This is a genomic window from Marinomonas sp. TW1, from assembly GCF_001625355.1.
GTDB lineage: Bacteria > Pseudomonadota > Gammaproteobacteria > Pseudomonadales > Marinomonadaceae > Marinomonas.
This window is the reverse complement of the sequence record NZ_JSEE01000001.1, coordinates 230,687-329,620: the sequence shown is the minus strand read 5'-3', so window position 1 is coordinate 329,620 and position 98,934 is coordinate 230,687. Positions and strand designations below refer to the sequence as shown.

Sequence of the window (98,934 nt, the reverse complement as noted above, 5' to 3'; positions counted from 1 at the left end):
GTCTGGGGTGTGTAATTTGTTTTTAGAGCGAAAGAAAGCGAGGCCTAGTCGGCCTCGCATGGTAAAGCAATCAAAGACGAGATATCCGGTATCTCGTAATACTGTTCCGCTTAAGTGAACAGCGTTAGCCAATGTTGGCCCCTTTTTTGTGGTGCTTTGCGGGTGGTCGAGCGTGTTCATTACCTAGCGAAAGAGGTATTGCGTAATTTGTTCATAAGTTTCTTCTGCGGCCAGTAAAATGGGCGGGAAGTGGGAATGATGAATCGCATCGGGCCAATGTTGCGCTTCAAGCGCCAAGCCTGAGTAGCCTGTTAAGGCCACCTGATTAATGCTGTTGTTCGCTGGTAGGGCGATATGGCGACCATCGTATATTTGAAGACCCGGTTCGGTAGTTTGCAGTTCTAGCTCTATGCCTGTCAACGGGGCTTTAAGCGTCGCGACTTTTTGGATCGATCTTGGGGCCAAAGACAAGCAAAAGTTGGTATCAAGGCCGGGGTAATCGTCGCGACCGATTGTACGTAGATGAGTGAAGTCGAATTGACTGCCAGCGGTGGGGCTGACTTCGCCGGTCGGGATTAGGTCTTGATCGACAGGGAGATAATGGTCTGCATGGACGCAAAGTTTGTGGTCCAGAATAGAGCCATGGCCATCTAGATTAAAGTAGCTGTGGCCGGCTAGGTTGCATAAGGTAAGTTGGTTGCTTGAGGCTTGTATCTTCATTTCCAAGCCTTGTTCCAGTAGTTGGTACGTGACCGCAATGATGAGCTGACCAGGGAATCCCATCTCTTTATCTTGTAGAGTGACTTGAAGGGTGACCCTGTCATCGGATTGTTTGATGATCTGCCAGTTTTTGCAATCGGTCCCATTTGGACCGCCGTGTAATTGGTGTGGGCTAGGGGAAGAGGGAGTGAGTTGATAAAGATGATCCCCAATTTTTGCCTGACTATTGGCAATTCGATTCGCTACTCGCCCTACGATGGCGCCAAAATATCGACATGGGCCTAAGTAATCTGCAACTTGCTGAGAACCGAGCACCATGGAGTGTTGATAGCCTTTTAAATAGACGGCTTGAAGACTCGCGCCAAGCGTTAATATATCAACGGTGATCTGGCGATTACTGAGACGAACTGTTTGCACTTTTGATAAGTCAGTGAGTGACATTTATTACCGTCCTTTTGGGGCAGAAAGGTAGTTTCTGCTGAGCGAACATTTGTTGTTATTGTGTTCTTTTCGGACTGATGCTTTGTGAGCAACTTCCCTAAACAAACATGAAAGAATCATTATTTACTAATCGGGTAATGAAAGGCAAATTTGCGACAGGATTAATGGGGAGTGTTATTGGTTAAAAAAAGCCCACTCACAGTAGTCACTATGAGCGGGAAAACAAACCAGCAAGCATACTGGGGGAGGTTATAGGGCTGAGCTAGGCCAGTGGCCCACCGACTATGGTATTGCGTAAACCTTCGATGATGTTGTCACCTTTTTCTTGGCGTAATTCATCGTACCAAGCTTGGGTTTCCTGCATGTTTTTTCCATGAGTAACATCACAGCGTTTACGAGCTTTTAGAACCAGATCTTTTACGCGGAATCGGCGTTCGGATTGATAGTCGAGCAAAGCGGCTTCTATGTCTGTGTTTTTGGCGAAGCATTGGCCCAACACTACGGCGTCTTCTAGTGCGGAGCAGCCGCCTTGACCTATGTCCGGTGTGGTGCTGTGTGCTGAGTCGCCCAGTAGGGCAATTTTCTCTTTTACTAAAGTGTCGAAAGGTTCGATGTCATGAATTTCGATGCGATTAGTGGTGTCAGGATCGATTGCCGCGATCAGTTTTTGCACTGGCTCAGCCCAACCTGCGAAGTATCCTGCTAAATCTTGCTTAACGCTGTTTTTGTCTTCATCGAGCCCTTTTGGTAGTGGCACATCGAAGAAGAAATAAAAACGTCCATCGGCGATTGGCATAATGGAGACGCGTTTGCCTTCGCCAACAAAGGTTGTCCATTGGTTTGCTGGTGCAATGTCTTCGTCTATGTCCACCAAGCCATTCCAGTTAACGTAACCCGCATAACGGCGTTCTGTATCATAGCCTAAGACATGAGCGCGCACTTTTGAGTGCGTACCGTCGGCGGCAATCATGACGTCACCGGAGACTTGTGTGCCATCGGTGAAGTAGGCGGTCACACCATTCGCTGATTGTTCAACGGACTCAATGCGTTTGCCGAATTGAATTTTCTCTTTGCCCCACCAATCGATCATTTGGCTTTGTAGATCGGCGCGAGACACTGGGCAAGGGCGTTCACCCACCGCTTCGACTAATGGCGTTAAGCTAAATTGCGTCATAACCGTACCTGTTAGGCCATCCTGGTAGGCTAAATAATGCATGGGGCCACCCAGTTGATCCATGATGTGGCCCATGCCGAGATGATTCATGCATTTGACGCCATTTGACCAAATAGACAGTGCGGCTCCGACCGGTTTAATTTCTTTTACGGCTTCAAAGATGTCACATTCAATACCTTGTTGTTTAAGAGCCGCTGCAGCGGACATACCACCGATACCAGCGCCAATGATCAATGCTTTCATCTTGTTATTACCTCATTGCTAAATACAGATGTTGATTGTTTGTCTAATTTGAATCGCTTATTGCAGTATTTAGTCGCAATAAATGTGCCACGAAACAAATGATCCCAAAAAATAATTTGTGAAACCTTTGTTTTATTGGCTTTGAGTGAAAGCGTTTGTTGAACAAGTGGACAAAAAAATGACTCACCAGAGTGAGTCATTTTATGTAGAAGGATGAAAGTTGTGAGTTAACTTGGTGCGGATGCCTTTTCTTGGTGCGATGGAGCGGGGGTAAATCGTACTAGCTACCGCGATACGTGCTGTAAGAATAAGGCGAAACCAGCAATGGAATGTGATAGTGCGAAGAGTCGTCACTGATGCCAAAACGAATATTGACGACGTTTAAAAAGCTTGGGCTAGGCAATGGAACACCTTGCTGTAAAAAATAGTCTTCTATGGCAAATTCCAGTTCATACACTCCGCAGACAAAGTCTTGCTTGTCTAGTAGTGGCGCATCACAGCGCCCATCGGCGTTGGATGTCGTAGAATGAATTAGCTCTTTTTGACCATGATGATTATGTCGAAATAATTGTATGTTGACTCCGGCTGCCGCGATGCCTTTTGTGGTGTCTAGAATGTGTGTTGTGAGATAGCCCATTTTGTCTCCTCAATAAAGTTCAATAGGTGAAGTTAGCCTATTTTTTGCAGATCAAACGTCCACTGGTTGAAATGATGATGAAAGCATTGTTTCATAGTAGTCAATAAATGTGCCATATGTTTTATGGTTTTTAAACGATGTTCCTATCACGTCTTTTTGTGGTGGGCGGTTGGAGAAATGAAATGTCTAAGCGAGAAGCCGTACTAACGACCACAGATGAAATGGAATTCGTAACACTACTTGGTAGTATTTATGAACATTCCTCTTGGGTTGCGGAGCAGCTTTGGCGACTTAAATCGCAGCATCCAGCGGGTTCTTATGATGATATGTCGAAAATTCAGCAGGCGATGCGAGGCATTGTGAATGCCAGTACAGAGGAGGAGAAATTAATCTTACTCAGAGCACATCCAGATCTCGCAGGTAAAGCGTCTCTTTCAGGTGAGCTGACGGATGCCTCTAAATCGGAACAAGCTGGCGCAGGATTAGATCAATGCAGTGAAGATGAGTTAGCCCACTTTTTGCAACTGAATGATGCCTATCACAGCCGCTTTGGCTTTCCTTTTATTATGGCGGTAAAAGGGGCGACGAAGGCACAAATTTTGGCTGGGTTTATTGAAAGAAGCCCAAATGATTGGCGAACCGAATTTGATCGCGCGATGCAGGAAGTTCATAAAATAGCTGGGTTTCGATTGGCCGAGTTTTAGGTATTTTCAAGGTAACAAACCCACTTATTGATACGAAGTAAGTGGGCTTGTGAATAGAGGGAGTGGCGTTTCCCCTGAGTGTTCTGGTTATTTTTTAGGGAAGAGTCGAACGACAACGTGTTCAAAACCATTGGCTTTAATTTTTCGTTTTGCCGCATCGCCGGTTTCTGTCCAAGTCATTAACTCACCTTTTTTGTCGATGTATACATAGTGTTGAATTTGGTCTTTTTGAGGGCCGGCACCTTGTGCTTTCATGATGCCATAAATGCCTTCTCCTAGGTGCTTGGTGGTATTGCTCCAAAGCTCGTCAATGGTGGGATATCGATTGAAAATTTGAATCATCATTGGGAGGCGATATTTACGTTCTAAGTAGTCACAGATGGCTTCGGGAACCAGCCCAAAACCAGGACGGTTCGTCCAATCCCAATGGGTTACGCCTAATAATTCCTCGAGTGTGATGTTACTGTATTCACCACCAAAGTCCCCCGTAAAATTGAGCGATTGATTCAGTGCGGTGGCCACTTTATCTGTACCAATTAAGCGATCGTGCTCGATCTGTGTTCTGAGCCAATGTTCAGCAAAATTGGTGCTACTGCCGTAAAGTCGTTCGAAGTCCTCCAGTGTCATTTTGTTGTTGTCGATCAATAACTGAATCATGTGCGTGAAACCACAGATTCCCTTATCGTCCTGAGAAATTTGTGATTTGTCTGTAAAATTCTTGCCCATAAATATTCTCCAAAATTGCTTTGATGTCTGTTTATTGTCTAGTAAATGATGTGGACTCTCTTGGTCAAAGTTAGGGGGATTGCGGTGTAATTAATGGAGTAATTTACGGTGTAATGAACGGAGTAATTCATCGTCAAAAAAGCCTATTGAATGTGACGGCGATGAAGTGTCTGGCTAGTATGGAGAGGCTTAACCTTGAGAAGGGAAGAGTGTCTATTTGAGCAGAGCGAAAGTGATGCGAAGATATAAAAAAGGCCAGCGTGTCTGCTGGCCCTGCTATTCACAAAGAATGGCTTATTGTGCTGTGAGTTCTTCTTTCATGTCTTCCACTAAATCACAAGACCAGCCCCAGGCGATTTGCTTTTCGACAAATTCGGCCGCTTTATTTTCACAGTATCCTGCTTTATTTTTAGCGTTCCAAAGTGTCTTAGTGTTTCCCGCTTTAGTGTACTGAACTTCACAAGGTAGACGATTACCTTCTGGGTAAACCACTTCAATCACGCGGTTTTCATTATCATGGACACATAAAGTTTTTCTGTTTTCGATGGCGTTTGCTGACGTCGCAAGGCCAGCCAAAACTAGGGTCAGTCCAAAAGCTAAAGACTTATGTAATTTAGTCACAGCGAATTCCTTTCAAATATCATATTGGGTTTGGGGATAGCTTGATCAACCATTTCCAGCAAGGTAAATGATTTGTAAATTAATGTAACTGATTGTTATGGCAGGATCAATGTGAAATCTTTACAGAAGGAACAAGTAACAATTCGCGCTGAGTCGAATTGTTACTCATCGTTTGTGTTTTATGAGACGTGTTGTGCTTGCTCTACCGCATCCTGACGGATTTCTTCAAACTTATTGAATGCCTGAGCCACCTTTTGTGTTTCCGAGAAAGAAAGGGAAATAGAGGTGTGACATTGAGGGTTGGAACACTTAAAGCTTTGCCCCGCTAGCAGTAAATTGGATTCAATAACAATAGGGGATTGGCAATCTGGGCAATTGATTTCAGTTTTAACACTCATCTTGTTTCTCCTTATTAAGGTGATGTTAATCTTTTGATGGAAGTGGGGCTAAGTTTTTGGTGAATATGTCTAAAATCGCTGTCATGCCTTTGGGCAGTGGTAATTGCCCTGCGGTAAGACTGACTTCGTAATTAGCGCCTGCAGAAGAATTCCCAGAGTCTTTCCCTTTGCTAGACAAAGTACCATGTAGTTCGGTATCAAACTCATGAGATTTATAAGCGTCTGTCATGCCTTTGCTGATAGAGCGTTGTTTGCGTTCTGTTGAGGTCTCTTTGGTAAATTCCCGAGAGCTTTTGACTTCCATTTGAAATGAAATTTTCAGCGTCTCAATCGCCAATGAATTAATCGGAATTAATGTCATTAATGGGATAGCAAAGTCCATTTTAATCGGATTTGCACGGGGGGTACCTTGTGATGTCAGTACCTGCCTCTCTAATTGAAATTTAATCATCACTGGACGTAAGTCGTCACTTTCCTCAGAAGTCTTTTCAAAGCAATTGGAGATGATGAACTGTGTTTGAGATTGCGCAATCATTGCATTGGCATCGGTGGCGGCTTTTAAGGGCGCACCGATGAGTGCTTTCATCGGCAGTCCAGAAAATTGATTTGCGATACTTTTAGTGGCCATTGGGTGTTCCTTTTAATCATCCATTAAGCTGATTTAGCCTGGGATTTGTGCTCTTAAGGTGCGCTCATAACCTTCGATGAGGCGTTTTAAACCTTCTGGTGGCTCGCTTCCCGTTAAGGTGATTTCGATTTTGGTGTTGGCTGAGTCAGAGCTGTCTTTATTTCCTCCGATAAAGTTTCGTTTCTTATTAGGATCAGGGAAAGACACCATGAGTTTATCGTCTTTACTGGTGGTCACTTCCAATTCTGTTGAGAACTTCACTTCGGTGATGCGAGGAGAAGAAATAGGACAAAGTGCTAAAATGGGGATTTCAGCCGTGACATTTTCAATGCCATCCGCAGTACGACTGGGGAACTCCATCGCGCAGGTTTTGGGACGCAACACAGGTTCCTTATTGTGTGGATCTTTTGGGTCGTCTCTTTCTTCCTCATCAAAAAAGCGTTTGATGAAATCGATGGTTTCACCTTCAACGGATTTGGCGGCATCCTTAACGCTCTTGTGGATAGCGCGCATTAAACTTTGAAATTCAATCATTCTCTTTTCCTTTTTATATAAAAAGCGGAAAGTGGAAGCGAGATCAACTCGCTTCCACGCTACTCACTAGGATGAACCGTTATTAATTGGCTTTTGCTTCATCTTTCAACATGATTGGATCGATGTTTTTAGTGAAGGCATTGATAATGGTAGTCACACCCGTTGGCAGAGGCAGTTGTCCTGCATGGACATCCACTTCGTACTTGGCTTGGTTAGACGCTTCGTAATGCTCTTTCTGAGAAGAAGACGATTTACTGTTATGGGAAACAGAGCCATGTACTTCAACGGAGAATAACCCCGCATTGTATTTGGCGGTGATATCCGCTTTAGCGGCCGTTTCTTGTTCTTGGCTGCTTTCATTGTCTTTTGACGTAGAGCTTTTGACTTCCATTTCAAAGTGCACTTTCACGTCGTCCACTGCCAAAGAGTTGAGCGGAATCAATGTCAGCAAAGGTAGCGTGAATTTGACTGTCGCTGTCGGAGGGGTTGCGGCCGTGCCATCCGGCTTAACAATCGAGCGGGTGATGTTGAAAGACACCATAATGGGTTCCAAATCATCGCCTTTTCTGTCGAAGCAGGTACTTAACATGAACTGGGTTTGAGTACGTGCCATCATGCCGTTGGCATCGGTTGCTGCTTTTAGAGGGGCGCCGAGAAGGGATTTCATCGGTAAGCCACTAAACTGTTGTGCCATTGAAGCTAATCCAGACATTATTGTCTCCTTGATTATCAAAATTTGAGCATTTTTAGAGCGAATTTCCTGCTCTGCTTATCACCTGTCTCAGCCTTTCTCATTGCTGAAATGTCCGATCCCCTTATCTGATAACCATTTGTAGACGATTGGATTTCAGCATTAAAAATTTAAGTCACTGCATGACTGGCTGATGAGATGACTGTGTCAGGTTAGATAAGTGTTTTGTTTAAAACTTGGTCAAATGAGGGGGATTGTTATGCGCAATTTGACTGTGTTTTTTTCGGTGCTAATCACTTGCAAGCATGTCGTTTGTTTGACATGAAAAAGCCAAACGTTCTCTGATCTTTAACAATTACTTCTGTTTAATGTTGAAAAGCTTATTCGTTTTTTTTGGGGGTGTGAAAACGAAAATGGCATATAAATCAATCTGCCGGCTAATTTTAGTCACAGTCAATGACGATGTGATATGCCTTCAGAAGGCGTTACATCTCATTCTAAAGCGGCTGGAAACTAGCGGATGTTTGTTAATAAATCTCTGACGCTTGCGTCAGAGATTTTCTCATCTAGTGGTTATACCTTAGACACGATGACGTTCTAGTTATGAGGCATAAGCATGTTTGCGTTTCTTACGTTGCTGGTTTCGATACTCTCTGGGAGTACAGCCAGAATAACGCTTGAACATTTTCTCAAAATGACTCAAATCACCAAACCCAGATTGCAGACAAATATCCGTAATACTGTGATTGGGGTATTCAGCTATTTTACGTTTAGCAAACTCAATCCTCATTTGATTGAGTAAGGGTTTAAACGAGAGGCTTAAATGCTCTCTGAACAGAAAGGAGAGGTGGGATGGGCTAGTAAAGGCGGCGGCGGCAACGCCTTCTAAACATACTTCATCTAGAAAGTTTAGACTTAGAAAGTTTAAGGCTTTTTGAATACTAGGGTGAAGGTGATCATAACCATCCAGTTGGTGACTGAGTAACCGGTCAATGAGCTCGTCTTTGAAAGGCGGTGAGGTGATGTCAATAATGCCAAGGTCGAGAATGTCTTTGGCAGTTATTTTAGCATCACAACACGATGCCAAAAATAAAATCAGTCTATGCAACTCGACGATATTACCAGGCCAATCGTATTGTTTTAGCAGAGATAGCGCGGAGTCTGTGATGTCTAAGTTTAATTCGAGGCTCGATAAGATAAAGCCTATGTGTTCTTGGATGTCTTCAGATCGTTCTCTTAAAGGCGGTAGATGAAAGTTAAACTGAGGGGTAGTGACGCCGAATATTTCATTCATCCATTGTTGTGGCTGACAGGAAAGATCCATTTTGGCACATGAGATGATGAGATGAATTTGATTTTGCTTCAGCCCCATAAAAAAATCGTCATCTGACAAAAGAGAGATTAAGACATCTTTGTTGGCGTCACTCAAATAATCAATGTCTTCGATATAAAGCGTTCCCTCTTTTGCTAACTGCATGCTTTTTAATAAGTGCTCTTTGTAAGAGATCGCATCAATTAAATTGGCTGGAACGCAGATAAATTTACCTTTGTGTTTCTTACTAAGATGATGAATATGCCAAGCGGCTGCGGTTTTTTCACAGCCATTTTCCCCGGAAAGAAAGATGGCAAAAGGGAGGCGAGAAGCGAATTCTATCTGCTTTTTTACTCGAATGATGGCATCAGAATGCCCAAGAATAGGGTAATTCTGATAACGTTGAGAAGTAAAACTGTATGGTGTAACGCGTAAATCATTAGGGGGTATATAACTATAGGATAGCTCATTTATCATAATTTAATTCCTTTTATGATTTCGGTTTGAACTTTAATCCTAGATCTCAAATTAGGTTTTTTAATTGGTGGTTCATACTGAGTATGCGGTGAAATATGCGAATGGACGGCGAATCTGATTGTAAAAATGCGATTCAAGCCGTTTATAACCATGGAAAATAGCATGGTAATAGGGCTGGATTGCAGATTGTGTTGAGCTAACTATTTGTTATCTTTTGTAAGTTTTTCTGATAAGACGGATGTTCAGCAAACTTATTTTTATCTTTCCTAGAAAAAATGGATTAGTTGTTTGGCGTAGCGGTTGAATGGAAGCGATAGAAAGTAATACGAAAATGCTATTTTTCTATTTTATAATATGACTATGCCGTTATCGTTATTTTTAGATTTTCTAATTTTTTTTCATGGTTTTATGAAAATATATATCGTGATGTTATAAATAATAAAGTCATATTTTTTAAGTGTTTTCACCAAGTTATATCGTTCGTTATTTAAGAAGATGTTTTATCTTTTTAAATAATGATTAGAGCGTATTATATGAACGATATTCTTGATAAATCCGCTTTGGAATCGGCTGAAATAAAGTCCAGTATTAAAAGTGAGGCACTTTTTAAACTCATTGGTTGGCTGGTGACTTTATCTCTCCCCTTATTGTTGTTTTTCAAATTGCCTCAACAGGTTGTTGAGCAGTCGGGTTCTGAGGGCGTGATTTTTTTGGCACTCATTGCTGGTGCTGTGAGCATGTGGGTGTTTAGACTCACGCCTAATTTTGTTCCTTCTCTCTTGGTTACTGTGTTATCCGTGATATTGAATTTAGCGCCACGAGACGTAGTGATGGCTGGGTTCGGGTCAAATGTCATTTTCTTGGTGCTCGGCATGTTTTTATTCGCCGCCATGATAAGCTCTTCTGGTTTAGCAAGAAGAATTTCTTTATGGCTGATCACCAGCTTACCAAATAACCGTTTTACGCAACCCTTTATTCTATTTGGTCTGGGGGTGTCGCTATCGACTCTTATCCCTTCGCCATTAGGACGGTCTGCCATTATGACGCCTTTGGCATTAGATCTCGCAAGATTGTCTAACAACCCTCATCGTCAGGCGACGTTGCAAGTGAGTGCACTCCAAGGTGGTTTCTTACTGTGCACCGTGTTTTTAACGGGAAATCCTCTTAACTTTGTGATGCTGGGCTTTTTGGATATGCAGACGCAGTTCTACTTTCAGTGGGGCAATTGGCTGCAAAGCACCTTTATAGCAGGTTTAGTTTTATTGGCCTTTTATCTGTTGTGGCTGTTATGGCGTTGTCGTCATGAAGAGACGGTTTCGAGTCATGAAATAGAGAGGTTAAGGCAAGAATTTAAATCATTGGGCGGCCTAGACAATAAAGAGAAAGGCGCCATGGTTTCCATGATGATCTTAGTCGGCGCTATTTTAACCATGTCTTTTCACCACATCGAATTGGCTTGGATTGCCTTATTCATTGCTATGGCGGTCTTTTTGTTTGATGGTTTAACGGTGGCCGATATGCGCAGCCGAGTCGATTGGCCTACCTTGTTGTTTATTGCCTCCATTGTGTCTTGGGGTCCGATGATCCAACATTTGAATTTAGATTTATTAGTATTTGAACACTTAAAGTGGCTGGGAATATACATCTCAAACCGCCCACTTGAAGGCATTTTATTGCTTAGTCTGGTGGTCTTTGGCACTCGTCTGTTTTTCCCTGGCGCGCCTACGTTTGTCATTTTAATGAGTGTCTTGATTTCTGTTTCAGGCAGTTCTGCTTTGTCACCTTGGGTTCTGGGCTTTTGCCTGTTATTACTGAGTGAATCTTTCATCTTCTCCTATCAGCACGGTGTCGCCGCACAGGTCGGTTCGGCTTTAAGCGATGAACAACTATTGCACAAAGACATGCAGAAAGCCTTTCTGACATCCAATATTTGGTTCTGTTTTGCTCGGGTGGTCGCATTATGCGCCTCATTAACCTATTGGTCGCATCAAGCATTGATTTAAGGAGATTGAAAACATGAAAATGATTAACAGCGTCATTAAATTGATCATTCTGTTTGTCGTATCCATTGCCGTGGTATTGGTTTGGCAGCATAAAAAGAACGAGCCTAGAGTGTATGTGATTCACTCTTATAACACGGATTTGAGTTGGGTGAATTCGATCGATGAAGGCATATTAAGCAAACTTAAAAGCGATTTTTCGTCTACGCAGGTTCGTTTTCATTACATGGATTTAAAAAATCACAACGGATGTAATTTTCGCCGTCGTGCAACAAGGGATGTGTTGTATGGCATTAACGATTGGAAGCCAAACTACATACTTTTAGTCGATGACTTAGCGCAACAGCTTATTGGTGCGCATTATCTCGCCTACGAGGATAAGCGTTTCCCTGAGCAAAGCCTGGCAGAGCAGCTATTCAGTCAGGATTGTCCGGATCAGAACATCGATTTCTATCAACAAACGTACTTAAAAGACTGGGACGCTTTGCCACAAATTATCTTTGCCGGAGTGAATTACAGTGTGAAGCCATATGGCTACTTTGAGGCGGTCAATACTCAAGGTATCTATGAGCATAAGAACTTCGTTTCCCTATCTGAAACCTTATTGGATTTGAGTCATTTTTGTGGTGAAGAGAGAGCCACAGCGGTGTTACCGCTCAATGATAATTCCTCGACGGCACAACGAGAGCTCGTAAGTTATCGTCAATATAGTTGGTTTCCTTTGCAGCTTATTGCCCCCGCCACCGTAGACACCTTTGCGCAATGGAAGCAGCAAGTTGAGCTTGCTAATGCGAATAAAGCCATGTTGCTGATTGCGAATTATCAGCAAGTTAAAACACAAGCTGGGAGTAATCAGTTTGTCCCCGCCAAACAATTGATCCACTGGACGATTGCTCATGCTAAGTATCCTGTCTTAGGAGCCGGTACCAACTTTGTTGACGACGGCGGCATGATGACGGTTGCTATCGCAGGGTTGGAGCAAGGTAAAGAGCTGGTGAACTTGATGAAATTTGATCGACAAGAGCTGGCACTTGTTGATAGTGGCGTTAAACGAGCAGAGCAGTTCTTAGTTGGATTGGCGGCTCGTAAAACCAAACAATTTTGTAACAACCGTTTGCCCGCTATTTATCAAGCCTATGCCAAAGAAACGGGGCTTTATCTTTTTGACGATGTGTCAGAGGTTTTGTATGCCGAACCTTGATACTCACAACGACCATCTAGTGATTCAAGCAGCAGAAGATTATCAATTACTCATTTTTGATATGGATGGGGTAATAGTCGACAGTTTAATGGTGATGAAGATGGCGTTTAGAGCTTCTCTATTTGATTACTTTGGGTTCTCCGTAACAAGTCGTTCTGTTGAGGCTTTATTCTGTGAATATCAGAAGCATTTGGGGAAAGGCTTTAAGCAGATTATGAGGGAGTTGGGGCTTCCCGAAGAATTGGCTCCCTATTTCGTTCGTCATAGCCGTTATTTGGCGGCTTATGTGCAGCCATACCAAGGCATGGATGAGTTATTAAAAACCTTAAAAAAACAAGGGAAAATCTTATGTGTTGCCACAGGGAAGGACGGCCAACGAGCTCGGGATTTATTAAATCGTTTGAGCTTATTGCAGTATTTTGATCAAGTAATGGGAGCGGATCAAGCGCCTGCAAAGCCTAATCCTACCGTGTTGCTTGACTACATGAAGCACTATGACGCCTGCGCTGAACGCACTTTAATGATAGGCGATGCCCCAGCCGATTTACTTTGTGCTAAACGTGCAGGTATCGCTTCTGTTGCGGCTTTGTGGGGCTACAACAAATTCGAAGATTTGGTGAGTTACCAGCCGAAATATTATTTTCATTCTCCTGCTCAAATGAAAGTGTATTTTTCTGGCAGGCAGCCATGAGTTTCATGCGTTTTATTCTCGCTATGGGACTGTTTATTCTCGCTACTTCTACGGTTGCCCGCGCTGAGTGTTTGGACGTTGCCAAGATGGAGAATACGAAACCCCTTCTTGTTGCGGTGAAGTTTTCTCCTCCTTTCCTTTATGAATCAAATGCCACTGTGATTGATCATGCTGGTTGGTCTGGCATTACGGCCGACTTGTGGCGAGAGATAGCAGACTGCCTAAAGCTTTCGTATCGATTTACCGAGTTTGTGGACGATCAAGAGATAGTCAGCGCGCTTAGTCAGCAAGAGGTTGATGTGGTGCTGGGACCTTTTGTCCCGAATGCTGAGGTGGAAGGTGTGGCAGACTTTTCTCACAGTTATTTTAAAGGCCACATTGGTGTATTAGTGGCAGAAGAGTCTGGGTGGGCAAGCCTTGTTCGCTTGTTGAAAAACTTCCCTTTTATGGAGACTCTTTTCGTTCTACTGGTGCTCTTATCCATGATGGTTTGTACTGCCTTATTGTACTGGCAAGCAGAACACAAAAGCCTCAATCCACTGTTTACCGATGGCCCATTAAGGGGATTTTATAACGCCATGATATGGGCAACCTTATTGGTGTTTTCAGGGCAGGGAAGTCCTTTTGAGGTGAAGCATAGAGTAGGTCAAGTATTGGTGATCATTTTGATGTTTTTTGGGGTGAGCTTTGTCTCCATCGTGACCGCATTATTGACATCCGCATTAACCTTGCAAGGCTTAGGGGCGCAAATAAGCAATGTAAAGGATTTGGACGGTAAGAAAGTAGCCTATCTGAATGCGCTTGATTCCGATTTGAAAGGCCAGAGTGTCGTGGATTTTTTACAGGAACACGGTATTCAAGATAGTCAGCAATTATTTTCTTGGAGTCAGGTTATGCTTGGTCTGCAAGAAAAACGCTTGGATGCCTTTATACACAGTAAAGAAGAAATGCAGTTTCTAATTAGCTCAGGCTATTTAAAAGGTGTAACGGTTTTGCCGCTTGATTTAGAGCAAAAGAACTATTCCATCATAATGACAAGAAACAGTTCACTTACTAAACCCATCAATAGACAAATACTCACCACAGTGAACAGCAAAGCTTGGCAGATTCACTATGAACAATACCTTCATTAACTTGTGTCGCTCGTCACGAATTACCCCGTGAATATCCGCTTTGAGGCCAATCTCTATTGCCTGCAAGTTTATATCCTTGCCTAAGAAGAGACGAAACCCACTTTACTTTATCGTGGAATGGCTCTTCTAAAAGGGAGATGACAGACATTTAAAGAGTCTGTATTTCACCTGATCTTATTTGGTGAGTTTTTAAACGGAAAGGAGCAATGCTATGACACAAAATATATATATGGTCAGATCCGCTTTTTGGGGAGCGGCAATGTCAGCCTCAAAAAATTCGACCCTTGATGTAACGGGAGAGCTGCAAGACATTTTAGATCAAGGACACACTCAAATCTTTTTCTCAAATGGCGGGATTTCTAAGCAGTATTTTAATGCTGGTTTTGCTGACCCTGCGCCAGGGCACACTAAAGGCTTTGGCTGTGCCGTTTTGGTGAATGGGCAAGAGTTTTGTTTTGCTTGTGCTGAAGGAGGAACCATAGATTTTGCCACCGTACCTAACAATATGTCGGCATAGTGTGGAAGGAGACTAATGTGTTGTCATTAGGAGGATTCTACACATTAGTCTTTTAACGATCATTTGGTTTTGTGGGCCACGCACTGACAGTCGAAGAGACGCCATTATTTTGTAATTGCTGTTTTGCTTGTTCGGCGAAAACCTCGCTTGAATAACGACCAACCAAAATAAAGAACCATTCTTTCTGATTGTCTGTGGCCTTTATTACCTGAAGAGGCGCATTGAATCGGATGCTTTGCGCTTTATTTGTTGCTTGTCTTAATTCTCGATATAACCCTACCCGCAAAGTATATTCCACATCTTTTTCTGAGGACGGTAAGTTCATACTGCTGAGTGAATAGGGAGCGCTCAGAGAATCACTGTCCACTGTGTAAACGGCATTATCAGGTTGTTTGGTATTAATATGAGTGGGTAAGTAGAGAACTAAAATGATCCCCACTAACAGAATATTGAAATAGATAATGATGGTTTTACGCATATGATTTCAGCTTAAAAGTATGTTTATAAAGACAACCTCCTACGGTATTGAGTATAGATAAGTTTCCAGATTTTGTTGTTTTTCTAAACAGAATTTTAGTTTACTAAAGCCAAACGGCCGTTTGGCTTGGTTTGATCACTTATTTTCAACAAAGTTGGCTTGGATGCGCTGATTGAGGAAATCATCAGCACGAATGGCTTGGTAACGTTTGTTTGGTCCTTGGATTATTTGCGATTTATTCGCCTGACAAAAGAAAGCGATAGAGTGACGGCTACCACAGTATTCATCGACTTTTGGTTGGCGAACTCGGTGCAGATTCGATTGCAGTTGATCATCACTCCAGCGCATCAGCATGTCACCAATGTTACAGGTGATGACATCACCACGAGGAGGAATGTTAGTCCAACGTTGGCTTTGGGCTTCTTCTCCTGGACAAACCTGTAACCCGCCGTGGCCTTCGTGCTGGAACAGCAGCGTCAGGCAATCAAAGTCGGTATGAGCGCCAGCGCGCCAAAGGTTGCCTTGCTCTGTCACGCCTTCGGTTGGGTAGTAATGCAATAAACGTAAGGTACTCTGGTAGTCGGTTTGCTGCGGATCATGGGCTTTACTGAAGAAATCTTGTTCGAAGCCCAGCTTCTCTGCAAAGCAAGACAGCACCTTCATGCCCACTTCCCAACATTGTTTTTCAAATGCCAATGTGTTGGCCTGAAAATGGGGCAATTCTTCCTCGCTCGGCCAGAGCCCATCCATGTGATATTGGGTGATCTGATAAGACTCTTTTTGATCTTTCGTACCAGTAGAAGGGCGAATCTGGCTGCGACTTTCCCAACCAGCGTTAACGCCTTTGGGTCTTGGGTATTTGCCTTTGGTGCTTTCTGGTAGGGCAAAGAAGCGTTCGGATTCCATAAAAGCCGCGTCAATATCCGGCTGGGCAATGCCATGATGACTGAGTTGGAAAAAACCAATTTCCGTGGCGGCTAGCCAGAGTTGTTCGCGTATTTCGTCTCGGCGCCTCTCAAAGTCACTCATATCGATGACGCGAACTTCTCTGTCGTCGGTGTCTTGTCCTGCGCCACCAAAGGTGGTTTCACGATTTAATTCTTCAAGTGAGTATGAAGCGGTCATAACATCTCCTAATCTTGCTGTTGGGAAATGGAGCAATGACCTAGCGAAACCTTGAGATTCGCCTGACTGCTTCTACTCCGATATTTTCTTGGAAGTTTATTGAATCTTGGCGTTACCAGAAATCCTCATGCAATTTTGCGGCCTCTTTTTCCAAACAAGGGCCGATCACTTCGACTTTGCGTTGACCTGAGTCAAATACGGTTCGGCAAGGGAGATCTAGGGTTGGGTTTTCTGGGTGATTCCCCGTAATGGCTTTTAAGCTGGCTTCACTTAGACCATAGACTAGCCGTCCTAATCCTGCCCAATAGGAAGCGCCAGCGCACATGGCACAGGGTTCCGCCGAGACATACAGGGTGCACTTGGCGAGAAACCCCGGACGATAAGCTTTGCTGGCTCGGGTCATCAGCTTACGCTCGGCGTGGCCTGTCATATCAAAATCCGGTAAATAACCATTTACCTGAGTCATTAGCACTTCGTTTTTTTCGTCTACCAATAGCGCGGCGAACGGGTGAATGCCTTGTTGTTTGGCTCCCTCAGCCAAGGCAAAGCTTTGGCGGAGGAAGGTTTTATCTTGTTCGGATAATGCGTTGTCCTGTTTTGAAAGGGCCATGCTTTTTCTCTAAAAATTGTGCTTTACATAAGGTCGAAGGTTGCTGGGCTTTTGTCTTCTTAGGTACGCTTCTTAGGCAAACTCCAAGGAAAGAGCCAAGCCTGAATCCATTGCACTGACTTAAACAAAAGTAAGCTGATAATGGATAAGAAGATCAAACCGGCAAAGGCTTGAGGAATCTTAAAGAAGGACGTAGAGAACTGGATGAAATACCCCAAACCTTCTTCCGCCGCGACAAACTCCGCCACCACTGCCCCAATAATCGCTAGGGTAATCGAAACACGTAAGCCACTGAAAATATGCGGGATGGCATAGGGAATACGAATTTGCCAGGTTTCACGATAGCGTGGTGCGCGCAAGGATTGACTGAGTTCGATCATCTCTGGAGGCGTTTCTAACATACCTGTCGTCGTCGATACGACCAATGGAAAGAAGGTGATTAAACAGGTAATCAGTACACGTGATGGATCTTCTGTGCCCAACAGCACTATGATCAATGGTGCTACCGCCACCACAGGGGTGGATTGGATGACGATCAAGGCAGGGTACAGAATGCGATTCATTAATTGCGAGCGCATCATGCCAATAGACAAAGGAATGGCGATTAGGATCGACAGCACAAAGCCCATCAGTGCCACTCTTAACGTGGCCCACAAATGTATCATCCAACGAGAAAAGTCCACATTAAAGAAGGCGGCTATAATGGCGGATGGGGAAGGTAAAATGTAATTTGGCACCTTAGCAATTCGACAAACAAGCTCCCATAACAACACTAAACCAATAAAGAAAAGCACGGGAGCGAAACGGTTTGCTTGCTGAGCAAGCCAACGTTTAGGCTGGGACGTCTGGTTCATAAATATAGCCTCGGATTAGGTCGGTTAGCTCAGCATAGCGCGGGGAGTTGATGGTTTTAGAAGAACGAGGACGAGGTAAGTCCACTTCGATCAGATCCAAAACCGTACCAGGACGTTTGCTCATTACCAGAATTCGGTCTGAAAGTAATACCGCTTCACTGATGGAGTGAGTGATGAAGAGCACTGTTTTTGGGTGCTCACGCCATATCTTTAATAGATCGAAGCCGATCTGTTCTCGTGTTAAGGCGTCTAACGCGGAAAAAGGTTCGTCCATTAATAAAATGTCTGGGTTCAACAGCAATGCTCGTACTATGCCAACCCTTTGCTGCATACCACCAGACAATTCATCTGGCATTTTGTCGGCAAACTGTGTCAAGCCAGCCATTTCCAGTAATTCGTTGGCGCGTTTTTCATCGCTGGCGGAGTAGCTGCCGTATTTGTGTTTGAGTGGAAATAGCACGTTTTTACGCACGGTCAACCAAGGTAATAAATTCGCTTTTTGAAAAACGATGCCCACATCATCTCTAGGCTCGGTGACGGGACGATTAAATACGGAAACTTCACCTTGTGACGGGATCAGCAAGCCTGACACCATGCGCAGTAAGGTGGATTTGCCGCAGCCGGAAGGGCCAACCACCGCCACGAATTCGTGACGATGAATGTCCAAATCAATGTCTTTTACGACCAGTGGGGCTTGAGGGTCGTATTGGTGGCCGACGCCTTGCATGCTGACGTAGGCTGAGTTTTTTGCTTGATCCATGTAAAGACTACCTTGCTTCATACCTGTTGAATTACTTGAAAAAACGGCTATTTACGGCTGTTTCTGGATCAAGGGCGTCTTGACTTAGGCCATTCGCTTCAGCGGCGTATTGCCAAGTTTGTTTGATGCGCTCTGAAGTGAAGTGACCAAAGCCATCTTGTTCTGTGACATCGTTAAAAACTAACCCTGTGATGTTTTTGATTTGTGCGGCCACTATGTTGGCATCCACTTCAGGCACCATTTTGTGAAGGTCTTCCCCTGCGGCTTGCGGGTTTTCATAGGTAAACTCCACGGCTTTAGCAAAGGCCTTGATAAAGCGTTTAGCCACTTCTGGGCGTTCTTCTAGGAAGCGCTCGGAAGCAAGCAGAGAGGAGCTGTATAAAGACAAGCCAGAATCAGACCAAGGCATTTCAACAATCTCTTTACCCGCTTCTTTTGCTTGTGCGATAAATAACGCGGTGTTCGTGACCCAAGCAATAATGGCATCGGTATTGCCGGTGATCATCATGGGGGCTAAAGCACCAGGGTCAGACTTCACTAATTTAATGTCGCTTTCGCTCAAACCATTTTGTTTCAAGACCAAAGGCAAAAAAGCATTAGAGGAGGTAAAAGGCGACGTTGCGATTTTTTTGCCTTTTAAGTCTTTAATAGAACGGATGTCACTGCTTTTTAACGCGAAAAAGGCGTGGGGAGCTTGAGTGAAATAGGGCATAACGGCAACCACTGGCACGTTGTCTTGTGCTTTTGCTGCCATTAGGGCACTGATGTCTGAACTGCCAATGTCAGATTGGCCCGTTGCCATCTTAGTCAACGCATCGGTAGAACCGCGACCGCTGGCGATCTTGACTTCCAAATCTTCCTCGGCAAAAAATCCTTGTTGAATCCCTACATAAACAGGTGCTTTATCGCCGCCTGGTAACCAATCTAGCTGAAAAGTGACCTGGTCTGCTGCAATGACAGAGGTGCTGGAAATCAGACTGGCAAGTAAGGAAACGCGTAATGCTTTTTTCATGGATTCTCTCCGTTGGTTTACGAGGCCTTAATAAGGAAAATGTATGAAACATGAGTCTTGTGTTTCATTCTTAAAAACTCTGCAACAATTGTTCCAATTCTTTTTATTCTCTTAAATAATCTCTAACGGTCTGAAATAAATAAGAAAAACTACGTTTTTTAATGATTGATATGAGAGACGTTAAAGTGATCAAGGTACGCTAAATAGGGCGAACTCCCTTTAAATGAAACATAAGTGTGCACGCTTAATGTCATGGTTTCATAAGGCATGGTGCACAACCAATCTGGTTGAGATAATTGTGAAATGACTGGGAATGAGCTTTAATGATTAAAAGTTTGTACGATTGGTCAGGTTTTTGCATCGCTACAAGCAAAGAGACATAAGGAGAGAGCTTTGAAATTTATATTAAATGATCGCGTCGTCGAGGAAACATCGCTCCCCAGTGATTTTACCGCTTTACGCTACTTGCGAGAAAAGCGTGGTTTAACGGGGACGAAAGAAGGTTGTGCATCGGGCGATTGTGGCGCATGCACGCTCCTTGTTGGTGCGTTGGAAGCGGGCGACGTGACGTATTCCACCTTAAATGCCTGCATTACTCCTGTGCAATCGTTAGCCGGTAAGCATGTGGTGTCGGTTGAATATTTAGCCGAGTTGGGAGACGGTCTTCATCCCGCTCAACAAGCCATGGTTGATGCTCATGGTTCACAATGTGGTTTTTGTACACCAGGTTTTGTTTTGTCACTCGCCGGTTTGTATGAGAATGCGGCGGTAAAAGAACAAGGCCTGAACCGTGAATCTGTGTGTGATGCCATCTCCGGAAACCTATGTCGTTGTACTGGCTACCGACCCATTATTGAGGCGGGGCTAGCGATGGAAGGACAGCAAGGACATTTATTGAGCCAGCAAGATTGGCTGAAAGCGGCTTTAGCAGATCTAGACAATCAGGCATTAGCCACAGAATACTTGCGTCCTAATAGTCTAGCGCAAGCTTTGGCGGCAAAGCGGCAACATGCTAACGCTGAGTTCATCGCAGGGGGGACGGATCTAATGCTGGAAAACACTCAGCGTTATAAAGATTTTGGTGTGCTGATTGATCTCAATAATGTGGCTGAGATTCGACAGTTAGGAGAGCAGGGCGAGCAACTCATCATTGGGGCAGGTGTGACTTACAGCGAATTGGAAGACTTTAGTAAAACGTCTTACCCACAGCTTTATAATTTGTTAAGTCGTATCGCCTCACGACAAATTCGTAATCGCGGCACCATAGGTGGCAATGTGGCAAATGGCTCTCCTATTGCGGATATGCCACCTATTTTATTGGCGTTTGATGCGGATGTGCGTTTGGATAAGGCCGATGGTTCTAGCCGTGTCGTGACTATGTCGGAATTCTATTTAGGCTACAAGCAAACCCAATTAGCAGACGATGAATGCATTGTCGCGTTTCATATCTCGCTTGATAAGCTCGCAGAGTTTCATCGCTTTTATAAAGTCTCTAAACGTATGGAAGACGATATTTCCAGTGTTTTATTGGCCGCGCGATTTACTGTCAATGAAGGGCGTATTGAAGACATTCGTCTAGCCTTTGGTGGCATGGCGGCCACGCCCATTCGTGCGCAAGTCGCTGAGGCGTGTTTGCAAAATGTGGCGGTGACGGATGACGTCGCGCTGCAACAAGTTTTACAGGCGCTGCGCGAAGAATTGAAGCCGATGAGCGACATGCGCGCCAGTGCGCAATACCGACTCGACATGGCGTGTAGTTTAGTCCGTAAAGCTTGGTTAGAGCTAAATGGTCATACTGTACCAAGCTTTTCCGGTCACCCAGTGCCAGAATCCTGGTTGGCATTAGGTCAAGAAGTCGGTCAAACAAAAGGGGCAAATCATGCGTAAATTACCAGACAATCTTGTCACCGCGCAGGATGACAAAGCCTTACCCATTCATGAATCGGCCATGAAGCATGTAACCGGACAAGCCGTTTACATTGATGATATGCCTGAATGGCCTAACGAGCTTCATGTGGCCACCGGCAAATCTGTGGAAGCCTTTGCTGACATAGTGTCCATTAATCTCGATAAGGTAAAAGCCTATCCGGGGGTGGTGGATGTGATTTTACAAGCCGACATTCCCGGCGACCCTGACGTTTCACCTGTGTTAAGTGGCGATATGTTGTTGGCAGGGGATTTTGTTCATTATATTGGTCAGCCGATTTTTGCTGTCGCGGCCACCAGTTTGCGTGCGGCGAAACAAGCGGTCGAGTTGGCAGACATTACTTATCAAAGCAAAGCGGCCACCTTGCATCCGAAAGACTCATTAGCTCGACAAGAATTTGTTTTGCCCACTCACACCATCAGCTGCGGTGACAGTAAAGCGGCGTTGGCTCAAGCCGCGCATACTTTATCGTCGGATCTTTACATAAAAGGTCAGGAACACTTTTATCTAGAAGGCCAAATCAGTGTGGCCGTGCCAAACGAAGACGGTGGTGTACAGGTGTTTGCTTCTTCACAACACCCAGCAGAAGTGCAAAAGCTGGTGGCGCGAGTATTAGATTTACCCGTTGCTCAGGTGTTGGTGGAAACTCGCCGTATGGGCGGTGGTTTTGGTGGCAAAGAATCTCAAGCCGCGACCCTCGGCTGTATGGCCGCTGTCTTAGCAATACGTAATCGTTGTCCGGTGAAATACCGCATGCCACGTCAAGATGATATGGTGCAAACGGGTAAGCGTCACGACTTTTGGAATTCTTATCAAGTGGGTTTCACCCAGCAAGGTGAGATCGTTGCGGCGGAATACGACATGGTGGGCAAATGCGGCTGTACCGCAGACTTATCTGACGGCGTGGTCGACCGAGCCATGTTCCATGCCGACAATGCTTACTTCTTGCCAAACGCTCGTATCAGCGGTTATCGCGGTAAAACCCACACTGTGTCCAATACCGCGTTTCGTGGTTTTGGCGGACCAAAAGGCGTTTTGCTAGCCGAAAACATTATTGAAGAAATTGCCTGTAAGGTCGGCAAAGACGCGTTGGACATTCGTAAGCTGAATTGTTATCAAACCGGCAAGGACAGGACGCCTTATGGCCAGCAGATCGAAGAAGATGTGCTGTTGACCTTAATTGAAGAGTTGGAGGTGAGCTCCGACTATCGCGCTCGTCGTGACGCCATCAAAGCCTACAATCAACAAAGCCCATTTTTGAAAAAAGGCTTGGCGTTAACGCCAGTGAAATTTGGTATTTCCTTTACTTCTAAACACCTAAACCAAGGTGGTGCTTTGGTCCACGTGTACACAGATGGCAGTGTCCATGTGAGTCACGGCGGTACGGAGATGGGCCAAGGTTTGTACACTAAAGTGGCGCAAATTGTCGCTAAGGCTTTTGGTATCGACTACCAAAGGGTCAATGTCGGCTCTACGCGTACCGACAAGGTGCCGAATGCGTCACCAACGGCAGCATCAGCAGGAACTGATTTGAACGGTATGGCGGCCTTAGACGCCGCGAATACCATCAAAGAGCGATTGCGTGAATTCGCCATGGAGCATTTTGCTATCGCAGCGGACGCCTTCGCTATTGAAAGCGATCAAGTCATTCTAGGCCGCGAGACCATGGGCTTTCCTGAGTTCATTAAGTTGGCGTATATGAATCGAGTGTCTTTATCTTCGACGGGGTTTTATAAAACGCCGAAAATTGGTTACGACCGAAAAGCCGCGAAAGGACGACCTTTCTTGTATTTCGCCAACGGTGCGTCGGTATCGGAAGTGATTGTCGATACCTTAACGGGTGAATACAAGGTCACACAAGTGGACATTCTGCATGATGTGGGGGATTCCATTAACTCGCACATTGATATTGGCCAGATCGAGGGCGCCTTTGTACAAGGGATGGGCTGGCTCACTTCGGAAGAATTAAGCTGGGACGATAAAGGCCGCATTACCACCAACAGTCCGGCAAATTATAAGATTCCAACCTCGGCCGATGTGCCTGAAAAGCTCACCGTGAAATTGTTTGATCGTGCTAACAGTGAAGAAAGTGTTTATCGTTCCAAAGCCGTCGGTGAGCCGCCATTGATGCTGGGCATTTCCGTTTGGTGTGCGTTAAAAGACGCTTGTGCTTCGGTCTGTGATTATCAGCTGTCGCCACCTTTGGCGGCACCAGCAACGCCTGAAGCGGTATATTATGCGCTGCAATCGGCAAAGGCTTATCAAGCTGGCGCTAAGGCAGCAGAACAAGAGGGACAGGAGGTTCGCGTATGATGTCTTCTCTTGATTGGATACACGCCTTGGCTGAGGTGGAAAAATCTGGTCAGGCTTGGGTGATGGCCACTGTGATCGGCACCAAGGGTTCATCACCGCGAGAGTCGGCCAGTAAGATGGTGATTACCTCAAAACACAGTTTTGACACCATTGGTGGTGGACAGTTGGAATACGCTGTCTGTCAAAAAGCCCGTGCCATATTAGAAGCGGGCGATGGGCCTTCTCACTTGTTGGAAAACTTTCCGCTCGCCGCCAAAACCAATCAATGCTGTGGTGGGGCGGTGAGTGTCTTGTTGGAATATTTTCCAGAACCTGCGGCGAAAGTTACCATTTTTGGTATGGGGCACGTCGCAACCACCTTGGTGAATGTGTTGGGCAACATGCAGGCGAAAATTTCATGGGTCGATAGCCGTGAAAATATTGCTCAAGACCACAGTATCAATGGCTTACCGAGCAACGTCACGCCCTTTCTTTATGAATCTATGTTGGATCACATCGACCACATGAGTCATAACGAAATCGCCTTGGTCATGACCCACGATCACGCCTTGGATTATCATCTAGTGGAAGCTTTGTTGGATCGCAAAGATTGTCGTTTTATTGGCTTAATTGGCTCACAGACCAAAGCCCTACGCTTTAAAAAGCGTTTGGCCAGTGCATCATTTAGCAAAGCGGAAATTGAGTCGGTACACAGTCCAGTGGGCATTTCGGAAGTGGCAGGGAAAAAGCCTTTTGAAATTGCCATTTCCATTGCGGGGCAAATCATCCAAGTGACCCAAACCAAAACATCCACGAAAAAGGGCAGTGGGCTGAGTTGGAAAGAAATCAACAACGTCTTGAGTGAGGAAAAGGCTCAGATCTAGGCTATTTGTTAGCAGGAGCAAGGCAAACACCACCGCTTGACGTTACTGTTTTGGATTGCCGTTTGACCTCGCTCTTGGTGTTTGCCTTGCTCCCTTAAAACCACCATCGCCACCCTGTATGGCACGATGAGCGAAGCGTAAACTGCCGTTGGTCATTACAGAATAATTCATCAAACTACGGATAAGTCTCTTCCCCTTTCTTCAAGGGGAAGACGGAATATGGGGTTATTTGGCTCTTTAGCCCTGACCTCTGCGGAGATGCGCAAACCAAAAATCGCTTGACGTTACTGTTTTGGATTGCCGTTTGACCTCGCTATTGGTGTTCGCCTTGCTCCCATAATCTCTCCAGTATAAAACGAGACCGCTCGAAATTTTTCGATTTTGATGTTTTAACGTTATAACGCTACAATGTTAAAACCCCAAAAGAATCGTCGAGGTGTAACATGAGTAATTTATCAAAACGTTCAACTGTCTACTTTGAACCTGCTATTCATCAAGCGCTAAAAATGCGAGCTGCATCATCAGATGTTTCTGTTTCAGAGCTAATTGATGAAGCGGTTCGTTTGCTTATGAGAGAGGATCAAGAAGACCTTGCTGCCATATCAGAACGAGTAAATGAGCCAGAAGTGACTTATGAAGTTTTTTTAAACGAGCTGAAAGCGAATGGCAAAATATAAAATTTCTTTTAAAAAATCAGTTGGCAAAGATTTTAAGAGTATTCCTAAAAAAGACGTACCCAAAATACTTCAAAAAATCGAAAGTCTAGCAGACAATCCAAGAGCTGAAGGTTGTATCAAGCTATCGGGTTTAGATAATTATCGTATAAGGCAAGGTTTATATCGGATCATCTATGAGATAAGAGACGCTGTATTGATCATAAACGTGATTAAAGTCGCACACAGATCTTCAGTATATAAAAACAATTAGCTTTGTTCTTGGCGTCCGCCTTGTCCCACATCAACCACCAAAATGTCTCGTGTCCTGACTCACCCCGTAGGTCTGCATTAGGGAGGCATAACCGTAATCAGATGTTGGTCGCTAACAACTAGCCAAAGGGCCGAACCTCTTTTCTTCCACCGTACTATCGGAAACAACACGCCTACATGGAAAAGGGCTTTGTCCCTTACCCTTCCAAGCCCATTATTCTATCGATGAAATCGCAAGCCGGGTGGATTTTGATTATATAGTACGATATTGCTCTTGTTTAGTTCGATTTCGTACTATATGCTGTGCTCTATCAAGGTTAATTAAGGAGCGCATTATGAGTTATCAAAAATCAACTGGGTTATCTCGTCGACATTTTTTGTCTTTGGCTGGCGGTGGCATTGTTGTCGCAGCAGGGATTGGTGGTACGGTATTTTCATTGACTCGTACGCCTCATGACGCTTTGAGGCCATGGGATCAGGCGGGTCAGTATTCTGAGCCAAGAAGGTTTGCCTTGTCATATGCGATTCTTGCGCCCAATCCACATAATTTGCAGCCGTGGTTAGTGGACTTGCACGAAGATGGGATTGTGACTTTATTGCCTGATCCGACAAGACGCTTGGCGGCAACTGACCCTTTTGATCGTCAATTGACCATTGGACTTGGGTGTTTTCTTGAGCAAATGTCTATTGCGGCTACTGCGATTGGATATCGGGTTGAAACGACCTTATTTCCCGAAGGAGAGTCGGCGGAGGCGTTGGGAAGCTTGCCGATTGCGCGAATACGCTTTGTCGCGGAAGCCAAAGCAGTTGATCCACTGTTTGCTTATATTCTGGGACGTCGTTCGACCAAAGAGCCTTACGATATGACTCAAACGGTTTCTGTCATGACATTAAATGGTTTGGATCCGCAACTTTCAGATGTTCGATTTTCAGGCGCGACGGATCAGAAGCAAGTCAGAGCATTGCAAAAATTGACTTGGGAAGCCTGGCTAACAGAATACGAAACTCCGGCTACGCTACAGGAGAGTGTTGATTTGATGCGTTTAGGTAAAACCGAGATCAATGCCAATCCTGATGGGATTGATTTAGGGGGAATGCCCTTAGAAGGCCTAATAGCCGCAGGCCTTATCACGAAAAAAGATCTCGCCACACCTGGTACCAGTAGTTATCAAGCCGGGATTGATATGTATAAACCCATGTTAGACGCTACGCCTGCTTTTGTTTGGTTAGCGACCAGTAATAATCGTCGTGCGAGTCAGATTGCTGCTGGACGGGCTTGGCTTCGTCTTAATTTGCTGACGACGCAGAAGGGGTTAGCATTGCATCCTATTAGTCAGTGTTTGCAGGAATTCCCAGAGATGGCGGCTCACTATAAAAACGTACACCAACAGCTCGGTCGCTCAGGAGAAACCATTCAAATGCTAGGTCGTTTGGGGTATGCTGCACCCGTTGCACAAACCCCAAGATGGAGCCTAGATGACAAAATCAAACGAACATGATGGCCGTGAAAAGGATGCAGCTCTCGTCATGTTTGAGCTGTTGAATGAAGTGGGAATTATCGCTCAGCTCAGCCGGACATTAATGGAGTCTAGATTGGATGATGGCTTGACCATCCATCATTTCACTGCACTCAATCATTTGGTTCGATTAGGTGATGGCAAAACACCCATGGACTTGGCCCGTGCTTTTCAAGTTCCAAAAACCAGTATGTCGCATACTTTAGCAGGCCTTGAGAAACGAGGCTTAATCCGTATGGAGCCTAATCCTGACGATGGGCGAGGTAAATTAGTACGTCTAACAGATTCTGGTGAAACCGTGCGCAATCGAGCGATACAAGATATCGCCCCAGATATGGCCGATATTATCCCTCAATTTGGTTTAGAGGATGCTCAGGCGGCGTTACCTTTTTTACGTAAATTGAGAGTCGTGTTAGACAAAGCGCGTGATAAATAAATGACCCAATGTTACGAGTTCAATTCAGAACATGAACACGAGTCCAAATAGTTTAGGCAGACACGTCAATGACCTATGATGAGTTTAATCAATTCTGTGGTGCGTTACCCGCGACGACATTGGTTGTACAGTGGGGAGGTGCTCAAGTCTGGAAAGTGGGCGGCAAGGTTTTTGCCGTTGGTGGTTGGAGCAAAGGTAAGATACCTGCGTTTACGTTTAAAACATCGGATTTGAACTACGATTTTTTAAGCAATAAAGAGGGTTATCGACCAGCGCCGTATCTTGCGTCACGCGGTATGAAGTGGATACAGCAGTTTGCGGGCTCGAAAGAGTTAGATGAAGAGTTAATGTATTATTTTCAAGAATCCTATCGCATTGTATCGCTGGGTTTGACGAAGAAAAAACAAAAGGAATTGGGGTTGAATCAGAATTTGCCAGCAAAATAGTGTTTTGCTTATCCTTTGGCAAGCCGAGCAAAAAAAGCCACGGGGTTAACATGGAAAGACCTTAACAAGGTGTTGCATCAAATGGAATTGGCTCTATTTGAATTGGGTTAAAAAGGGAATCGCAGCGTGTCGATTCCCTTTTTTAATAGGCTAGATTAGCTTTGAGGAAGCTTTAAGCAGGTCTGAATGTCAGCAAGTGGAATACTAGGTGTAATGACAGCACCGAAGATATCTTTTACTTTGAGGCTAACACTGTTCTTTTGGTCAAAGTCACTGTTCGTCTTAATGTCTTGGTCGGTTGTCGTAAAAGGAATGTCTTGATTCGCGTCACTAAAGGTAATGTCGGTGATTTGTGGGAGTTTATCCTCACGACCTTCTTTAGGGTTAAGCACAAGTTGGTAGCTGGTGTTGTCGGTATTAGGATGACAGCTAAGTGTAACATCCCCATCGGCCAGTTTGGAACGTACCAAATAGGGTAAATTTTGAACGTTGACCGTGTCATTGACGTCATAATTGACAATGAAATCTCCCTTACCTTGAGTAAAGGCGGTGCCCTCTGGTGAAGCCGTTACTGTGTAGCAGCTTCCTTGCTTTGATGAACTTACTTTTTTATAAAGGAAGGTTTGATTATTATCTGTTGGTCTTGAAGCCAGATTAATAATGGTGACATTCTCTGGATGATGTAAGCACAAACCGCTGGTTTTAGTCTCTTCACTTGCCTCGATAAAGTGGATGTTATTTTGACTCATTTCGGAAGTCAGTTGAACAACCGCTTGTTTTGTCACATCCGTTAAGCTTTTTTGCGCATCATTTATGCCTTTCAAAATAGAATCGATATTGTCTTGGTTGAGTGAATATGGATTTTTTAATAGCTTTTCAACTTCTTCTGCCGTTGGGTAGAGTTTCTTTCTGAAAGACCATTGTGATGCATCGCCGCCTTTCACAATGTTTAGTCTGAGCCAAGTTTTATCTTTGTAGAGTCCTTTCGGTTTTTTTTGATCATCTACTTCAGTAATGCCATCCTTGGTGACGATTAATTTCTCGTCGTTAAAGTCCTTGAGACTCGAGTGGTCGGGGGTATCAACAAAAGCTCTGTTTAATGTGGTTGGTATCAACATAAAGAGATCTGGAAGGAGTCCAGGGAGGTTAGACCAATCTTTACTAAAATAGTCATAACATGTCATCACAGCGCATCCTTCTTGTTTGACCATAATGACTTCGCCATCTTTTAGCGGCACAACATTAGAATGATGGCTAGACGTGTATTTACTGTTCCCTGCAACAAAGTCAATATCCATCTCCATGACTAAATCGTTTTCGTTTGCGAGTAATAAGGTGTTTGCAATTTCTTTCGCGAGTTTGATTTCACCAAGTGTAATGGGATTGGATAAAGAGAAGCTTTCGGCGGTGGCGGCAATGAATTCCAGCATGGCCGAGCTTCCATCGTTTTCATCCAAGTCATATTCATAGACTTTAATGTTCATGCTCAGCAGGTCACTTTCCATTTTTTTCGGACCATATAATGCCTTATTGAGAAAAGGCGCTTTGATACCATCGGCCAATTTTTCGTATGGCCCTAAAATTTTGGTAGTGATGTCTGAATCTGTTTCTCCGGTAACGGCTTCGGTGAATTCGACGACAAAAATCACCTCATTCACTCCCCACCAGTCGGCTAAGTATTTCAAATAGGCATCCGTAAGATAAATAGCATATACATCATTTCCATCAGTAGAGCCGTCGGCTTCGGTTTTAAAAATGGTATTACCATCTTTTATAAGATTTGCAGTGGAAATGAGGGGCTCTTTCAGGGTGCCATCTGGCTCAACTGAACGAACGCTAACGGTGCCTGTAGGATTACTGGAACACGCAATCAGCACAAAACTGACGAGCAATAAAATGAAGGCCTTCATTGTTATTTCCTTGTCTGTAATTGGATTACTTAGAGGGAGGTTTTTTTAAAGTTAGTATCTTTTGGTTAAAAAATAAACAAAAAAATAAGTTTGAGAGTGGTGTTAGTGCTTCTAGTTTGACTAAATGGGTTTCTGAGCGGCTTACCTAAACATGGAAAGATCCGACCCGATGCCGCAGGGTCGGATAATGATGCGTTGCAATAAGATTATTTCCATAAAGGTTTGTGTACTTCTTGGTAAACATCGCTTGAGGTTAAGCCCAAGTCTTTCAGTTGCGAGTCATCCAGTCGATTCAACTGACGACGGGTTCTCCAGTTATGATGCATTTTAGCGATCAGTATTCGCCAGTTTTTACTGTTTAGTCTGGCTAATGCATTGTGCTGTTTTTCAACGATCGTTGAGCAAACGTTTACCAGTTCGGATGATTGATTGGAATGCGTTTTCATTGTGATCTCCTGATGTGTTTTTGTCATTTGGTGATTGAATAATGATCAATTTAGTGTGTGGCGACAAACGAGAAAAAAGCGTCTATGATTAAGAAAAACTTAACCATGGTGCTGTTATGTCCAGATCAAGAGGCTTACCGCCTTTAAAATCTATGCAGGCGTTTCGTTATGCCGCCGAAGTTTTGAGTTTTAAAGCCGCGGCGGATCAGTTATTTGTCACCCAAGCGGCGGTGAGTCAGCAGATCAAAACCCTAGAACAACACCTTGGCGTGGCTTTATTTGAGCGACATACTCGACAAGTGGCGTTGACATCGGAAGGTCGATACCTCTTTGATTATATAGAGAAGGCGTTTCGATTGATGGAAGAGGGGGTAAGAGGAATATCAGAAGACGCAAATCCAAATACCTTGGTGATCAGCGTGGTTCCGTCTTTTTCCAGTCGATGGCTGGTGCCACGATTAGGACTGTTTCAGCAACAGGCAGCGGATATTAATTTACGTCTAAGCCCGAGTATTGGACTATCTGACTTTGCTAATAGTGATTTAGATCTCTGCGTTCGTTTAGGGCATGGACAGTATGAAGGGTTGCAGTCTGAACTGTTATTTGAAGAATTTTTAATCCCGGTTTGTCACCCAGACCTGTTTCATGAAAAAGAGCCGATTGAGCAACAGTTAAGTCACATTCCTATCATCACAGATACTGGGCCGGATATGGACCATGTGTGGCCAAAGTTACAAACCTTCTTGAAAATGTATGATATGCCTTTGAAGTCTCACCTTCACGTTGCCGACTCCACCTCCTTGGTGGAGGCTTTGCTGTCCCGACAAGGGCTCGCCATGATGCGTTTTAGTTTGGTCTATGAATTGCTTCAGAAAAAGCTGCTCATTTGTCCTTTGCCTGTTTATATGAAATCTAAATACGATTTTTATTTGGTCGCCCCAGCACCGCATTTTCGGTATGACAAGGTTCAGAGCTTTCGCCGCTGGATCAAAGGGGAGGTTAAGCGCATTGATGAATCTTGGTTAACCTATCTTGAGGCACATCAGAGCTTCAGAGAAATCAAGATGAGCTGATGATTGGTAAGCTTGAATTTAAATGTAAACTTTTGTAATCTCGTAAGGAATTCAAGTTTATTTAGATTCAGTGCGCTTTAATTTTAATTATCTTGGCGCTTTACGAGCAAAAGCTAAGCCGTTTTGTTACAGTTCACTGTTTTTTTATTAAGGTCGCATTTAATTATCATGCCACAAGCCTCTTTGTTTGTTTCTTTACCCGCTTTTTCTGTTCATCCAGACAATTTTAATATCCTTCATTCTGCTGTTGAGTATCGTAAGTACCTTTTAGAGGCTATCCGAACGGCGAAGTCGAGAATTTTCCTGGTGGCACTTTATTTGGAAAATGATGAGGCTGGGCGTGAGATTTTGACGGCGGCGTATGAGGCTAAGCAGCGTAGTCCAGACTTAGATATTGTGATCTGTGTTGATTGGCATCGTGCGCAACGAGGGTTAATTGGTGCCGAAGCATGCGAGGGCAATGCGGCGATGTATCAAGAATTTGCTCAGAAATACAAAGAGCAAATTGCCATTTATGGGGTGCCGGTTCGTCATCGAGAAGTATTTGGTGTGTTGCATTTAAAAGGCTTCATTATCGATGATACGGTGATTTACAGTGGCGCGAGTTTGAATAATGTCTATTTGCATCGTCATGATAAATATCGATTTGACCGTTATCATGTCATTGAGAATCAAAAACTGGCAGACAGCATGGTCAGTTTTATCGAGCAAGTCATGATAGGTCACATCGCGGTAAAAGATTTTACCAAAGGTGAGTGGCCAACGACGAAGAAGTTGAAACCCTTAATCAAGCAATACCGAATGTCATTGTCGGAAGCGTCTTATCCATTAGAAAGTGAGTTGATTGACGAACACCATGTTGGCATTACTCCGCTGGTGGGCATTGGTAAAAAAGACAATCAATTAAATCAATGCATTGTCGAAATGATTGCCGAGGCAAAGCATGAGTTGTACCTCTGTACCCCTTATTTCAATTTACCTAAAGTGGTTTTGAGAGAGGTGAAACGAGCCATTAAACGTGGTGTGAAAACGCATATCATTGTGGGTGATAAGGTCGCAAACGATTTTTATATTCCACAAGATCAGACGTTTAAAGCCATTGGTGGCTTGCCTTATTTGTACGAAATTATTTTACGTAAATTTGCGCGTGCGAATCGCAAATACCTCGCTTCCGGCGATTTATCCATTTATTTATGGCGTCATGAGGCTAATAGCTTTCATCTGAAAGGTTTGTGGGTGGATCGAAATAAAGCCTTGTTGACCGGCAATAATGTTAATCCAAGGGCCTGGGCATTAGATTTAGAAAATGGTTTATTGGTTCAAGATAATCATCAGCTTCTTGAAGAGAAGTTTCTGGCTGAATTTGGCAACATATTTGATCACACGAAAACCGTTTCTAATTACCTTCAGCTTGATACGCGTCGTGATTATCCAGTGGCCATTCAGAAGCTACTGAAACGTGTGTTTCGAGTAAAAGCAGATCGCTTGTTAAAACGTATTTTGTAAGCCTATTTTGGGCATTTCATGACACATTAAAAAAGCGAGCAGAGTGCTCGCTTTTTTAATGCTTTACTGTTGGCCTTATTGGGATATTACACCGTTAGGTTCTTTTGCATTGTATGGGCGTACCAGTTAAGGAAATTGATCACACCAAACTCGTAGGTTTCAGAGTAAGGACCTGGTTGATAGCCAATGGAATTAATCCCTTGTTGGTTACGTTCACCGAGAACTTTGTCTTGTTCGTTAGTCGCATCCCACACTTTGCGCAAATTATCAGGGTCATAATCTACCCCTTCAACTGCGTTTTTATGTACAAACCACTTGGTTGTCACTAAGGTTTCTTGCGCAGAGATTGGCAGCACTCTGAACACAATAAAGTGATCCGATTGCATGTGGTTCCAAGAATTCGGTAGATGCAGAATGCGCATGGAACCAAGTGAGCGGTTTTGGATTCGCCCTAATAATTTAGCGGAGGCCGTTGTGCCGTCAATGGTCATAACATGTGTGCCTTTTTTAAGAGGCATACGCACAATGCGGTTCCGTTGCACTGTGCCAAAACTTTGGTGTTCATGTGGGATGCCTTCGGCGTCCCATTGAGCCGATTGTTCTGCATAATGATCAAGAAATTCTTGTGAAGCTCGAGGATCTTCGGTGTCATCCCATTCTAATAAGGTGTTTAACAACTCTGGGTGACTGGCAGAGCAGTGGTAGCATTCTCGGTTGTTTTCGAGCACCAGTTTCCAATTGGCTTTTTCATACATGGTGGACTCGACAGCAAGCTTGGTGTTTTCGACATCGTAGGGTTCCATATAGCGTTCCAGTGTCGCTAGATAGTCATCGAAACCATCATCTGGTGCCTCTTCCGCTAAACAGATAAAAATGAAACCGCCAGCGTTTTTGCAGTGGGTTGATTTCAAACCATGTTCTTTTAACTGAAAATCTTTGTTCATTTCGGTGCCAGCAAACAACAGGTTGCCTTTTAAGTCGTAAGTCCACTGATGATAAGGACAAACGAGGTTGGCAACCTTGCCCCTGTGTTCAGTGCAAATGATGGAACCACGGTGTCTACAGGTGTTGTGAAAAGCGTTCACCTTGCCTTCGGCGTCTCGAACAATGAGTACCGGGTTCTGGCCAATTTCAACCGTAAAATAATCCCCTTTTTTTGGGATTTCGCTGGTCATGCCAACAAACAACCATTCTTTTTGAAAAATTTCTTCCATGTCGATGCGAAACATATGTGGATCATTATAAAGCGGCGCCTCTAACGAATAATGAGTTGGGCGAGACGTTAGTAGATCGCGCATGGCGGTTTTGGCATCGGCTACACTAGCATGACGAATATTGAGTAAATCTTGTTGATTCATCTTTCTGGACCTTACTGACAAAAAGATTGATGGAGTTAGGTGGCATTAATGTCGCCATATTGTCTTAAATAGTGGATGTGAAAATGCCCAATCACGACACAGGTTGGCATTTAAATCGACGCTCAACCGTCGATGAATCATGCGCTTGGCTGCCATGAGCAAGTTATTGTCGTTCAGGGTTAAATTGACTTTGAGCATAGCCACCAAAATGGCTCGAAATGGTGATAACGACTTCTTTACTTTGAAGGACAGATGCGATGACAGACATGAACAATGCTCCAGCCGATTACTTTGCTCCCGTTAATACTCAAACTTGGGTAAATGGTCGCCATAATGTACGTTGTGTGAAGGTGATCCATGAAACATGGGACGTGAAGACCTTCTGTTTTATGGCACAACAACCGGTCATGTTTTTCTTCAAACCTGGTCAATTTGTCACTTTAGAGTTGGAAATCGACAATAAACAAGTGATGCGTTCTTATACCATCTCCAGTTCTCCATCCGTGCCTTACAGTTTTTCCATCACGATTAAAAGAGTGCCTGGCGGTGAAGTGTCCAACTGGCTGCATGACAATATGAAGGTGGGTGTCGAGCTCGCAGTGCATGGTCCTGTTGGGCAGTTTAACTGTATTGATTTTCCAGCTGAGAAAGTGCTCTTGTTATCTGGTGGTGTGGGCATTACACCGCTGATGTCCATGGCGCGTTGGTGGTTTGATACCAATGCAGAAGTGGACATGACGTTCATTCACAGTGCACGTTCCCCGAGGGATGTCATTTTTTCTCGTGAGTTGGATCACATGGCGGCACGTTTGGATAACTTTGGTTTGTATCTGATTGTGGAGCGGATGGAAAACGGTTTGCCTTGGCAGGGCTATCGTGGTTATTTGGATGCGTCTAAATTAGACATGATTTCCCCGGATTTTATGGAGCGAGAAATTTTCTGCTGTGGCCCTGCGCCTTATATGCGAGCCGTGAAAAACCTTCTGAAAGAAAGAGGGTTTGATATGTCTCATTACCATGAAGAGTCATTTGGTTCGACTCCTGTGGATGTGGTGGAGGATGCCATTGAGTTAGCTGAAGTCGCGCAGGCTGAAGCGGATGCTGTTAGTCAGGCCGATCTGTTGAGAGTGGAGTTTGAAGGCAGTGGCAAGAGTATCCAAGTTGCCGCAGGTGAAACCTTACATAATGCCGCGGCCAAACTGGATTTAATGATTCCAAAAGCGTGTGGCATGGGGATATGTGGAACGTGTAAGGTAATGATAAAAGAGGGCCAAACCCAGATGGATCATAATGGTGGTATCACCGATGAAGATGTTGACGCTGGCTATGTTTTATCTTGCTGTACCGTCCCGAAATCGGATGTGATTATCGAGTACTAAAAGCCAGTAGAAAATAAATTTGGCACAAGCGTGTTCATTTTTGTTAAATAAGCGTTCAATAAAAGAGCAAACTTGGTCTATATTAGTGCAATGAGGTATTTCTTAGGGTTCGAATAAAGCCCATTGAAACACGTTATGAACACTGTGGAAGGTCGCACAAGTCCAATGGCTACTTGGCATCTTCCTCAAACATGACAAAGTCTTAGCAATTGCTTTTGTGTTTCCTTTAAAAATAAAAAGCGCCACCTCAAACATGGTCTGTATTTTGCTGTGTAGTAGGGAAAGTGCATAGATGAGGGCATTAATATGGTAATGGCAACACGCTCTAGCGCAACCACCACGCTTGGCTCGAAAAAAACCACCAAAGTGGGCTTTTTGCTACTGGATCATTTTACAATGATTGCATTGGCTTCTTCCATTGAGCCATTACGCATGGCCAATCAATTATCGGCGGACACGCTTTATAATTGGAGTCTTATCTCCGAGGACGGTCAGCCCGTTACCGCCAGTGATGGTTTAAGTCTATCACCGGATCTGTCCATTTATGACACGGCCGATTTTGACTTAATTATAGTGGCGGGCGGTGTCGACATCACCCGAGCCTATACGGCTAAGCAAGCTTCCTGGCTATCAAAGCAAGCTCGCAAAGGCGTGACCATAGGTGGCATCTGCACTGGGGCCTACTTGCTGGCGTATGCTGGCTTGCTAGACGGCTATCAATGCAGTGTGCATTGGGAGTGTTTGACGGCACTGCAAGAAATTTTTCCTAAGGTGAAATGCAATAATCGACTCTTCTCTCTGGATCGTGATCGGATTACGTCCTCTGGTGGTACCGCGTCTATGGATATGTTGTTAACCATGATTGCGAAGCAGCATGGGCCGCGTTTATCCAGCGCTATTTCAGACATGTTTATTTGTGAGCGGATTCGTCATGAGTCAGATCAACAGCGTATGCCGATGCGTCAGTTCAATACGGGCGGTGCTGGTGCGACCAAGTTGGTGGATGTGATTGAGTTGATGGAGAACAACTTGGAGGAGCCAATAGAGTTGGACGAGTTGGCGACGTTTGTTGATGTCTCTCGCCGTCAAATTGAGCGTATGTTTCATCGACACTTGGACTGCTCACCATCAAAATATTATTTGAAACTTAGATTAGAGCGAGCTCGAAAATTGCTCAAGCAATCGAATATGTCCATTGTCGAAATTTCCATGGCGTGTGGTTTTATCTCGACCCCGCATTTTAGTCGCTGCTATCGTAAACACATTGGTGTATCGCCGCGAGATGAGCGTAAGCAAGCATGGAGTAATCAAGTGCAAGGCGACTTTCAATTACCAAATAGTGGTGATGTGTTGAAGATGGCGCATGCTCAAGAGGCTCTGGATCACTCCCATGCTGAGCCCAGTTATGGTTCTGTTGTGATGTAAGGCATCATGCTTGTTTCCATGATTGGATTTGAAAAGAGCGTCATTATCTAGTGACGCTCTTTTTTATGTCTAGGATTGGCAAAAGAGTAACGTTTCCGCCTTAGATTGACCTCTTTCCTGACATGACCAATCTAGGTAGTCAGTATGGTCCTTTTTGGCTTGGATAATGAAAAACGTGTTTAGCTGATTTGGCAACCAAGTATGAATGTTCGCTGAGCGTTCTTTTGCATGACCAGCTGAGTAATATTGTCCTGAAAATGGGCGTTTATGAAGATAGAATAAATCGCTATGTTGCGCTTCCTCTTGTGCTTGCCATTGTGTGAGCAGATCACGTTCAGATTTTACCTTGACCCATTGGAAATGTAGCGCACTCACTAAGCCAATTAATAGCAAAGGGGTGACGAAACCAAGTTGATAAAGTCTGAAGGGGAGCGGTCGTTGCAGGTGTAACTGCGTCAGCAATAAGGCCATTGCTGGTAAGGCGGGCATAACATAACTGGCCAGAATATTACCGGAAAAGCTAAACAGCAGCATGGGAGCAAGCATCCACAGGAGCAGAAAACTCGTCATACCATTTTCGCTTTGCTCAACATCACGATTTTCTTTGAGGTTACGAAGCCATTGCCAAATAAGTATCGGACTCCAAGGAAGCATGGCTAAGAAAGCGTAAAGCCAGATGGTACCGCGCGTTCTTTCGTGAGCTGAACCATACAAATCGCCCTGCCAACCACTGACAATAAAACGCTTAATGTGTTCGCCAACAATAAAATAATTTAAGAAACCGGGCGTTCGATGTTCAGCAATGAGATACCAAGGTAACGCAATGGCGATGAATAACATGCTGCCATAACCCCAAGGTAGACGTTGCCAAAGCTGTTTCCATCGACCATTCGGCAGTAACCAAAGGGTAAGGCTAATGCCGACAAGTACGATGGCTAGTGGACCTTTTGAGAGCATGCCAAGTGCTAAGCCAACGAAGAACAGATAGCCCCAGATTTTGTGTTTTCCATTCCAAGCCTGCCAGAAGCTGACCATACTAAGGCTGATCGAAAACGTTAGGGCGGTGTCTGTCATAACGGCACCGCTTAATAGAATGAAGGAGGATGTTGAAGCTAAAATGGCGGCGCAGAGTAAGCCAAGTGCTTTGCTTTTATACTCATCGCGAGCAAATTGATAAAGCAACGTGATAATGCCAACACCGACCAGCAAGTGTGGTATTCGTGCGCCGAACTCATTTACCCCAAATACAGTAAATCCTAAACTGCTTAACCAAGTGAAGAGAGGCGGTTTCCCCCAAAATGGAATCCCATAATCAAACATAGGGGTCACCCAGTTTCCGGTTTCGAACATGATGCGGGCCATTTCCCCATACCTGGCTTCGGTGGTATCCATCAAAGGGTAAAGGGCTAAAGAAGCAAAGCGCAGACCGACGCAAAGGGCCAGAAGCCATATCAGAGTCTTATTAAGAATGGAATGAGTAGGTTTTATCATTTTGTTGTTTCCGATTGGGCAAAAGTAGGTGCTGAGGTGGTTTCTTCCATTAGGACATACAAAGGGCGTTGCTTGGATTCGATAAAGAGGCGACCGACATATTCCCCTAAAACGCCAATCGATAGGAGTTGAATGCCGCCTAAAAATAAGATGATCAAAACGGTTGAAGGATAACCAACTACCGGCTCGCCCCATACTAAGGTTTTGGTCAGCACGACCATGGCCATGACAAAGGTAAAAAACGATGTAGTCAGTCCTGCTAGGGTCGCCCAACGTAACGGTTTCGTACTGAAAGAGGTAATGCCTTCTAAGGCAAGGTGGACGAGTTTTGGGTAATTCCATTTTGTTTCGCCAGCCAGTCTTGGGTCCCGATCAAAGGTCATGACTTGGCGGGTAAAACCAGGCCAAGCTAATAGGCCTTTCATAAAGCGAGTTCGTTCAGGCAGGGTGTTGATGACCTCGACTACCTTCTGGTCCATAAGTCGAAAGTCTCCCACATTTTCTGTGATGGGGGAGTCGCTGATATACGACATAAAGCGATAGAAGCAATGGGCGGTTGTGCGTTTTAGCCAATTTTCACCGTGTCTTTCTCGACGCTGCATTTCGACGACTTGAGCGCCTTGTTGCCAAGCGTCAACCATATCGGGAATGTATTCGGGTGGATCCTGAAGGTCGGCATCCAATAATATCACGCATTGTCCCAAGGCCGCTTTTAATCCCGCGCTTAACGCTGCTTCCTTGCCGAAGTTTCGACTGAGTCTTAAGCTGCGGATGCTGTGCGTTGGGTGTTGGAATTGGCTGACCAATTGCCAGCTAGAATCTTGGCTACCATCATCCACATAGACGATTTCACAAGATTGATTGAGAGCGGATAAAGCATTGCAAACTCGCAGGTGGCATTGTTCTAAGACATCTCGCTCGTTTAAAAAAGGGATGATGACGCTGACGAAAGGCGCTTGTTTTTCTGCTTTCTCATCGGCTTTTGCTTGCACAAAGTGCTGATAGGCAACCGCACTCATGGTGTTTCCTCTGTTAAATTCATAATGCGGTCATACTAGTGAGTGCTTTGTCGCAAAAAGATGATTCACTTTTTTTTCATTTCTTTGTGTCACAATAGTGTTAAATGAGATGAGGTCAGAAATAAAATTGTATGAAGTTACTGTTGGTGGAAGACCATAAAGACATTGCGGGTGTTATTTTTGACTATTTCGAACTCAAAGGTGACGAGTTGGATTATGCCAATAATGGACAGCATGGATTTAATTTAGCGGTCGCAGAGTCGTACGATGTCATTATATTGGATGTTATGTTGCCAAAAATGGACGGCTTAACTGTATGTAAATCGTTGCGCGAGCAGGGGGTAGATACCCCTGTTTTGATGTTGACGGCTCGAGATACGAAAGAGGATATTTTAGCGGGCTTCGAAAGTTTAGCAGACGACTACCTAGTGAAGCCCTTTGATTTGGACATTCTGGACTCTCGAATTCAAGCTTTAGTTCGGCGCCAAAAAGGCAAAGTGGCAAATCGTGAATTGCAATTCGGGCACTTAAAACTCGATATGAATACGCGTATTTTGCAGCGGGAAGGGAGTCGTTATGCATTAAACCCATCTCAGTACACTATTTTAAGGCTGCTTATGCAAAAGGCGCCTGATGTGGTGAGTAAAAATGAAATCTCGGATGCCCTATGGGGGGATGAAGAGCCAGACAGTAAAGTATTAAGAAGTCATATTTATCAGTTGCGCAGCTTAATTGACCGACCGTTTGAGCATGCCTATTTACAGACTGTGTCGAAAGTGGGCTACCGACTTGTTGCGGAAGTCCAAGAATGAAACGTATTAAAACCGCTAAACAGTTAACCTTTACTTATTTCTCCATTGTCGCGTTTGCCATCATTGCCTTTCATTTTTCCATGTTTCAATCAGTGATTGAAAATGTGGAAATGATCTACGCTGAAAATCGTATGTTGAAAGATAAAAATACCGCCGTAGAGCGTTTGCAAGGCACACAATTAACACATGTTTCTATTCCTCCTTTTTCAGAGGTGTATGTGGGTGAGGAGAACTTGCCCTTGGGCGTCGTTCTTGACCCTAATATGACCGATGATTTGACCTATGAGCTGGATGAGGCGTCAGATACGGATTTGGAAGTCTTTTCGATGCGTTCACAGGTGACCATCAATGGGCAGCCAAAAACCTTATATGTTATCCACTACGATGAAATTTATGAGATCAGTGAAGCACAGATGTTTCAGACTCAAAGCACTCAGCTGATGCTTTCTTTGCTTTTGTTGGTTGTCAGTTTATGGGTTGTGATGCAAATTTCCATGCGCTTAACCAAACCACTGTCCCAGCTGTCTCAATTTTTAACGGCAAGGCGTCCAAGTGATTTGTCTCCGATTGCTTTACCCGAAGGGGCGGCGACACGTGAGGTTCATTTGCTGGTGGCTTGTTTCAATGATTATCAACAGCAAATTCAAGGATTGATTGAGCGTGAACGAGCGTTTAATCGTTATGCAAGTCATGAGTTACGAACCCCTCTGATGGTGATGAAAGGGGCGGTTACCTTGCTTGGAAAAACGGACTCTCCTGAGTTTATTCAGCGCCAGCAAGTCAGGATGCGTCAAGCTTGTCAGGAAATGGAAGACTATATTTCAACCTTATTGTCTTTGACCCGAGAAGAGGATCTTTCCAGTATTCCTAAACGTCAAGTGACAATGGAAGAACTGGAACGCATCAAGCAAGCGCACATGGTGTATTTGGTGGATGATCAAGTGTCGGTGCAGATTCAGATGCAGAATGGCTTAGAGACCAAGATGCCCGAGCCTATTTTTCATATTTTGTTGGGCAATCTGCTTAAAAATGCCATGGCATCCACCGAAAAAGGACGAATAGATATCCAAGTGGTAGGCAAGCAAATTGAGGTGATTGACACGGGCTGCGGTTTGAAGGGGAAACCGGGTGGTGAAAGTTATGGCTTAGGTTTAATGATTGTGCGCGACATTTGTGTGAAATACGCTTGTGAATTTAGTCTACAAGATAATGCTAAGAAAGGGTGCGTTGCCAGTGTGTTCTTTCCTTAGTTTTATTCAAAAAATCGATTGATTGGATTTATTTTTAGCATAATTCAATCGATTTTTTTGATGTTATTATGGCGTCATATTATCCATTGTTCTTGAGGGTGAATGCCTTTAAAGAATGAATGAAACGGTTTTTGGAGAGACAATATGAGCGCTGCAATCCTTAAAAAAATGCCACTAGAGATGTTTTGGCCAACATTTGACCCTTTCTTGTTCTGTGCCTTTCACAACGATAATTACCCTAAAGCGAACAGTGAAATGGGGCCGGATGAAGCGTTAAGTAATCGGCCTATCGGCCAAGATTTTTCAGGTATTGACGGTTGGCGCATGTACCACGGCAGCAAAGTGCCGGGGTTTCCAGCTCACCCACATCGTGGTTTCGAAACGGTCACCATTGTTAACCAAGGTTTTGTGGACCATGCCGATTCCATGGGAGCCGCAGGTCGTTATGGTCAAGGCGATACACAGTGGATGACCGCGGGTCAGGGCGTGCAGCACTCGGAAATGTTTCCTTTGTTAAATGAAAAAGACCGTAATCCTGTTGAACTGTTCCAAGTCTGGTTGAACTTGCCAAGCAAGAATAAAATGGTGCCTCCGCATTTCACCATGTTATGGAATGAGGACACTCCAGTGCTAACAGAGCAGGACGCAAAAGGTTTTGCAACCAAGGTTAAGGTCATTGCTGGCCCGATTAGTGACGTGCAACCGGCACCGTGTCCACCGAATTCTTGGGCGGCTGAAGAGCAGAATCAAGTCGCGATCTGGTTGGTTGATTTGGCGGAACAAGCGGAATGGACGTTACCTGCGGGCATGGCTGGACTGTCTCGAACCTTGTACTTTTTTGAAGGGGATCGAGTTGCGATAGACGAGGCAACGGTGTCTGTGGATCAGGCGTTTGTGCTTCAAAGCGATGTCCGTGTGGTGTTAAAGAATTTGGGCAAAGCGGCTCGCTTTCTCATGCTACAAGGGCGACCTATCAATGAGCATGTTGAACAACATGGTCCTTTTGTCATGAATACCCGTGCTGAGTTACAGCAAGCCTTTCAAGATTATCAGCGTACTCAATTTGGTGGTTGGCCTTGGCCTCGTCACGATCAAGTGCATGACAAAGACAAGGGGCGTTTTGCTGAGCAAGGTGCGTCGAATTAGGGCTTTTGAGGTGTTATTTGGCGATCACGAAAGACCCAATAGCGTGACAGTGAATAGTTAATACACAGGCCAATGGCTACCCCAGGTATCATCGCAAAGTAAGGCCAAATCGCCCTGAGTTCATGATCATGTATCCATGGTTGAATGTGTATGAGCAAGAGATAGACGCCAAGGTTTGGAATGAAGGCCAATAATGAACCGCTGAGGAATTGTAGCCATTCCACCACAGCGGTTTTTTTATGACGGTTGTTGGAAAAGGTAAAGTGTCGATTCCACCACCAGTTTGAGCTGGCAGCGACCCAGAAGGAAAGTCCTCTAGCAATCGTGTAAGGCGCGTATTGTGACAATAGCATCAAGCTGCTGAGATCGACTAAGAAGCCGATGCCACCGACTAAAGCAAAACGGTAATATGAGTGTTTTAAAATGTTGTTCATCGTGCGATTCTAAGGCGGTAGTTGTCAAAAAAAGATGAATGCACTCTCGTGCTCTAATGATGATAAAAAGGAGAAATGGAATGCCATACGTGAATATTCGCATCACCAATGAAGGTGTCACAAAGGAACAAAAGCAGGCTTTGATCAAAGGTGCAACAGATTTATTGGTGGATGTACTAGGCAAAAACCCATCCACTACTGTGGTAGTGATTGATGAAGTTGAGACCGATAACTGGGGGATTGCGGGTGAGCAGGTGACGGAGCTGCGTAAGAAGAACACATAAAATATTCATGCTAGCGTGCTCATTCCTAAGTGGAATGAACACGATTAGTTTAATTCCTTTTACAAATAGTTAAGTTCATCGCATGCTAGCGCTTCGTGTTTTTTACCTTTCTATTATCGAGCGTCAGTATGTGGATTTTCATCACTCTTTTCGCAGCCGCATGTCAATCGGCTAGAACCGCCTATCAAAATACCTTAGCTCGCGAAGCTGGATTCTTGCATGCCACCATGGCTCGTTCTTTATATGGTTTGCCTTTGGTGAGCTTTTATTTATTCGTGATTTGGTGGCTATTCGGCGAGGTTTCCCTGAACGGTACCATGACGTTTTGGTGGGCGGCCTCTGTGTGTGCCTTGGCTCAAATTTTGGCGACCTATTTTATGCTGAGAGCGTTTCAGTCTGGCAGTTATGCCATTGGCACACTGTTGGCTAAGACGGAAGCAGTATTGGCTGCATTGATTGGTTTGCCTTTGTTACATTACACACTTACTTTTGGTTCTTGGGTGGGGATTGGGTTAGGTGTGTTGGGCGCTGTGGTGATGACGGTAAAGTGGCATAATCTTCGTCATGCTCATCGTGATGTTTCTCTGCTGTTCGGTTTGGCAAGTGGCCTGTGCTTCGCCATGACTTCGGTGATGGCGTCGATGGCAAGTCATGCTTTATCTGGTTCGATCATCACGTCTGCTGGCGTTACCTTATGGTTTGTTCTCGTTCTTCAATCGATTGTTTTGTGTTCGCTTCAGATGATTAAAATGCGCGATTTCAAAGCGCCGTTTAAACATGAGTTTCGTTTGAGTTGCCAAGTGGGTGTATTAAGTTCGCTGGGGTCAATAGGTTGGTTTACAGGCTTTGCTTTAGTGAATCCCGCCTTGGTTAAAACCCTCGGTCAAATCGAAATTCTGGGGACTTTGTACTATTCTAAAGTGCGTTTTTCAGAGACGCTTAATAAGCAGCAGTGGCTCGGCGGTACAATGATATTGATCAGTGTGATTCTCGTCGTGGCATCAACCGTAAAGTGAGACTGTTATGCAATCAACAAAAATAAACTATGTGGAATTACCAGCACGAGATCTTGAGCTCAATAAAGCTTTCTTTCGACAAGCGTTTGGTTGGGATTTCGAAGACTATGGTCAAGAATACAGCGCGTTTAAACATGCTGGTCTAGACGGTGGTTTCTTTCAAGCCGACTTTTGTTCGCGACCGCAAGCAGGGGCGGCATTGGTGGTTTTATACAGTGACGATCTTGAAAGTGCAGTGAGCCATGTCGAAGCCGCAGGTGGCACCATAGAACAAGTGATTTTTGAATTCCCGGGTGGTCGTCGTTTTCACTTCTTAGACCCTTGCGGCAATGAATGGGCGGTATGGGGGCCGTTAAAATAAGTATTCAACCGTAAGAGAGGAGAGTTAAGACTGAATAGTATTGTCTTCGATGTGGGTTGGTTGACAAGCATCAGATTCGACCTGATTGGTTTCCGTTTCCAATTTGGCTCGCTCTGCTTTGGATATGTATTTGGGCTTGCTCTTCGGGTTGGCTTTTAAGTTGGCCTGTTTCGCCTTTTTGGTCAGAATGCTTTTAATTTTCTTACGACGGTTCATAGTGCTGTGCTCGAAATAATTGTGTGGTAGAACTCCAGCGAAATGCGTTAAAACCTCACCGAAAATATCGAGCAGACTATACCAGTCTTGCTTATCGTTCGAAAGGCCATGGATGTATTTTACGATCGACAAGATACGATTTTGATTTCATTGGAGTCGTTTGTGAATGTTAAGTCTGTCAATATAGCGCGCTATGATAGATGAAAACGATGAGGTTAAGTCATGATGTTGTCACGTAGAAAGCTTCCCGCATTAAATGCACTGCGAGCATTTGAGGTGGCAGGGCGTTGTCTGAGCTTTCGTCGTGCAGCAGAAGAGCTCGGCGTGACGCAAGGGGCTGTTGCACAACAAGTACGTTCCCTTGAAGAGCATCTGGGTGTGTTGCTGTTTCAGCGATTGCCGCGTGGTTTGGCGCTTACTCCAAAAGGCATTGTCTATCTTGCTAGCATGACGAGAGCATTTGATATCATGGGGGAAGCGACGTCTGTGATGGCAGAGCGCTCCAATACCGTGACTATCAGTGTCACACCAACGTTTGCGGCGAAATTACTCATTCCTCGTCTTGGTGAGTTGAATGCATTGTTTCCGGATATTGAATTAAAAACGGTTGCCACCGAGTCCATTTCGGATTTTGATGTGGATCAAGTGGATATTGCTGTTCGGCTAAGTCATGCGCCTTTTTCCTCTGGTTTACATGCAGAGCCTTTATTTCCTCAGGAACTAGTTGTGGTGGCAAGCCCTCTCTTGTTAAAAGGGCAGAGTACCTCTCTATCGTTAGAGGTATTGCCGCAGTTTCCATTATTGCATGATGCGCATAATCACTGGCCCACCGTACTTCAAACGACTGAAAAGATTGCCGGCGCTAAGTTTAATCAAACGTCTTTAGCGATTGATGCCGCCTTAGCGGGTCAAGGTGTTGCGTTAGTGTGTCGAGCGTTTGTTGCGCAAGACATTGAGTTAGGTCGGTTGGTGCCATTATTGGATCACTCATTTTTTATTAAGCCAGATTACTTTCTGGTGAAAAAGAAAGGTGTGCAAGTATCTGCGGCGGTGAATGCCGTTTGGCAATGGTGTCTAGACGAGTTTGTACCCAAATAAGCTAGAACGTCCTGTGCGGTTAAACAAAGATAGGTTAACCGCTTTGCAATGGGAGGTTTGTTATTCTTCGAGTGGCAAGCTGGGCGGCTTTTTTGCCCCTGTCTGAATGAGGATGACACCGGTTAGGATTAAGGCCAATGCGATGAACAGTAATGGGTGTATTTCTTCTCCGACAATGGCGCCAATAATAACGGCAACAACGGGAGCGATATAAGTGGCTCCAGATGCTTTCACAGATCCCAGCTTTTCTATTGCATAGTAATAGAGGAAAAAAGCCCCTCCAGTACCGAGTAATCCAAGACCAATAACCACACCCAAGAGGGTTTGCGTGTTCGATATTATTTCGGACATACCGGTAAAGTCTGTGAGGATTAATAAGGTCAACGAAGCGAAGCCAGTCTGCCAGGTTGCCAAGGCTAGTGGTGGAATTTTATGAGGTGATAAAAGGCGCTGAGCATAGACAAATGACACGCCTAAACTGGTGGTCCCTGCTATCATCCAAATGACGCCCATCAAGTTGACTCCTTCAACATTCTCCCATGGACGAGCGCTGACTAGGATGCCTGAAAACCCCAGAAGAACCCCGATGAGCATTTGCCAGGTCGGACGGTCTTTTCTTAAAAAAAGGAAAGCGCATATAAAGGTGAAGATAGGAATAGAGCCACTCAAAAGACCAGCAACGCTGGTTGGAAGTAAGGCAGTGCCGGCCACAAAACCGTAATAGTAAAATGTGGTGGCCAGTACGGACATGACGGCAAAATGCAGAAGGTGTTTAAATTGCTCTCTGCGTAGAGCTTTTGTGTAGAGCGCGATCAGAAAAAGAGGAATGAAGCCACACAGAACTCGTAGTAAAACGGTTTGGGTTGGTGTTATGAGCAAAGTAGACCATTTCATGAAAATAAAATTCGATCCCCAAATAATGCCCAGAGCGAGTAATGCAGCATAGCTTCTCATCATACCATTTTCTCCAATCAAGCGGCGGCTAGTGTCGCTTTGTATTCTAGCCATTTTGATAAGATTTTGCGCGTGATTAAAAAACGTCAAGGGTGTAGTTTTTCTACTGTTTTTTAATGAAGGAGATATTTAAATTTTAGGCAATACTGTTTAATGATGCCGTTTGGCGTTTAACACTATTGAATGAGTGAAACGTTGAGGTGAGGTTGTTTTCAGTGCGTTAGAAACAACAAAGCCCTAGCTAAAAAATAGCTAGGGCTTCATCTAAATGGTACCAGTAGGCGGACTCGAACCGCCACGCCTTTCGGCAACGGATTTTGAATCCGTCGTGTCTACCAATTCCACCACACTGGCCTTGAAAAAGGTGAGGCGTATTCTAGGTTAATTTGAAAGGATGTCAACGATTGGTTGAATATTTTTTTATCTTTTTAATATCTAGTGGGTTGGAAGTACCTTTTTATCTGGTTTTTCGCTAGAATATCGGGTCGTTTTTTCTAGGTAGCTTTCATTTCATGCTCGTTTCCGATTATCACTTTGATTTACCCGATTCTCTCATAGCGAATTACCCTATGCCGGACAGAACTGCAAGTCGTCTTTTGCATCTTGATGGGCCAAGTGGTGAGGTAGTTCATCGTCAGTTTCCAGAAATTTTGGACTTGGTTCAAGCTGGTGATTTAATGGTATTTAACAATACCCGAGTCATTCCAGCCCGAGTGTTTGGCCAGAAAGAGTCGGGTGGTAAAGTTGAAATCTTAGTCGAGCGAGTGACTTCGAGTCATGAAGTATTGGCGCACGTTCGTGCCAGTAAATCACCAAAAGAAGGTACTAAGATATTTTTGGGTCAAGATAAGGGAGAGCAAATCGAAGCGACCATGTTAGGCCGCTCAGGTGCGTTATTCCATTTGGCATTTCAAGAGCCTGTTTTGGATATCTTGACCCGTGTTGGGCACATGCCGTTGCCGCCTTATATTGAACGTCCTGATGAAGACAGTGACCAAGAGCGTTATCAAACGGTGTATAACGAAAAGCCGGGGGCGGTTGCCGCACCAACGGCTGGTTTGCACTTTGATGATGCTTTGTTAGCCAAATTAAAAGACAAGGGCGTTGAGGTGGCTTTTGTTACCTTGCACGTTGGTGCAGGCACTTTTCAGCCAATGAAGGTAGATAATGTAGAAGATCACATTATGCACGCAGAGTATGTTGAAGTGGATGAACAGGTTGTTCAGCAGGTGCAAGCGACGAAAGCTCGTGGTGGTCGGGTGATCGCGGTTGGCACGACGAGCGTGCGCAGTTTGGAGTCTGCTAGTCAAAGCGGTGACATTGCGCCGATGCAGGGTGATACCAGTATTTTCATTTACCCTGGTTACGAATTTAAGACCGTTGATGCTTTGGTCACCAATTTTCATTTGCCTGAATCAACCTTGATTATGTTGATCAGTGCCTTTGCGGGTTATCAGCAAGTCATGTCTGCTTATCGCGTGGCGGTAGAGCAGAAGTATCGATTTTTTAGTTATGGTGATGCCATGTTTATTACACGAAATGCGCAGGCGAAAGGCCCGCAAAGTGAGGAATAAGACGTATGTCTGAGAAACGTCCAGAATGTTTTATGGATTTTGAACTGCATACCAGTTCAGGTAAAGCGCGCCGCGCGACTTTGACTTTTCCACGAGGTAAGGTAGAGACCCCTGCTTTTATGCCAGTTGGTACGTATGGCACAGTGAAGGGTATGTTAACCAAGGACATCGAAGAAATCGGTGCGGATATTATCTTGGGGAACACTTTTCATCTTTGGTTGCGCCCAGGAACCGAGGTGGTAAAAGCGCATGGGGATCTGCATGACTTTACACAGTGGAAGAAACCTATTTTGACCGATTCGGGTGGTTTTCAGGTGTTTTCTCTTGGGGAAATGCGCAAAATCACGGAAGAGGGGGTGAGCTTTCGTTCACCCATTAATGGCTCTAAAGTCTTTTTAAGTCCTGAGATTTCCATGCAGGTTCAGCGTGACTTAGGTTCAGACATCGTGATGATTTTTGATGAATGTACGCCTTATCCTGCGACAGCGGATGTGGCGGCCAAATCGATGCGCATGAGTCTGCGTTGGGCGAAGCGTTCTAAAGATGAGCACGGTGACAGTCCATCCGCTTTGTTTGGTATCATCCAAGGCAGTATGTACGAGAACTTGCGTGATGAGTCTCTAGAGGGCTTAGAAGAGATCGGTTTTGATGGTTATGCCATTGGCGGTTTGTCTGTGGGCGAGCCAAAAGAAGAAATGATCAAGGTGTTGGATTACATCACGCCGAAAATGCCTGAAAACAAACCGCGTTACTTGATGGGCGTAGGTAAACCGGAAGACTTAGTGGAAGGGGTTCGTCGCGGCGTTGACATGTTTGACTGTGTGATGCCAACTCGTAATGCCCGTAACGGTCATTTGTTCACCTCTGAAGGGGTGGTGCGCATTCGTAACGCACAATATCGCCATGATATTGACCCACTTGATAAAGAATGTGACTGTTACACTTGTAAAAACTTTTCTCGGGCTTATCTACATCATTTGGATAAGTGTCAGGAAATGGTGGGTGCACAATTAAATACCATCCATAACCTTCGTTATTACCAAACACTCATGGCGGGATTGCGAAAGGCGCTCGATGAAGGTAGATTTGACGCCTTTGTTGATGAGTTTTATGCAAAGCGCGGCTTAGAAACACCTGCTTTGAGTGAATAATAAACAAAATATGACAATTTTCTCTTTTCAGGGAATTGTAAAAGTTTCATAAACCATTGGAGAGCTAAAACCATGATCGCATTGATCTCACCAGCTTACGCTGAAGGTGGCGCACCAGCGGACGCGGGTATTTTTAACCTAGTCCTACTTGCTGGCTTTGTCGTTATTTTCTACTTCTTAATGTGGCGCCCTCAAGCAAAGCGTGCGAAAGAGCATAAAAACTTGATTGCTGCTCTGGAGAAAGGAACTGAAGTCGTAACTGGCGGTGGTGTCCTAGGTAAGGTAACAAAAGTAGACGATGCCTATGTCGCTCTAGAAGTTTCAGAAGGTGTTGAAATGAAATTTCAAAAATCTTCTGTTGCTGCTGTGTTACCTAAAGGAACATTGAAGTCGATTTAATGTTGCTGGAAAAGCGCCTGAAGAGAGAATCTAAGGCGCTTTTCTTCTTTCTTGCCCACTCAAATTTTTAGGTGTAAAGGATTTTTCATGCTTAACAAGTACCCCTTGTGGAAGTATTTGCTAATTCTTCTTGTTTTGGCTTTGGGGCTACTCTATGCCTTCCCAAATCTTTATCCGGATGATCCAGCGTTACAACTCTCTACTCAAAAAGCGACTTCCGTGGTTGATCAGCAAGCTTTGCAAAAAGCAGAGCTGGCACTCAGTAAAGCAAATATAGAATTGAAAAAAGCAGAGTTAACCTCTGCTGGCGGTACCTTGCGTTTCAATAATGGTGAGGACCAATTAGCGGCTAAACCTGTCGTAGCGGCGGCCCTTGGGGAAGACTATGTGACGGCGTTGAACCTAGTGCCAACCACGCCAGAATGGTTGTCTTCTTTAGGTGCTGGGCCGGCTAAATTAGGCTTGGACTTGCGTGGTGGTGTGCACTTTTTGCTGGAGGTGGATACACCAGCGGCGTTGAAACAGCGCTTAGAAGTAAGCAGCAGCGAAATGAAGGCGGCTCTGCGTAAAGACAGAGTGCGTTACCGTAGTGTGAGCATTGCTGATGGTGTGTTGTCGATTCGCTTCTTAAAGGAATCGGATTTAACGTTAGCGGAAGATCTATTGAAAGGTGAGTTTGCTGAGTATCGCTACAGCACTCGTCAAGAAGATACCGATTACTTTTTGGATGTGAGCTTTACCGAAGCGGAAACCAAAGAGATTGAGTCATATGCGTTGCAACAGAACTTAACGACCTTACGTAATCGTGTAAACGAGCTGGGTGTGGCAGAACCTTTGGTTCAGCGTCAGGGCAGTAATCGTATTGTGGTTGAGTTGCCTGGTGTTCAAGATACCGCCGCGGCAAAACGTATCATCGGTGCGACAGCCAACCTAGAATTCCATTTGGAAGCGGGTTTGGATGATCAAGGTGCGGATGTTGAAACCTTGTCTTTCCGTGATGGCAGTGGTCGTACGGCACGTTTAGAGCGTGACATCATCATTACGGGTGACAGCGTAGCCGATGCAAGTTCGTCTTTCGATGAAAATGGCCAGCCTCAGGTGAATATCAGTCTTGATTCCAAGGGTGGTAAGCAGATGACAAAAGTGACTCGCTCTGCCGTGGGTCGTAATATGGCGGTGGTGTTTATCGAACACAAATCCCGTAGTCGTTTTGTTGAGAAAGACGGCAAGATGGAAGAAGTGCGTCGCAGTTACAGTGAGAAAGGTATTATTTCTTTAGCGACGATTCAAACCACCTTGGGCAACTCTTTCCGTATCACTGGCTTAGACAGTCCTCGTGAGTCTTCTGAATTGGCCTTGTTATTACGTGCCGGTGCTCTGGCCGCGCCAATTTACTTTGTTGAAGAACGTACCATTGGGCCAAGCCTAGGGGCAGAGAACATTCAGTTGGGTGTGACTTCTGCGCAAATTGGACTATTGGTCGTGATGCTGTTCATGTTGGTGTATTACAAGGTATTCGGTATTTTTGCCAATGTATCCTTGGCGCTGAACATCGTGTTGCTAATGGCATGTATGTCTTTGATGTCGGCCACGTTAACCTTGCCTGGTATTGCGGGTATTGTGTTGACAATGGGGATGGCGGTGGATGCCAATGTGTTGATTTTTTCTCGGATAAAGGAAGAGTTAGCGAATGGTGTACCCAGTCAGCAAGCGATTCATTCCGGCTTTAATCGTGCATTCACGACAATTTTTGATGCCAACATTACGACCTTGTTGGTGGCGGTGATCTTGTTTGCTGTCGGGACTGGTCCAGTAAAAGGGTTTGCAGTAACCCTGTCGTTGGGTATTTTGACCTCTATGTTTACGGCCATTGTGGTAACGCGTTCACAAGTGAATCTTGTTTACGGCGGTCGTAAAAACAAGAAATTGTATATTTAAGGAGAGAGCCATGAAAGTGACAACTATTCCGTTTATGGCGATGCGTAAGATTGTGGCGTGTTTTTCCGTTGCACTTATTCTCATCTCCTTAGGGTCATTGGCCGTGAAAGGCCTGCAATTTGGTCTGGATTTTACCGGCGGTACTTTGGTTGAGGTGGCTTACGATCAAGCACCTCAATTGGATGATGTTCGCCAGTTGTTAGCAGACAATGGTTATGACGACATTGTTGTACAGAACTTTGGTTCACCGACGGATGTGGTGGTGCGTATGGCCAATGCTTATACGCCTACTTTAGGTGACGAAGTGCTTGAGAGCTTGCGAAATCACGGCGAAGTATCGGTGACCTTGCAGCGCTCAGAGTTTGTTGGTGCGCAAGTGGGCGAAGAGTTGCGTGAGCAAGGCGGCTTGGGGATGTTGTTGGCGCTATTGATCGTGATGCTCTATGTTGCGGTGCGTTTCCAATTTAAGTTCTCTTTAGCGTCTGTTGCGGCGTTGGCGCACGATGTCATTATTACGCTCGGTTTCTTTTCGCTTTTTGATGTGGAATTTGATTTGACGGTGTTGGCGGCCTTGCTGGCGGTGGTGGGTTATTCTTTGAATGATACCATTGTTGTTTGTGACCGTATTCGTGAAAACTTCCGCATTATGCGAGAAACGGAACCTTATGATTTGATTAATGAATCCATCAATCAAACATTGGGTCGTACTTTGATTACCTCTTTAACGACCTTGTTTGTGTTGGTGGTTTTATTCTTGTTTGGCGGTGAAGCCATTCATAATTTCTCCATGGCTTTACTTGTGGGGATTGTGATTGGTACTTATTCGTCTATCTTTGTGGCGGCAAACTTGTTGCTGGCGTTGAATGTCACAAGAGAAGACTTGGTGCCGACACCAAAAGAAGAGTTAGAGGACGAGTTGCCCTAGTGGTTGCGCGTCAATCTTGACTAAAAAAGCCTGCGATTGCAGGCTTTTTTGTGTCTGGTTATTTGAATGTCTGTTTAGTGTTTATTTAGTGTGCCAAATGGCATGCCCATTTGTGTTGGACTTTCCGCTTGCAGACTTTCTTCCCAATTAACGGCGTCTTTGCCGAACAGGACGATGGCGGTCGAGCCCAGTTTGAAGCGACCCATTTCCTCGCCTTTTTTCAATTCAATGTCATTAAGTTCGGCATAATCCCAAGTCACGACATTTTTATTAAAAGGTGTGACCTGGCCTGCCCAGACGGTTTCAATGCTAGCGACTATCATAGCGCCCACTAGGATGATGGCCATTGGGCCTGCTTCGGTTTCAAATAAACAAACGGTGCGTTCATTGCGTGCAAAGACGTTAGGGATTTGTTCGGCTGTCACCTTGTTTACCGAAAATAATTTTCCCGGTACGTGAATCATTTTGGTTAGCTTGCCCGTTAATGGCATGTGTACGCGGTGGTAGTCTTTTGGAGACAAATACACAGTAGCGAACGAGCCGCCAAGAAATTGATCAGATAAAGAGGCGTCGCCACCTAGTAGCGTGGTTAGGCTGTAATGATGGCCTTTGGCTTGAAAAATGGTGCCGTGTTCAATTTTGCCTAATTGACTGATCGCGCCATCAGCAGGACAAGCTAGACTGTCATCACCTTCGGCAATTGGGCGTAATTCAGGTTGAATCGCACGAGTAAAGAAATCGTTGAAGTTTCGGTAAGAAAGCGGGTCACTATTGACGGCCTCGGACATATCAACTTGATATTTTTTAACAAACTGACTGATAAAGGTATTTTTCACCCAGTTATTTTCACATTCCGCAATTCGGCCGATGGCTCGTGAAAGCGTTTTTTGAGGTGTGATGTGTTGCGCGAAAGCAAACAGTTGGTCTTTAGTCACAGTGTTCGTCCTGATGTTTGAGTTTAGGCATTATTAATAAGGGATACGATTTGTTTCAAGGTTTTAAAATCTTTTTCGTTAAATTCGGTTCGGGTTTCAAGCCAAAAGAGCATCATTTCTTGTTGGTTGATGATGGCTGACGCTAGGATAAGGTGGCTTTGTTCATCGATGATCTGATCCGAGGTATCGGGTAAATCTGAGAGCAATGCATTGAGTTTGTCGCCAAATAGGTGGCTCGCAGACTTTTGCTTGGCCAGTTTGGCAAATACTTTTGAATCTGCATTCCAACGAATTTTCTTCAAGATGTCCAGTTTATAGCCAGATTGAAAGAGCGGCTGGAATCCCGTTGAATTGTGCCTGAAGAGAATGACGTGTTGTGTATTTGGGATGCTTTGCTTAATGGCTTTTAGGGCCAGATTAGCTTGGTTTTTACAGCCCTGATGTTCGCTTTTTGTTAAGTTTTTCTTTAGATTGGCCAGCGGCGAAATGCTCACGGTCTTTTTAACGGATGCGCTGTTTTTGGTGTACAAATCAGGGTCAAGTAATTGCAGGGCCATAGGACGTTTGCCGCGATGATTGTACAGTTTTGCAGCTTCAGTTGAGGCAAAGTGCGCGGTTCTGATGACATCACCAATGCGGCGATGCATTACCGTTGCCACCACGCGGTAAAAAAACGCAAGATTTTTTGAATCCCAGCCTTTGTTGCTTGCTTCTTCTGCCACTTTCGATGCGCAGTATGAAAAAATCAGTGGGTTATTCATCAGGATGGTTAAGCGCTTATCTTCAGTGAAGCCCGGTAATTCATCTGGGTGATGTGCTAAATGGGCGAGCGACTGCAGTTCATTGGCATTGGGGATGTGTTTTGTTAAAAACGATTCGATGATTTTATTTGGGGTTCCCCAGAAAGTGCATAAGTGTACGGTTAATTCATCGATACGACAGCCTAATACAGTCATTTCAACCTGACTGGCTTTTTCACCTCTTAAGATTCGGTTCTGTATTTCTTGCATAACAGGGTAGGCATAATACCAAAGTAGCCATTTGGCGGCATCACGAAACAGAGTGATCCAGAAAATATCATCTTCGTGGCTGGTGAGGTTTTCGATTGACCAGTGTCTAGCCATCGTGGCGGCTTCGTAGCTGGTTTGAATTTCGGCTAGAAATGCCGTGAGATTGTCTGGTAGTTGTCTATTGCGTGTTTCGTAAGGAGCGAAGCGTTTAAATAAGTTGTGAATGCCATTCATGCCAACCATGGCGGCGGCATGAAACGGTGTGTTGATCTCATTGTGCTTGTTCACCACGATTCGATTCGCTTCATTTAAAATAGCAAAAGCGAGAAGTGGGTCGCTAGCAATGTTTTTTTGCATGTTCTCCAGTGTGTCTTCCGTGCGCTTTATTTGGGTTTTAAGACGCGCCAAGTTACCCGCTCGTACTGGGAATTTTTTCGTCTTAAGAAAACTCAGCCATTCGTTTAGGCCCGATGGAGATTTGCTGCTCATAAAAGGTGACTTTGCTGACTCGGTTGTTTATAAGTATGCATCATGCTCTTATATTTCGTATCTGATTAATCATACTGTATATTTATGTAAGAGCATACTTTGTCAGTATTAAGGAAGTAAAAATATGTTTGCATTAGCGGGCCTGCTGGTCGTTATCGTCAGTGTTGTCACTGGGTACGTGGCCGCACATGGACAGTTATTGGCGTTATGGCAGCCTTTTGAAATTATCATTATTTGTGGTGCGGCATTAGGGGCTTTTATGATAGCGAACCCTTTTATCGTGCAGAAGAAAGTCTTTACTATGCTGCCGCAAGTGGTGACGGGAAGTCGACATAACAAGCGCTTTTATTCTCAGTTGTTGGGCTTAATGTTTTGTTTGTTTCAGAAGAGTCGTCAAGAGGGCTTTTTGTCTATTGAAGAGGACATTGAATCGCCTTTCACCAGCGATTTGTTTAACCGTTTTCCTGATGTTGTGCGTGATCACGAAGTCGTCAATTTTCTCACCGACAATTACCGTATCTTCACTTTGACCGGCTTACCAGCCTACGAAATCGAAGCCATCATGGACAATGAGATAGAGCAAATCCAAGAAGAGTTAGTCGAGCCAGGTCATGCCTTGAATCGCGTGGCTGAAGGTTTGCCTGGTTTTGGTATTGTTGCCGCAGTACTGGGGATCGTTATTACTATGGGGTCGATTGGTGGGCCGATGGAGGAAATTGGTTATCATGTGGCGGCGGCTTTGGTGGGGACGTTTTTGGGGATTTTCTTCGCTTATGGTTTTGTTGGCCCTGCATCTGCGCATCTTGAGACGCTTGGGAGTCATGAGTTAAAAGCGTATTTGTGTGTCAAGGCCAGTTTGAACTCAGTGGTATCTGGTTATGCGCCGCCAGTTGCGGTCGAAACGGGGCGTAAATTATTACCGCCGGACATGCGCCCAAGTTTTGCTGAGTTGTCCATTGAATTGCAGCAGTATCGCTAATTTGAACGTTTGGTATCAGGAGAGAGTAGGATGGCCTTAGGTTCAAATAGCTTAGTAATTCGAAGGGTAAAAAAGGTTAAGAAAGGTGGTCATCATGGTGGCGCATGGAAAATTGCTCTAGCGGATTTTGCGTTGGCGATGATGGCGTTCTTTTTGGTGTTATGGATCATTAGTGTGGCATCCCCAGAAGAAAGAGAGACCATTCAAGGGTATTTTCAAGACCCTATGGGAGCCGGTACGGCAGGCTTTAGCGCTAATCCTATTGATTTAGGCGGTAGTCCCGCCATGAGTATAGAGAAGAAGCTGGATTTGCAATTGCCTGAGCCAGGCAGTACTGATGTGCCCAGTCATGAAACAGGGGTAGGGAACGGTGAGGAGTCTTCGGTATCGCAGAGTTTGAATGATTTGGTCAAAGATGAATTAGAAAAAAACAACATAGTTTTATCTAAGCAGAAAAACTTACGGCTTGAAATTACTCCCATCGGTGTCCGTATTACATTACTAGACACACCGGATAAACCGATGTTTGAGCGTGGTAGCGCGCGTATGATGCCAGACATTGAGAATACGTTGCTAACAATGTCGTCACTGTTTAATAGAGTGAAAAATCCGATTGTGATCAGTGGCCATACGGACTCTTCTAAGTATTCAGGCTCGGCGAGATTGAATAATTGGGATTTATCGGCCATGCGGGCAAATGCAGCACGTCAAATTCTAGAGGAAGGGGGAGTGAGCGATGCTCGGTTTGCTCAAGTGACCGGGTTAGGGGGTACTATTCCATATAATCGTTTAAACCCAGCGGGCCCAGAAAATCGACGTATAAGCATTACTTTAATGACGGATGAGGCCTATCGTAAATTGCTAAACCAAAATCGACGTAACTTTGGCAACCCAGCAAAACAATCCGATTTGAAGCTCACGCCAGAAATGGTTTTTTAGTAAAGCAGTCTTTATTTAACGAGATTGCGTTGTGGTGGTGTTATAAAAAATGCGAGCCTGATTGGGCTCGCATTTTTTTGATTTAAAACGCTTGGTTTTCTCGGATAGATTGCTTAATGCGTAAGTAGCTTTGGAATCTATGCTCAGAAATTTCACCTTTTTCTAAGGCGTCTAAAATGGCACAGCCTGGCTCTTTTTCATGGGCGCAGTCGCGAAAGCGGCAGTAGCCAATGTGGGGGCGAAATTCAATGAAGCCATTAAGCAGCTCATCTTCACTAATGTGCCACAATCCAAACTCTCGGATGCCTGGAGAGTCGATCAAGTCACCCCCTTTGGGCATATGAAATAATCGTGCTGTGGTCGTAGTGTGAGTGCCTTTTTTGCGTTTTTGCGATAACTCACCGACGCTGATTTCAATGCCTGGTAATAGGGTGCCAATTAGCGATGATTTACCAACCCCAGATTGACCAACAAACACACTGGTTTTGTCTCCTAGGAATTGATAAAGAGATTCCATTCCAGCTTGGTCTTTGGTGGAGGTTCGAATGATTCGATAATCGAGCTTCTCATAAGTCTCTAGTAAAGCATTGAGTTGCTCGCGGTTACTGTCATTGATCAGGTCGCACTTGTTAAGCAAAATCACGGGTGGTATGCCAACGGTTTCAGCGGCGACTAAATAGCGATCAATTAAATTGGCGTGGGCAACAGGTTCTGCGGCAATCACAATGACAATATGATCTATGTTTGCGGCAACCGGTTTTAGGCGACCATGCATGTCAGGTCGTGACAGAGACGTTTGTCTGTCTGTTGTCGCAACAACGACACCACCGGCTTGTTGTTTGGGGCGCCAAATCACTTTATCCCCAGTGACTAATTGGCCTAGGTTGGCTCTTAAGTTACAACGGGTGGAGACGCCGACAAAAGGAGGTTGCGTACCTTCTACTTCCACTTGGGTGCCAAAATGGGAAATAACGATGCCTTGGGTTTCCGGACCAAGGTCAGAAGACTGCAGCAATTCTTCTGCTTTATTGCTGCGTTTCTTGGTTCTTTCAATGCGCTCTTGTTGAATCTTCTCAATGCGCCAAGTTTGCTGTTTGGTGAGTTTTCGCTTCGACATTCGTCTTTTCTGATCCTATAGTAAGGCGCATAGAGTATAATGCTTGGCAATGATAATAAAGGATTTGAGTAAGTATGAGTTTGAATAAAGACAATTTAATCTGGATTGACCTTGAAATGACGGGTTTGGAACCAGAGCAAGACACCATTATTGAAATTGCGACAGTGGTCACAGATAAAGATTTAAATGTATTGGCAAAAGGGCCTAATTTGGTCATTCATCAAGAGAAATCGGTCATGGATGCTATGGATGAATGGTGCACTCAGCATCATGGTGCGTCAGGTTTAACTGCTAAGGTGTTGGCATCTGACATTGATATGGCAACGGCGGAAGCGCAGACCATCGCCTTTCTTGAACAATATGTACCTGCTGGTGTATCACCCATTTGTGGTAACAGTGTGGGGCAAGATCGTCGTTTCTTATACCGTTATATGCCCAAGCTAGAGGCGTATTTCCATTATCGTTATCTTGATGTGAGTACCATTAAGGAATTGGCTCGTCGTTGGAAGCCAGAAGCATTAGAGGGATTCACAAAATCCGGTGCGCATTTGGCTTTGGATGATATTATGGAGTCCATTGGTGAGCTCAAGCATTATCGTAAAACCATGTTTGGCTTGGATGTCTAATGTGGCTTTAAATAGCGTGAATAAATGACATAAAGAAACGAGCGTTGGCTCGTTTTTTTATGTTGCAAGCCTATAGCAACGCCATGCTGCCATCCCAGATCAATTTTAGACCTGTGATAAACAGAAAACTGTACATGCATTTGAAGAAGAGTCCGGTTGAAATTCGATAATGTAGCCAAGCGCCAAGTTGTACGCCGACATAGGCTAATGGCGCGAAGCACAGTGACAGCAATATATTAGAGACGTTAAGTTGACCTAACAGGCTGTAGGGGATCAACTTGACGTAATTGATGGCGGTAAAAATAACCGCTGCCGTGGCGACATATTGTGTTTTTTCTAAATTGGCTCTGAGTAGATACACACTCATTGGTGGGCCGCCCGCATGGGCAATAAAGCTGGTGAAGCCGCCTAATGCACACCATAAACGGCCTGCAATCGAGCTAAGTGGTTTGGGTTGCTTGGTACGGTGTTTGCGAGGCCATGAATTCAGGGTGAAGCCAACGGCAATGATGCCAACCATGATTCTTAGCCAGTCCGCCGAAAACCACGAGGCGGTTAAACCGCCGATGAGTACGCCTGTAATGGCGGCGGGAATGCAGTTAATCAGCTCTTTTTTATGCCACTTTCGCCAAAACTTTTGCACGGTAAAAATGTCCATTAAACATAGGATGGGCAACATAATGGCGGCGGCATAAAGCGGAGAGGTTTGTAACGAGATTAATGGTACGGCGAGGATGCCGAAGGCACCAGAAAATCCACCTTTGGAAATGCCCGTAATGAACACCGCTATCGCGATTAATGTAATGAGTAGCCAATCCATGAAATGCCTTAGAACAAACTTATTAGTGATAAGTGCTTGATTATGCGGTAACAGAGCTTGTTTCAAAAGCTTTGTGTATTAGAATTGTTTGAGTTTCAGTGGGTCCTAGTGTGATTGGACGTAGAAGGTTTAAAAACGAATGCAAATAGTAAAAGAGATATATGGTGAAGCGGACATGGAGGCCTTCGGGGCGAAATTGTCGGCTGTCTTACAAACTGGTGGTGTGGTGTACCTAGAGGGAGATCTAGGAATGGGTAAAACCACTTTGGTTCGAGGCATGTTGCGAGGTATGGGGCACGACGGGCCAGTAAAGAGCCCAACTTATACCATTGTTGAGCCTTATGAATTAGTAGATTTAGAGGTTTACCACTTTGATTTATATCGAGTTGGCGACCCCGAAGAGTTGGAGTTTATGGGCATTCGGGACTATTTCACGGAGCAGAGCTTGTGTTTGATTGAGTGGGCGGAAATGGGACGAGGTATTCTACCGCAAGCCGATTTAATTGTGCGCTTGGATTTGATTCGTCAAGGTCGACATGTCGCGCTTGAAGCGACAACGGATAAAGGGTTGATCGCAATGACAAAGTTACAAGACTTGGTTGTCGACTAACCTATCGAATTCTTTACGATCAGTAAGATTGAGATCCACTGGTTCAGCCGTTATAGTGTGTCTCTTATATATAGCTAGCTGTCTGATATGCAAACTAAATTTCAAAATTTTTTAAGTATCATTTTGGTCTGGATGACTTCCATTGTTGCAATGGAAGTGTCTGCGGCTGAAGTGCGTGATATTCGTGTTGCCCAACAGGAAGGGGTAACGCGTTTGGTCTTTGAGCTATCCAGCAAGTCTGAGCATCGTATTTTTCCTTTGTCTAATCCTGATCGCATCGTTGTTGATATCAGTGATGCTAATTTGAGTAATGCAGTGGTCAATGGTTTGACTGCTTTGTCGTCAGATGTGTTGATGCGCGTACGTTATGCTAAGCGTAATACTGGTGTTCGTTTTGTTTTGGATTTAGCGCAGGCTGCACGCGCCAAAAGTACGGTTCTGTCTGCTAATGATACTTATGGGCCAAGGATCTTGGTTGAGCTGGAATACGGAAAGAAAAAACCAGCCACCATAGTGAAAAGTCTGGCCAATATCTCCCAAGAAAAGCGCGACATTGTGATTGCTATTGATCCTGGGCATGGTGGTAAAGACCCAGGAGCATTAGGGCAATACAAGGTGCGTGAAAAAGACATTGTGTTGTCGATCGCGAAAGAATTGGCGAAGCGAATTAATGCGGTAGATGGGTTTAAGGCGGTGTTGACTCGTTCAACGGACGTTTACCTGAAATTGCGCGACCGTTCTCGAGTGGCTCGGGAAGCGAACGCGGATTTGATGATTTCTGTGCACGCGGATGCCTTTACCAAGGCCAGTGCACGAGGCGCTTCTGTGTGGGCTTTGTCGTTAAGCGGTAAAAGTTCGGAAATGGGGCGTTGGTTGGCACAACAAGAAAATTCGGCGGATTTAGTGGGGGGCATTTCGTTGGACGACAAAGATCAATTGTTGGCCGAAGTTTTGCTCGATATGTCAATGAATTCGACCATCCAGATGAGTCTTAACGTCGGGGAAAGTGTGCTTGGTCAAATGAAGGGCGTCGCCAAATTACACAAAAACTCCGTTCAGCAAGCTGGCTTTGTGGTGCTTAAATCACCAGACATACCCTCTATCCTGATCGAGACTGGATTTGTTTCGAATAAAACGGAAGCGAAAAATCTCTCCAGCCGAGCGTATCGAGTGAAGTTGGCCGCGTCTATTTCCAAAGGTGTGATTGGGTATTTCACTAAAAATGCGCCGGAAGGCACTTTGGTGGCGTGGAAGCAGAAAAAACATTCTGACTATGTCTACACAGTGAGCAAGGGCGATACCTTGTCGCAAATTGCACGTCGCAATCAGGTTTCTTTGGCGGTTTTACGAAAAGCCAATAAGTTAAAAAATGATGTTATCTGGGTGGGGCAAAAGCTCGTTATTCCGGCCGGATAATCTGATCAGGTACCCACTATCAATGGGTCAAAATAAATAAGGTCGTTAATGAAAAGAATCAATCTTTTATCGCCACGTCTTGCTAACCAAATTGCGGCTGGTGAAGTGGTTGAGCGTCCAGCTTCCGTGGTAAAAGAATTACTGGAAAATAGCTTGGATGCTGGCGCTTCCCAACTGGATATCGATGTCGAGCAGGGCGGTGTGAGGCGAATTAAAATTCGTGATAACGGTGTCGGTATCGTAAAAGACGATTTGTCCCTTGCTTTGAGTCGCCATGCGACCAGTAAAATTGTCACACTGGACGATCTTGAGGCGGTGAACACGCTAGGATTTCGTGGTGAGGCGTTGGCCAGTATTAGTTCCGTGTCGAGAATGCATCTGACCTCTCAAGCTGAAAATGAAAGTGAAGCTTGGCGTGTCGAGGCGGAAGGTAAAGATATGGCCGCGGCCGTTCGCCCTGCGTCTCATCCGCAAGGTACCACGATAGACGTACGAGATTTGTTTTTTAATACACCGGCACGCCGTAAGTTTTTGCGTACTGAGAAAACCGAATTCTCACATCTTGAAGAGGTGGTTAAGCGTTTGGCGTTAAGTCGCTACGAAACGGGTTTTCGTTTGAGTCATAACGGCAAGCAAGTATATGACTTACGCCCTGTGACGGATCAATTGCATGCCGAGCATCGCCTGGCGACGTTGTTAGGCAAGAAATTCATTGAGAATTCATTAACGCTGGATGTGGAGGCGGCAGGCTTACGTCTTTGGGGATGGATTGGTTTACCGACCTTTTCACGTTCTCAGGCCGATCTGCAGTATTTCTTTGTGAATGGTCGAGTAGTCAAAGATAAATTGGTAGCGCACGCTGTACGTCAAGCCTATCGCGATGTTTTGTACAATGGTCGTCACCCGACCTTTGTCTTGTATTTGGAATTGGACCCTTCTACGGTCGATGTGAACGTGCACCCAACGAAACATGAGGTGCGCTTTCGTGATGGGCGTTTGGTTCATGATTTCTTATTTAGTCGCATTCACAAAGCCATCGCCGATGTTCGACCTGAATCGGATTCTGCTCCGACTGGAGTGGCGGACAGTCAGCAAGGCTCAGTCTCCTCTATCGGTGCGATATCGGAGCAGTCGGCATTGCCATTGGCCAATCGTCCAGCAGCCTCTAGTATGGATTGGATGCGTCAAACGGGTTACCAGAGTGGTGCTCAAGTGAGTTCACCAAATCCAAGTGGTGATTCCATTCGTAGCCAATTAGATGGGATGCAGAGGCTCTCAGGTTACGCGGGAGATTTTGCTCAGTCTGGTTCGCAAGTCACTGAAGAAATTGATCCTGATACAGGTGAAATTAAAACGGTGACAATGGCTCAATCGGCTTCGCCTTTTCATCATGTGGCCGAAAACGATTATCAAAAAGTGCCACCGTTAGGCTATGCCGTAGCGCAGATACACGGTGTGTATATTCTCTCGGAGAGTGAACAGGGGTTGATTGTTGTGGACATGCATGCGGCTCATGAGCGGATTGTTTATGAGCGCATGAAAAATGCGTTTTATGAAAAGAATATCGCCACTCAGCCTCTATTGGTGCCGATCAACATTTCTGTTTCGCAAAGCGAGGCTGACTTGGTTGAAGAAAACGGTCAGGTGTTTAAGGCATTTGGCTTTAACGTTGAGCGAACTGGATTAGAAAGTGTCATGGTGCGAGAAGTGCCTATTATCCTTATTCGTGGTGACGTTGAAAATCTAGTGCGGGATGTGATCAGTGATTTGTCGACCAATGGTGTGTCTGATTTGCTGGAGTCTCGAGCCAACGAATTGATGGCTTCTATGGCGTGCCATGGCGCAGTACGCGCCAATCGCAAACTCACAATTGAAGAAATGAACAGCTTGTTGCGTGATATGGAAGTGACTGAGCGCAGTGGGCAGTGTAACCATGGACGGCCAACTTGGGCATACTTGAGTATGTCTGATTTAGACAAACTCTTTTTACGAGGTCGCTAAAATGGCTAAACCGCAAGTGGTATGTTTAATGGGGCCAACCGCCTCGGGTAAAACTGGCTTGGCTGTTGAGCTGGCTGAGCAACATAATTTTGAGATCATCAGTGTTGATTCCGCTCTGGTATATAAGGGGATGGATATTGGCACGGCAAAGCCGGATGCCGAGTTGCTGGCCAGGGCTCCCCATCGTTTAATCGATATTATTGACCCCATTGAGTCTTACTCGGCGGCGGATTTTTTAGTTGATGCTGTGGCGCATGTTGAAGACATTTTATCGAAAGGCAAGACGCCTTTGTTGGTCGGCGGCACCATGATGTATTTCAATGCTCTGCAAAAAGGTTTAGCGGATATGCCGAAAGCTGACGCGGCATTACGTCAACAGATTGAATTGGAAGCGGAGCAAAATGGCTGGGCTGCCTTACACGCGGAGTTGGCGACCGTAGACCCTGACGCCGCTGCGCGCATCCACCCAAATGATCCACAACGCCTTCAGCGTGCGCTGGAAGTCTATCGTTTAACCGGTAAGACGATGACGCAATGGTGGGCTGAACAAGACACAGTGGCTCTGCCGTTTGACATGATTAACATGGCGGTGATGCCGAAAGAGCGTAGTGTCTTGCATGAGCGTATTGAACTGCGTTTTCAGCAAATGATGGAGCAAGGTTTCTTGGCCGAGGTGGACGCTTTGTATCGCCGTGGTGACCTTACTGTTGATATGCCTTCCATGCGTTGTGTTGGTTATCGTCAGCTGTGGCAGTATTTAGAAGGTGACGATTTGTTAGAAGATGCTATCTTTAAAGGAGTTGTTGCTTCTCGTCAATTGGCGAAACGGCAGCTGACTTGGTTGCGAGGTTGGGAAGATTTGATGATTTTTGACAGTTTATCGAAAGAACTTACCTCTGAGGCCTTGAATTACATAGAAAGCAGGATTATATAGGGGAAATAATAAAAAATTTGGTGTAGTATCTACGGTATTGTTTTTTCAATATTTAATTTATTAGTTTTCGCTTTTTTAAGGAGATTCCGATGTCAAAAGGGCAATCGTTACAAGACCCTTACCTAAATATTCTACGCAAAGAAAGAGTGCCTGTTTCTATCTTTCTTGTGAATGGAATTAAACTTCAAGGCCAGATTGAGTCATTTGATCAGTTTGTGATTCTTTTGAAAAACACAGTTAGCCAAATGGTGTACAAACATGCTATTTCGACTGTTGTGCCTTCTCGTACTATCCGCATGCCGTCTCCTGATCAGCCGGAAGATGCCGCTGAATAGTTTGTCTGACAAGACAAACAGAGGAATATAAGATTGTTTTTTGAACGCCCTGATAGTGGTGAAATTGCTGTTGTGGTCCACATTGATTTTAATGATCAAAGCGAAAGCTATGGACCAGAAGAGTTTGTTGAGCTTGCTATGTCGGCTGGTGCAGACCCTGTTGCTGTTGTTACGGGGTCCCGTCAGCGTCCTGACGCCAAGTATTTTGTTGGTAGCGGGAAATTAGATGAAATTAAAGATATTGTAGATCATGAAGAAGCCCAAGTGGTGTTGTTTGATCATGCCTTATCGCCATCTCAAGAGCGTAACTTAGAAAGTGTTTTGAAATGTCGAGTACTTGACCGTACCGGTCTGATACTGGATATTTTTGCCCAACGAGCGCGTACCCATGAAGGTAAGTTGCAAGTTGAGCTGGCTCAGTTACAGCATATGTCAACCCGTTTGATTCGAGGTTGGACTCACTTAGAACGCCAAAAAGGCGGCATCGGTATGCGTGGCCCTGGTGAAACCCAGTTGGAAACGGACCGACGTTTGCTTCGTGTACGCATTAAATCCATTCAGAAGCGCCTTGAAAAAGTCGGCACGCAACGCGATCAAAGTCGCCGTTCTCGTGCGCGTTCTGCTGTCCCTACTGTCTCTTTAGTGGGTTACACAAACGCAGGTAAGTCGACATTATTTAACCGTATTACTGGCTCTGAAGTGTATGCGGCGGACCAATTATTTGCGACACTGGATCCGACGCTAAGACGTCTTGATATTGAACAGATTGGTTCGATTGTCTTGGCGGATACGGTTGGGTTTATACGTCAATTACCACACCGATTGATTAAAGCGTTTCAGGCGACCTTGAAAGAGTCGGCGGAAGCGGATTTGTTATTGCATGTGGTTGATGCAGCGGATATTTCCCGTGATGATAATATGCTTCATGTGGATGCCGTGTTGGAAGAGATTGGTGCGAATGAAGTGCCAACTTTGTTGGTTTTTAATAAAATTGATGCACTTCCTACGGCCGAGCCTCGTATAGATAGAGACGAGCAAGGGAACCCGAGACGAGTTTGGTTGTCTGCTCGTGATGGCGATGGTTTAGAGTTGCTAAAGCAAGCTATTGCAGAACTGTTGGCTGTGGATGTATTCAGTGAAACATTGAATTTGCCGAGTCATTACGGACGCTTGCGCGCTATGTTGTTTGAACATGGAGCTGTAAGGTCAGAGCGTTTTGATGAAAACGGCCATTTTGTGTTGGATGTGAAACTGCCTAAGAAAGATTATTTACAGATTTTAGCTCGTGCTGGTATGTCTGAAGATCAGATTGTAGCGGCATAGGTCACTGGAATTATCATTAAAATAAAGTGGAGATGTAGTATGGCCTGGAATGAACCGGGTAATAACGACAACGACCCATGGAATCCAGATAAAAACCGTAATAATGGTGCTGGTCGCCCAGATGAAGGTCGTGATAAAGAGAAGAGTAATGATCCTTGGGGTCGTCAATCTGGCGGAAAAGATCAAGGGCCACCTGATCTTGATGAAGCCTTTAATAAGTTGATGGACATGCTTGGGGTTCGAAAATCTCGCAAAGGCGGCGGCTCAAATGGCGGCGGTTCTGGTTTGTCTGGCAAATTCAGTGGTGGTTTGATCGCTATTGTGTTGTTGGCTTTGTGCGCGCTTTGGGCGGCAACTGGTGTGTATCAGGTTGACCAACAGGAGCGAGGCGTGGTGTTGCGTTTGGGTGAATATCATTCGACTGTTATGCCAGGTTTGCATTGGAATCCACCTATGATTGATTCCGTTAGCAAAGTCAATGTCACGAAAGTTCGCTCACACGATCACAAAGCACTTATGTTGACGGTTGATGATGCGATTGTTGAGGTGGGTGTTTCGGTTCAGTACTCGGTGCAGAATCCGAAAGATTTCTTGATCAATGTGCGTAATCCTGAAGAGTCTTTGGCTCAAATGACAGAAAGTGCGCTTCGTCATGTTGTGGGTAGCTCAGAAATGGGGCAAATCCTAACAGAAGGTCGTGAGTTGTTGGCTGATGAAGTGAAAGCGCGTATCCAGTCATACAGCGATCTGTATGGTACAGGTTTACTTATTTCTAAAGTAAACGTTGAAAACACTCAAGCGCCAACTCAGGTGCAAGAGGCGTTTGATGACGTTATCAAAGCGAAAGAAGATGAGTTGCGAGTGAAGAACGAAGCGGAATCCTATGCTAATGGTGTGATTCCAGAGGCTCGTGGTCGTGCTCAGCGTATTCGTGAAGAAGCGGAAGCTTATCGTTCTGAGATTGTTGCTCGTGCGAGTGGTCAGGCGGATCGTTTTGATCGTTTGTATCGCGAATATACTAAAGCGCCTGAAGTGACGCGTCGTCGTTTATACATCGAAACGGTTGAGTCTGTTTATAAAGACGTAAACAAGGTTGTGGTTGACACTGAAGGTGGCAATAACATGATGTATTTACCGCTTGATCAATTAATGAAGCAATCGGCTGCATCAGCGACTGGTTCTGCAAATTTGGGGTCGTCTGATATCAGCAGTTTAACTGATCAGGTATTAAACGAGTTACGTAAACGCCAAGGTGTCACCGTTCGTAGAGAGGGTAGAAATTAATGAAAGGCTTTTCTTTTGTCGTTTTATTTGTACTTCTTCTTGTCGTTTTGGTGGGGTCTCAGACGTTGTATGTCGTGAAAGAGACTGAACGAGCCGTTGTTTTGCGTTTTGGTGAGATCGTTGAAGACGATGTGAAGCCAGGTTTGCACTTCAAGCTGCCGATCATGAACGAAGTGAAGAAGTTTGATGCACGTATCCTAACAATGGATTCACGCCCACAGCGTTATTTGACGCTTGAGCAAAAAGCCGTTGTGGTGGATTCTTACGTGAAATGGAAGATTGATTCCGTTGCTAAGTTCTATCAAGCCACTTCTGGTGACGAGTTTGTAGCGAATCGAGTCTTGTCTTCACGAGTAGACACAGGTTTGCGTAACAAGTTCGGTGAGCGAACCATGCACGAAGTGGTGTCTGGTGAGCGTGATTTGCTGATGACGGAATTGCGTGATGATCTGAATCAGGTTGCGCAAAACGAGTTGGGTATTTCCATTATCGATATCCGTGTGAAGCGAATTGATCTTCCGCCAGATGTGAGTGAGTCGGTTTATCAGCGTATGCGTACTGAACGTGAGCGTGAAGCTCGTGAGCACAGATCGAAAGGTCTAGAGCTAGCGGAAGGTATTCGTGCGGATGCGGATCGTCAGAAAGTGGTTTTAGAAGCCGAAGCACAGCGTGATGCGGAAATGATCCGTGGTGATGGTGATGCGAAAGCGGCGGCTATTTACTCGAAAGTTTACAAGCAAGATCCAGAGTTCTATGAATTCTATCGTAGCTTGCAAGCCTACCGTGAAAGCTTTCAGGGTAATGGTAATCTGTTTGTTCTTGAGCCTGATAGCGAGTTTTTCAAATATTTGAATAGCTCTGCAGGTGATGGTTCAAAATAGATAATCACGAATAATCGTACGACAAGCCTATTTGTTAAAATAGGAAACATGGTACTATTACAAAAACCGGGTCAGGCCCGGTTTTTTAATGGTTGGAACAAAGAGAATCTATGCAGGAATTGTTGCAGTCGCTACTGGTTGGCGTCAGCCTTTTATTGATCGCTGAGGGGATTTTGCCGTTTCTCGCTCCACATTTTTGGAGAGAAATCATGGCAAGGGCTGTCGCAAGCTCGGATTTTAATCTACGTATTCTGGGGGCGGTTAGTATGTTTCTTGGAGTAGTACTTCTTTTGCTGACACGAAGCTAAGAGGATAATTTAATGACATTAGCAGATCGCTGGTTACTCCCTGAGGGAGTAGACGAAGCTTTGCCTGAGCAGGCTGCTAAAATAGAACACCTTAGAAGAACTCTGCTTAATCTCCATCAAAGTTGGGGATATCAATTAGTAATACCTCCTCTTTTAGAGTATCTGGACTCCCTTTTGACGGGTGCTGGCTCAGACCTAGAAATTGAAACCTTCAAAGTAATTGATCAGTTATCTGGTCGTTTGATGGGGGTGCGCGCTGACTTTACATCGCAGGTTGCTCGTATCGATGCGCATTGCCTTAAAGAAGAAGGTGTTCAGCGTTTGAGTTACTGCGGCAGTGTTTTGCGTACTGTGCCATCAGGTTTGGATGGTACGCGTTGCCCGATTCAATTAGGTGCTGAAGTGTATGGTCACGGTGGCGTTGAAAGTGATATCGAAGTCTTGTCTTTGATGTTGCAGACTCTGTCCGTCGCTGGATTATCAAATGTGGTACTGGATCTTGGTCATATAGATATTGTGAACGGTGTGGTATCGGCTTGCCAATTAACTTCTGAGCAAGAAAGTAAATTAGCCGATTTATACCGATCCAAAGATTTGCCTGAACTTGAGCGTTATGTTGAAACCTTAGGGTTAAATGAAGAGCAGTCAGTTTGGTTGTCTGAGTTGCCGCGCTTGTGTGGTGGTCAGGAAGTGCTAGAGCAAGCCGATATACTGTTGGCGCCAATTTCTACGCCGGTAAAAGACGCCATTGCTTTATTGAAAGAAATGGCTGCGGCGATCACTCAGCGTTTTCCAACGGTTGGCTTGCATTTTGATTTAAGTGATTTGATGTCATACAGCTACCACACTGGTGTGGTATTTGCGGCTTATGTACCAGGTCACGGTAATGCGATCGCTCGTGGCGGTCGTTACAACAATATTGGTCAAGTGTTTGGTCGTTCGCGTCCTGCGACAGGGTTTAGTACCGACGTGAAGGCTTTGGTAGGTCTTACCGAAGTTGAGGTTGCTAAGTCAAAAACAGTCGTGTCACCAGTGAGTCAAAGCGTTGAGCTTTGGCAAAAAGTCAATGCATTGCGTGCTGAAGGTTATCAGGTGATTGAGTCACTTGATGATGTGTCAGCGAGCGAAGCGGATTATAAGCTGGATATGGTGGATGGCGCATGGCAATTGCTGCCACGTTAACGCAAGACTTTTCTTTAAGAACTATCTAAATGAGACCTGAAACTATGGGTAAAAACGTTGTTATTCTGGGCACTCAATGGGGTGATGAAGGTAAGGGTAAGGTTGTTGACTTACTAACCGAAGACGTCGCGGCTGTTGTCCGTTTTCAAGGTGGTCACAATGCTGGTCACACTTTGGTGATCGATGGCAAGAAGACCGTCCTGCATTTGATTCCTTCTGGTATTTTGCGTGATGGCGTACAGTGCATCATTGGTAATGGTGTGGTGTTGTCGCCAGCGGCTTTGAAAAAAGAAGTGTTGGAACTTCAAGAGCAGGGTGTACCTGCTGTTGATCGTTTGAAAATCAGTGCGGCTTGTCCTTTGATTTTGCCTTACCACATTGCGCTTGATCAGGCACGCGAGCTCGCGAAAGGCGAGAAGAAAATTGGCACAACGGGGCGCGGAATTGGGCCTGCTTACGAAGACAAAGTGGCTCGTCGTGCGATTCGTGTTGGTGATTTATTGGATGCTGAGCGTTTCGCTGCGAAATTGAAAGAAGTGTTGGAGTACTACAACTTTGTGTTGACTCAATATCACAATGTTGAGGCCATTTCTTACGATGAGGTGTACGCTGAAGGCTTGGAAATGGCTGAATTCTTACGTCCTATGGTCGCGGATACCATCACGCTTTTGCACGATCTGCGTAAAGCCGGTGCGAACATCATGTTCGAAGGTGCGCAGGGGTCTTTGTTGGATGTGGATCATGGTACTTACCCATACGTTACCTCTTCTAATACGACGGCCGGTGGTGCTCCAGCAGGTACGGGTTTTGGTCCTTTGTATCTTGACTATGTGTTGGGTATTACTAAGGCCTACACGACGCGTGTTGGTTCTGGTCCTTTTCCAACAGAATTGTTCTGTGAAAATGGTCAGCGCTTAGGTGAGCGTGGACATGAGTTTGGTGCAACTACGGGGCGTTCTCGTCGCTGTGGTTGGTTTGATGCGGTGGCTTTGCGTCATGCGGTGCAAATCAACTCTGTCTCTGGTATTTGCTTGACGAAATTAGACGTTCTTGATGGCTTTGATTCCGTTAAAGTGTGTGTTGGTTATACGGATGCGGATGGCAATCCAGTTGCCGGCTCTTTGGTCGACAGTGAAGGTTACGAGCAAGCTCAGCCGACTTATGTAGAGTTGCCAGGTTGGAGCGAGTCTACGGTTGGTGCTGAAAACTTTGAAGCGCTACCAAAGAATGCTCAAGATTATATTCGTTATCTTGAAGAGCAAGTGGGTGTGCCTGTTGATATTATTTCAACGGGTCCTGATCGTAATGAAACTATTGTATTACGTGACCCATTCAAACAATAAGTTATTCTATTTTTGACTTGATTGTTTTGTAAAGAAAGCCGCAGTTTTGCGGCTTTTTTGTTTCTCTAAATAGGTTCGTTCAACTTATTAGCATTCTTTGTAAATAGAGTGAAAAGAGGGGCGCGAGTGGGACGACCTCTAAGGTAATCTTTACAATTGAATTGATGGCATAAAAACGCCGACATAATAAAGAATAGAGGAAGAGGATATTAGTTATGATGAAGTTATTGCTTGCGGATGATGATGCGCGCTTATCAGATTTGATAAAGGAATATTTTGACGGCGAAGGTTATGAAGTAGTGCATGCTTGGAATGGTCGAGAAGCGCTTGAATTAATGGCGAATGATATGCCGGATATTGTGATTCTAGATGTCATGATGCCGGAGTTGGATGGCTTTGAGACGCTTAAGCAAATTCGCAATAAGAGCTCGGTTCCTGTCATTATGTTGACGGCCAAAGGCGATGATATCGATCGAATTTTAGGGTTGGAAATGGGCGCGGATGATTACCTGTCTAAGCCATTCAACCCTCGTGAGTTGTTGGCGCGAATTAAGGCTATTTTACGTCGTGCTAGTCAAGAAAGAGAAGATGATCCTACTGCTGATATTGAGCTGGCAGGTGTTTTATTGCGTCGTAAAGATCGTACTGTGTATTTAGAGGGTGAGTTGGTTGAATTAACCACCTCTGAATATACCTTATTAGAATGTATGCTAATGGCACCGGGGCAAGTTTTAACGAAACAAGAGTTGTCTGAAAAAGCGCTGGGCCGAAAATTGACTATGTATGACCGTAGTTTGGATATGCATATTAGTAATCTACGTAAGAAAATAGGCAATTTAGAAAATGGTGATCCTCGTATTAAAACGGTTCGGGGTGTGGGTTATATTTTTGTTTCAAACGATCAGGGTGCATAGTTATTCATGAAAAACACTTTTCTGCGTGTGTTTCTGGTTGTGCTTCTCTCCAATATTATTGTTGTGAGTATTGGTTTGGGAATGGTGCACTTTATTCAGAAGCAAAATCAAGTTTCCGCTGATCTTTTGGGCGACATCGGTGTTCAGTTGGTTTCAAGTTATGAGCAATTCGGTGTTGAATCCTTGGAAGAGGAAACTGCAAAGGCAGAGAAGCGTTTATCAGGTTCTATCTATTTGTATCAAGAGAATGGCCGGCCTTTATTAAAAGCCTTGCCGCGTAATTTTCGTGAGCAAAATTCGGCGAGTGCGACTGGTCAGCCGTCAGTAGATTTTCTACATAGTCAATTCATTCAAGTGATTGGCGGGAACAATGTTCAGTATTTGCTGATTTTTAAGCCAAATCCAGAGATCAATTCTTTAGCGCCTGAGGCTGTTGTCGGATTTTCATTGTTGGGCTTATTGGTCTCGAGTGGTGTGTTGGCGTATTGGTTGCTGGGGCCTTTACTGAAGTTGCAGCGAGTCGCTAGGTCGTTTGGTCGTGGTGACATGTCGGCTCGGGTTGAGCGCAAAATGGCTCGTCGAAGTGACGCGGTTGGTAAATTGGCTCGTGAGTTTAATGAAATGGCTGAGCGAATTGAAACACTGTTGTCGTCGAAAGAGCGTCTGATGCGAGATGTGTCTCATGAATTGCGCACGCCTTTGGCTCGAATTGAGGTGGCATTGACCATTGCTGAAGATAAGCACGGTATGGAGGCTCAAAAAAATTATTTGTGTCGTATACGAACTGAATTACATGAATTGGATGAGCTAATTGGTCAAGTGCTGACATTAAGTCGTTTAGAGGCGGCAGCTCTAGTGAAAGAGCCTATGGATCTACAGGCTTGGTTGGATGAAATTGTGGCGGATGTCAGTTTCGAAAGTCAGCTTAAGGGGATTTCTGTTTTTAAAACAGGTCGACTGCCTAAAACCTTGTTTGGTGATCCCTTGCAACTGCGTCATGCTATTGAAAATGTGCTGCGTAATGCGTGTTTTTATGCGGGTGATGGTGGTGTCATTGAGGTTGTCACAGAAGAAAAGGCGGGAGAGGCTTTTATTTATGTGCGGGATAATGGCCCTGGAGTCGATGATGAGAAGTTGGAGAAGATATTTCATGCTTTTTATCGTTCATCTGAGGCACGAGAGGCGAATAGTGGTGGCTTCGGTGTCGGCTTGACCATCTCTCAGCGTATTATTAGAGCCCACAAAGGTCGAATTACGGCACGAAATCGCCCCGAAGGTGGGTTGGAAGTGTGTTTTTGCCTGCCGATGAAATAGAAACTTATCTAATCTGCCAAAATGCCTTGTCATTCTGCGGAGAGAAACGTACTATGCGCGTCGCAAGTTGGTCAGACAGTCGCCGCTCATTTTATGGGGGGAGGAAAGTCCGGGCTTCGCAGGGTAAAGTGCCAGGTAACGCCTGGGGGGCGTGAGCCTACGGAAAGTGCAGCAGAAAATATACCGCCTAAGCAGTTTACTGCCGGTAAGGTTGAAATGGTGCGGTAAGAGCGCACCGCGCGACTGGTAACAGTTCGTGGCATGGTAAACCCCACTTGAAGCAAGACCAAATAGGAACTCTTTGGCGTGACCCGCGCTGAGTTCGGGTAGGTTGCTAGAGACGTGCAGTGATGTACGGATTAGATGAATGACTGTCCACGACAGAACCCGGCTTATCGACCAACTTGCTTTTTTTTCCTATCGTTTTAATTCCTTGTTTAGAAAAATTCCTTTTTAGAAATCCTTATTTCCCACTTTTTGCCCTTTTTTTGATTTTTTTGATGGGGTATTTGGGATGTTTCTCCATTTTTTTCCTTTATTCTTGTTTTTAAAGTCTTTTTTACTTCCATGTAGGCATTTCTTTACCACTTTCTCAATGGCTTGAAGGGGTGGGTGTGTCTGCGTTACGGCATTTTTTCATTTTTTAATCAATATTTTTTTACTATTTGGGGTGAATGGTGTTAAATTGTGGGAGAAAGTGTCGATAAGTGGGGTAGGGTTGTGTTTAGAGGGATTCATCAAGTCAGTGTGGATGCAAAGGGGCGAATGTCGCTTCCTGCTCGCCTGCGCGATGAACTCAGCCAATACGACGACGAAGGTGTGGTTGTCACCATAGACCCTGTGTCTCGTTGTCTGTTGCTGTATCCCTTGTCTGAGTGGGAAGTGATTCAACAGAAATTAGATAAATTACCCACGTTTCAGCCACAAGCTCGACGTTTACAGCGTTTGTTAGTCGGTCATGCAACCGATTTAGAGGTGGATAAAGCGGGACGTATTTTGTTGCCCGCGCCACTACGAGAGTTTGCTCGATTAGATAAAAAGCTGACCATTCTTGGGCAAGGGAAAAAGCTTGAGATTTGGAGCCAAGAAGAGTGGGAAGCACAAAGAGAAGATTACTTGTCCCAAGATGCGCTTGAGGACTTACAGACAGAAACCATGATGGATATTTCTTTATGACGAATGCCGAACACGAACACATCAGTGTGATGCTAAATGAATCCGTCGATATGTTGGTCACCAATGAAAATGGTGATTATGTCGATGGTACTTTTGGCCGAGGTGGTCACACGCGTTTGGTTCTCAGTCGACTCAAAGAGGGTCGTATGCTGGGGTTCGATAAAGATCCAGTGGCGATTGGGTTTGGTCGTGAGTTAGCGGCAGAAGATGCACGTTTTAGTATTGTTCAAGACAGCTTTGCCAATATGGCTGAGCGCATTCCTGAGGTGTTTGGTGATACCAAAATTGATGGTGTCATGATGGATTTAGGGGTTTCTTCACCTCAGTTAGATGATGCTGAACGTGGCTTTAGTTTTATGAATGACGGTCCTTTGGACATGCGTATGAACCCAAATGAAGGGTTGAGTGCAGCCGAATGGATTGCCCGTGTTGATGAAAAGGATCTCGCCGATGTGATGTACCAATACGGAGAAGAGCGATTTTCTCGTCGTATTGCGAAAGCAATTTGTGAATACCGTTCTCACACGCCCATTGTCACGACATTGCAGTTAGCAAAAATTGTCGCGGAAGCTAATCCAGCTTGGGAAAAAGGTAAAAATCCAGCAACACGAGCCTTCCAAGGTATTCGAATTCATATCAATAACGAGCTTGGGGATTTAGAGAAAGGTTTGGAAGCGGCGGTTGATGCGTTAAAAGTCGGTGGCCGTTTGGTGGTGATCAGTTTTCATTCCCTGGAAGATCGTATAGTGAAGCGTTTTATGAAGTTGAAAGCAAAGGGGCCGGAGTTGCCTCGTCATTTGCCGATTCGAAATGCGCATTTAGACATTAAATTTAAAACGATTGGTAAAGCCATTAAACCCTCAAAAAACGAAGTGGGTGACAACGTGCGTTCGCGCAGTGCGGTGTTGAGAGTGCTGGAGAGGGTGAGTGATTAAGTCGAGATTCACGCCGTGGATTTACTTATCCGGTGTGGTGGTTCTGACTTTGGTCTCTATGGCTGTTGTTGTACAGGTTTATGAGTTTCGGCAAGACTTTTCTTATTTGCAGAAGCTCAAGCAAGAAGAAGTAGATTTTGAAGTGAAATGGGGGCAGTTGCTTTTGGAACAAAGCGCTTTAACTCAGCCCAGTCGATTGGAGCAGACGGCCATTAAAGATTTAAACATGCACGCACCATCACAAGATGAATTGATAATAGTGAAACCATGAAGACTGTAGATAGTTCTCAACATATTGGAAAGTGGCGCTTACGTTTTGTGTATGGCGTCGCTTTTGTATTGTTTCTGGTTGCGGCCGGACGCTTGTTTTATTTGACCGTTGTCGATAAAGCCTTTTTGCAGAATCAAGGTGAAATTCGTGCAGTAAGAACGGAGTCTATACCGGCGACTCGTGGAATGATTTTGGATCGTCGGGGCGAACCTTTAGCGGTCAGCACGCCGACTTGGACCATTATTGCTAACCCTAGGGCGTTGTGGAAAATGCCCAGTGATCCGACCATCGGAGTGGGGCCTGAGCAAGAAATTAAGCGCCTAGCCGAAGTGATGGGTGTGGGCCGAGCTTGGTTGCAAGAAAAGTTTGAGGCCAACAAAAAACGCTCTTTTATGTATTTACGTCGTCAGATTCCACCGCAAGAGGCGGATGCGATCATGGCGGCGAAAGTAGTTGGTGTCAGCAAAACGAAAGAATACAAACGCTTCTATCCAGCCGGTGAAGTGGCTTCTCACGTTGTGGGTTTTACCAATATTGATGACAAAGGCCAAGAAGGCATTGAATTGGCTTACGATGGTGCGTTGCAGGGGCAGCCAGGTCAGCGAAGTTATGTAAAAGATTTGTCGGGTAATATTATTCGCGGCATTGGGGCGGAGAAAAATGAGCGTCCGGGTGAAAACATTGAGTTAAGTATCGATCTGAGGTTGCAGTATTTAGCCTATCGTGAGCTTAAAGCGGCGGTCAATGAACATAGGGCAACGTCCGCTTCTGCGGTGATTTTGGATGTCAAAACGGGTGAAATTTTAGCGATGGTGAATCAGCCATCTTATAACCCAAATGACAGAACGAAATTAGAGTATGAAGATCTACGAAATAGAGCTGTCATTGATTTGTTTGAGCCAGGCTCCACGATGAAGCCTTTTACGATATCGGCGGCGCTGATGTCGGGTCAATACTCTACGGAAACAACCATTAATACTTCTCCTGGTTACTTGCGTTTTGGCCGTTTCACTATTCGTGATGCGGCAAATTACGGCGTCATTGATTTTGAAAAGCTATTGATTAAATCGAGTAACGTTGGTGCGTCTAAGATTGCCTTGTCGTTACCGCAGGATGCGGTGTGGAATATGGATTATGAGTTAGGGATTGGCTCACCTGTTGGAATTGGTTTTCCAGGAGAAGCATCCGGAGTATTGCCTTCGCATCCGAAGTGGCACCCTTCAGAAATTGCCACCTTATCGTATGGTTATGGTTTGTCTGTGTCGACATTGCAGTTAGCGCAAGCTTATATGGCATTGGCGAATGGCGGTTATCGTGTGCCTGTCACTATTTTCAAGCAAGATGTGCCGGCGGAAGGTAAGCAAGTCATTCCTCATCAAGTCGCAAAAGATGTGGTGAAGATGATGGAGGCGGTGGTTCAACGTGGTTCAGGTCGTGCGGCTCAGATTCCAGGTTATCGAGTGGCTGGTAAAACGGGTACAGTGCATAAGGTTGGCTCGAAAGGATATGAGTACGATCAGTACATTGCTTTGTTTGCTGGCGTCGCGCCAGCCTCTGATCCTCGATTGGCGATGGTGGTGATGGTGAATGATCCCAAGGGTCGAGAGTACTATGGTGGTGAGGTAGCCGCTCCGGTATTCTCCCGGGTGATGGAAGGTGCGCTCACAACGTTAAATATTTATCCAGATTTGCCAGAGGGGTTAAGGGAGGTAAGATTGAAGACGAAGAAACTTCCTTATCAGGTAGCGCAAGGAAGCTAGCAATATGCCAGTTATATCACATCAAGAAATACTAAATTTGGCGGGCTATTCTGAAAAGACTAGCCCGCGTTCTGCTTTATATACCCATTTAGAAATAGACAGTCGAAAACTCGATGTGAATGGGGTTTTCTTTGCGTTGGCTGGGGTTGGTTCCAATGGTTGGGATTACTTAGATAATGTGGTCGCCCTAGGCTGTCAAATGGCCATCGTACCGACTGGCGTAGAGCTTGAACGTAATGACATCGAGCTTGTTGTCGTCGATGATCCTGCGGCGTTATTAGTGACGTGTTTGCATCAATGCTTTGGTCATATGCCAAGCAAGATGATGGCGGTCACTGGTACGAACGGAAAGTCATCTATTTGTTTTTATGCTGCACAGCTTGCTGAGATGATGGGCTACAAAAGTGGTTTGGTTGGAACCTTTGGAATTGGTCCCTTGGGGCAGTTGCAAACCGCGGATCAAACAACGCCAGATATTTTGACCATGCATCAAACCTTGATGTCATTGACCGAGCAAGGTGTCGATTATGTTGCTTTCGAGGCTTCTTCTCATGCTCTGGATCAAGGGCGAATCAACGGGGTGCCTTTTCAGACGGCGGTTTTTTCTAATTTGACTCGTGATCATCTGGATTATCATGGGGATATGGCGTCTTATGCCACCGCCAAGCAGAAGCTGTTTGCGTTTCCTAGTGTGGAAGAGGCCGTGTATTGCTTGGATGATGAGTATGTTGGTTTTATGACGCAACCTGCCATTAATGCCAATTGTTTTTATTATAGTGAGGCCAATCCACAGGCTGATTTTTACACCAAAGAATTGTCATTAGAGTCCACCGGGTGTCGTTTTGTTTTATGTCACCCAGAGGGTGAGGCAGAGGTGTTCTTGCCTTTGTTGGGGCGCTTTAATGTGCAAAATGCCTTAGCTGCTTTGGCCAGTGTGTGGTCTTCGACAAAGAATAAGGCTGATCTCATTGCTGGTTTGTCAAAGTTAAAGGGTGCGCCTGGTCGAATGGATAAAGTTGAGGTATCGGATGCGCCACTCGTTGTTGTTGATTTTGCTCATACCTCGGATGCTTTAGAGAGCGCTTTGAAAGCGATTCGAGAGCATGTGGCAGGGCGTTTGATTTGTGTCTTTGGGTGTGGCGGAGATCGAGATCGTGGTAAACGACCGCTGATGATGTCGGCTGCAATGACCTATGCGGATGCAGTATGGTTGACATCAGACAACCCAAGAACGGAATCGGTTGAACAAATCTTTTCAGATGTGGTGGCGCAAACAAGCGATCACGCCAGTTATCACCTGCAGGCGGATCGTCGTCTGGCGATACATGAGGCCGTGATGTCAGCCAGTCCGAATGATGTTATTTTAATAGCAGGTAAAGGGCATGAGGCTTATCAAGAGATTGATGGCGTCAAGCACCATTTTGACGATAAAGAAGAAGCTTGCAGGGTGTTAGAAGATTATGTTGGTTAATTTGTCTCTTAGTGATGTCGCCCTTGCTTGTAATGGTGAGTTAGTGGGAGACGACCAGTCACTCAGTAGCATAGTGACGGATACTCGACGCATTGTTCCAGGTTGTTTGTTCGTGGCTTTGCGTGGTGAGCGCTTTGATGGGCATGATTTTATTGATCAGGCTCTGTCCGCTGGTGCTGTTGCGGTGTTGAGTGAAGTGGCGTTAGAGGGTGTTTGCCATGTGAAAGTGGCTAACACATTAGAGGCGTATGGCCGTATTGCCAATTTGATGCGTCAGGCATTTACTGGTCCTGTGATATGTATTACCGGAAGTAATGGTAAAACCACTGTAAAAGATTGGTTAGCGCAATCCCTTAGTTGTCGAAATGTGTTAAAAACACGCGCCAATTTGAATAATCAAATTGGTTTGCCGCAGACATTGTTGGAATTGCAGTCGGACCATCAAGTGGCCGTCATTGAGGCGGGTACAAATTACCCCGGTGAAATTGCCAATTTAGCTCATATTGCTGCACCAGATTTAGTGATTTTGACCAATGCCAGTGGTAGTCATTTTGAAGGTTTAGGGTCACTAGAAGGTATTGCGAAAGAGAAAGGTTGTTTGATTTCCGGGGCGGCGCAAAATGCGACGGTGATTTTAAACTCGGATGACGATTTTTTTGGGTATTGGTGTGGCTTAGCAGACCAAAGAAAGGTGCTTTCTTTTGGTTTTACTGAGCAGGCGGATTTGTATGCGAAAGACATTGAATTAGGTGCGGATAGTAGTCGAGCCATATTCTGTTATCAGGGTGAATCTTTGTCGGTGTTGATTGCAAGCCCTGGTCGTCATCAAATTGCCAACGGCATGGCGATGGTGTTGGCGCTGTTGTCAATGGGCTTCCCTTTTGCGGTGGCCGTAGAGAAACTGGCTCAGCCGATTCAAGTCGCTGGTCGGATGGAGCGCCTAAAAACAAAAAAAGGGGCTCTGTTGATCAATGATTGTTACAATGCCAACCCCACTTCAGTTAAGGCGGCAATTGACGTCTTAACAATGCAGTCTGCTCAATCTACTTGGTTGGTATTAGGCGGTTTAGGGGAACTTGGCGAGCGCCAAAATGAATTTCATGCAGAACTGGGAGAGTATGCAAAAACCAAAGGGATTACTCACTTGGTCTGTTTAGGGGCTTTGGCAGCGATTGCTGGAGAGGTGTTTAGGCAGCAAGGTGGGAGCGTATATTTTTGTGAGAATCATGAAGAAGCGGCTGTTGTAGTACAAGAGCTAAATGAAAACCATGCTATTTTAGTGAAGGGCTCACGCTCAGCTAAGATGGAAAAAATTATAGAAAGATTAAAAGATTAGGATGTTCTTGAACGATGTTACTTCTTCTAACGACCTATTTAAGTAAGCACTATACCTTTTTTACCGTATTTAATTACCTGTCACTGCGTGCCATTTTGGGGGTGCTGACGGCTCTGGTTATTTCGTTGCTTATTGGTAATAAAGTGATTGTCATGTTGCAACGTCTGCAAATTGGTCAGGCGATTCGCGATGATGGTCCGCAAACTCACCTATCAAAAGCGGGCACCCCCACTATGGGGGGGGCGTTAATTATTTTTTCCATTTCGGTGAGCACGATTCTGTGGGGAGATTTAACCAACCATTATGTCTGGTTGGTGCTCTTGGTGATGTTAAGTTTCGGTGCTATCGGCTGGGTGGACGATTATCGTAAAGTCGTCGAGAAAAATCCTAGAGGTTTGCCAGCAAAGTGGAAATACTTTTGGCAAAGTTTTTTTGGCTTGGCCGCGGCGATATTTTTGTATATAACCGCGACAACGCCTGCTGAGACGTCATTGATTGTGCCATTGTTTAAAGACATCGTTATACCGCTTGGCATTTTCTTTGTGGTGTTGACGTATTTTGTCATCGTAGGCACCAGTAATGCCGTTAACTTGACGGATGGCCTTGATGGGCTGGCAATTCTACCGACCGTTTTGGTTGGTGGTGCGTTGGGTATTTTTGCTTATCTGACTGGTAACAGCCAATTTTCCGAATACTTATTGATTCCTTATGTTCAAGGAACCGGGGAATTGTTGGTGTTTTGTGCGGCTTTGGCTGGAGCTGGCTTAGGCTTCTTATGGTTCAATACTTATCCAGCACAAATTTTCATGGGCGATGTGGGTTCACTTGCGCTTGGTGCTGCCTTAGGAGTCATCGCTGTCATTGTTCGACAGGAGCTGGTTTTGTTTATCATGGGCGGTGTGTTCGTGATGGAGACCGTGTCGGTTATTTTGCAAGTGGCATCTTATAAGTTGACCAAGCGTCGTATTTTCAGAATGGCACCAATCCATCATCACTTTGAATTGAAAGGCTGGGCTGAACCAAAAGTTATTGTGCGTTTCTGGATCATTACCGTGTGTTTGGTATTGGTTGGTTTGGCTACGCTGAAAGTACGTTAGGAGAGTTGTCATGTCGTTGATCGGGTCAGATCGGGTTAGGGCCGTTGTCGGCTTGGGAGCGACAGGCTTGTCTTGCGCGCGCTTTTTGGCGAGTAAAGGCTTGGACTTTTATGTGGTTGATTCAAGAGAGCAGCCGCCAGGCTTAGAAGACGTAAAGGCTTTTTGTCCGCCAGAGCGAATTTTTACCGGCGAGCTTGAGGTGTTGGAAACCTTGGGCGTCACCGAGTTGTTTGTTAGTCCAGGCATTGCCCTTAAAACCCCTGTTTTGCAACGTTTAGCTGAGCAGGGCGTGTCCATGCGTGGTGATATCGATTTGTTTTGCGATTACGCCAACGCCCCTTTTATTGCAATCACAGGTTCGAATGCGAAAAGTACAGTAACCAGTTTGTTGGCTTTATTGCTACAGGCGGTGGGGCATAAAGCCATTGCTGGCGGTAACTTGGGGTTGCCCGCATTGGATTTATTGGCGCCAGATGTGGATTTCTATGTGTTGGAGTTGTCGAGCTTTCAGCTTGAAACCACGCATGCTTTGCAAGCGGATGTCGCTTGTTTGTTGAATGTCTCAGAAGATCATATGGATCGTTATGACGATTTGTATTCTTATCAAAGAGCCAAACAAAAAGTCTATCGTGGCTGTAAAGCCGCCGTTTGTAATAAACAAGACATTCTTACCGCGCCATTACTTGCGGAAGGGGTACCAGTTCGAGCTTTTACGACTAAGAGTCCAGATCTTAAAGAGTTTGGTTTGTTGCCGGATGAGTCGGGTGCATGGCTGTGTCGTGGTGTTGAGCGTTTGTATCATACCTCACAGATTGCCTTAAAAGGCTCGCATAATTATGCCAATGTATTGGCGTGTTTGGCGATGCTGGAATTGCTCAAAGTGGATGTGATGTCACCAAACGTTGCCTCGGTATTGTCTACGTTTGGTGGCTTAGCACATCGCTGTGAAACAGTACGAGAACATCAAGGGGTGACTTACATTAATGATTCTAAAGGCACGAATGTAGGCGCGACCTTGGCCGCTTTGCAAGGTTTGGGAACCCATCAGAAGAATATTTTGTTGTTAGCGGGTGGTGACGGTAAAGGGGCTGAATTCAAGGATCTTGCCAAGCCCATGCTTGCGTATGTTCGTCACCTTTATTTGTTTGGCAAAGATGCTCAGCGTATTGCTGATATTGTGCCTAACGGTGTCGAGTTGTCTCGCTTTGATACGCTTGATGACATGGTTGCCGCATCTTCTCAGCTTGCTCAACCGGGTGACATTGTCTTGTTTTCGCCAGCCTGTTCGAGTTTGGATATGTATAAGAATTTTGAGCAACGTGGTCAACATTTTGTTGATTTGGTTAATCAATTATGACGTGGTTAGCTCTGTTTGATCGAGTGTCTCTGCGCGAATTTATTCGTGTGGATGCTTGGTTTTTAGCGTCTGTGGTCGCCATATTGGCGTTAGGTTTGGTGATGGTGTCAAGTGCTTCTATTTCTATCTCTGAAAGCATTCACGGCCACCCGTATTTCTTTATGGTAAGGCAATCACTCTATCTTTTTCTTGGGTTGACGTTTGGTGCGGTGATGTTGTCGTTGCCCACAGCGCAATTGCAAAAATGGGGCATCCTGATGATGGGGTTGTCTTTAATTTTATTGATTCTAGTGTTGGTGCCAGGCATAGGTAAGAGTGTTAACGGGAGTCGTCGCTGGATCAATCTAGTGGTCTTTAACTTGCAAGCTTCGGAAGTCGCCAAAGTTTGTATGGTGGTGTATGTCTCTGGTTACTTGGTACGTCGCGCCGATCGAGTGCGTGAAGGCTGGGTTGGTTTCGTTCTGCCTCTTTGTTTGTGTAGTGTGTTTCTGCTGTTTTTGCTTTTTGAACCAGATTTTGGTGCTTCCGTTGTATTGTTGGGCACTGTGATGGTGTTGTTGTTCCTTGGTGGCGCGCCTCTTTATCAATTCTTGCTTTTGTTGGCTGCGGCGGTTTGTATGCTTGGTGTCGTGGCGATATCAGAGAGTTACCGTTTGAAGCGTCTAATGAATTTCATTGACCCTTGGGCTGATCCGTTTAATGAGGGCTATCAATTGAGTCAGGCTTTAATCGCTTATGGGCGTGGTGAATGGTTTGGCCTTGGGTTAGGGAACAGTGTGCAGAAGTTGTCCTATTTACCGGAAGCTCATACGGATTTTGTGTTTTCGATCTGGGTTGAAGAAACCGGCATGGTTGGCGGTTTGCTGTTGATTCTGTTGTTTGGTTTGATGGTAAGTCGTGCGTTTAAGATTGGTTATCGCGCTATGTCTCTTGATCGACCTTTTGCTGCCTATATGTGCTTTGGTTTTGCCATTCTTATTTTGGCGCAGGTAATTATTAATATTGGGGTAAATACGGGCTTTTTGCCAACGAAGGGGTTGACCTTGCCGCTGATTAGTTTTGGTGGCAGTAGTTTAATTATTACGCTGGCCAGTTTGTTTGTGGTGGCTCGTGTGGATGTTGAAAATCGTCGGGCTCAATGGTCAGACTCGAGTGCCAATATGGATAAAGAGAGTGAGCGATGAGTAAGGTAAAAAAAGTCGTCATCATGGCTGGCGGTACAGGTGGTCATATTTATCCTGCCTTAGCTTGTGCGCATGATTTTAGGGAAAAAGGCCTAGAGGTGCATTGGTTGGGATCGAAAGGGGGCATGGAGGAGTCCATTGTGCCGCAACACGATATTCCACTTCATACGCTGTCTATTAAGGGAGTGCGTGGTAAAGGTGTGTTGGGGCTTGCTGCTGCGCCGTTTCGTATTCTTCATGCCATAGGTCAGGCGGTTGCGGTTTTGCAATCTCTAAAACCGGATGTGGTGTTAGGCATGGGGGGATTTGTTGCTGGGCCTGGCGGCGTTGCTGCGAAATTGCTTGGTATTCCTTTGGCGATTCATGAGCAAAATGCGGTGGCCGGCACGACCAACAAGCTGTTAGCCAAAGTCGCTGGGTTAAAAATGCAGGCGTTTTCAGGCGCTTTGCCTAACGCGTTAACGTTAGGCAACCCCATTCGCCGTGATATTTTGCAGCAGGTGGTGCGCTCCTCTCGTTTGGAGACGGCAAGACCATTAAGATTGTTGGTCGTTGGAGGGAGTTTAGGGGCAAAGGCAATTAATGATGTGATCCCTAAAGTGCTTGCCGAATGGCCTTTTTCTCAGCGGCTGGATGTATGGCATCAAACTGGAAAGCGTAATCACCAAGAAGTACAAGCCTTATATGACGCTCTAAAGGTGGAAGCGCGTGTTGATGCTTACTTAGAGAATATGAATCAAGCGTATTATTGGGCGGATGTGGTATTGTGCCGGGCTGGTGCGATGACGGTCAGTGAGCTGGCAGTAGCTGGTTTGCCTTCGATATTGGTACCATACCCTTTTGCCATTGATGACCATCAAACAGAGAATGCTCGTCATCTTGAGAAGGTCGGCGGGGCGTATTTGTTGCCACAGCCTGAACTCAGTAGTGAAAAAGTTATTTCGATGCTGGCGGGTTTGTTAGAAAGTGAAGAAACATTGTTGAAAATGGGTGAGCAGGCGAAGTTGGTTGCTCATCCGAGTGCAACACAAGATGTGGTTGCACATTGCTTAAGGTTAGTTAAATCATGATAGAAAACAAAGCTCAATACGATATCCCGACCATGCGTCGAATCCAGAATATTCACTTCATTGGTATTGGTGGTGTGGGGATGTGTGGCATTGCAGAAGTGCTGCATAACCAAGGGTATCAAGTATCTGGCTCTGATCTTAAAGCGTCTTCTACGACGGATCGTTTAGCGGAGTTAGGCATTAAAATATACATAGGGCACATGGAGGAAAATGTTCATGATGCTCATGTGATTGTGGTGTCCACTGCAATCAATGAAGCAAACCCAGAAATTATTTGGGGTAAAGAGCATCGTATTCCAATTGTACGACGTGCTGAGATGCTTGCTGAGCTAATGCGTTACCGACATGGTATTGCCGTGGCCGGTACCCACGGTAAAACGACGACAACCAGTTTAATGGCGTCGGTGTTGGCGGCCACAGGTGAGACACCTACTTTTGTGATTGGTGGTCGATTAACCAGTGCTGGTACTAATGCTCAGCTTGGTAGTAGTTCTTATTTGGTGGCTGAGGCGGATGAAAGTGATGCGTCTTTTTTACATTTGCAGCCCCAAACTGTCATCGTAACCAATATCGATGAAGATCACATGGATACTTATCAAGGTGATTTTGAGAAGGTAAAACACACTTTCGTAGAGTTTGTTCATAACCTGCCTTTTTATGGTTTGGCGGTGATGTGTGTGGATGATGCGAATGTACGTGAGATTCTGCCTGCTCTGAGTCGTCCTGTCTTGACCTACGGTATTGAGCAAGAAGCCGACTTTTACGCGACGGATATCAAGCAGACGGGGCGTTATTGTGAATTTATGGCGCATCGTCCTGAAGGTGAGCCATTGAAGATACGTTTGCCTATGCCTGGTCGACATAATGTCTTAAATGCGCTTTCTACCATTGCTGTGGCAACGGATCTGGGTGTCGACGCTGCCGCCATTCAAGCTGGCTTAATGGGTTTTGAGGGGGTTGGTCGACGTTTTCAAGAGCAGCAACCTTTGACACTTGGTAATGGCTCAGAAGTTATGTTCGTTGATGATTACGGTCATCACCCAAGTGAAGTGTTGGCGACGATTAAAGCCATTCGCGAAGGTTGGCCTGAAAAACGTCTGGTGATGGTGTATCAACCACACCGATTCTCTCGTACCCGTGATTTGTATGAGGATTTCGTCCGCGTGTTATCGCAAGTGGATGTGTTGCTGTTGCTGGATGTGTATGCGGCAGGTGAACAGCCGATCAATGGTGCGGACAGTCGCTCTTTATGCGGTAGCATTCGTCAGCGCGGTACCGTCGATCCAATTCATGTGGGTGGTGAATCTGACTTGCGGTCTATTTTGAGTAATGTGCTTCGTGAAGGAGATTTGCTCATTACCCAAGGTGCTGGTGACATCGGATCGGTGTCGAAAAAATTGTCTGTGGATGGGATTTGATATGTTGAAAGCATTGCAAGATTCAGTGATTGCCGTGATTTATGGTGGTCGTTCTGCAGAACGTGAAGTGTCTCTAGAGAGTGGTGCTATGGTGTCTAAGGCGCTGCGTTCTAAAGGCTATCAAGTGCTTGATGTGGATCTATACGGTACAGAGCAATCAGCGGATCCTATTGCTCAATTGCAATCCATTGAGTTTGATTTGGCTTTTATTGCTCTTCACGGCGGCGAAGGTGAGGACGGTCGAGTTCAAGCGTTATTGGAAATGATGGGGAAGCCTTATACAGGCAGTTCTCCATTAGCCTGTGGTTTCGCCATGGATAAAGTGCTTACCAAGCGATTCTGGCGGGGCTTGGGTGTTCCAACGCCAGCGTATTTGTCTTTTTCCGGAGAGGCAAATGTTGCTGAGATTGAGCAAACGATGTCTTATCCCTTGATCGTTAAGCCTTCTCGCGAAGGATCTACTATTGGTATTAACAAGGTTGCCAATCAAGCAGAGCTAAAGACGGCTTTACAGCAGGCTTTAGAATACGATTCGGATGTGTTGGTTGAAGAGTTTGTTAACGGGCCGGAATTTACCATTACCATCATTGATGACGAAGCCTATCCGCCCATTGGTTTGCAGCCTTCAGACGATCATAAGCTTTATGACTATGAGGCAAAATACTTAGCAGATGACACACAATACCTTTTGCCTTGTGGCTTGAATGAGTTAGATGAGGCTGAATTAAAGCGTTTGTCTTTGGAAGCTTATCGATCGTTGGGGTGTCGTGGCTGGGGGCGTGTCGATGTGATGCGAGATCAGCAAGGTCAGTTTTGGGTGCTGGAAGTAAATACGGCCCCTGGTATGACGTCTCATAGCCTTGTACCGATGGCCGCAGCGCATGTTGGGTTGGATTATGCGGCTTTGGTGGAAAAAATCGCTCAGCAGGCTTGGTCGCAAGCAAGGTAAACAATATTTATGAGGTTGGCAGCGCTCATTGGAGCGATACTTTTGATCGTGGTAGCAAGTTTTCAAGGGGAGGATTCCCCGGATACTTGGTTTGCGATTGAGAAAATAGACATACAGGGAAAGTTGCAAAATACCTCGCAATTAGAGCTTCAGCAAGAGTTCTCACCGCTTTTAGGGCAAAGCTTACTAGGGTTGTCAGTGAAGGAAGCCTTGGCTGTGGTTTTGTCATCACCGTGGGTGGAAAAGGCAGAGGTTCGTAAAGTTTGGCCAAATACCTTGCAGGTGATTGTGCACGAATACATCCCTCTTGCATACTGGCGCGATGGGCAAATCATTTCCGCTTCGGCAGTCGTGATTTCTCCTAGTGTGTTGCCAGATTTGCCGCTGCCCATTTTGTATGGTCCAGTGGATTCAAGTGACGTTGTATTGGAGCAGTTTGGTCTAATCAGTCAGGTGTTGGCATCGACGTCATTGCGGATTGCGAAACTCACTTTGGAGCCTAGGGGGGCTTGGCAGATTGTTTTTGGCAACGGCCTAGCGGTTAAGCTGGGTCGAGATGATATTTTAGAGCGATTACAGCGCTTTATAGCCGTGTATAAAAGCGATTTATCAGGTAGAATAGAACAAATTACTTCAGTTGACGCACGTTACCCTCATGGGGTTGCGGTGGGCTGGAAGAAAAAAAATTGATTTTGGCCCGTTTGTTGCTTTTTTAAACAATTAAATGGGCCGGATTGCAACGCACATAATACCGGGAAGGTGAAATGATAGTCGGTCTAGATGTAGGCACATCGAAAGTTATCTGTTTGGTTGGTGAAGTACTGGCTGATGGTAGTTTGGAAATTGTCGGTATTGGCTCTCATAGTTCTAAAGGAATGAAACGCGGCGTTGTCATTAATATTGAGTCAACTGTTCAGTCCATTCAGCGAGCCGTTGAAGAAGCTGAGTTGATGGCTGGCTGTAATATTCATTCGGTTTACGTCAGTGTGGCAGGCAGCCACATCCGAAGTCTGAATTCTCACGGCATTGTTGCGGTGAAGGATGGAGAAGTTCAAACGGAAGATATTGAACGTGTGATAGATGCAGCTCAAGCTGTGCCTATTTCATCGGACCAACGAGTACTGCATATTCTGCCTCAAGAATATCATATTGACTCCCAGGAGGGGATTAAAGACCCACTTGGTATGTCGGGTGTGAGATTAGAGGCCAATGTTCATTTGATTACTGGCGCGGTCAACGCGGTGATGAATGTTGAGAAATGCATTAAGCGATGTGGTTTAGGCGTAGATGGTGTCATCCTGTCTCAGTTGGCGTCCAGTGATTCGTCATTGAGCGAGGATGAAAAAGATTTAGGTGTTTGCCTGATTGATATCGGTGCCGGCACTTCAGACATTGCAGTTTGGATTGATGGTGCTTTGCATCATACCGCTGTCGTGCCTGTGGCAGGAGATCAAGTAACCAATGATATTTCAATGGCCTTGAGAACTCCGACACAGCATGCTGAAGAAATTAAGGTTAAGTATGCTTGCGCTATGTCTTCTATGGCGTCTACTGATCAAGTGTTGCAGGTGCCCAGTGTTGGGGATCGTCAACCGAGATCCATTACGCGCCATGCTTTAACAGAGGTGGTAGAGGCAAGATACGAAGAAATTTACAATTTAATTCTGGATGAATTAAGACGCAGTGGTTACGCCGAGCGTATCCCTGCAGGTATTGTGATTACTGGTGGTACGTCGCTCATGGAAGGTGCAGCAGACTTGGCAGAGAAGGTTTTTCAGATGCCAGTGAGGTTGTCTGTGCCAGATTGTACTAAAGGAATGTCAGATATTGTCGATAACCCAATATATTCAACCAGTGTTGGATTATTGGCTTATGGTAGTAAAGAGGCTGATGTAGCCGAAATCGCTAAAGGGATGATGTCTAAGACGCAAACTAAACGTGAAGCATCAATTTTGGCTCCGAAGAATGAAACCAAGCCATCTTTCAGTGCAACGAAAGCTTGGCAGAAGTTGAAACATTGGTTTCAAAGTTATATCTAACCAAAATTGATAGCGAATTTTTTTGAGGAGCGAGTAAGCCCATGAATGTCTTTGATATGGCCGAAGATAGTTTGACCGACAACGCAGTGATTAAAGTTGTAGGTGTAGGCGGTGGTGGCGGTAATGCTGTTCGTCACATGCTTGAAAATCAATTGGAAGGTGTTGAGTTTATTTGTGCCAACACTGATTCTAAAGCCCTTGTGGGGTTTGACACAGGAATTTCATTGCAACTTGGCTCAACCATCACTAAAGGTTTGGGCGCAGGTGCTAATCCAGAAGTAGGGCGTGACTCTGCTTTGGAAGATCAAGAACGAATTACTCAGTTATTGACTGGCGCGGATATGGTGTTCATCACCGCAGGTATGGGTGGTGGTACAGGTACTGGTGCAGCCCCCGTCATTGCTAAGGTTGCGCGTGAATTAGGCATATTAACGGTCGCTGTTGTGACGAAGCCGTTTCCTTTTGAAGGGCGTCGCCGTGCAAGAGTGGCTGAAGAAGGCGTTAAAGAATTACGAGAAAATGTCGATTCATTAATTACAGTGCCAAACGAACGTTTGTTGCCGGTATTAGGAAAGAACATTTCTTTGCTTAAAGCGTTTGGTGAAGCAAACAACGTTTTATTTAATGCAGTACAAGGTATTACCGACCTTATTATGCGTCCGGGTCTTATTAACGTCGACTTTGCTGACGTAAGAACTGTGATGTCAGAAATGGGTATGGCCATGATGGGGACAGGCTCTGCTTCTGGTGAAGACCGAGCAAGAGTGGCGGCTGAGGCGGCGATTCATAACCCATTATTGGAAGACATCAACCTAAAAGGTGCGCGAGGCGTGCTGGTTAACATTACGGCAAACGAAGAAGTTGGTTTGTCAGAGTTTACCGAGGTGGGTGGCATCATTGAAGAATATGCATCGGAAGATGCAACTGTTGTAATTGGCTGTGCGATTGACCCGAGTGTGGGTGATGAGATGCGAGTTACAGTAGTGGCCACTGGTTTAGAGGGTCGAAATGCAGTTGAAATGAAGTCTGCTGTTGGCGAATCTGTTGTCTCTCAACCAGTAATGACTAAAGCTGAGCCTACGATTGAGAAAGAAGTTGTTACTCCTCAAGAGACAGTTCAGCCAGTGTCAACACCTTCTCCAAGTATGAAGGTGGAAACGGTAGAGAAAAGTCTGGATGAATCTGCTGAATCTTCTGATTCAAATGCGAATTCAGGCGGCGATAAATTATCGTATTTGGACATTCCGGCATTTTTGCGTCGTCAAGCTGATTAATTTGAGCAAAAATGATGCAAAATCAAAATGTTGGATTGTATAAAAAATGAGTTATTGATATATTTGTAAACAAATGTATCCAGTCATAAAAATGTAGGAATAGAATGGTACGCCAACACACACTTAAGAACATTATTCGAGCAACTGGCGTTGGTCTGCACTCTGGCGAGAAGGTGTATTTGACACTGAAACCTGCCCCTGTAAATACCGGCATCGTATTTGTTCGTACGGATCTAGACCCTGTGGTCGAGATTCATGGGGATGCACGCCTAGTGGGCTCAACAAACTTTGCAACTGCTTTGTCGCAGAATGGTGTAGAGGTTAGTACTGTTGAGCATTTGCTTTCTGCTATGGCTGGTCTAGGGGTTGATAATGCCTATGTTGAGGTAAGCGCTAGCGAAATTCCATTAATGGATGGCAGTGCGAGCCCTTTCGTTTTCTTGCTGCAATCAGCAGGATTGGAAGCGCAAAATGCGCCGAAGAAATTCATTCGTGTTAAAAAGCCAATTCGCATCGAAGATGGTGATAAGTATGCTTCTCTTGAGCCGCATACTGGTTTTAGATTGTCATTTAAGATTGATTTTGAGCATCCAGCTATTGGTGAAGATGTTCAAACCACGACTTTGGACTTCTCAACCACCACTTTCGTAAAAGAGATCAGCCGTGCGCGCACATTTGGTTTCATGAAAGACATCGAGTACTTCAAAACGAATAATCTTGCTCGTGGTGCGAATATGGAAAATGCCATCGTACTAGACGATTATCGTGTATTGAATGAAGAAGGCTTGCGCTATCGTGATGAGCTTGTTCGTCATAAGATTTTGGATGCGATCGGTGATCTTTACCTTCTGGGTCATAGCTTGATTGGTGAGTACAAAGCGTACAAATCAGGTCATGGTCTAAACAACAAGCTTTTATTAGCACTTCTTGAGCAACCAGAAGCTTGGGAATACGTTGTGTTTGAAGATGAAGCACAAGAAAATCCTGTGTCATACGTTGAGCCTGCTTTCGCTGGTGCTTAATTAAGTGATCAACTCGGGAATTAAAAAACCAGACTATATGTCTGGTTTTTTTGTGTCTAGGTCCTTGATATTTCATGTTTTGTCACACATTACCGTGATAGACTCTATTTATTACTAATTGGCTACGTTGAATTCGAGATGTTAGGAACTGTAATTAAAAAAATCGTCGGTACTAAGAATGACCGAGAAGTGAAACGTTACAAAAAAGTTGTAACGCAAATTAATCAACTTGAAGAAAGTTTTAAGTCGCTGACAGATGATGACTTGGCAGGCAAAACAAGTGAATTTCGTGAGCGCATACAGCAAGGTACGTCACTGGAATCTATTTTGCCAGAAGCCTTCGCAACCGTGCGTGAAGGCAGCCGTCGTGTCATGGGTATGCGTCATTTTGATGTTCAGTTAATTGGCGGTATGGTTCTGAATGAAGGCCGTATTGCTGAGATGCGTACCGGTGAAGGTAAAACACTGGTAGCAACCTTGGCTGTGTATCTCAATGCACTAAGTTCAAAAGGGGTTCATGTTGTTACCGTCAATGATTATTTGGCAAAACGTGACGCCAATTGGATGAGACCGCTTTATGAATTTCTAGATATGAGTGTTGGTGTCGTCTTCTCGGGTCAAGAGCGTGATGACAAAAAAGCCGCTTACCTATGCGACATCACTTATGGTACTAACAACGAATTTGGTTTTGATTACCTGCGTGACAACATGGTTTTCCGTCTTGAAGACCGAGTGCAGCGTGATTTGCATTTCTCAGTGGTGGACGAAGTTGACTCCATTCTGATCGATGAAGCGCGTACGCCGCTTATCATTTCCGGTGCGGTTGAAGACAGCTCCGAGCAATATCGTAAAATCAATGCTTTGGCGGCTTTGTTGAAACCTCATGTAGAGGCGGATGAAGGCGAAGAAGGTCAAGACGGTCATTATATTCTGGATGAGTCTCAACGCAGTATTGAACTGACCGAGGAAGGCCATAGTTTTGTAGAGGCTTGGTTGGTTGAGCAAGACATGTTGGGCGAAGGTGAGAGTTTATATGCAGCCTCCAATCTGGCTCTGTTGCATCATGTTCATGCTTGTTTGAAAGCGCACGTCATCTTCAAAAAGAATGTTGATTATGTCATTCAAGGTGATCAAATTGTCATCGTGGATGAGCATACGGGACGAACCATGGCTGGGCGTCGTTGGTCTGAAGGTATTCACCAAGCCGTTGAGGCGAAAGAAGGGGTGACGATTCAGGCTGAGAGTCAAACGTTAGCATCGACTACCTTTCAGAATTATTTCCGTTTGTATGAAAAATTGTCTGGTATGACAGGGACAGCGGATACTGAAGCTTTTGAGTTTCAGCAGATTTATGGTTTGAGCGTGATTGTGATCCCGACGAATCGTCAGGTTCAACGTAAGGACTATAACGACCTTATCTACATGTCTACTCAAGACAAGTTTGAAGCCATTGTTGTCGACATCGAAGACAATGTAAAACAAGGTCGTCCAGTTTTGGTGGGCACCGCGTCGATTGAGTATTCGGAGTTATTGTCGAATTACTTAAACAAGAAAAGCGTCAAGCACAATGTGTTGAATGCGAAGCAACATGAGCGTGAAGCGGAAATTGTTGCAGAAGCTGGTCGTCCTGGTGCTGTTACCATCGCCACAAACATGGCTGGTCGTGGTACGGATATTGTGTTGGGTGGTAACTTGCAAGTTGAGTTGGATCAGCTTGGTGAGTCTGCCTCAGAAGAACAGATTGCAGCATTGAAAGCAGATTGGCAGAGCCGCAATGACGCGGTGTTAGCGGCCGGTGGTTTGCATATTATTGGTACTGAGCGTCATGAGTCTCGTCGAATCGATAATCAGCTTCGTGGTCGTGCCGGACGTCAGGGTGATGTTGGTTCTTCACGTTTTTACTTATCGCTTGAAGATAATTTAATGCGCATCTTTATGTCTGACCGCATCAAAAAAATGATGATGGCTTTGGGCATGGAAAAAGGTGAAGCGATTGAACATAAGATGGTCTCAAATGCCATTGAAAAAGCACAGCGTAAAGTGGAAGGCCGTAACTTTGATATCCGTAAACAGTTGCTGGAATACGATGATGTTGCGAACGATCAGCGTCAAGTAATTTACCGTCAGCGCTTCGATATGATGGTGTCTGAAGACTTGTCTGAAGCCATTGCTGCGATGCGTGAAGAAGTGGTTATGGGTGTGATTGACGAGTTCATTCCACCGCAAAGTATTTTTGACATGTGGGATGTGGCTGGTCTGGAAGAGAAAATTCGTAATGAATTTGGTTTGACGATTCCAGTATCTCAGTGGCTTGAGGAAGACAAGAAACTATACGAAGAGCCATTGCGTCAGAAAATCTTAGATTGTTTTGTTGAAGATTACCAAACAAAAGAAGAAGTGGCAGGTGCTGAGCAATTTCGTTCGTTTGAAAAGCAAGTTTTGTTGCAGGTCTTAGACACACTTTGGAAAGAGCATTTGCAGACGATGGATATGCTTAGGCAAGGTATTCACTTGCGTGGTTATGCTCAGAAAAATCCTAAGCAAGAATATAAGCGCGAATCGTTTGAGTTGTTCCAAGGTTTGATGGAGCAAATTAAATTTGAAGTGGTACAAATTATTAGCCGCGTGAAGGTTCAATCTGCTGATGAAGCGGAGAAAATTGAACAGGCTCGAAAAGAGCAAGAAGCGAAAATGCAGATGAGTATGGTTCACAACTCTGTTGATTCTCTTTCCGACTCGGCTGAAGGTGATAGTGGTGTGGCCGGTTCGGCTCAAGATGTGCCAAAAGTGGGTCGTAATGAGCCTTGCCCTTGCGGTTCTGGTAAAAAATACAAACAGTGTCACGGTAAACTAGTGTAATTGGAGTAACAGATAAATGGCTGTTGGCTTGCAGGATTTTCCCGCTATCCCTGAAATTGATGGGATCAGAATTGGTGTTGCGGAAGCAGGTATTAAAAAGCCCAACAAAAAAGATGTTGTGGTTTTTGAGGTGTGTGAAGGGGCGAGTGTTGCGAGTGTCTTTACGCAAAATGCATTTTGTGCAGCGCCGGTTCGCATTTGCCGATCTCATTTGGCGCAAGCAAACGCCCGCTATTTGTTGATTAATACCGGTAATGCTAATGCTGGTACGGGTCAGTCGGGTGTTGAAAATGCATTGAAGACTTGTCAGGCATTAGCAGAGCAAACCGGTGTCTCTGTTGAATCTGTTTTACCATTTTCGACTGGTGTCATTGGTGAGCCATTGCCTGCGGACAAAATTATTGCAGCGATTCCTGTGGCCTTGTCGAACTTATCGGCGGCGAATTGGGCAAATGCTGGGCTTGGTATTATGACCACCGATACGTTGCCCAAAGGGGCGTGTCGTGAGTTTGATGTGGCAGGTAAAACATATCGCATTGGCGGCATCTCGAAAGGGGCTGGCATGATTCGTCCTAATATGGCGACTATGTTGGGTTATGTTTGTACGGATGTGGCGATTGCCCCTGAATTATTGCAGCAGCTCTTGAAGAGAGTTACCGATAAAAGTTTTAACCGCATCACGGTGGACAGCGATACGTCTACCAATGATTCTTGCGTGGTGATTGCCACAGGTAAAGCGGGTAACTCTGTTATTGATTCGATGGACACACCACTAGCGCAAGCGTTTGAGCTTGCTTTCACGGAAGTGATGCAAGAGCTTGCTCATGCCATTGTGCGGGATGGCGAAGGCGCGACTAAGTTTGTATCGGTAGAAGTGGTTGGTGCGAAACAAACTGAAGATGCGACTAAAACCGCGTTTGAAATAGCTCATTCACCTTTGGTGAAAACAGCCTTATTTGCCTCTGATCCTAACTGGGGACGTATTTTGGCCGTTGTGGGTCGTGCTGGTGTTGAAGAGTTGGATGTGGATCATGTTCAATTGCATATCAACGGTTTTGAAATCGCCCGTGATGGTGGTCGTTCACCTGATTATTTGGAAGAGCATGGTGTGCAAGCCATGGCGCCACAGGATATTCATATTCGAGTGGATTTGGGAATGGGCGATCAAGTGGATACCGTTTGGACGACCGACTTCTCCCATGAGTATGTCACTATTAATGCCGAGTATCGTACCTGATGTTGGTTAAGGTGGCTGTTGGCTTGATCTTGCGTGATGATCAAGTTTTCATAGCGTTACGTGACTCTGGTAAGCATCAAGGCGGTTTGTGGGAGTTCCCTGGTGGTAAATGTGAATCAGGAGAATCTGCAGAGTTGGCTTTGGCGCGTGAACTTGAAGAGGAATGTGGCATTCAAGTGAATGCTTGTGAGTATTTTGAAACCATTGCTCATGATTATGGCGATAAGCAAGTTGAGTTGGTTTTTTATAAAGTGACTGGCTTTTTGGGTGAGCCTCATGGTAAAGAAGGTCAAGAGGTTCGCTGGGTCTCCTTGTCGCAGCTCAATGAGTTTGTTTTTCCTGAGGCGAATGTGCCCATTGTTGAAGCTTTGCTATCAAAGTAAGCAGACATAAGTTATAAAAAAAGAGCTCAAATTGAGCTCTTTTTTTATAAGGGTAATTTATTGAGATTAGTTTAGAATTTGTGCCAGCAGTTGTCTAACGGTACCGGGTTCAAATGGCTTTCCACAGATTGCATCAACGCCTTCCTGAGTGATATTAGACAGCTGACTTTCATCAGCATTTGAGCTCACCATTAGAATTGGAATGTGGGCAATGTCTGGATTTTGTCGTACCGCATCGGTTAGCTCACGACCGTCCATTTCTGGCATGTTGTAGTCCGTTACAATAAGGTCAAATTCCTCTTCGCCTAAGCGTTCGATAGCTTGTCTACCATTCTCTGCAAATTCAATGTCTTCTATGCCCATGGTGTTTAGGGTTTTGCTGATGTGTTTGCGCGCCGTCAAACTATCATCCGTGACCAACACTTTTAATGTTTTAGGGTCAAACATTTCAAGGTCGATCTCTTCTTCTACGATAAAGTCGAGGGTAGAGTGAATGGCACGCTTTAAGTCTTTTTGAGTAAAGGGTTTAGGTAAAATTGCCAGCACGCCCGATTGTTTTAGGTGCTCTAAATATTCGCGATTACTCTCACTTGAGATGAGCATGAAGCATTGCTCTTCTGTCGCTTGATTGCTGCGTATACGGTCGATTAATTCGTTGGCAGAGCCGTCTGGTAAATACATGGAGGAGATAACCAGATCAGGCGGGAAGTTAGCAAGTGCAGAAATGGTTTCTTCTATGTTGCTGGCGTATTCAATTTGAATGATGCCTGCTTCTTCTAAGGCTTTGCCTATGATCTTTCGTTGAGTCTCTGAAGGCTCAACGAGAAGGAAAGATAAATCGCTAATTGCTGCGTATGCACTCATATACTGTCTTGCCCATTGTAGAAGGTGGTATGAATCTGTTTTTTGCGCTTCTTTAGAAAACTCAAAGGGCGTAATCTTAACTTTCTTTTTTCTTTGTTAAGTTGCTTGCCAATAGGTTCATACTTGGCTGCGAAACTTGCCTTGAAAGAAAGAGAGGTATTCACACTTTAGAAGCCAGTAAACTGGTTCATACCTTCCTTAATTTTTATATTTAATAATGTCGCAAAAGTTGATTCAACTAGTGCTGACTAGTAGGGAATTCTATTATACTAATCGGGTTAAAATATTTTATCTAGCAGATTAAACAATTAGAGGTTCTCATGCCGACAGCGAGTGCATGCCATATTTTGGTTAAAACGAAAGAAGAAGCGGCTTCTATCAAGAGTAAATTGGATAAAGGTGCGGACTTTCATAAGCTGGCCAAGCAGTTCTCGACTTGTCCTTCTGGCAAAAAAGGCGGAGATCTCGGTGAGTTCCACAAAGGTGATATGGTGCCTGCGTTTGATAAGGCTGTATTTGGTGGGCCTTTATTAAAGGTTCAAGGGCCTGTGAAGACTCAGTTCGGTTTCCATTTGATTAAAGTTCTGTATCGAAATTAAGGTATTTTCGGTCAGTATTTGTCCACTTCAATAGGAGTTAGGTCATGATAGCGCCAGTCCAATTAGATGAAACTTATTTCGTTGCACCGCAGATTTCGGTGGCAGATTTGTCAGAGTTGAAGGCTCAGGGCTTCCGTTTGATTATTAATAATCGCCCCGATGGTGAGGCTGAAGATCAACCGTCTGCCCAAATCCTTAAAGAGGCCGCTGAGGCAATGGGGTTTGAGTATGCATGGAACCCCATTGAGCTGCCTAAATTGGCTCAGTCTCATGTTGATTTGCAAGTTGATACCCTGTCAGCATCAAAGAAGACGCTTGCCTTTTGTCGAACAGGAACCCGCTCTTCTGTGTTGTGGGTGTTGTTAGAGAATGGCAAAGGTAGAGAATACGCTGATCTCGTGACTGAGGTGTCAGCAAAAGGTTTTGATTTATCTCGTTGTGCGCCGTCTATGGCTCCCTTAGTTAAAGGCTAGTGTTGATTTTTTATGGTAAGTCGTCCGTCATTAGAAACAGCTACTGCATCCGATCCAGATCGTTTTGTTGAGCCATTGGAGTTGGGGAAGCGAGTTAAGAAAATTCGCTTGGCAAAAGGT

At 45.0% G+C, this 98,934-nt stretch carries 97 protein-coding genes, 1 tRNA gene and 1 other RNA gene (1 of these 99 running past the window's edge); 69 read left to right on the top strand and 30 right to left on the bottom strand.

Features of this window, described 5'->3' with window-relative positions; genetic code table 11:
* Positions 1-183: 183 nt before the first annotated feature.
* The 3 genes from OA79_RS01580 to uraH form a co-directional block, all read right to left on the bottom strand.
* Positions 184-1,161, bottom strand: coding sequence for an aldose epimerase family protein (locus OA79_RS01580; protein ID WP_063331455.1), 978 nt, complete (start codon positions 1,159-1,161; stop codon positions 184-186).
* Positions 1,162-1,423: 262 nt separating this feature from the next.
* A complete protein-coding gene (hpxO, locus tag OA79_RS01575) occupies positions 1,424-2,578 on the bottom strand; it encodes an FAD-dependent urate hydroxylase HpxO (protein ID WP_063331454.1) in 1,155 nt (384 codons plus the stop codon).
* Between the two features lie 280 nt (positions 2,579-2,858).
* Positions 2,859-3,215: a hydroxyisourate hydrolase gene (gene uraH, locus OA79_RS01570; RefSeq protein ID WP_063331453.1), complete on the bottom strand. Its 357-nt coding sequence runs from the start codon at positions 3,213-3,215 to the stop codon at positions 2,859-2,861.
* A 182-nt stretch (positions 3,216-3,397) separates the two neighbouring features.
* Here uraH and uraD point away from each other — a divergent pair, with 182 nt between their 5' ends.
* On the top strand, positions 3,398-3,919 hold the full coding sequence (gene uraD, locus OA79_RS01565; protein ID WP_063331452.1) for a 2-oxo-4-hydroxy-4-carboxy-5-ureidoimidazoline decarboxylase: 522 nt from the start codon (positions 3,398-3,400) through the stop codon (positions 3,917-3,919).
* An 87-nt stretch (positions 3,920-4,006) separates the two neighbouring features.
* Here the strand turns inward: uraD and OA79_RS01560 are convergent, their stop codons facing one another.
* The 7 genes from OA79_RS01560 to OA79_RS01530 form a co-directional block, all read right to left on the bottom strand.
* Positions 4,007-4,645, bottom strand: a complete 639-nt coding sequence (locus tag OA79_RS01560; RefSeq protein WP_063331451.1) for a hypothetical protein — start codon at positions 4,643-4,645, stop codon at positions 4,007-4,009.
* A 294-nt stretch (positions 4,646-4,939) separates the two neighbouring features.
* Positions 4,940-5,266, bottom strand: a complete 327-nt coding sequence (locus OA79_RS01555; protein ID WP_063331450.1) for a hypothetical protein — start codon at positions 5,264-5,266, stop codon at positions 4,940-4,942.
* A gap of 179 nt (positions 5,267-5,445) precedes the next feature.
* Positions 5,446-5,664, bottom strand: a complete 219-nt coding sequence (locus tag OA79_RS01550) for a hypothetical protein (protein WP_063331449.1) — start codon at positions 5,662-5,664, stop codon at positions 5,446-5,448.
* 25 nt (positions 5,665-5,689) lie between these two features.
* A complete protein-coding gene (locus OA79_RS01545; RefSeq protein WP_063331448.1) occupies positions 5,690-6,292 on the bottom strand; it encodes a DUF2589 domain-containing protein in 603 nt (200 codons plus the stop codon).
* A 33-nt stretch (positions 6,293-6,325) separates the two neighbouring features.
* The gene (locus OA79_RS01540) at positions 6,326-6,826 is read right to left on the bottom strand and encodes a DUF2589 domain-containing protein (RefSeq protein ID WP_063331447.1); all 501 of its coding nucleotides are present in this window, start codon (positions 6,824-6,826) and stop codon (positions 6,326-6,328) included.
* A gap of 82 nt (positions 6,827-6,908) precedes the next feature.
* Positions 6,909-7,538, bottom strand: coding sequence for a DUF2589 domain-containing protein (locus tag OA79_RS01535; RefSeq protein WP_082825333.1), 630 nt, complete (start codon positions 7,536-7,538; stop codon positions 6,909-6,911).
* A gap of 580 nt (positions 7,539-8,118) precedes the next feature.
* Positions 8,119-9,306 (bottom strand): helix-turn-helix domain-containing protein, encoded by a 1,188-nt coding sequence (locus OA79_RS01530; protein ID WP_082825332.1) that lies wholly within the window; start codon positions 9,304-9,306, stop codon positions 8,119-8,121.
* Positions 9,307-9,839: 533 nt separating this feature from the next.
* On the opposite strand from OA79_RS01530, the gene OA79_RS01525 reads away from it, so the two are divergent.
* From OA79_RS01525 to OA79_RS01505, 5 genes are all read left to right on the top strand, one after another.
* The gene (locus OA79_RS01525) at positions 9,840-11,309 is read left to right on the top strand and encodes an SLC13 family permease (protein WP_063331446.1); all 1,470 of its coding nucleotides are present in this window, start codon (positions 9,840-9,842) and stop codon (positions 11,307-11,309) included.
* 13 nt (positions 11,310-11,322) lie between these two features.
* Complete coding sequence (locus OA79_RS01520) at positions 11,323-12,507, top strand: hypothetical protein (protein WP_063331445.1); 1,185 nt, start codon at positions 11,323-11,325, stop codon at positions 12,505-12,507.
* Complete coding sequence (locus OA79_RS01515) at positions 12,494-13,198, top strand: HAD family hydrolase (protein ID WP_063331444.1); 705 nt, start codon at positions 12,494-12,496, stop codon at positions 13,196-13,198. Before OA79_RS01520 ends, OA79_RS01515 begins: the two co-directional genes overlap by 14 nt.
* Positions 13,195-14,331 carry a transporter substrate-binding domain-containing protein gene (locus OA79_RS01510; protein WP_063331443.1) on the top strand — a complete coding sequence of 379 codons (1,137 nt, stop codon included), beginning with the start codon at positions 13,195-13,197 and terminating at the stop codon, positions 14,329-14,331. Before OA79_RS01515 ends, OA79_RS01510 begins: the two co-directional genes overlap by 4 nt.
* A gap of 211 nt (positions 14,332-14,542) precedes the next feature.
* Positions 14,543-14,848, top strand: a complete 306-nt coding sequence (locus OA79_RS01505) for a hypothetical protein (protein ID WP_063331442.1) — start codon at positions 14,543-14,545, stop codon at positions 14,846-14,848.
* Between the two features lie 52 nt (positions 14,849-14,900).
* On the opposite strand, the gene OA79_RS01500 is transcribed toward OA79_RS01505, so the two are convergent.
* From OA79_RS01500 to OA79_RS01475, 6 genes are all read right to left on the bottom strand, one after another.
* Positions 14,901-15,326 (bottom strand): SPOR domain-containing protein, encoded by a 426-nt coding sequence (locus OA79_RS01500; protein ID WP_063331441.1) that lies wholly within the window; start codon positions 15,324-15,326, stop codon positions 14,901-14,903.
* Between the two features lie 135 nt (positions 15,327-15,461).
* Positions 15,462-16,451, bottom strand: coding sequence for an isopenicillin N synthase family dioxygenase (locus tag OA79_RS01495; protein WP_063331440.1), 990 nt, complete (start codon positions 16,449-16,451; stop codon positions 15,462-15,464).
* A 112-nt stretch (positions 16,452-16,563) separates the two neighbouring features.
* Complete coding sequence (locus tag OA79_RS01490) at positions 16,564-17,061, bottom strand: nucleoside deaminase (RefSeq protein ID WP_063331439.1); 498 nt, start codon at positions 17,059-17,061, stop codon at positions 16,564-16,566.
* A 59-nt stretch (positions 17,062-17,120) separates the two neighbouring features.
* The gene (locus OA79_RS01485; RefSeq protein ID WP_063331438.1) at positions 17,121-17,915 is read right to left on the bottom strand and encodes an ABC transporter permease; all 795 of its coding nucleotides are present in this window, start codon (positions 17,913-17,915) and stop codon (positions 17,121-17,123) included.
* Complete coding sequence (locus tag OA79_RS01480) at positions 17,893-18,675, bottom strand: ABC transporter ATP-binding protein (protein ID WP_063331437.1); 783 nt, start codon at positions 18,673-18,675, stop codon at positions 17,893-17,895. The genes OA79_RS01485 and OA79_RS01480 overlap by 23 nt, the downstream gene beginning before the upstream one ends.
* Positions 18,676-18,706: 31 nt before the next feature.
* Positions 18,707-19,687 (bottom strand): ABC transporter substrate-binding protein, encoded by a 981-nt coding sequence (locus OA79_RS01475; protein ID WP_063331436.1) that lies wholly within the window; start codon positions 19,685-19,687, stop codon positions 18,707-18,709.
* A gap of 393 nt (positions 19,688-20,080) precedes the next feature.
* On the opposite strand from OA79_RS01475, the gene xdhA reads away from it, so the two are divergent.
* From xdhA to OA79_RS01435, 8 genes are all read left to right on the top strand, one after another.
* Positions 20,081-21,574, top strand: a complete 1,494-nt coding sequence (gene xdhA, locus OA79_RS01470; protein ID WP_063331435.1) for a xanthine dehydrogenase small subunit — start codon at positions 20,081-20,083, stop codon at positions 21,572-21,574.
* Complete coding sequence (xdhB, locus tag OA79_RS01465) at positions 21,567-23,927, top strand: xanthine dehydrogenase molybdopterin binding subunit (RefSeq protein WP_063331434.1); 2,361 nt, start codon at positions 21,567-21,569, stop codon at positions 23,925-23,927. The genes xdhA and xdhB overlap by 8 nt, the downstream gene beginning before the upstream one ends.
* Complete coding sequence (gene xdhC / locus OA79_RS01460) at positions 23,924-24,790, top strand: xanthine dehydrogenase accessory protein XdhC (protein ID WP_063331433.1); 867 nt, start codon at positions 23,924-23,926, stop codon at positions 24,788-24,790. The genes xdhB and xdhC overlap by 4 nt, the downstream gene beginning before the upstream one ends.
* Positions 24,791-25,233: 443 nt before the next feature.
* Positions 25,234-25,467, top strand: coding sequence for a ribbon-helix-helix domain-containing protein (locus tag OA79_RS01455; RefSeq protein ID WP_024022662.1), 234 nt, complete (start codon positions 25,234-25,236; stop codon positions 25,465-25,467).
* Positions 25,454-25,717: a type II toxin-antitoxin system RelE family toxin gene (locus OA79_RS01450; protein WP_063331432.1), complete on the top strand. Its 264-nt coding sequence runs from the start codon at positions 25,454-25,456 to the stop codon at positions 25,715-25,717. The genes OA79_RS01455 and OA79_RS01450 overlap by 14 nt, the downstream gene beginning before the upstream one ends.
* Before the next feature lie 334 nt (positions 25,718-26,051).
* Positions 26,052-27,215, top strand: coding sequence for an Acg family FMN-binding oxidoreductase (locus OA79_RS01445; RefSeq protein ID WP_063331431.1), 1,164 nt, complete (start codon positions 26,052-26,054; stop codon positions 27,213-27,215).
* The gene (locus OA79_RS01440; protein ID WP_082825329.1) at positions 27,193-27,669 is read left to right on the top strand and encodes a MarR family winged helix-turn-helix transcriptional regulator; all 477 of its coding nucleotides are present in this window, start codon (positions 27,193-27,195) and stop codon (positions 27,667-27,669) included. The genes OA79_RS01445 and OA79_RS01440 overlap by 23 nt, the downstream gene beginning before the upstream one ends.
* A 68-nt stretch (positions 27,670-27,737) precedes the next feature.
* Positions 27,738-28,115, top strand: a complete 378-nt coding sequence (locus OA79_RS01435) for an MmcQ/YjbR family DNA-binding protein (RefSeq protein ID WP_063331430.1) — start codon at positions 27,738-27,740, stop codon at positions 28,113-28,115.
* 155 nt (positions 28,116-28,270) lie between these two features.
* Here OA79_RS01435 and OA79_RS01430 read toward each other — a convergent pair whose 3' ends face one another.
* On the bottom strand, positions 28,271-30,025 hold the full coding sequence (locus tag OA79_RS01430; protein WP_063331429.1) for a hypothetical protein: 1,755 nt from the start codon (positions 30,023-30,025) through the stop codon (positions 28,271-28,273).
* Between the two features lie 206 nt (positions 30,026-30,231).
* On the bottom strand, positions 30,232-30,471 hold the full coding sequence (locus tag OA79_RS01425) for a DUF1127 domain-containing protein (RefSeq protein ID WP_063331428.1): 240 nt from the start codon (positions 30,469-30,471) through the stop codon (positions 30,232-30,234).
* A 116-nt stretch (positions 30,472-30,587) separates the two neighbouring features.
* Here OA79_RS01425 and OA79_RS01420 point away from each other — a divergent pair, with 116 nt between their 5' ends.
* Both OA79_RS01420 and pssA read left to right on the top strand, forming a co-directional pair.
* Entirely contained in the window at positions 30,588-31,544 is a 957-nt protein-coding gene (locus OA79_RS01420) for a LysR substrate-binding domain-containing protein (RefSeq protein ID WP_063331427.1), read from the top strand.
* 168 nt (positions 31,545-31,712) lie between these two features.
* On the top strand, positions 31,713-33,050 hold the full coding sequence (pssA, locus tag OA79_RS01415; protein WP_156486196.1) for a CDP-diacylglycerol--serine O-phosphatidyltransferase: 1,338 nt from the start codon (positions 31,713-31,715) through the stop codon (positions 33,048-33,050).
* Positions 33,051-33,136: 86 nt separating this feature from the next.
* On the opposite strand, the gene OA79_RS01410 is transcribed toward pssA, so the two are convergent.
* Positions 33,137-34,408, bottom strand: a complete 1,272-nt coding sequence (locus tag OA79_RS01410; RefSeq protein WP_063331426.1) for an aromatic ring-hydroxylating oxygenase subunit alpha — start codon at positions 34,406-34,408, stop codon at positions 33,137-33,139.
* 257 nt (positions 34,409-34,665) lie between these two features.
* Here OA79_RS01410 and OA79_RS01405 point away from each other — a divergent pair, with 257 nt between their 5' ends.
* Both OA79_RS01405 and OA79_RS01400 read left to right on the top strand, forming a co-directional pair.
* Complete coding sequence (locus OA79_RS01405) at positions 34,666-35,787, top strand: hybrid-cluster NAD(P)-dependent oxidoreductase (RefSeq protein ID WP_156486195.1); 1,122 nt, start codon at positions 34,666-34,668, stop codon at positions 35,785-35,787.
* Between the two features lie 306 nt (positions 35,788-36,093).
* Entirely contained in the window at positions 36,094-37,212 is a 1,119-nt protein-coding gene (locus OA79_RS01400; protein WP_063331424.1) for a GlxA family transcriptional regulator, read from the top strand.
* A gap of 69 nt (positions 37,213-37,281) precedes the next feature.
* Here the strand turns inward: OA79_RS01400 and OA79_RS01395 are convergent, their stop codons facing one another.
* Both OA79_RS01395 and OA79_RS01390 read right to left on the bottom strand, forming a co-directional pair.
* Positions 37,282-38,703 (bottom strand): ArnT family glycosyltransferase, encoded by a 1,422-nt coding sequence (locus OA79_RS01395; protein ID WP_063331423.1) that lies wholly within the window; start codon positions 38,701-38,703, stop codon positions 37,282-37,284.
* Positions 38,700-39,722 carry a glycosyltransferase family 2 protein gene (locus OA79_RS01390; protein WP_063331422.1) on the bottom strand — a complete coding sequence of 341 codons (1,023 nt, stop codon included), beginning with the start codon at positions 39,720-39,722 and terminating at the stop codon, positions 38,700-38,702. Before OA79_RS01390 ends, OA79_RS01395 begins: the two co-directional genes overlap by 4 nt.
* 131 nt (positions 39,723-39,853) lie before the next feature.
* Here OA79_RS01390 and OA79_RS01385 point away from each other — a divergent pair, with 131 nt between their 5' ends.
* The 3 genes from OA79_RS01385 to OA79_RS01375 all read left to right on the top strand — a co-directional run bounded on the left by OA79_RS01385 (position 39,854) and on the right by OA79_RS01375 (position 42,930).
* Positions 39,854-40,534, top strand: a complete 681-nt coding sequence (locus tag OA79_RS01385) for a response regulator transcription factor (RefSeq protein ID WP_063331421.1) — start codon at positions 39,854-39,856, stop codon at positions 40,532-40,534.
* Positions 40,531-41,784, top strand: coding sequence for a sensor histidine kinase (locus tag OA79_RS01380; protein ID WP_063331420.1), 1,254 nt, complete (start codon positions 40,531-40,533; stop codon positions 41,782-41,784). The genes OA79_RS01385 and OA79_RS01380 overlap by 4 nt, the downstream gene beginning before the upstream one ends.
* A 144-nt stretch (positions 41,785-41,928) precedes the next feature.
* Complete coding sequence (locus OA79_RS01375; protein WP_063331419.1) at positions 41,929-42,930, top strand: pirin family protein; 1,002 nt, start codon at positions 41,929-41,931, stop codon at positions 42,928-42,930.
* On the opposite strand, the gene OA79_RS01370 is transcribed toward OA79_RS01375, so the two are convergent.
* The gene (locus OA79_RS01370) at positions 42,927-43,364 is read right to left on the bottom strand and encodes a GtrA family protein (protein WP_063331418.1); all 438 of its coding nucleotides are present in this window, start codon (positions 43,362-43,364) and stop codon (positions 42,927-42,929) included. The two genes, OA79_RS01375 and OA79_RS01370, sit on opposite strands and share 4 nt — an antisense overlap.
* A gap of 38 nt (positions 43,365-43,402) precedes the next feature.
* Between OA79_RS01370 and OA79_RS01365 the strand changes: the two genes are divergently transcribed.
* The 3 genes from OA79_RS01365 (at position 43,403) to OA79_RS01355 (ending at position 45,025) form a co-directional block, all read left to right on the top strand.
* The gene (locus OA79_RS01365) at positions 43,403-43,648 is read left to right on the top strand and encodes a tautomerase family protein (RefSeq protein WP_442919176.1); all 246 of its coding nucleotides are present in this window, start codon (positions 43,403-43,405) and stop codon (positions 43,646-43,648) included.
* Positions 43,649-43,776: 128 nt separating this feature from the next.
* Positions 43,777-44,664 carry a DMT family transporter gene (locus tag OA79_RS01360; RefSeq protein ID WP_063331416.1) on the top strand — a complete coding sequence of 296 codons (888 nt, stop codon included), beginning with the start codon at positions 43,777-43,779 and terminating at the stop codon, positions 44,662-44,664.
* Positions 44,665-44,671: 7 nt separating this feature from the next.
* The gene (locus tag OA79_RS01355) at positions 44,672-45,025 is read left to right on the top strand and encodes a VOC family protein (RefSeq protein WP_063331415.1); all 354 of its coding nucleotides are present in this window, start codon (positions 44,672-44,674) and stop codon (positions 45,023-45,025) included.
* A 24-nt stretch (positions 45,026-45,049) separates the two neighbouring features.
* Here OA79_RS01355 and OA79_RS01350 read toward each other — a convergent pair whose 3' ends face one another.
* Positions 45,050-45,241, bottom strand: a complete 192-nt coding sequence (locus OA79_RS01350) for a DUF2986 domain-containing protein (RefSeq protein ID WP_063331414.1) — start codon at positions 45,239-45,241, stop codon at positions 45,050-45,052.
* A 222-nt stretch (positions 45,242-45,463) separates the two neighbouring features.
* Between OA79_RS01350 and OA79_RS01345 the strand changes: the two genes are divergently transcribed.
* On the top strand, positions 45,464-46,339 hold the full coding sequence (locus OA79_RS01345) for a LysR substrate-binding domain-containing protein (protein WP_063331413.1): 876 nt from the start codon (positions 45,464-45,466) through the stop codon (positions 46,337-46,339).
* 60 nt (positions 46,340-46,399) lie between these two features.
* Here the strand turns inward: OA79_RS01345 and OA79_RS01340 are convergent, their stop codons facing one another.
* Positions 46,400-47,296 carry a DMT family transporter gene (locus tag OA79_RS01340; protein ID WP_063331412.1) on the bottom strand — a complete coding sequence of 299 codons (897 nt, stop codon included), beginning with the start codon at positions 47,294-47,296 and terminating at the stop codon, positions 46,400-46,402.
* Between the two features lie 266 nt (positions 47,297-47,562).
* A tRNA-Leu gene (locus OA79_RS01335) sits at positions 47,563-47,647 on the bottom strand.
* Between the two features lie 158 nt (positions 47,648-47,805).
* Between OA79_RS01335 and queA the strand changes: the two genes are divergently transcribed.
* The 5 genes from queA (at position 47,806) to secF (ending at position 53,280) form a co-directional block, all read left to right on the top strand.
* The gene (queA, locus tag OA79_RS01330) at positions 47,806-48,867 is read left to right on the top strand and encodes a tRNA preQ1(34) S-adenosylmethionine ribosyltransferase-isomerase QueA (RefSeq protein WP_063331411.1); all 1,062 of its coding nucleotides are present in this window, start codon (positions 47,806-47,808) and stop codon (positions 48,865-48,867) included.
* Between the two features lie 32 nt (positions 48,868-48,899).
* Positions 48,900-50,018: a tRNA guanosine(34) transglycosylase Tgt gene (gene tgt / locus OA79_RS01325; RefSeq protein WP_197465342.1), complete on the top strand. Its 1,119-nt coding sequence runs from the start codon at positions 48,900-48,902 to the stop codon at positions 50,016-50,018.
* A 72-nt stretch (positions 50,019-50,090) separates the two neighbouring features.
* Positions 50,091-50,417 (top strand): preprotein translocase subunit YajC, encoded by a 327-nt coding sequence (yajC, locus tag OA79_RS01320; RefSeq protein ID WP_013795942.1) that lies wholly within the window; start codon positions 50,091-50,093, stop codon positions 50,415-50,417.
* A gap of 87 nt (positions 50,418-50,504) precedes the next feature.
* The gene (gene secD / locus OA79_RS01315; protein WP_063331409.1) at positions 50,505-52,355 is read left to right on the top strand and encodes a protein translocase subunit SecD; all 1,851 of its coding nucleotides are present in this window, start codon (positions 50,505-50,507) and stop codon (positions 52,353-52,355) included.
* Between the two features lie 10 nt (positions 52,356-52,365).
* Positions 52,366-53,280, top strand: coding sequence for a protein translocase subunit SecF (secF, locus tag OA79_RS01310; protein ID WP_063331408.1), 915 nt, complete (start codon positions 52,366-52,368; stop codon positions 53,278-53,280).
* Between the two features lie 74 nt (positions 53,281-53,354).
* Here secF and asd read toward each other — a convergent pair whose 3' ends face one another.
* Together asd and OA79_RS01300 are read right to left on the bottom strand one after the other, a co-directional pair.
* Positions 53,355-54,215, bottom strand: coding sequence for an archaetidylserine decarboxylase (gene asd / locus OA79_RS01305; RefSeq protein WP_063331407.1), 861 nt, complete (start codon positions 54,213-54,215; stop codon positions 53,355-53,357).
* 23 nt (positions 54,216-54,238) lie between these two features.
* Positions 54,239-55,714 carry an HDOD domain-containing protein gene (locus tag OA79_RS01300; RefSeq protein ID WP_063331406.1) on the bottom strand — a complete coding sequence of 492 codons (1,476 nt, stop codon included), beginning with the start codon at positions 55,712-55,714 and terminating at the stop codon, positions 54,239-54,241.
* 124 nt (positions 55,715-55,838) lie between these two features.
* Between OA79_RS01300 and motA the strand changes: the two genes are divergently transcribed.
* Together motA and OA79_RS01290 are read left to right on the top strand one after the other, a co-directional pair.
* Entirely contained in the window at positions 55,839-56,693 is an 855-nt protein-coding gene (gene motA, locus OA79_RS01295; protein ID WP_063331405.1) for a flagellar motor stator protein MotA, read from the top strand.
* A gap of 30 nt (positions 56,694-56,723) precedes the next feature.
* Positions 56,724-57,632 carry a flagellar motor protein MotB gene (locus OA79_RS01290; RefSeq protein WP_063331404.1) on the top strand — a complete coding sequence of 303 codons (909 nt, stop codon included), beginning with the start codon at positions 56,724-56,726 and terminating at the stop codon, positions 57,630-57,632.
* Between the two features lie 82 nt (positions 57,633-57,714).
* Here the strand turns inward: OA79_RS01290 and rsgA are convergent, their stop codons facing one another.
* On the bottom strand, positions 57,715-58,749 hold the full coding sequence (gene rsgA, locus OA79_RS01285; RefSeq protein WP_063331403.1) for a small ribosomal subunit biogenesis GTPase RsgA: 1,035 nt from the start codon (positions 58,747-58,749) through the stop codon (positions 57,715-57,717).
* A 74-nt stretch (positions 58,750-58,823) separates the two neighbouring features.
* On the opposite strand from rsgA, the gene orn reads away from it, so the two are divergent.
* The gene (gene orn / locus OA79_RS01280) at positions 58,824-59,375 is read left to right on the top strand and encodes an oligoribonuclease (RefSeq protein ID WP_063331402.1); all 552 of its coding nucleotides are present in this window, start codon (positions 58,824-58,826) and stop codon (positions 59,373-59,375) included.
* A 70-nt stretch (positions 59,376-59,445) separates the two neighbouring features.
* Here orn and OA79_RS01275 read toward each other — a convergent pair whose 3' ends face one another.
* Complete coding sequence (locus OA79_RS01275) at positions 59,446-60,195, bottom strand: sulfite exporter TauE/SafE family protein (RefSeq protein WP_063331401.1); 750 nt, start codon at positions 60,193-60,195, stop codon at positions 59,446-59,448.
* A 139-nt stretch (positions 60,196-60,334) separates the two neighbouring features.
* Between OA79_RS01275 and tsaE the strand changes: the two genes are divergently transcribed.
* The 33 genes from tsaE (at position 60,335) to mutT (ending at position 96,878) form a co-directional block, all read left to right on the top strand.
* Positions 60,335-60,805 (top strand): tRNA (adenosine(37)-N6)-threonylcarbamoyltransferase complex ATPase subunit type 1 TsaE, encoded by a 471-nt coding sequence (gene tsaE / locus OA79_RS01270; protein ID WP_063331400.1) that lies wholly within the window; start codon positions 60,335-60,337, stop codon positions 60,803-60,805.
* An 87-nt stretch (positions 60,806-60,892) separates the two neighbouring features.
* Entirely contained in the window at positions 60,893-62,221 is a 1,329-nt protein-coding gene (locus OA79_RS01265; RefSeq protein WP_063331399.1) for an N-acetylmuramoyl-L-alanine amidase, read from the top strand.
* Between the two features lie 48 nt (positions 62,222-62,269).
* Positions 62,270-64,222, top strand: coding sequence for a DNA mismatch repair endonuclease MutL (gene mutL / locus OA79_RS01260; protein WP_063331398.1), 1,953 nt, complete (start codon positions 62,270-62,272; stop codon positions 64,220-64,222).
* Position 64,223: 1 nt separating this feature from the next.
* Complete coding sequence (gene miaA, locus OA79_RS01255; protein ID WP_063331397.1) at positions 64,224-65,156, top strand: tRNA (adenosine(37)-N6)-dimethylallyltransferase MiaA; 933 nt, start codon at positions 64,224-64,226, stop codon at positions 65,154-65,156.
* Between the two features lie 89 nt (positions 65,157-65,245).
* Positions 65,246-65,491 carry an RNA chaperone Hfq gene (hfq, locus tag OA79_RS01250; RefSeq protein ID WP_063331396.1) on the top strand — a complete coding sequence of 82 codons (246 nt, stop codon included), beginning with the start codon at positions 65,246-65,248 and terminating at the stop codon, positions 65,489-65,491.
* A gap of 33 nt (positions 65,492-65,524) precedes the next feature.
* On the top strand, positions 65,525-66,814 hold the full coding sequence (hflX, locus tag OA79_RS01245; RefSeq protein WP_063331395.1) for a ribosome rescue GTPase HflX: 1,290 nt from the start codon (positions 65,525-65,527) through the stop codon (positions 66,812-66,814).
* Positions 66,815-66,853: 39 nt separating this feature from the next.
* Positions 66,854-68,098, top strand: coding sequence for an FtsH protease activity modulator HflK (hflK, locus tag OA79_RS01240; protein WP_063331394.1), 1,245 nt, complete (start codon positions 66,854-66,856; stop codon positions 68,096-68,098).
* Positions 68,098-68,979: a protease modulator HflC gene (gene hflC / locus OA79_RS01235; RefSeq protein ID WP_063331393.1), complete on the top strand. Its 882-nt coding sequence runs from the start codon at positions 68,098-68,100 to the stop codon at positions 68,977-68,979. The genes hflK and hflC overlap by 1 nt, the downstream gene beginning before the upstream one ends.
* A gap of 110 nt (positions 68,980-69,089) precedes the next feature.
* Positions 69,090-69,287, top strand: coding sequence for a DUF2065 domain-containing protein (locus tag OA79_RS01230; protein ID WP_063331392.1), 198 nt, complete (start codon positions 69,090-69,092; stop codon positions 69,285-69,287).
* A gap of 12 nt (positions 69,288-69,299) precedes the next feature.
* Positions 69,300-70,469, top strand: a complete 1,170-nt coding sequence (locus OA79_RS01225; protein ID WP_063331391.1) for an ATP phosphoribosyltransferase regulatory subunit — start codon at positions 69,300-69,302, stop codon at positions 70,467-70,469.
* A 44-nt stretch (positions 70,470-70,513) separates the two neighbouring features.
* Positions 70,514-71,812, top strand: a complete 1,299-nt coding sequence (locus OA79_RS01220; protein ID WP_063331390.1) for an adenylosuccinate synthase — start codon at positions 70,514-70,516, stop codon at positions 71,810-71,812.
* A 215-nt stretch (positions 71,813-72,027) separates the two neighbouring features.
* Positions 72,028-72,726 carry a response regulator transcription factor gene (locus OA79_RS01215; protein ID WP_063331389.1) on the top strand — a complete coding sequence of 233 codons (699 nt, stop codon included), beginning with the start codon at positions 72,028-72,030 and terminating at the stop codon, positions 72,724-72,726.
* 6 nt (positions 72,727-72,732) lie between these two features.
* Complete coding sequence (locus OA79_RS01210; RefSeq protein ID WP_063331388.1) at positions 72,733-74,040, top strand: HAMP domain-containing sensor histidine kinase; 1,308 nt, start codon at positions 72,733-72,735, stop codon at positions 74,038-74,040.
* A gap of 63 nt (positions 74,041-74,103) precedes the next feature.
* Positions 74,104-74,451: RNase P RNA component class A (gene rnpB / locus OA79_RS01205), an RNA gene on the top strand.
* Positions 74,452-74,760: 309 nt separating this feature from the next.
* Positions 74,761-75,216 carry a division/cell wall cluster transcriptional repressor MraZ gene (gene mraZ / locus OA79_RS01200; protein WP_063331474.1) on the top strand — a complete coding sequence of 152 codons (456 nt, stop codon included), beginning with the start codon at positions 74,761-74,763 and terminating at the stop codon, positions 75,214-75,216.
* Positions 75,213-76,151 (top strand): 16S rRNA (cytosine(1402)-N(4))-methyltransferase RsmH, encoded by a 939-nt coding sequence (rsmH, locus tag OA79_RS01195; RefSeq protein WP_063331387.1) that lies wholly within the window; start codon positions 75,213-75,215, stop codon positions 76,149-76,151. The genes mraZ and rsmH overlap by 4 nt, the downstream gene beginning before the upstream one ends.
* Positions 76,144-76,422, top strand: a complete 279-nt coding sequence (ftsL, locus tag OA79_RS01190; RefSeq protein WP_063331386.1) for a cell division protein FtsL — start codon at positions 76,144-76,146, stop codon at positions 76,420-76,422. Before rsmH ends, ftsL begins: the two co-directional genes overlap by 8 nt.
* A complete protein-coding gene (locus tag OA79_RS01185) occupies positions 76,419-78,182 on the top strand; it encodes a peptidoglycan D,D-transpeptidase FtsI family protein (protein ID WP_063331385.1) in 1,764 nt (587 codons plus the stop codon). Before ftsL ends, OA79_RS01185 begins: the two co-directional genes overlap by 4 nt.
* A 4-nt stretch (positions 78,183-78,186) precedes the next feature.
* Positions 78,187-79,653 carry a UDP-N-acetylmuramoyl-L-alanyl-D-glutamate--2,6-diaminopimelate ligase gene (locus OA79_RS01180; protein WP_063331384.1) on the top strand — a complete coding sequence of 489 codons (1,467 nt, stop codon included), beginning with the start codon at positions 78,187-78,189 and terminating at the stop codon, positions 79,651-79,653.
* On the top strand, positions 79,643-80,989 hold the full coding sequence (locus tag OA79_RS01175) for a UDP-N-acetylmuramoyl-tripeptide--D-alanyl-D-alanine ligase (RefSeq protein ID WP_063331383.1): 1,347 nt from the start codon (positions 79,643-79,645) through the stop codon (positions 80,987-80,989). The genes OA79_RS01180 and OA79_RS01175 overlap by 11 nt, the downstream gene beginning before the upstream one ends.
* A 14-nt stretch (positions 80,990-81,003) precedes the next feature.
* Positions 81,004-82,086, top strand: coding sequence for a phospho-N-acetylmuramoyl-pentapeptide-transferase (gene mraY / locus OA79_RS01170; protein ID WP_063331382.1), 1,083 nt, complete (start codon positions 81,004-81,006; stop codon positions 82,084-82,086).
* 10 nt (positions 82,087-82,096) lie between these two features.
* Positions 82,097-83,443 carry a UDP-N-acetylmuramoyl-L-alanine--D-glutamate ligase gene (gene murD / locus OA79_RS01165; protein ID WP_063331381.1) on the top strand — a complete coding sequence of 449 codons (1,347 nt, stop codon included), beginning with the start codon at positions 82,097-82,099 and terminating at the stop codon, positions 83,441-83,443.
* Positions 83,440-84,627: a putative lipid II flippase FtsW gene (gene ftsW / locus OA79_RS01160; protein WP_063331380.1), complete on the top strand. Its 1,188-nt coding sequence runs from the start codon at positions 83,440-83,442 to the stop codon at positions 84,625-84,627. Before murD ends, ftsW begins: the two co-directional genes overlap by 4 nt.
* Positions 84,624-85,697, top strand: coding sequence for an undecaprenyldiphospho-muramoylpentapeptide beta-N-acetylglucosaminyltransferase (gene murG / locus OA79_RS01155; RefSeq protein WP_063331379.1), 1,074 nt, complete (start codon positions 84,624-84,626; stop codon positions 85,695-85,697). The genes ftsW and murG overlap by 4 nt, the downstream gene beginning before the upstream one ends.
* Positions 85,694-87,115, top strand: coding sequence for a UDP-N-acetylmuramate--L-alanine ligase (murC, locus tag OA79_RS01150; RefSeq protein ID WP_063331378.1), 1,422 nt, complete (start codon positions 85,694-85,696; stop codon positions 87,113-87,115). The genes murG and murC overlap by 4 nt, the downstream gene beginning before the upstream one ends.
* Before the next feature lies 1 nt (position 87,116).
* Positions 87,117-88,064 (top strand): D-alanine--D-alanine ligase, encoded by a 948-nt coding sequence (locus OA79_RS01145; RefSeq protein ID WP_082825328.1) that lies wholly within the window; start codon positions 87,117-87,119, stop codon positions 88,062-88,064.
* Positions 88,065-88,112: 48 nt separating this feature from the next.
* Positions 88,113-88,754 (top strand): cell division protein FtsQ/DivIB, encoded by a 642-nt coding sequence (locus tag OA79_RS01140; protein WP_231908776.1) that lies wholly within the window; start codon positions 88,113-88,115, stop codon positions 88,752-88,754.
* Positions 88,755-88,828: 74 nt separating this feature from the next.
* Positions 88,829-90,103: a cell division protein FtsA gene (gene ftsA, locus OA79_RS01135; protein ID WP_063331375.1), complete on the top strand. Its 1,275-nt coding sequence runs from the start codon at positions 88,829-88,831 to the stop codon at positions 90,101-90,103.
* A 41-nt stretch (positions 90,104-90,144) separates the two neighbouring features.
* Complete coding sequence (ftsZ, locus tag OA79_RS01130; RefSeq protein WP_063331374.1) at positions 90,145-91,377, top strand: cell division protein FtsZ; 1,233 nt, start codon at positions 90,145-90,147, stop codon at positions 91,375-91,377.
* 104 nt (positions 91,378-91,481) lie between these two features.
* Complete coding sequence (lpxC, locus tag OA79_RS01125) at positions 91,482-92,399, top strand: UDP-3-O-acyl-N-acetylglucosamine deacetylase (protein WP_063331373.1); 918 nt, start codon at positions 91,482-91,484, stop codon at positions 92,397-92,399.
* A gap of 138 nt (positions 92,400-92,537) precedes the next feature.
* Complete coding sequence (gene secA / locus OA79_RS01120) at positions 92,538-95,258, top strand: preprotein translocase subunit SecA (RefSeq protein WP_063331372.1); 2,721 nt, start codon at positions 92,538-92,540, stop codon at positions 95,256-95,258.
* 16 nt (positions 95,259-95,274) lie between these two features.
* Positions 95,275-96,495, top strand: a complete 1,221-nt coding sequence (gene argJ / locus OA79_RS01115) for a bifunctional glutamate N-acetyltransferase/amino-acid acetyltransferase ArgJ (RefSeq protein WP_063331371.1) — start codon at positions 95,275-95,277, stop codon at positions 96,493-96,495.
* A complete protein-coding gene (gene mutT, locus OA79_RS01110; RefSeq protein ID WP_197465335.1) occupies positions 96,495-96,878 on the top strand; it encodes an 8-oxo-dGTP diphosphatase MutT in 384 nt (127 codons plus the stop codon). The genes argJ and mutT overlap by 1 nt, the downstream gene beginning before the upstream one ends.
* A 66-nt stretch (positions 96,879-96,944) precedes the next feature.
* Here mutT and OA79_RS01105 read toward each other — a convergent pair whose 3' ends face one another.
* Entirely contained in the window at positions 96,945-97,742 is a 798-nt protein-coding gene (locus OA79_RS01105; RefSeq protein WP_063331369.1) for a response regulator, read from the bottom strand.
* 320 nt (positions 97,743-98,062) lie between these two features.
* Here OA79_RS01105 and ppiC point away from each other — a divergent pair, with 320 nt between their 5' ends.
* The 3 genes in view from ppiC to OA79_RS01090 are tightly spaced (at most 44 nt apart) and all read left to right on the top strand, a layout consistent with a single transcriptional unit that may run on beyond the window.
* Complete coding sequence (gene ppiC / locus OA79_RS01100) at positions 98,063-98,341, top strand: peptidylprolyl isomerase PpiC (RefSeq protein ID WP_063331368.1); 279 nt, start codon at positions 98,063-98,065, stop codon at positions 98,339-98,341.
* A gap of 44 nt (positions 98,342-98,385) precedes the next feature.
* Positions 98,386-98,814: a TIGR01244 family sulfur transferase gene (locus OA79_RS01095; protein ID WP_063331367.1), complete on the top strand. Its 429-nt coding sequence runs from the start codon at positions 98,386-98,388 to the stop codon at positions 98,812-98,814.
* Positions 98,815-98,826: 12 nt separating this feature from the next.
* A protein-coding gene (locus tag OA79_RS01090) for a helix-turn-helix domain-containing protein (RefSeq protein WP_063331366.1) crosses the window boundary here: on the top strand, positions 98,827-98,934 show its start. Its footprint extends 504 nt past the window's final position; only the first 108 of its 612 coding nucleotides appear in the window; its start codon is at positions 98,827-98,829; its stop codon lies beyond the right edge, outside the window.

Excerpts from the sequence above, each read along its gene's own strand:
- OA79_RS01580 (WP_063331455.1), bottom strand. The coding sequence starts at position 1,161 with ATGTCACTCACTGACTTATCAAAAGTGCAAACAGTTCGTCTCAGTAAT.
- hpxO (WP_063331454.1), bottom strand. The coding sequence starts at position 2,578 with ATGAAAGCATTGATCATTGGCGCTGGTATCGGTGGTATGTCCGCTGCA.
- uraH (WP_063331453.1), bottom strand. The coding sequence starts at position 3,215 with ATGGGCTATCTCACAACACACATTCTAGACACCACAAAAGGCATCGCG.
- uraD (WP_063331452.1), top strand. The coding sequence starts at position 3,398 with ATGTCTAAGCGAGAAGCCGTACTAACGACCACAGATGAAATGGAATTC.
- OA79_RS01560 (WP_063331451.1), bottom strand. The coding sequence starts at position 4,645 with ATGGGCAAGAATTTTACAGACAAATCACAAATTTCTCAGGACGATAAG.
- OA79_RS01550 (WP_063331449.1), bottom strand. The coding sequence starts at position 5,664 with ATGAGTGTTAAAACTGAAATCAATTGCCCAGATTGCCAATCCCCTATT.
- OA79_RS01545 (WP_063331448.1), bottom strand. The coding sequence starts at position 6,292 with ATGGCCACTAAAAGTATCGCAAATCAATTTTCTGGACTGCCGATGAAA.
- OA79_RS01540 (WP_063331447.1), bottom strand. The coding sequence starts at position 6,826 with ATGATTGAATTTCAAAGTTTAATGCGCGCTATCCACAAGAGCGTTAAG.
- OA79_RS01535 (WP_082825333.1), bottom strand. The coding sequence starts at position 7,538 with ATGTCTGGATTAGCTTCAATGGCACAACAGTTTAGTGGCTTACCGATG.
- OA79_RS01530 (WP_082825332.1), bottom strand. The coding sequence starts at position 9,306 with ATGATAAATGAGCTATCCTATAGTTATATACCCCCTAATGATTTACGC.
- OA79_RS01525 (WP_063331446.1), top strand. The coding sequence starts at position 9,840 with ATGAACGATATTCTTGATAAATCCGCTTTGGAATCGGCTGAAATAAAG.
- OA79_RS01520 (WP_063331445.1), top strand. The coding sequence starts at position 11,323 with ATGAAAATGATTAACAGCGTCATTAAATTGATCATTCTGTTTGTCGTA.
- OA79_RS01515 (WP_063331444.1), top strand. The coding sequence starts at position 12,494 with ATGCCGAACCTTGATACTCACAACGACCATCTAGTGATTCAAGCAGCA.
- OA79_RS01510 (WP_063331443.1), top strand. The coding sequence starts at position 13,195 with ATGAGTTTCATGCGTTTTATTCTCGCTATGGGACTGTTTATTCTCGCT.
- OA79_RS01505 (WP_063331442.1), top strand. The coding sequence starts at position 14,543 with ATGACACAAAATATATATATGGTCAGATCCGCTTTTTGGGGAGCGGCA.
- OA79_RS01500 (WP_063331441.1), bottom strand. The coding sequence starts at position 15,326 with ATGCGTAAAACCATCATTATCTATTTCAATATTCTGTTAGTGGGGATC.
- OA79_RS01495 (WP_063331440.1), bottom strand. The coding sequence starts at position 16,451 with ATGACCGCTTCATACTCACTTGAAGAATTAAATCGTGAAACCACCTTT.
- OA79_RS01490 (WP_063331439.1), bottom strand. The coding sequence starts at position 17,061 with ATGGCCCTTTCAAAACAGGACAACGCATTATCCGAACAAGATAAAACC.
- OA79_RS01485 (WP_063331438.1), bottom strand. The coding sequence starts at position 17,915 with ATGAACCAGACGTCCCAGCCTAAACGTTGGCTTGCTCAGCAAGCAAAC.
- OA79_RS01480 (WP_063331437.1), bottom strand. The coding sequence starts at position 18,675 with ATGGATCAAGCAAAAAACTCAGCCTACGTCAGCATGCAAGGCGTCGGC.
- OA79_RS01475 (WP_063331436.1), bottom strand. The coding sequence starts at position 19,687 with ATGAAAAAAGCATTACGCGTTTCCTTACTTGCCAGTCTGATTTCCAGC.
- xdhB (WP_063331434.1), top strand. The coding sequence starts at position 21,567 with ATGCGTAAATTACCAGACAATCTTGTCACCGCGCAGGATGACAAAGCC.
- xdhC (WP_063331433.1), top strand. The coding sequence starts at position 23,924 with ATGATGTCTTCTCTTGATTGGATACACGCCTTGGCTGAGGTGGAAAAA.
- OA79_RS01455 (WP_024022662.1), top strand. The coding sequence starts at position 25,234 with ATGAGTAATTTATCAAAACGTTCAACTGTCTACTTTGAACCTGCTATT.
- OA79_RS01450 (WP_063331432.1), top strand. The coding sequence starts at position 25,454 with ATGGCAAAATATAAAATTTCTTTTAAAAAATCAGTTGGCAAAGATTTT.
- OA79_RS01445 (WP_063331431.1), top strand. The coding sequence starts at position 26,052 with ATGAGTTATCAAAAATCAACTGGGTTATCTCGTCGACATTTTTTGTCT.
- OA79_RS01440 (WP_082825329.1), top strand. The coding sequence starts at position 27,193 with ATGACAAAATCAAACGAACATGATGGCCGTGAAAAGGATGCAGCTCTC.
- OA79_RS01435 (WP_063331430.1), top strand. The coding sequence starts at position 27,738 with ATGACCTATGATGAGTTTAATCAATTCTGTGGTGCGTTACCCGCGACG.
- OA79_RS01430 (WP_063331429.1), bottom strand. The coding sequence starts at position 30,025 with ATGAAGGCCTTCATTTTATTGCTCGTCAGTTTTGTGCTGATTGCGTGT.
- OA79_RS01425 (WP_063331428.1), bottom strand. The coding sequence starts at position 30,471 with ATGAAAACGCATTCCAATCAATCATCCGAACTGGTAAACGTTTGCTCA.
- OA79_RS01420 (WP_063331427.1), top strand. The coding sequence starts at position 30,588 with ATGTCCAGATCAAGAGGCTTACCGCCTTTAAAATCTATGCAGGCGTTT.
- pssA (WP_156486196.1), top strand. The coding sequence starts at position 31,713 with ATGCCACAAGCCTCTTTGTTTGTTTCTTTACCCGCTTTTTCTGTTCAT.
- OA79_RS01410 (WP_063331426.1), bottom strand. The coding sequence starts at position 34,408 with ATGAATCAACAAGATTTACTCAATATTCGTCATGCTAGTGTAGCCGAT.
- OA79_RS01405 (WP_156486195.1), top strand. The coding sequence starts at position 34,666 with ATGACAGACATGAACAATGCTCCAGCCGATTACTTTGCTCCCGTTAAT.
- OA79_RS01400 (WP_063331424.1), top strand. The coding sequence starts at position 36,094 with ATGGTAATGGCAACACGCTCTAGCGCAACCACCACGCTTGGCTCGAAA.
- OA79_RS01395 (WP_063331423.1), bottom strand. The coding sequence starts at position 38,703 with ATGATAAAACCTACTCATTCCATTCTTAATAAGACTCTGATATGGCTT.
- OA79_RS01390 (WP_063331422.1), bottom strand. The coding sequence starts at position 39,722 with ATGAGTGCGGTTGCCTATCAGCACTTTGTGCAAGCAAAAGCCGATGAG.
- OA79_RS01385 (WP_063331421.1), top strand. The coding sequence starts at position 39,854 with ATGAAGTTACTGTTGGTGGAAGACCATAAAGACATTGCGGGTGTTATT.
- OA79_RS01380 (WP_063331420.1), top strand. The coding sequence starts at position 40,531 with ATGAAACGTATTAAAACCGCTAAACAGTTAACCTTTACTTATTTCTCC.
- OA79_RS01375 (WP_063331419.1), top strand. The coding sequence starts at position 41,929 with ATGAGCGCTGCAATCCTTAAAAAAATGCCACTAGAGATGTTTTGGCCA.
- OA79_RS01370 (WP_063331418.1), bottom strand. The coding sequence starts at position 43,364 with ATGAACAACATTTTAAAACACTCATATTACCGTTTTGCTTTAGTCGGT.
- OA79_RS01365 (WP_442919176.1), top strand. The coding sequence starts at position 43,403 with ATGCACTCTCGTGCTCTAATGATGATAAAAAGGAGAAATGGAATGCCA.
- OA79_RS01360 (WP_063331416.1), top strand. The coding sequence starts at position 43,777 with ATGTGGATTTTCATCACTCTTTTCGCAGCCGCATGTCAATCGGCTAGA.
- OA79_RS01355 (WP_063331415.1), top strand. The coding sequence starts at position 44,672 with ATGCAATCAACAAAAATAAACTATGTGGAATTACCAGCACGAGATCTT.
- OA79_RS01350 (WP_063331414.1), bottom strand. The coding sequence starts at position 45,241 with ATGAACCGTCGTAAGAAAATTAAAAGCATTCTGACCAAAAAGGCGAAA.
- OA79_RS01345 (WP_063331413.1), top strand. The coding sequence starts at position 45,464 with ATGATGTTGTCACGTAGAAAGCTTCCCGCATTAAATGCACTGCGAGCA.
- OA79_RS01340 (WP_063331412.1), bottom strand. The coding sequence starts at position 47,296 with ATGATGAGAAGCTATGCTGCATTACTCGCTCTGGGCATTATTTGGGGA.
- queA (WP_063331411.1), top strand. The coding sequence starts at position 47,806 with ATGCTCGTTTCCGATTATCACTTTGATTTACCCGATTCTCTCATAGCG.
- tgt (WP_197465342.1), top strand. The coding sequence starts at position 48,900 with ATGGATTTTGAACTGCATACCAGTTCAGGTAAAGCGCGCCGCGCGACT.
- yajC (WP_013795942.1), top strand. The coding sequence starts at position 50,091 with ATGATCGCATTGATCTCACCAGCTTACGCTGAAGGTGGCGCACCAGCG.
- secD (WP_063331409.1), top strand. The coding sequence starts at position 50,505 with ATGCTTAACAAGTACCCCTTGTGGAAGTATTTGCTAATTCTTCTTGTT.
- secF (WP_063331408.1), top strand. The coding sequence starts at position 52,366 with ATGAAAGTGACAACTATTCCGTTTATGGCGATGCGTAAGATTGTGGCG.
- OA79_RS01300 (WP_063331406.1), bottom strand. The coding sequence starts at position 55,714 with ATGAGCAGCAAATCTCCATCGGGCCTAAACGAATGGCTGAGTTTTCTT.
- motA (WP_063331405.1), top strand. The coding sequence starts at position 55,839 with ATGTTTGCATTAGCGGGCCTGCTGGTCGTTATCGTCAGTGTTGTCACT.
- OA79_RS01290 (WP_063331404.1), top strand. The coding sequence starts at position 56,724 with ATGGCCTTAGGTTCAAATAGCTTAGTAATTCGAAGGGTAAAAAAGGTT.
- rsgA (WP_063331403.1), bottom strand. The coding sequence starts at position 58,749 with ATGTCGAAGCGAAAACTCACCAAACAGCAAACTTGGCGCATTGAGAAG.
- orn (WP_063331402.1), top strand. The coding sequence starts at position 58,824 with ATGAGTTTGAATAAAGACAATTTAATCTGGATTGACCTTGAAATGACG.
- OA79_RS01275 (WP_063331401.1), bottom strand. The coding sequence starts at position 60,195 with ATGGATTGGCTACTCATTACATTAATCGCGATAGCGGTGTTCATTACG.
- tsaE (WP_063331400.1), top strand. The coding sequence starts at position 60,335 with ATGCAAATAGTAAAAGAGATATATGGTGAAGCGGACATGGAGGCCTTC.
- OA79_RS01265 (WP_063331399.1), top strand. The coding sequence starts at position 60,893 with ATGCAAACTAAATTTCAAAATTTTTTAAGTATCATTTTGGTCTGGATG.
- mutL (WP_063331398.1), top strand. The coding sequence starts at position 62,270 with ATGAAAAGAATCAATCTTTTATCGCCACGTCTTGCTAACCAAATTGCG.
- miaA (WP_063331397.1), top strand. The coding sequence starts at position 64,224 with ATGGCTAAACCGCAAGTGGTATGTTTAATGGGGCCAACCGCCTCGGGT.
- hfq (WP_063331396.1), top strand. The coding sequence starts at position 65,246 with ATGTCAAAAGGGCAATCGTTACAAGACCCTTACCTAAATATTCTACGC.
- hflK (WP_063331394.1), top strand. The coding sequence starts at position 66,854 with ATGGCCTGGAATGAACCGGGTAATAACGACAACGACCCATGGAATCCA.
- hflC (WP_063331393.1), top strand. The coding sequence starts at position 68,098 with ATGAAAGGCTTTTCTTTTGTCGTTTTATTTGTACTTCTTCTTGTCGTT.
- OA79_RS01230 (WP_063331392.1), top strand. The coding sequence starts at position 69,090 with ATGCAGGAATTGTTGCAGTCGCTACTGGTTGGCGTCAGCCTTTTATTG.
- OA79_RS01225 (WP_063331391.1), top strand. The coding sequence starts at position 69,300 with ATGACATTAGCAGATCGCTGGTTACTCCCTGAGGGAGTAGACGAAGCT.
- OA79_RS01220 (WP_063331390.1), top strand. The coding sequence starts at position 70,514 with ATGGGTAAAAACGTTGTTATTCTGGGCACTCAATGGGGTGATGAAGGT.
- OA79_RS01215 (WP_063331389.1), top strand. The coding sequence starts at position 72,028 with ATGATGAAGTTATTGCTTGCGGATGATGATGCGCGCTTATCAGATTTG.
- OA79_RS01210 (WP_063331388.1), top strand. The coding sequence starts at position 72,733 with ATGAAAAACACTTTTCTGCGTGTGTTTCTGGTTGTGCTTCTCTCCAAT.
- rsmH (WP_063331387.1), top strand. The coding sequence starts at position 75,213 with ATGACGAATGCCGAACACGAACACATCAGTGTGATGCTAAATGAATCC.
- OA79_RS01185 (WP_063331385.1), top strand. The coding sequence starts at position 76,419 with ATGAAGACTGTAGATAGTTCTCAACATATTGGAAAGTGGCGCTTACGT.
- OA79_RS01180 (WP_063331384.1), top strand. The coding sequence starts at position 78,187 with ATGCCAGTTATATCACATCAAGAAATACTAAATTTGGCGGGCTATTCT.
- OA79_RS01175 (WP_063331383.1), top strand. The coding sequence starts at position 79,643 with ATGTTGGTTAATTTGTCTCTTAGTGATGTCGCCCTTGCTTGTAATGGT.
- mraY (WP_063331382.1), top strand. The coding sequence starts at position 81,004 with ATGTTACTTCTTCTAACGACCTATTTAAGTAAGCACTATACCTTTTTT.
- murD (WP_063331381.1), top strand. The coding sequence starts at position 82,097 with ATGTCGTTGATCGGGTCAGATCGGGTTAGGGCCGTTGTCGGCTTGGGA.
- ftsW (WP_063331380.1), top strand. The coding sequence starts at position 83,440 with ATGACGTGGTTAGCTCTGTTTGATCGAGTGTCTCTGCGCGAATTTATT.
- murG (WP_063331379.1), top strand. The coding sequence starts at position 84,624 with ATGAGTAAGGTAAAAAAAGTCGTCATCATGGCTGGCGGTACAGGTGGT.
- murC (WP_063331378.1), top strand. The coding sequence starts at position 85,694 with ATGATAGAAAACAAAGCTCAATACGATATCCCGACCATGCGTCGAATC.
- OA79_RS01145 (WP_082825328.1), top strand. The coding sequence starts at position 87,117 with ATGTTGAAAGCATTGCAAGATTCAGTGATTGCCGTGATTTATGGTGGT.
- ftsA (WP_063331375.1), top strand. The coding sequence starts at position 88,829 with ATGATAGTCGGTCTAGATGTAGGCACATCGAAAGTTATCTGTTTGGTT.
- ftsZ (WP_063331374.1), top strand. The coding sequence starts at position 90,145 with ATGAATGTCTTTGATATGGCCGAAGATAGTTTGACCGACAACGCAGTG.
- lpxC (WP_063331373.1), top strand. The coding sequence starts at position 91,482 with ATGGTACGCCAACACACACTTAAGAACATTATTCGAGCAACTGGCGTT.
- secA (WP_063331372.1), top strand. The coding sequence starts at position 92,538 with ATGTTAGGAACTGTAATTAAAAAAATCGTCGGTACTAAGAATGACCGA.
- argJ (WP_063331371.1), top strand. The coding sequence starts at position 95,275 with ATGGCTGTTGGCTTGCAGGATTTTCCCGCTATCCCTGAAATTGATGGG.
- mutT (WP_197465335.1), top strand. The coding sequence starts at position 96,495 with ATGTTGGTTAAGGTGGCTGTTGGCTTGATCTTGCGTGATGATCAAGTT.
- OA79_RS01105 (WP_063331369.1), bottom strand. The coding sequence starts at position 97,742 with ATGAGTGCATACGCAGCAATTAGCGATTTATCTTTCCTTCTCGTTGAG.
- ppiC (WP_063331368.1), top strand. The coding sequence starts at position 98,063 with ATGCCGACAGCGAGTGCATGCCATATTTTGGTTAAAACGAAAGAAGAA.
- OA79_RS01095 (WP_063331367.1), top strand. The coding sequence starts at position 98,386 with ATGATAGCGCCAGTCCAATTAGATGAAACTTATTTCGTTGCACCGCAG.